Source organism: Streptomyces sp. NPDC088733 (assembly GCF_044751185.1).
In the GTDB taxonomy this organism is placed as follows: domain Bacteria; phylum Actinomycetota; class Actinomycetes; order Streptomycetales; family Streptomycetaceae; genus Actinacidiphila.
Map to the genome: position 1 here is coordinate 1 of NZ_JBIVLH010000029.1, position 115343 is coordinate 115343.

At 71.0% G+C, this 115343-nt stretch carries 103 protein-coding genes, 1 tRNA gene, 3 pseudogenes and 1 riboswitch; of the genes and pseudogenes, 46 read left to right on the plus strand and 61 right to left on the minus strand.

The annotated features are described in order from the left end of the window. The 3 genes from ACIP64_RS35330 to dnaA all read right to left on the minus strand — a co-directional run. Positions 1-227 (minus strand): NAD(P)-binding domain-containing protein (locus tag ACIP64_RS35330; protein WP_401595201.1); only part of this gene is annotated, 227 nt, incomplete at its 3' end. Between the two features lie 85 nt (positions 228-312). Next, positions 313-1443 (minus strand): DNA polymerase III subunit beta, encoded by a 1131-nt coding sequence (gene dnaN / locus ACIP64_RS35335; RefSeq protein WP_401595204.1) that lies wholly within the window; start codon positions 1441-1443, stop codon positions 313-315. Positions 1444-2312: 869 nt separating this feature from the next. Further along, positions 2313-4106: a chromosomal replication initiator protein DnaA gene (gene dnaA, locus ACIP64_RS35340; RefSeq protein WP_401595207.1), complete on the minus strand. Its 1794-nt coding sequence runs from the start codon at positions 4104-4106 to the stop codon at positions 2313-2315. 388 nt (positions 4107-4494) lie between these two features. On the opposite strand from dnaA, the gene rpmH reads away from it, so the two are divergent. From rpmH to ACIP64_RS35385, 9 genes are all read left to right on the plus strand, one after another. Beyond that, entirely contained in the window at positions 4495-4632 is a 138-nt protein-coding gene (gene rpmH / locus ACIP64_RS35345) for a 50S ribosomal protein L34 (RefSeq protein WP_003975051.1), read from the plus strand. A gap of 27 nt (positions 4633-4659) precedes the next feature. Next, entirely contained in the window at positions 4660-5034 is a 375-nt protein-coding gene (rnpA, locus tag ACIP64_RS35350; protein WP_360904518.1) for a ribonuclease P protein component, read from the plus strand. Further along, a complete protein-coding gene (yidD, locus tag ACIP64_RS35355) occupies positions 5031-5351 on the plus strand; it encodes a membrane protein insertion efficiency factor YidD (protein ID WP_401595210.1) in 321 nt (106 codons plus the stop codon). Before rnpA ends, yidD begins: the two co-directional genes overlap by 4 nt. Positions 5352-5353: 2 nt before the next feature. Then, complete coding sequence (gene yidC / locus ACIP64_RS35360) at positions 5354-6397, plus strand: membrane protein insertase YidC (protein ID WP_401595213.1); 1044 nt, start codon at positions 5354-5356, stop codon at positions 6395-6397. Between the two features lie 15 nt (positions 6398-6412). Then, positions 6413-6907 (plus strand): R3H domain-containing nucleic acid-binding protein, encoded by a 495-nt coding sequence (locus tag ACIP64_RS35365; protein WP_360904509.1) that lies wholly within the window; start codon positions 6413-6415, stop codon positions 6905-6907. Between the two features lie 132 nt (positions 6908-7039). Then, entirely contained in the window at positions 7040-7756 is a 717-nt protein-coding gene (rsmG, locus tag ACIP64_RS35370; protein ID WP_401595216.1) for a 16S rRNA (guanine(527)-N(7))-methyltransferase RsmG, read from the plus strand. Positions 7757-8020: 264 nt separating this feature from the next. Beyond that, on the plus strand, positions 8021-9073 hold the full coding sequence (locus ACIP64_RS35375; protein WP_401595218.1) for a ParA family protein: 1053 nt from the start codon (positions 8021-8023) through the stop codon (positions 9071-9073). After that, positions 9070-10185, plus strand: coding sequence for a ParB/RepB/Spo0J family partition protein (locus tag ACIP64_RS35380; protein ID WP_401595221.1), 1116 nt, complete (start codon positions 9070-9072; stop codon positions 10183-10185). The genes ACIP64_RS35375 and ACIP64_RS35380 overlap by 4 nt, the downstream gene beginning before the upstream one ends. A gap of 312 nt (positions 10186-10497) precedes the next feature. Then, positions 10498-11115 carry a GNAT family N-acetyltransferase gene (locus tag ACIP64_RS35385; RefSeq protein WP_401595224.1) on the plus strand — a complete coding sequence of 206 codons (618 nt, stop codon included), beginning with the start codon at positions 10498-10500 and terminating at the stop codon, positions 11113-11115. A 69-nt stretch (positions 11116-11184) separates the two neighbouring features. Here ACIP64_RS35385 and trxA read toward each other — a convergent pair whose 3' ends face one another. The 7 genes from trxA to ACIP64_RS35420 all read right to left on the minus strand — a co-directional run bounded on the left by trxA (position 11185) and on the right by ACIP64_RS35420 (position 20572). Next, entirely contained in the window at positions 11185-11514 is a 330-nt protein-coding gene (trxA, locus tag ACIP64_RS35390; protein WP_319663357.1) for a thioredoxin, read from the minus strand. Positions 11515-11560: 46 nt separating this feature from the next. Beyond that, positions 11561-12544, minus strand: coding sequence for a thioredoxin-disulfide reductase (gene trxB / locus ACIP64_RS35395; protein WP_401595226.1), 984 nt, complete (start codon positions 12542-12544; stop codon positions 11561-11563). A gap of 104 nt (positions 12545-12648) precedes the next feature. After that, complete coding sequence (locus tag ACIP64_RS35400; protein ID WP_401595229.1) at positions 12649-13548, minus strand: anti-sigma factor family protein; 900 nt, start codon at positions 13546-13548, stop codon at positions 12649-12651. Further along, positions 13545-14237 carry an RNA polymerase sigma factor SigM gene (gene sigM, locus ACIP64_RS35405; RefSeq protein WP_401595232.1) on the minus strand — a complete coding sequence of 231 codons (693 nt, stop codon included), beginning with the start codon at positions 14235-14237 and terminating at the stop codon, positions 13545-13547. The genes ACIP64_RS35400 and sigM overlap by 4 nt, the downstream gene beginning before the upstream one ends. Before the next feature lie 18 nt (positions 14238-14255). Continuing rightward, on the minus strand, positions 14256-15962 hold the full coding sequence (locus ACIP64_RS35410) for a serine/threonine protein kinase (protein ID WP_401595235.1): 1707 nt from the start codon (positions 15960-15962) through the stop codon (positions 14256-14258). A gap of 121 nt (positions 15963-16083) precedes the next feature. Then, positions 16084-18138 carry a murein biosynthesis integral membrane protein MurJ gene (gene murJ, locus ACIP64_RS35415; RefSeq protein ID WP_401595237.1) on the minus strand — a complete coding sequence of 685 codons (2055 nt, stop codon included), beginning with the start codon at positions 18136-18138 and terminating at the stop codon, positions 16084-16086. A gap of 34 nt (positions 18139-18172) precedes the next feature. Further along, entirely contained in the window at positions 18173-20572 is a 2400-nt protein-coding gene (locus tag ACIP64_RS35420) for a DUF6049 family protein (RefSeq protein ID WP_401595240.1), read from the minus strand. Between the two features lie 160 nt (positions 20573-20732). Between ACIP64_RS35420 and ACIP64_RS35425 the strand changes: the two genes are divergently transcribed. Beyond that, complete coding sequence (locus ACIP64_RS35425; protein WP_401595243.1) at positions 20733-22151, plus strand: CCA tRNA nucleotidyltransferase; 1419 nt, start codon at positions 20733-20735, stop codon at positions 22149-22151. A 130-nt stretch (positions 22152-22281) separates the two neighbouring features. Here the strand turns inward: ACIP64_RS35425 and ACIP64_RS35430 are convergent, their stop codons facing one another. From ACIP64_RS35430 to ACIP64_RS35440, 3 genes are all read right to left on the minus strand, one after another. Beyond that, complete coding sequence (locus tag ACIP64_RS35430) at positions 22282-23574, minus strand: MFS transporter (RefSeq protein ID WP_401595245.1); 1293 nt, start codon at positions 23572-23574, stop codon at positions 22282-22284. A 100-nt stretch (positions 23575-23674) separates the two neighbouring features. Beyond that, positions 23675-24757, minus strand: a complete 1083-nt coding sequence (locus tag ACIP64_RS35435; protein WP_401595248.1) for an inositol-3-phosphate synthase — start codon at positions 24755-24757, stop codon at positions 23675-23677. 23 nt (positions 24758-24780) lie between these two features. Further along, entirely contained in the window at positions 24781-25431 is a 651-nt protein-coding gene (locus tag ACIP64_RS35440; RefSeq protein ID WP_401595250.1) for a helix-turn-helix transcriptional regulator, read from the minus strand. A gap of 347 nt (positions 25432-25778) precedes the next feature. Here ACIP64_RS35440 and ACIP64_RS35445 point away from each other — a divergent pair, with 347 nt between their 5' ends. Then, on the plus strand, positions 25779-28595 hold the full coding sequence (locus ACIP64_RS35445) for a transglycosylase domain-containing protein (RefSeq protein ID WP_401595252.1): 2817 nt from the start codon (positions 25779-25781) through the stop codon (positions 28593-28595). A 133-nt stretch (positions 28596-28728) separates the two neighbouring features. Continuing rightward, entirely contained in the window at positions 28729-30294 is a 1566-nt protein-coding gene (locus ACIP64_RS35450) for a glycosyltransferase family 87 protein (protein WP_401595255.1), read from the plus strand. An 83-nt stretch (positions 30295-30377) separates the two neighbouring features. Here the strand turns inward: ACIP64_RS35450 and ACIP64_RS35455 are convergent, their stop codons facing one another. The 3 genes from ACIP64_RS35455 to ACIP64_RS35465 all read right to left on the minus strand — a co-directional run bounded on the left by ACIP64_RS35455 (position 30378) and on the right by ACIP64_RS35465 (position 33125). Further along, positions 30378-31409 (minus strand): alanine racemase, encoded by a 1032-nt coding sequence (locus ACIP64_RS35455; RefSeq protein ID WP_401595258.1) that lies wholly within the window; start codon positions 31407-31409, stop codon positions 30378-30380. Positions 31410-31452: 43 nt separating this feature from the next. Further along, positions 31453-32574: a peptidoglycan bridge formation glycyltransferase FemA/FemB family protein gene (locus ACIP64_RS35460; protein ID WP_360904454.1), complete on the minus strand. Its 1122-nt coding sequence runs from the start codon at positions 32572-32574 to the stop codon at positions 31453-31455. 206 nt (positions 32575-32780) lie between these two features. After that, the gene (locus ACIP64_RS35465) at positions 32781-33125 is read right to left on the minus strand and encodes a hypothetical protein (RefSeq protein ID WP_401595260.1); all 345 of its coding nucleotides are present in this window, start codon (positions 33123-33125) and stop codon (positions 32781-32783) included. Between the two features lie 290 nt (positions 33126-33415). Here ACIP64_RS35465 and rpsF point away from each other — a divergent pair, with 290 nt between their 5' ends. The 4 genes from rpsF (at position 33416) to rplI (ending at position 35104) form a co-directional block, all read left to right on the plus strand. Continuing rightward, positions 33416-33706, plus strand: coding sequence for a 30S ribosomal protein S6 (gene rpsF, locus ACIP64_RS35470; protein ID WP_319663375.1), 291 nt, complete (start codon positions 33416-33418; stop codon positions 33704-33706). 62 nt (positions 33707-33768) lie between these two features. Beyond that, a complete protein-coding gene (locus ACIP64_RS35475; RefSeq protein ID WP_360904448.1) occupies positions 33769-34359 on the plus strand; it encodes a single-stranded DNA-binding protein in 591 nt (196 codons plus the stop codon). A gap of 41 nt (positions 34360-34400) precedes the next feature. Continuing rightward, positions 34401-34637, plus strand: coding sequence for a 30S ribosomal protein S18 (gene rpsR, locus ACIP64_RS35480; RefSeq protein WP_026250812.1), 237 nt, complete (start codon positions 34401-34403; stop codon positions 34635-34637). A gap of 17 nt (positions 34638-34654) precedes the next feature. Then, positions 34655-35104: a 50S ribosomal protein L9 gene (gene rplI, locus ACIP64_RS35485; protein ID WP_360904444.1), complete on the plus strand. Its 450-nt coding sequence runs from the start codon at positions 34655-34657 to the stop codon at positions 35102-35104. Positions 35105-35171: 67 nt separating this feature from the next. Here the strand turns inward: rplI and ACIP64_RS35490 are convergent, their stop codons facing one another. Continuing rightward, on the minus strand, positions 35172-36515 hold the full coding sequence (locus tag ACIP64_RS35490; RefSeq protein ID WP_401595264.1) for an MATE family efflux transporter: 1344 nt from the start codon (positions 36513-36515) through the stop codon (positions 35172-35174). A 458-nt stretch (positions 36516-36973) separates the two neighbouring features. Between ACIP64_RS35490 and dnaB the strand changes: the two genes are divergently transcribed. The 3 genes from dnaB (at position 36974) to ACIP64_RS35505 (ending at position 42773) form a co-directional block, all read left to right on the plus strand. After that, on the plus strand, positions 36974-38449 hold the full coding sequence (gene dnaB / locus ACIP64_RS35495; RefSeq protein ID WP_401595267.1) for a replicative DNA helicase: 1476 nt from the start codon (positions 36974-36976) through the stop codon (positions 38447-38449). Positions 38450-38669: 220 nt separating this feature from the next. Next, on the plus strand, positions 38670-40562 hold the full coding sequence (locus ACIP64_RS35500; RefSeq protein WP_401595269.1) for a protein kinase: 1893 nt from the start codon (positions 38670-38672) through the stop codon (positions 40560-40562). A gap of 198 nt (positions 40563-40760) precedes the next feature. Further along, positions 40761-42773 (plus strand): hypothetical protein, encoded by a 2013-nt coding sequence (locus ACIP64_RS35505; protein WP_401595271.1) that lies wholly within the window; start codon positions 40761-40763, stop codon positions 42771-42773. 242 nt (positions 42774-43015) lie between these two features. Here the strand turns inward: ACIP64_RS35505 and ACIP64_RS35510 are convergent, their stop codons facing one another. Together ACIP64_RS35510 and ACIP64_RS35515 are read right to left on the minus strand one after the other, a co-directional pair. Next, the gene (locus tag ACIP64_RS35510) at positions 43016-43963 is read right to left on the minus strand and encodes a hypothetical protein (RefSeq protein WP_401595273.1); all 948 of its coding nucleotides are present in this window, start codon (positions 43961-43963) and stop codon (positions 43016-43018) included. Positions 43964-44616: 653 nt separating this feature from the next. Beyond that, a complete protein-coding gene (locus ACIP64_RS35515; RefSeq protein WP_401595275.1) occupies positions 44617-45183 on the minus strand; it encodes a dihydrofolate reductase family protein in 567 nt (188 codons plus the stop codon). Positions 45184-45914: 731 nt separating this feature from the next. Here ACIP64_RS35515 and ACIP64_RS35520 point away from each other — a divergent pair. Continuing rightward, entirely contained in the window at positions 45915-46448 is a 534-nt protein-coding gene (locus ACIP64_RS35520) for a DUF4232 domain-containing protein (protein ID WP_401595426.1), read from the plus strand. Positions 46449-46475: 27 nt separating this feature from the next. On the opposite strand, the gene ACIP64_RS35525 is transcribed toward ACIP64_RS35520, so the two are convergent. Next, positions 46476-47378: a GNAT family N-acetyltransferase gene (locus tag ACIP64_RS35525; protein WP_401595278.1), complete on the minus strand. Its 903-nt coding sequence runs from the start codon at positions 47376-47378 to the stop codon at positions 46476-46478. 83 nt (positions 47379-47461) lie between these two features. Here ACIP64_RS35525 and ACIP64_RS35530 point away from each other — a divergent pair, with 83 nt between their 5' ends. The 3 genes from ACIP64_RS35530 (at position 47462) to ACIP64_RS35540 (ending at position 50710) form a co-directional block, all read left to right on the plus strand. After that, positions 47462-48334, plus strand: coding sequence for a LysR family transcriptional regulator (locus ACIP64_RS35530; RefSeq protein ID WP_401595281.1), 873 nt, complete (start codon positions 47462-47464; stop codon positions 48332-48334). 45 nt (positions 48335-48379) lie between these two features. Further along, complete coding sequence (locus ACIP64_RS35535; RefSeq protein ID WP_401595284.1) at positions 48380-49012, plus strand: HAD family hydrolase; 633 nt, start codon at positions 48380-48382, stop codon at positions 49010-49012. 216 nt (positions 49013-49228) lie between these two features. Continuing rightward, entirely contained in the window at positions 49229-50710 is a 1482-nt protein-coding gene (locus ACIP64_RS35540; RefSeq protein ID WP_401595429.1) for a globin domain-containing protein, read from the plus strand. A gap of 69 nt (positions 50711-50779) precedes the next feature. Here ACIP64_RS35540 and ACIP64_RS35545 read toward each other — a convergent pair whose 3' ends face one another. From ACIP64_RS35545 to ACIP64_RS35570, 6 genes are all read right to left on the minus strand, one after another. After that, positions 50780-51307 carry an NUDIX hydrolase gene (locus ACIP64_RS35545; protein WP_360904420.1) on the minus strand — a complete coding sequence of 176 codons (528 nt, stop codon included), beginning with the start codon at positions 51305-51307 and terminating at the stop codon, positions 50780-50782. 103 nt (positions 51308-51410) lie between these two features. Further along, complete coding sequence (locus tag ACIP64_RS35550) at positions 51411-52307, minus strand: LysR family transcriptional regulator (protein WP_401595286.1); 897 nt, start codon at positions 52305-52307, stop codon at positions 51411-51413. Positions 52308-52532: 225 nt separating this feature from the next. After that, positions 52533-53666: a cystathionine gamma-lyase gene (locus tag ACIP64_RS35555; RefSeq protein WP_401595288.1), complete on the minus strand. Its 1134-nt coding sequence runs from the start codon at positions 53664-53666 to the stop codon at positions 52533-52535. Between the two features lie 81 nt (positions 53667-53747). Continuing rightward, positions 53748-54635: a fructosamine kinase family protein gene (locus ACIP64_RS35560; RefSeq protein ID WP_401595291.1), complete on the minus strand. Its 888-nt coding sequence runs from the start codon at positions 54633-54635 to the stop codon at positions 53748-53750. Further along, positions 54632-55165: a low molecular weight protein-tyrosine-phosphatase gene (locus ACIP64_RS35565; RefSeq protein ID WP_401595294.1), complete on the minus strand. Its 534-nt coding sequence runs from the start codon at positions 55163-55165 to the stop codon at positions 54632-54634. Before ACIP64_RS35565 ends, ACIP64_RS35560 begins: the two co-directional genes overlap by 4 nt. Before the next feature lie 25 nt (positions 55166-55190). Then, the gene (locus ACIP64_RS35570) at positions 55191-55568 is read right to left on the minus strand and encodes a phage holin family protein (protein WP_360904405.1); all 378 of its coding nucleotides are present in this window, start codon (positions 55566-55568) and stop codon (positions 55191-55193) included. Positions 55569-55625: 57 nt separating this feature from the next. Here ACIP64_RS35570 and ACIP64_RS35575 point away from each other — a divergent pair, with 57 nt between their 5' ends. Beyond that, the gene (locus ACIP64_RS35575; RefSeq protein WP_360904402.1) at positions 55626-55943 is read left to right on the plus strand and encodes a cupin domain-containing protein; all 318 of its coding nucleotides are present in this window, start codon (positions 55626-55628) and stop codon (positions 55941-55943) included. Positions 55944-56066: 123 nt separating this feature from the next. Next, positions 56067-56282, plus strand: coding sequence for a DUF5326 family protein (locus tag ACIP64_RS35580; RefSeq protein WP_401595297.1), 216 nt, complete (start codon positions 56067-56069; stop codon positions 56280-56282). 46 nt (positions 56283-56328) lie between these two features. Here ACIP64_RS35580 and ACIP64_RS35585 read toward each other — a convergent pair whose 3' ends face one another. The 3 genes from ACIP64_RS35585 to ACIP64_RS35595 form a co-directional block, all read right to left on the minus strand. Then, positions 56329-57786, minus strand: coding sequence for an SPFH domain-containing protein (locus ACIP64_RS35585; protein WP_401595300.1), 1458 nt, complete (start codon positions 57784-57786; stop codon positions 56329-56331). A gap of 149 nt (positions 57787-57935) precedes the next feature. Continuing rightward, the gene (locus ACIP64_RS35590; protein WP_360905116.1) at positions 57936-58136 is read right to left on the minus strand and encodes a hypothetical protein; all 201 of its coding nucleotides are present in this window, start codon (positions 58134-58136) and stop codon (positions 57936-57938) included. A 26-nt stretch (positions 58137-58162) separates the two neighbouring features. After that, positions 58163-59494: a YibE/F family protein gene (locus ACIP64_RS35595; protein ID WP_401595302.1), complete on the minus strand. Its 1332-nt coding sequence runs from the start codon at positions 59492-59494 to the stop codon at positions 58163-58165. A 62-nt stretch (positions 59495-59556) separates the two neighbouring features. Next, positions 59557-59684, plus strand: a riboswitch (TPP riboswitch). Between ACIP64_RS35595 and thiC the strand changes: the two genes are divergently transcribed. Further along, positions 59676-61442, plus strand: a complete 1767-nt coding sequence (gene thiC, locus ACIP64_RS35600; RefSeq protein WP_401595305.1) for a phosphomethylpyrimidine synthase ThiC — start codon at positions 59676-59678, stop codon at positions 61440-61442. (Overlaps the previous riboswitch by 9 nt.) A gap of 10 nt (positions 61443-61452) precedes the next feature. Here thiC and ACIP64_RS35605 read toward each other — a convergent pair whose 3' ends face one another. From ACIP64_RS35605 to ACIP64_RS35620, 4 genes are all read right to left on the minus strand, one after another. After that, positions 61453-62535 carry a hypothetical protein gene (locus ACIP64_RS35605; RefSeq protein ID WP_401595308.1) on the minus strand — a complete coding sequence of 361 codons (1083 nt, stop codon included), beginning with the start codon at positions 62533-62535 and terminating at the stop codon, positions 61453-61455. A 163-nt stretch (positions 62536-62698) separates the two neighbouring features. Continuing rightward, on the minus strand, positions 62699-63556 hold the full coding sequence (locus ACIP64_RS35610; RefSeq protein WP_401595310.1) for a hypothetical protein: 858 nt from the start codon (positions 63554-63556) through the stop codon (positions 62699-62701). A 158-nt stretch (positions 63557-63714) separates the two neighbouring features. Further along, a complete protein-coding gene (locus ACIP64_RS35615; protein ID WP_401595313.1) occupies positions 63715-64746 on the minus strand; it encodes a metallophosphoesterase in 1032 nt (343 codons plus the stop codon). A 201-nt stretch (positions 64747-64947) separates the two neighbouring features. Continuing rightward, on the minus strand, positions 64948-66048 hold the full coding sequence (locus ACIP64_RS35620) for a LacI family DNA-binding transcriptional regulator (RefSeq protein ID WP_401595315.1): 1101 nt from the start codon (positions 66046-66048) through the stop codon (positions 64948-64950). Positions 66049-66385: 337 nt separating this feature from the next. Here ACIP64_RS35620 and hisC point away from each other — a divergent pair, with 337 nt between their 5' ends. From hisC to ACIP64_RS35645, 5 genes and pseudogenes are all read left to right on the plus strand, one after another. Further along, positions 66386-67459 (plus strand): histidinol-phosphate transaminase, encoded by a 1074-nt coding sequence (gene hisC / locus ACIP64_RS35625; RefSeq protein ID WP_401595317.1) that lies wholly within the window; start codon positions 66386-66388, stop codon positions 67457-67459. A gap of 171 nt (positions 67460-67630) precedes the next feature. Continuing rightward, on the plus strand, positions 67631-69136 hold the full coding sequence (locus tag ACIP64_RS35630; RefSeq protein ID WP_401595319.1) for a cytochrome ubiquinol oxidase subunit I: 1506 nt from the start codon (positions 67631-67633) through the stop codon (positions 69134-69136). Positions 69137-69147: 11 nt separating this feature from the next. After that, positions 69148-70149, plus strand: a complete 1002-nt coding sequence (gene cydB, locus ACIP64_RS35635) for a cytochrome d ubiquinol oxidase subunit II (RefSeq protein WP_401595321.1) — start codon at positions 69148-69150, stop codon at positions 70147-70149. A 22-nt stretch (positions 70150-70171) separates the two neighbouring features. Further along, complete coding sequence (gene cydD, locus ACIP64_RS35640; RefSeq protein WP_401595323.1) at positions 70172-73645, plus strand: thiol reductant ABC exporter subunit CydD; 3474 nt, start codon at positions 70172-70174, stop codon at positions 73643-73645. 51 nt (positions 73646-73696) lie between these two features. Next, a pseudogene (locus ACIP64_RS35645) lies at positions 73697-74797 on the plus strand (GAF domain-containing sensor histidine kinase); the annotation flags it as partial. Between the two features lie 18 nt (positions 74798-74815). Here ACIP64_RS35645 and ACIP64_RS35650 read toward each other — a convergent pair. Beyond that, entirely contained in the window at positions 74816-75673 is an 858-nt protein-coding gene (locus ACIP64_RS35650) for an HAD family hydrolase (protein ID WP_401595326.1), read from the minus strand. A 110-nt stretch (positions 75674-75783) separates the two neighbouring features. Here ACIP64_RS35650 and ACIP64_RS35655 point away from each other — a divergent pair, with 110 nt between their 5' ends. After that, positions 75784-76212, plus strand: coding sequence for a DUF6083 domain-containing protein (locus ACIP64_RS35655; RefSeq protein ID WP_401595328.1), 429 nt, complete (start codon positions 75784-75786; stop codon positions 76210-76212). Here ACIP64_RS35655 and ACIP64_RS35660 read toward each other — a convergent pair. Both ACIP64_RS35660 and ACIP64_RS35665 read right to left on the minus strand, forming a co-directional pair. Continuing rightward, positions 76205-77095, minus strand: coding sequence for an LLM class flavin-dependent oxidoreductase (locus ACIP64_RS35660; protein WP_401595331.1), 891 nt, complete (start codon positions 77093-77095; stop codon positions 76205-76207). The genes ACIP64_RS35655 and ACIP64_RS35660 overlap by 8 nt on opposite strands. A gap of 23 nt (positions 77096-77118) precedes the next feature. Further along, entirely contained in the window at positions 77119-77679 is a 561-nt protein-coding gene (locus ACIP64_RS35665) for a hypothetical protein (RefSeq protein ID WP_401595333.1), read from the minus strand. A gap of 299 nt (positions 77680-77978) precedes the next feature. Here ACIP64_RS35665 and ACIP64_RS35670 point away from each other — a divergent pair, with 299 nt between their 5' ends. Then, positions 77979-78641 (plus strand): DUF6344 domain-containing protein, encoded by a 663-nt coding sequence (locus ACIP64_RS35670; protein WP_401595336.1) that lies wholly within the window; start codon positions 77979-77981, stop codon positions 78639-78641. Between the two features lie 101 nt (positions 78642-78742). Here the strand turns inward: ACIP64_RS35670 and ACIP64_RS35675 are convergent, their stop codons facing one another. After that, positions 78743-79471, minus strand: a complete 729-nt coding sequence (locus tag ACIP64_RS35675; protein WP_401595338.1) for a DUF6159 family protein — start codon at positions 79469-79471, stop codon at positions 78743-78745. Between the two features lie 309 nt (positions 79472-79780). Between ACIP64_RS35675 and ACIP64_RS35680 the strand changes: the two genes are divergently transcribed. The 6 genes from ACIP64_RS35680 (at position 79781) to ACIP64_RS35705 (ending at position 84989) form a co-directional block, all read left to right on the plus strand. Further along, the gene (locus ACIP64_RS35680; RefSeq protein WP_401595341.1) at positions 79781-80695 is read left to right on the plus strand and encodes an ABC transporter ATP-binding protein; all 915 of its coding nucleotides are present in this window, start codon (positions 79781-79783) and stop codon (positions 80693-80695) included. Then, the gene (locus ACIP64_RS35685) at positions 80682-81599 is read left to right on the plus strand and encodes an ABC transporter permease (RefSeq protein ID WP_401595343.1); all 918 of its coding nucleotides are present in this window, start codon (positions 80682-80684) and stop codon (positions 81597-81599) included. Before ACIP64_RS35680 ends, ACIP64_RS35685 begins: the two co-directional genes overlap by 14 nt. After that, the gene (locus ACIP64_RS35690) at positions 81596-82513 is read left to right on the plus strand and encodes an ABC transporter ATP-binding protein (RefSeq protein ID WP_401595346.1); all 918 of its coding nucleotides are present in this window, start codon (positions 81596-81598) and stop codon (positions 82511-82513) included. Before ACIP64_RS35685 ends, ACIP64_RS35690 begins: the two co-directional genes overlap by 4 nt. A gap of 24 nt (positions 82514-82537) precedes the next feature. Further along, positions 82538-83257: an ABC transporter permease subunit gene (locus ACIP64_RS35695; protein WP_401595432.1), complete on the plus strand. Its 720-nt coding sequence runs from the start codon at positions 82538-82540 to the stop codon at positions 83255-83257. A 357-nt stretch (positions 83258-83614) separates the two neighbouring features. Further along, entirely contained in the window at positions 83615-84223 is a 609-nt protein-coding gene (locus ACIP64_RS35700; RefSeq protein ID WP_360904338.1) for a YceI family protein, read from the plus strand. 43 nt (positions 84224-84266) lie between these two features. Then, entirely contained in the window at positions 84267-84989 is a 723-nt protein-coding gene (locus ACIP64_RS35705; RefSeq protein ID WP_401595349.1) for a rhomboid-like protein, read from the plus strand. Here ACIP64_RS35705 and ACIP64_RS35710 read toward each other — a convergent pair. The 8 genes from ACIP64_RS35710 to ACIP64_RS35745 form a co-directional block, all read right to left on the minus strand. Beyond that, the gene (locus ACIP64_RS35710) at positions 84925-85737 is read right to left on the minus strand and encodes an HAD family hydrolase (RefSeq protein WP_401595351.1); all 813 of its coding nucleotides are present in this window, start codon (positions 85735-85737) and stop codon (positions 84925-84927) included. The two genes, ACIP64_RS35705 and ACIP64_RS35710, sit on opposite strands and share 65 nt — an antisense overlap. Continuing rightward, a complete protein-coding gene (gene serS, locus ACIP64_RS35715) occupies positions 85734-87011 on the minus strand; it encodes a serine--tRNA ligase (RefSeq protein WP_401595354.1) in 1278 nt (425 codons plus the stop codon). Before serS ends, ACIP64_RS35710 begins: the two co-directional genes overlap by 4 nt. A gap of 586 nt (positions 87012-87597) precedes the next feature. Then, entirely contained in the window at positions 87598-88836 is a 1239-nt protein-coding gene (gene efeB / locus ACIP64_RS35720) for an iron uptake transporter deferrochelatase/peroxidase subunit (RefSeq protein ID WP_401595356.1), read from the minus strand. Beyond that, positions 88833-90731 carry a copper resistance CopC/CopD family protein gene (locus ACIP64_RS35725; RefSeq protein WP_401595433.1) on the minus strand — a complete coding sequence of 633 codons (1899 nt, stop codon included), beginning with the start codon at positions 90729-90731 and terminating at the stop codon, positions 88833-88835. Before ACIP64_RS35725 ends, efeB begins: the two co-directional genes overlap by 4 nt. Before the next feature lie 19 nt (positions 90732-90750). Next, positions 90751-91191, minus strand: a complete 441-nt coding sequence (locus ACIP64_RS35730; RefSeq protein WP_401595359.1) for a copper chaperone PCu(A)C — start codon at positions 91189-91191, stop codon at positions 90751-90753. A gap of 11 nt (positions 91192-91202) precedes the next feature. Then, positions 91203-91865 (minus strand): SCO family protein, encoded by a 663-nt coding sequence (locus ACIP64_RS35735; protein WP_401595362.1) that lies wholly within the window; start codon positions 91863-91865, stop codon positions 91203-91205. Positions 91866-91936: 71 nt separating this feature from the next. Next, entirely contained in the window at positions 91937-92731 is a 795-nt protein-coding gene (locus tag ACIP64_RS35740) for a YcnI family protein (protein ID WP_401595365.1), read from the minus strand. 96 nt (positions 92732-92827) lie between these two features. After that, positions 92828-93568 (minus strand): hypothetical protein, encoded by a 741-nt coding sequence (locus ACIP64_RS35745; RefSeq protein WP_401595368.1) that lies wholly within the window; start codon positions 93566-93568, stop codon positions 92828-92830. A 212-nt stretch (positions 93569-93780) separates the two neighbouring features. Between ACIP64_RS35745 and ACIP64_RS35750 the strand changes: the two genes are divergently transcribed. After that, positions 93781-94227 (plus strand): ATP-binding protein, encoded by a 447-nt coding sequence (locus tag ACIP64_RS35750; RefSeq protein WP_319663428.1) that lies wholly within the window; start codon positions 93781-93783, stop codon positions 94225-94227. 114 nt (positions 94228-94341) lie between these two features. On the opposite strand, the gene ACIP64_RS35755 is transcribed toward ACIP64_RS35750, so the two are convergent. Together ACIP64_RS35755 and ACIP64_RS35760 are read right to left on the minus strand one after the other, a co-directional pair. Next, entirely contained in the window at positions 94342-95799 is a 1458-nt protein-coding gene (locus ACIP64_RS35755; protein ID WP_401595371.1) for an aminopeptidase P family protein, read from the minus strand. A gap of 40 nt (positions 95800-95839) precedes the next feature. Continuing rightward, positions 95840-97213 (minus strand): PP2C family protein-serine/threonine phosphatase, encoded by a 1374-nt coding sequence (locus tag ACIP64_RS35760; protein WP_401595373.1) that lies wholly within the window; start codon positions 97211-97213, stop codon positions 95840-95842. A gap of 589 nt (positions 97214-97802) precedes the next feature. Here ACIP64_RS35760 and ACIP64_RS35765 point away from each other — a divergent pair. Next, positions 97803-98447, plus strand: a complete 645-nt coding sequence (locus ACIP64_RS35765) for a bifunctional DNA primase/polymerase (RefSeq protein ID WP_401595376.1) — start codon at positions 97803-97805, stop codon at positions 98445-98447. 102 nt (positions 98448-98549) lie between these two features. Then, positions 98550-99077 carry a hypothetical protein gene (locus ACIP64_RS35770; protein ID WP_401595379.1) on the plus strand — a complete coding sequence of 176 codons (528 nt, stop codon included), beginning with the start codon at positions 98550-98552 and terminating at the stop codon, positions 99075-99077. A gap of 182 nt (positions 99078-99259) precedes the next feature. Here ACIP64_RS35770 and ACIP64_RS35775 read toward each other — a convergent pair whose 3' ends face one another. The 3 genes from ACIP64_RS35775 to ACIP64_RS35785 form a co-directional block, all read right to left on the minus strand. After that, positions 99260-100234: a DUF5926 family protein gene (locus ACIP64_RS35775; RefSeq protein ID WP_401595382.1), complete on the minus strand. Its 975-nt coding sequence runs from the start codon at positions 100232-100234 to the stop codon at positions 99260-99262. 134 nt (positions 100235-100368) lie between these two features. Further along, positions 100369-100893, minus strand: a complete 525-nt coding sequence (locus ACIP64_RS35780) for an ATP-binding protein (RefSeq protein ID WP_401595385.1) — start codon at positions 100891-100893, stop codon at positions 100369-100371. 182 nt (positions 100894-101075) lie between these two features. After that, a complete protein-coding gene (locus ACIP64_RS35785) occupies positions 101076-101885 on the minus strand; it encodes a glycerophosphodiester phosphodiesterase (protein WP_360904286.1) in 810 nt (269 codons plus the stop codon). A gap of 169 nt (positions 101886-102054) precedes the next feature. Between ACIP64_RS35785 and ACIP64_RS35790 the strand changes: the two genes are divergently transcribed. Continuing rightward, positions 102055-103677, plus strand: coding sequence for a S1C family serine protease (locus ACIP64_RS35790; RefSeq protein WP_401595388.1), 1623 nt, complete (start codon positions 102055-102057; stop codon positions 103675-103677). Positions 103678-103732: 55 nt separating this feature from the next. Further along, positions 103733-103819, plus strand: a tRNA-Ser gene (locus tag ACIP64_RS35795). Between the two features lie 136 nt (positions 103820-103955). Here the strand turns inward: ACIP64_RS35795 and ACIP64_RS35800 are convergent. From ACIP64_RS35800 to ACIP64_RS35850, 11 genes and pseudogenes are all read right to left on the minus strand, one after another. Then, positions 103956-105335 carry a tyrosine-type recombinase/integrase gene (locus ACIP64_RS35800; RefSeq protein WP_401595390.1) on the minus strand — a complete coding sequence of 460 codons (1380 nt, stop codon included), beginning with the start codon at positions 105333-105335 and terminating at the stop codon, positions 103956-103958. Positions 105336-105401: 66 nt separating this feature from the next. Then, the gene (locus tag ACIP64_RS35805) at positions 105402-105590 is read right to left on the minus strand and encodes a helix-turn-helix transcriptional regulator (RefSeq protein ID WP_401595392.1); all 189 of its coding nucleotides are present in this window, start codon (positions 105588-105590) and stop codon (positions 105402-105404) included. A gap of 170 nt (positions 105591-105760) precedes the next feature. Next, a pseudogene (locus ACIP64_RS35810) lies at positions 105761-106980 on the minus strand (DUF3631 domain-containing protein). A gap of 167 nt (positions 106981-107147) precedes the next feature. Further along, positions 107148-108053 (minus strand): bifunctional DNA primase/polymerase, encoded by a 906-nt coding sequence (locus ACIP64_RS35815; RefSeq protein WP_401595394.1) that lies wholly within the window; start codon positions 108051-108053, stop codon positions 107148-107150. Between the two features lie 87 nt (positions 108054-108140). Further along, on the minus strand, positions 108141-108470 hold the full coding sequence (locus tag ACIP64_RS35820; RefSeq protein WP_401595397.1) for a hypothetical protein: 330 nt from the start codon (positions 108468-108470) through the stop codon (positions 108141-108143). A gap of 165 nt (positions 108471-108635) precedes the next feature. Next, positions 108636-109097, minus strand: a complete 462-nt coding sequence (locus ACIP64_RS35825) for a hypothetical protein (RefSeq protein WP_401595400.1) — start codon at positions 109095-109097, stop codon at positions 108636-108638. Between the two features lie 204 nt (positions 109098-109301). After that, positions 109302-111410, minus strand: a complete 2109-nt coding sequence (locus ACIP64_RS35830; protein WP_401595403.1) for an ATP-binding protein — start codon at positions 111408-111410, stop codon at positions 109302-109304. 66 nt (positions 111411-111476) lie between these two features. Continuing rightward, complete coding sequence (locus ACIP64_RS35835) at positions 111477-112028, minus strand: hypothetical protein (protein WP_401595405.1); 552 nt, start codon at positions 112026-112028, stop codon at positions 111477-111479. 23 nt (positions 112029-112051) lie between these two features. Further along, positions 112052-112438, minus strand: a complete 387-nt coding sequence (locus ACIP64_RS35840) for an RRQRL motif-containing zinc-binding protein (protein WP_401595407.1) — start codon at positions 112436-112438, stop codon at positions 112052-112054. A 50-nt stretch (positions 112439-112488) separates the two neighbouring features. Next, positions 112489-113337, minus strand: a pseudogene (locus ACIP64_RS35845) (DUF2637 domain-containing protein); the annotation flags it as partial. Continuing rightward, positions 113334-113597 carry a DUF6284 family protein gene (locus ACIP64_RS35850; protein ID WP_401595410.1) on the minus strand — a complete coding sequence of 88 codons (264 nt, stop codon included), beginning with the start codon at positions 113595-113597 and terminating at the stop codon, positions 113334-113336. The gene ACIP64_RS35850 and the pseudogene ACIP64_RS35845, both read right to left, overlap by 4 nt. A gap of 455 nt (positions 113598-114052) precedes the next feature. Here ACIP64_RS35850 and ACIP64_RS35855 point away from each other — a divergent pair, with 455 nt between their 5' ends. Continuing rightward, positions 114053-114835 carry a GntR family transcriptional regulator gene (locus ACIP64_RS35855; protein ID WP_401595413.1) on the plus strand — a complete coding sequence of 261 codons (783 nt, stop codon included), beginning with the start codon at positions 114053-114055 and terminating at the stop codon, positions 114833-114835. After that, complete coding sequence (locus tag ACIP64_RS35860; protein WP_401595415.1) at positions 114832-115332, plus strand: GNAT family N-acetyltransferase; 501 nt, start codon at positions 114832-114834, stop codon at positions 115330-115332. Before ACIP64_RS35855 ends, ACIP64_RS35860 begins: the two co-directional genes overlap by 4 nt. Positions 115333-115343 lie beyond the last annotated feature (11 nt).

Below are 115343 nucleotides of genomic sequence, written 5' to 3' on the forward strand. Positions count from 1 at the left end.
GACAGCAGCTCGCCCAGCTCGTCGATGGTGGACTGGGTCGCGGCACCGGCCGGCACCATCACCCACACCACACGCGGCGCCGCCAGCTTGTCCACAAGTTCCTGCAGGCTGTGGACGTCGGCGAGGTCCGGGTTGCGGTCGTAGCCGATGACAGTGTGTCCGGCCTGGCGGATGCGGGTGCGCATGTTCCCGCCCATCTTGCCGAGACCGATGAGACCGAGCTCCATCGTTGATCCTTCGTTCGAAGCCTGCCTGACCTAGGTCGAGCCTACGTCGGCCCCTGAGGGCCGACGTGACCGGACAGGCCTCGCATCAGCCGGACAGCCGGACCGGCATGATGAGGTACTTGTACGCATCGTCCGCCTCGGCGTCGGCCGCCGGACGGCCGCTCAGCAGCGCGGGCTTGGTCGACGTGGTGAACGACAACTGCGCCACGGGGGAGTCGATCGCGCTCAGACCGTCCAGCAGGAACGTCGGGTTGAAGGCGATCGAGATGTCGTCGCCGTCCAGCTTCGCGTCCACCCGCTCCACAGCCTGTGCATCGTCGCTGGACCCGGCCTCCAGGGTCAGCACGCCCTGCTCGAAGCTCAGCCGCACCGGCGTGTTGCGCTCGGCCACCAGGGCGACGCGCTTGACGGCCTCGACGAACGGGGCGGTCTCGATGACGGCGACGGAGTTGAACTCGGTCGGGAAGAGCGTGCGGTACTTCGGCAGGTCGCCCTCGAGCAGCCGGGTCGTCGTACGGCGGCCCGCGCCCTCGAAGCCGATCAGGCCCTCGCCCGCGCCGGAGCCGGCCAGGGCGATGGAGACGGAGTCGCCGTTGGTGAGCGACTTGGCGGTGTCCAGCAGCGTCTTGGCGGGCACCAGGGCGACCGCGGAGATGTCCGGGGTCTCCGGCTTCCACAGGAACTCGCGGACCGCGAAGCGGTAGCGGTCGGTGGCGGCCAGGGTGACGGTGTCGCCCTCGATCTCGATCCGCACACCCGTCAGCACCGGGAGGGTGTCGTCACGGCCGGCGGCGATCGCGACCTGGGCGGCGGCCGCGGCGAAGACCTCGCCGGGGACCGTGCCGGAGGCGGTCGGCATCGCGGGCAGCGCCGGGTACTCCTCCACAGGCAGGGTGTGGAGTGTGAATCGCGAACTGCCGCAGACGACGGTCACGCGCACACCGTCGGTGGAGATCTCCACAGGCCTGTTGGGAAGTGCCCGCGAGATGTCGGCGAGCAGCCGGCCGGAGACCAGGACGGTGCCGTCCTCCTCGACGTCGGCCTCGACGGAGACCCGGGCCGAGACCTCGTAGTCGAAGCCGGACAGGCTCAGCTGGCCCTCCTCGGCCTTCAGCAGCAGCCCCGCAAGGACCGGCACCGGGGGACGGGCCGGGAGACTGCGGGCCGCCCAGGCCACTGCCTCCGCGAGTACATCGCGCTCCACCCGGATCTTCACCGGAACCGCCTCCTGCTGTTGCTGGCTGTCTGTGGCCGACTGTCTCTTGGCCCTGCTGGCCCTCTTGCCGGGGAACAGTCTGACAGCCGCCACCGACATGCGGTGCGCGTTGGGGTCAAGCCGGAGCGGGAGGGGTCGGGCGGTCGACGGCTCGTTTGTGCACAGGCCCCGCTTCGAAGCAGGTCTCCCGGTATCTATCCCTGGTCGTAGTAATAGGGGGTGTGGATACCGTGGATAAGTGGTTCCTGTGCAGGTCAGGCCGCGTTTTTTGTCCACCGCGCCTGTGGGTGGGGCCCGTGGACAAACAGCCCCGTCTGTGGACAGCCCGACGTTGTGCACACCCGATGCACAGGGCGGTGCCAGTTCTCCCCAGGCCTGTCCCCAGGAATACCCAGGTTCTCCCCAGCCCAACCCACCACGTTGGTGTGACGCGGTTCACTCCGACCGGTGATGGGCCGTGTCGGGTTGCCGAACAGTGGACAGAACTGTGGAGAAGCCACCCGGATGTGGGGACAACCGCCCCGATCCTGTGGGCGGCCGGTGGACAACTTCGTGGACGTCCCCGGAGGGCGTCGGCGCATCCACAGTCTGTGGATCCGGGTTGCCCACAAATCCACACGCCTCCCAGCAGGCGCGATGAGTCTCCCACAGCCCAGGCTGTGGACGAGTTCTGGACAACTCGGGCATCCCCAGGCTGTGGACGGGGAAAACCCTGCCGTCGCTGTGGAGAGACGTTCCTGTGCGCGGTTCGCGGCCGGCGCGTTCGAACAAAGCGAAGCGCCCCGGGAGTTGGACCCGGGGCGCTGAGGAGGTGCGGAGGCCGCAGAAGCCGCTGAAACAGCCCGCGGAGGGCCGGCAGAAGCCCGTGGTCAGCTCTTGATGCGGTTGGTGAGCTCCGTGACCTGGTTGTAGATGGACCGCCGCTCCGCCATGAGGGAACGGATCTTCCGGTCGGCGTGCATCACCGTCGTGTGGTCGCGGCCGCCGAACAGCGCGCCGATCTTCGGCAGCGACAGATCCGTCAGCTCACGGCACAGGTACATGGCGATCTGGCGCGCCGTGACCAGCACCCGGCTGCGGGAGGAGCCGGAGAGGTCCTCCACGTCCAGCCCGAAGTAGGAGGCCGTCTCCGCCATGATCGCCTGGCCGCTGATCTCCGGAACGGAGTCCTCGCCGCCCGGGATCAGGTCCTTGAGGACGATCTCGGTCAGCTGGAGGTCCACCGGCTGCCGGTTGAGGCTCGCGAACGCGGTCACCCGGATCAGCGCGCCCTCCAGCTCGCGGATGTTGCGCGAGATCCGGGAGGCGATGAACTCCAGCACCTCCGGCGGGGCGTTGAGCTGCTCCTGTACGGCCTTCTTGCGCAGGATCGCGATCCGCGTCTCCAGCTCCGGCGGCTGGACGTCGGTGATCAGGCCCCATTCGAAGCGGTTGCGCAGCCGGTCCTCCAGGGTGACCAGCTGCTTGGGCGGCCGGTCCGAGGAGAGCACGATCTGCTTGTTCGCGTTGTGCAGGGTGTTGAAGGTGTGGAAGAACTCCTCCTGCGTCGACTCCTTGCTCGCCAGGAACTGGATGTCGTCGACGAGCAGGATGTCCATGTCGCGGTACCGCTTGCGGAACGCGTCCGCCTTGCCGTCGCGGATGGAGTTGATGAACTCGTTGGTGAACTCCTCCGAGCTCACGTACCGGACCCGGGTGCCCGGGTACAGGCTCCGCGCGTAGTGCCCGATGGCGTGCAGCAGGTGGGTCTTGCCGAGGCCGGACTCGCCGTAGATGAACAGCGGGTTGTACGCCTTGGCCGGCGCCTCGGCGACCGCCACCGCCGCGGCGTGCGCGAAGCGGTTGGAGGACCCGATGACGAAGGTGTCGAAGAGGTACTTGGGGTTCAGCCGGGCGGTCGGCTCGGCAGGGCCGCCGGAGCCGCCCGAACCCGTGCCCATGCCTCCCGGGCCCGCGCCCGGAGCGCCGCTGTGGCCGGTGTGAGCGCTGTGGCCGCCGTGGCTGTTGTGGTTGCCGTGCCCTCCGGGGCCGACGGGACCGCCGCCGTTGTGGCCGCCCGGAGTGCGGGGGGCCGGCATCGGGGGCAACGGGGTCGCGGGAGGCTCGCGGCGGGGCGGGACCTGGTGCGCCGGCGGCATCTCGTAGCGCGACGGGGGCGACGGATACGGCTCGCGCTCCTGGAAGTCGGCGAGCCGCTGCTGCTGCCAGTGGTCCTCGGGGTCCCGGGGCGGCCAGCCGCCGGGAGCGCCGACCTGGTGCTCGGGGTAGGCGCGGCGCATCCGCGGGCCCTCCCCGTAGCCGTGCTGCGGCTCGTCATAGGGGGACGGCTCGGGGTCGTACGGTCCCTGCGGCATCTCGTGGGCGGGCGGCGGTGCGGGAGCCGCCTCCTGCTCGCTGCCCGAGGCGACGGCGATGGCGATGCCCACCGGGTGACCGAACTCACGGCTGAGCACTTCGGTGATCAGCGGGAGGAGCCGTCCCTCCAGCACGCTCTTGGCGAACTCGTTGGGAGCCGAGAGCACGGCGGTGCCCGCGACCAGGGCGAGCGGCTGGGTGCGCTGGAGCCAGTCCGCGTCCTTCGGCTTCAGGTCGTCGCCGTCGACAAGGAGTTTCTGCAGGACCCTTGGCCAGACTGAGGCAAGATCGGCAGTTACGTCAGCCACAGGGCACGCTCTCTCGGTCGCTGGTCGGTGCCGATGGGTCCCACGAAGGTGTGGTTCTTGGGACGGACGGGAATGTTTTGGGGTTCCGCCACGGTAGTCAGCAGGGCCTGCCTGGTTCAAGTCGTTGTCCACAGGGTGTGCAAAACCACGTCCGTATGGCGGCGCCGACGGGCCGCCGGACCCGCTGGTTTGACCTGATGCCTCAGCCGCGCGTACCGTAACCAGGTCGAGTTGTCGATGGCTGCTGCCGCCTGCCTACCGATGGGCGAGGATCACCATGGTGATCGTTGAGCGGTGCACACCTGGGATGTTCCGCGAGTTTCTCGTGGGCGCACGGTGACAGCCATGCGACGCCCCGCCAACACACGATTCATCCTGGAGCCCCCGAGTGAGCAAGCGCACCTTCCAGCCGAACAACCGTCGTCGCGCCAAGACCCACGGCTTCCGGCTGCGCATGCGTACGCGTGCCGGCCGCGCCATCCTCGCGACCCGCCGTAGCAAGGGCCGCGCCCGTCTGTCCGCCTGATCGCACCGAAGCGCGAGGTGTGATGTCGTGCTGCCCACCGAGAATCGGCTGAGGCGGCGACAGGACTTCGCGAGCGCGGTACGTCGAGGACGCCGGGCCGGACGACCCCTGCTGGTCGTCCACCTGCGCACCGACAGTGAGACAAAGGACCCGCACGCGGCGGGGGGAAGTGCTCCCCCGGCGCGTGCGGGTTTCGTTGTCAGCAAGGCCGTCGGAGGCGCTGTCACCCGGAACCTGGTCAAGCGTCGGCTTCGTCACCTTGTTCGCGAACGTCTGTCCGTGCTGCCCCCCGGTAGCCTGGTAGTCGTACGAGCGCTGCCCGGTGCGGGTGACGCAGACCATTCACAGCTGGCCCGAGACCTGGATGCCGCCCTCGGGAGGCTCCTGGGGGTGGCGAGATGAAGTACCCGCTGTTGGCGTTGATCAAGATTTATCAGTGGACCATCAGCCCGTTGCTCGGTCCGGTCTGCAAGTACTACCCCTCGTGTTCTCACTACGGGTATACGGCGATCGATCGGCATGGCGCGATCAAGGGCACCGCCTTGACCGCGTGGCGGATCCTGCGTTGCAACCCGTGGTCGCTGGGCGGCGTGGACCATGTCCCGCCCCGTAAGCGACCGCCGTGGCACGCTCGCCTGCGTGAAGCTCTCCGGGGCCGCACGGCAGGCGGGTCCGTTACTCCCGAGCCCGTCGAGACCCCTAATGCCCAAGGAGCCTGACCGTGGGGATCTTGAACCCCCTCTACGACGCAGTTTCGTGGATCATCGTCCAGTTCCACTCGCTGTACAGCCTTGTCTTTGACAAGGACAGCGGATTGGCCTGGGGTCTGTCGATCGTCTCACTGGTGGTCCTGATCCGGATCTGCCTGATCCCGCTCTTCGTGAAGCAGATCAAGGCGACCCGGAACATGCAGGCGCTCCAGCCGAAGATGAAGGCGATCCAGGAGCGCTACAAGAACGACAAACAGCGTCAGTCCGAAGAGATGATGAAGCTGTACAAGGAGACGGGCACCAACCCGCTCTCCTCGTGCCTTCCGATCCTGGCGCAGTCGCCCTTCTTCTTCTCGCTGTACCACGTCCTCAGCAACATCGCGCAGGGCAACCAGGTCGGTGTGCTCAGCGCCGACCAGGTCGCCAGCGCCCAGAAGGCCCACATCTTCGGCGCCCCGCTCGCCGCGAAGTTCACCGACGGCGCCGACAAGCTGGCCGCGCTCGGCGCCTCCGTGACCGACGTGCGCATCGTCACGATCATCATGATCGTCCTGATGTCGGCCTCGCAGTTCTACACGCAGCGCCAGCTGATGACCAAGAACGTCGACATGACGGTGAAGACCCCGTTCATGCAGCAGCAGAAGATGCTGATGTACGTCTTCCCGATCATGTTCGCCGTCTTCGGCATCAACTTCCCGGTCGGTGTCCTCATCTACTGGCTGACCACCAACGTGTGGACCATGGGCCAGCAGATGTTCGTCATCCGCCGCAACCCCACGCCGGGCAGCCTGGCCTACCAGCAGCGCCAGGAGCGCCTGAAGGCCAAGGGCATGCTCAAGGAGGAGCCGGTCGCCGCCAAGGAGGCGCAGGACGCCGCCCCGGTCAAGCGCGCGCAGCCCAAGCGGCAGACCAAGTCCCAGCGCCAGACGGGCGGGCCCGCCCAGCCGGCCACGGGCAGCAGCAAGCCCAAGCAGGGCGGTGGTGGCGCCGCGGGCAGCAAGCCGCCGAGGCCCAGCAGCGGTGCGGACAAGCCGAACCTGTCGAAGAAGAAGTAGTAGAGGAGCCCCGTCGTGACGGACGGCAACACCACCGACGCGCTGACCCGCCTCGAGCAGGAGGGTGAGATCGCGGCCGATTACCTCGAGGGGCTGCTGGACATCGCAGACCTCGACGGTGACATCGACATGGACGTCGAGGGCGACCGCGCGTCGGTCTCCATCGTCGGCGAGTCGTCGAGCCGGGATCTGAACAAGCTGGTCGGTCGGGACGGTGAGGTCCTGGAGGCACTCCAGGAGCTCACCCGCCTTGCGGTGCACCGGGAGACCGGTGACCGGAGCCGGCTGATGCTGGACATCGCCGGCTTCCGGGCGCGCAAGCGCACCGAGCTGACGGACCTGGGTGTCAAGGCCGTCGAGGAGGTCAAGGAGAGCGGTCAGCCGGTGAAGCTCAAGGCGATGACGCCGTTCGAGCGGAAGGTCGTGCACGACGCCGTCGCCGCGGCGGGGCTGCGCAGCGAGTCCGAGGGCGAGGAGCCCGAGCGCCGCGTGGTCGTTCTTCCGGCCTGACCGCCGTCCTTTTCATTTCCCCGCCGTATCTACGTGGCCCCGTCTGCTCGCAGGCGGGGCCGAATCTTGTCAGCCTGATGACGACGGCCCCTCATGGTTCTGAGGACCCCGCACTACGGAAGGACAGTTCTCGTGACGGAAGCAGCGGCGGAGCTTCCCCCGGCGCCGGAAGTGGCGCGGGAGGTCTTCGGGGAGCGTTTCGCGGACGCGGTGCGCTACGCGGAGCTGCTGGCCGACGCGGGGGTGGGGCGCGGGCTCATCGGGCCGCGGGAGGTTCCCCGACTGTGGGAGCGGCATCTGCTGAACTGCGCGGTCCTCTCCGAGGTGATCCCGTACGGCGCCTCGGTCTGCGACGTCGGTTCCGGAGCGGGCCTGCCGGGCATTCCCCTGGCGCTGAGCCGTCCCGACCTCACGATCACGCTTTTGGAACCGCTGCTGCGCCGGACCACCTTCCTGGAGGAGGCCGTCCGGCTGCTCGGTCTGGACAATGTCGGGGTGGTGCGCGGCCGCGCCGAGGAGATGATCGGCAAGCTGCCCCCGGTGGACGTTGTGACCGCTCGCGCTGTGGCGCCGCTGGACCGGCTGGCCGGCTGGGGGATGCCGCTGCTGCGTCCGCACGGCGAGATGGCCGTGCTGAAGGGGGACACCGCCGAGGAGGAGCTGAAGGCCGCGCGGGCCGCCCTCAGCCGGCTCGGTGCCGCCGAGACCTCCGTGGTGCAGGTCGGCGAAGGCGTGGTGGACCCCCAGTCCACGGTCGTCCGTGTGCTGGCGGGGGAGAGCCCCGGCGGCGTCCGTGCCGCGACCCGGCGTGCCAAGGCCGCCCGGGCGAACCGCCGTCGCCAGCGCTGAATGTGACGTTGGCGACATCCCCTGGCTGTGCTCCATACAACCGGTCAAACCAGGACAACCCGGAGTGTCGGATAGGAAACAGATGCGCGGCTGCGCATCGTGTTTCACGTGAAACGGCGCTCTCTGCTTCCAGGAATCCTCGGTCGCGCCCGTGCGGCGGCCGAATCGCTGACCCAACGGGCCTCGGAATCGATCGCTCCGGCGAGCCGACCGGAGGATTCATCCACAGGAGAACGGGCCTCACTGGTTCGCGACCCCGAAAGCATGGCAGGCTCTGTTCATTGCGAGCTTGTAGTCGAGGAGAGTGAATCCTTGCGGTCCGACGCCAACATCGCGGGACCGATGGCCGATCCGGTCCCCGGTCCCCGTACCGAGCTGTTCGGGGAGGATGTTTCACGTGAAACACCGCCCCCGATGGATGACACCCCCATCGGCCGAGCCGCCCAACTGGCCGTCGAGGCTCTGGGGCGGGCCGGTGAAGGACTCCCCCGCCCAGCCGAGACCAGAGTGATCGTCGTCGCCAACCAGAAGGGCGGCGTCGGCAAGACCACCACGACCGTCAATATGGCGGCCTCCTTGGCCCTCCACGGGGCCCGGGTGCTCGTCGTGGACCTCGACCCCCAGGGCAATGCCTCCACGGCGCTGGGGATCGACCACCACGCCGAGGTGCCGTCCATCTACGACGTCCTGGTCGAGAGCAAGCCACTCTCCGATGTCGTGCAGCCGGTGCCGGACGTGGAGGGGCTGTTCTGCGCCCCCGCCACGATCGACCTCGCCGGTGCGGAGATCGAGCTGGTGTCCCTGGTGGCACGAGAGAGCCGGCTGCAGCGGGCCATCGAGTCCTACGAGCAGCCCCTCGACTACATCCTCATCGACTGTCCGCCCTCGCTCGGTCTGCTGACCGTCAACGCCCTGGTGGCCGGCGCCGAGGTGCTCATCCCGATCCAGTGCGAGTACTACGCCCTGGAAGGTCTGGGACAGCTGCTGCGGAACGTGGAGCTGGTGCGCGGCCACCTCAATCCCAAGCTGCACGTCTCCACCATCCTCCTCACCATGTACGACGGCCGGACCCGGCTCGCCTCACAGGTCGCGGAGGAGGTGCGCACCCACTTCGGCAAGGAAGTGCTGAGCACCAGCATCCCGCGCTCGGTCCGTATCTCGGAGGCGCCCAGCTACGGCCAGACCGTGCTGACCTACGACCCGGGATCCAGCGGAGCGCTGTCCTACCTCGAGGCAGCACGGGAGATGGCGATGCGGGGTCTCGGGGGCGGTAGCGAGTTCAACGAACAGAAGAGCAGCACGGAGGGGATCCAGTGAGTGAGCGACGCAGAGGGCTCGGCCGTGGTCTTGGCGCGCTGATTCCTGCCGCACCCAACGGTGCGGACCAGGCAGCCGCGACCGTGGTGGCCACGGCGGCGGCTGCGGCCGCTCCCGCTGTGGCGGTCCTGGCGCCGGAGCGGGGGATCGCGGTGGCGAAGGTTGCCGCTCTGCCTGAGCACAGTGGGACCGTGGAGATCCCTGTTTCACGTGAAACGCAGGAAGGGACCGTCGACCAGGGGCCGGCCCCGGTGGCGGGAGCCTACTTCGCGGAGGTGCCGCTCGACGCGATCACCCCCAACCCCCGGCAGCCGCGTGAGGTCTTCGACGAGGACGCCCTGGCCGAACTCGTCGCCTCCATCAAGGAAGTCGGTCTGCTGCAGCCGGTGGTGGTCCGGCAGACCGGCACCGACCGCTACGAGCTCATCATGGGTGAGCGTCGCTGGCGGGCCAGCCGCGAGGCCGGGCTGGAGCGCATTCCGGCGATCGTCCGCGCCACCGAGGACGAGAAACTCCTCCTCGACGCGCTGCTGGAGAACCTGCACCGGGCGCAGCTGAACCCGCTGGAAGAGGCGGCCGCCTACGACCAGCTGCTGAAGGACTTCGCCTGCACGCACGAGCAGCTGGCCGACCGTATCGGCCGGTCCCGTTCCCAGGTCTCCAACACCCTGCGGCTGCTGAAGCTCTCGGCGCCCGTCCAGCGCCGTGTGGCGGCCGGTGTGCTCTCCGCCGGGCACGCCCGCTCCCTGCTCGCCCTGGAGGACGTGGAGGACCAGGACAAGCTCGCCAGCCGGATCGTGGCCGAGGGGCTGTCGGTGCGCGCGGTCGAGGAGATCGTGCATGTGATGAACTCCGAGACCGCACCCGTCCGGAAGTCCGCGACGCCACGGGCCGGCAGGCGGGTCTCCCCCGCCCTCACCGATCTGGCGCTCCGTCTGTCGGACCGCTTCGACACCCGGGTGAAGGTGGACCTCGGCCAGAAGCGCGGGAAGATCGTCGTTGAGTTCGCCTCGATAGAAGATCTGGAGCGCATCCTCGGTTCGATGGCTCCCGGTGAGAGCAACACCCTCCAGCGGTCGCTCACCGAGGAGACCGACGAAGACGAGGAGTGAGACCGGCCTGACCGCCCGGCTCCCAGAGCCGTCTCACCACAGCACAGCGGGCCACGTTCCCTTCCGGGAATGTGGCCCGCTTTTTGCTGGACCGTTGGTGTTGTCCGGTGTCGGACATGTCCTCCCGCAGCTACCATGCCTACCAGATGGAGCACGACCCCCCGAGGTGGGAGGCCCCATGCGATCGGTGCGGCGCGCTGGTGTGGAGCACGATTGGCAGACGGCCGCCTTCTTGGCCGCGGGACTGGGGCTGGGGGCGGTGGGTGGCTTCGTCGGCAGTTGGGTCCACGACAGAAACGAGGGTCTGACCTCATGGGGCGTCGGCTCGTTCCGCTCACTCTGGACAACCTCCCGGATCTCCCCAACCGCTGCCGCTCGTGCGTCTTCTGGGAACTCGACCCGGTAAGCGGTGAGGCCGCCGTCCAGGCCGGGAAACCGGAGCTGGAGAAGGAGTCCTGGATATCGGCCGCCCTGCTGGAGTGGGGATCGTGCGGCCGGGTCGTCTATGTGGACGAGGTTCCCGCCGGCTTCGTGCTCTACGCGCCGCCCGCATATGTGCCGCGTTCCACGGCCTTCCCCACGAGCCCCGTCTCCGCCGACGCCGTGCAACTGATGACGGCACGGATCATGCCGGGCTTCCAGGGCCAGGGGCTGGGCCGGGTGCTGGTGCAGACCGTCGCCAAGGATTTGGTGCGACGGGGCTTCCGTGCGATCGAGGCGTTCGGCGACGCGCGGTGGGAGGAGCCCGCGTGCGTGCTGCCGGCGGAGCATCTGCTGGCGGTCGGGTTCAAGACGGTCCGCTCCCACCCCCGCTTCCCCCGGCTGAGGCTGGAACTGCGGACGACGATCTCCTGGCGTGAGGACGTGGAGTTGGCGATCGACCGCCTGCTGGGAGCCGTGCAGAAGGAACCCGCACTGCGCCCGCTGTGAGAGAGCGTGAAAAGGCCCGCCCCCGAGAGGGGGCGGGCCTTTTCGCTGTCCGCCGTCAGGACCGGTGCGTCAGCCGATGAAGTCGGAGAGGTCGCGCTCGATGGCGGCCTTCGGCTTGGCGCCGACGATGGTCTTCACGACCTCGCCGCCCTTGTAGACGTTGAGGGTCGGGATCGACATGACGCCGTACTTGGCGGCGGTGACCGGGTTCTCGTCGATGTTCAGCTTGACGATGGTGATCTGCTCGGCGTGCTCGGCCGCGATCGCCTCCAGGGACGGGGCGATCTGGCGGCAGGGACCGCACCACTCGGCCCAGAAGTCGACGAGGACAGGCTTGTCGCTGGCGAGGACCTCCTCGTCGAAGGTCGCATCGGTCACGATCTTGGTGTTGCCGGCCACGGGTGTCTCCTCGGGGTGTTGTGCGGGTACTTCGGTGGGGGGCAGGTCAGACTGCGGCGGTGGTCTGCTCGGGCTCGCGGGTGTGCTCGGCCTCCGCGTCGCTCAGGGCGGCGAGGAAGCGCTCCGCGTCCAGTGCGGCGGAACAGCCCGTGCCGGCCGCCGTGATGGCCTGACGGTAGGTGTGGTCCACGACGTCACCCGCGGCGAAGACACCGGGGATCCGTGTGCGGGTGCTGGGGGATTCGACCTTCAGGTAACCCTCGCCGTCCAGGTCGAGAATGCCCTTGAAGAGGTCGGTGCGGGGGTCGTGGCCGATCGCGATGAACAGGCCGGTGACCGGAAGCTCCGAGGTCTCGCCGGTCTTGGTGTTGCGCAGCGTCAGGCCGGCGAGCTTGCCCTCGCCGTGGATCGTGTCGACCTCGCTGTCCCAGATGAACTTGATCTTGGGGTCGGCGAAGGCACGCTCCTGCATGGCCTTGGAGGCACGCAGGGTGTCACGGCGGTGGACCACCGTCACGGTCTTGGCGAAGCGGGAGAGGAAGGTCGCCTCCTCCAGCGCGGTGTCGCCGCCACCGATCACGGCGATCTCGTTGTCCTTGAAGAAGAAGCCGTCACAGGTGGCACACCAGGAGACACCACGGCCGGACAGAACGTCCTCGTTGGGCAGGCCGAGCTTGCGGTGCTGCGAGCCGGTGGCGATGATCACGGCCTTCGCCCGGTGCACGGTGCCCGCGGAGTCGGTGACGGTCTTGATGTCACCGTCGAGGTTCACCTCGATGATGTCGTCCGGGATCAGCTCGGCACCAAAGCGCTCGGCCTGGGCGCGCATGTTGTCCATCAGGTCCGGGCCCATGATGCCGTCGCGGAAGCCGGGGAAGTTCTCCACCTCGGTCGTCGTCATCAGTGCACCGCCGGCGGTCACCGCTCCCTCGAAGACCAGAGGCTTCAGCGAGGCGCGTGCGGTGTACAGCGCGGCTGTGTAGCCCGCCGGCCCGGAACCGATGATGATCACGTTTCGGACGTCGCTCACGGGTTCATTCCTCGTCTCTGTCTGCCAGCTGCGCCGGTGTCCCGGCGGGACTGTTGTATCCGCCTAACGGATCCTACGGGCCCCGCATTCCCAGCGCTCCGGCCCTAACGAGGGTATGTCTCCTCACGCAGCAGAGTGCCCGTTGCGGACGGCGTGGCGGCCGTGCAGGAGGCATCCACCACGAAGGCGTCGACCAGTGACCGGTCGCCGGGATGGGGGAGGACGACGAGGTAGGAGTCCGATCCCTCATAGGCCCCCCGACGGGAGGCGAGCGGGGTGCCGTCGTCCGGACGGCCGATCGCCCGCAGGACGCATGAGGGCGGCATGCCGTTGACGTCCATGAGCGGGGACTCCGCGGCGGAGTTGTTTTGCGGGCGGTTCGCCGTACCGCCCGACAGGAGCTGCTGCACCTGTGTGCGGAGTGGGTCGGCTGCTTCGGCCCGCTCGTCCGGTTGGCCGGCGACGGCCGCCGAGTCCTTGGTGTCCGCGTTGGCGGACATGTCGGTCTGCCCGGACGAGGACTCCACGAGGGCGGCGGCCAGCCCGCCGAGACCGAGCACCGCCATCGCGGAGACGGTCAGCAGCAGTCCCTTGTGCCAGCGACGGCGCGTGCGTACCGGCGGGCGGCCTGGACCGGTCGTGGCGGCGGCACGGCCCTCGGGTCCCCGTCCGGCGCCGTGCGATGTTTCACGTGAAACATGCGTCGCCGCCACCACGGGTGATGTTTCACGTGAAACATCGGGGGCGGTGGAGTCCAGCAGGACCTCTGCGGCGAGTGCGGCGTCGATCCGCCCGGCGATGTCCGCGGGCATCCGCGGCGGCCCGGGGAGCGTGCCGAGCAGTCCGCGGATCTCCTCCAGGGAGTCGCGTACGTCGGCACACAGGGGACAGCCGTCGAGATGGCCGCGGATGGAGGCGGACCGCTGGGGCGGCAGAATGCCCTCGGTGAAGTCCGAGATCTCGGCGACCTCGGGATGTTCGTTCGTTCCCGCCGGTGACGTCATCGATGTCCACCTCCGCCCTTCGTGATCCCGTGGCCCGGCCCGGTCTCCGTCTCTGGGACGGATGCGTTCTCCGTCCGGTTCCTTCCCCCGCCCCGATCGGGGCTACTCCCGGTCCCTTCGCGCAGATGGGTCAGGAGTGGCAGCAGCCGCGCACGACCCCGGGCGCATCTGCTCTTGACCGTTCCCGGCGGCACGTCCAGGACGGCCGCGGCCTCCGCCACGGGGTAACCCTGCATGTCGACCAGGACGAGGGCGGCGCGCTGTTCGGCCGGCAGTGTCGCCAGGGCCTTCAGCAACTCCCGATGGAGTTCCCCCCGCTCCGCCGGTGCCGCCGCCGACTCGTGCGGTTCGAGGAGTTCCTCGAACTGCTTCTCGTCGATGACCGACGAGGTCCGGCGGGAGGCCGCCTTGCGGGCCCGGTCCAGGCAGGCGTTCACGGTGATGCGGTGCAGCCACGTCGTGACGGCGGACTGACCCCGGAAGGTGTGGGCGGACCGGAAGGCGGAGACCAGCGCGTCCTGCACGGCGTCCGCGGCCTCCTCGCGGTCCCCCAGCGTTCGCAGGGCCACGGCCCACAGCCGGTCGCGGTGCCGGCGGACCAGCTCCGCGAAGGCGTCCGGATCCCCCGCTACATGACGGGCGAGGAGGTCGCTGTCCGCGACCTCCTCGCCCGTGTTCTGCTTCGGCACACTCCCCCCGTTCTTCCGCTAGCCGCTGACCTTGATCTCGGAGATCCGGCCGCGGTAGTTGCCCTCATCGGTGTGGGGGAGCTGGGTCAGCCAGACCAGCAGGTAGCGGGTCTTGACCGCCTGGCCCGGCTGGAAGGTGACCTTGCCGCCGGAAGCCTCGGCCACCTTGGTGAAGTCGTTGAGAGCGGTCGGCATGGAGTCGGCGCTCGCGTCCGCGGCCATCAGCTCGGCGGTGGTGTCGTCCCCTATGAAGTCGACCTTCACCTTGCCGACCTGCTGGGCACTGCCCAGGTCGACGATGACGCCGACACCGGACTTCAGACCGCCGAGGTTGGCCTGGGTGTACCAACTGGTCTCCCAGAAGGTGGACCCCTTGCCGTCGTACACGTTGCCCACGTCCCGGGGGTTCTCCGAGCCGTCGGTGCCCAGCGGGTCGAAGTCCTTGGCCCCGGTGATGGCGACGGGCTTGCCGGACGTCAGCTGTGCGGTGCCGCTGGGGTTGTCACTGCCACCCGTGGTGTGGGAGGTGGTCGTGCCGCCGTCCTTGGACCGGTTCTCGCGGTCCATGAGCGTCTCGGCGACCTGCCAGCTGCCGAGACCGAGGGCGGCGATCAGAAGGGCCGACACGGACCACTTGAGGGCCTTGCCGGTGCGACCGGTGAGGGTCGGGGGCGGGGTGGCCGGGAGGACCGTGGTGACGTGGGTCGAGGGGTGGGAGGCGGGCTGGCGGTAGGCGCCCTGCTGGTAGGTCGTCCGCGAGTACGAGGCCGTGGACGGCTCCGGGGGGCGGATCTTGGGGGTCGCGGCGACCGCCTTCGACAGCTCCTCCGGGGTGGCGCACGGGCCCGGTTCGCGGGACGCCGTGGCGCCGTCGTTGACCAGTGCCCGCATGGCGAGCTCGGACAGTCCGCGGTGGATCCCCGCCCGCACCTTGTCCGGGGCGACGAGACCGACGTCCTTGGGCAGGCCGCTGAGCCCGTACGCGTCCTCGGGGTACGGCCAGCGCTGGGTGAGGCACGCGTACAGCAGGGCGCCGATCGCCTCGGTGTCCTCGCGCTGCGGGCGCTCGGAGGTGATGCCGCGCAGCGCGGCCGCGACGGCCAGACCGCGGATGCGGTACTGGCCGGCCTCGGTGCGGAGCACGGCGTCCGGGTTGAGCCGGAGGTGGGCCAGGCCCTCGCGGTGGGCGGCGGCCATGGCCTGGGTGACCTGGCTGACCATCTGGTAGGCCTCGTGGGGCTCCAGCGGGTCGACGGCGATGAGCTCGCTCAGCTCACGCGCGTCGGGCAGCCACTCGTGGATGACGTAGACCAGGTCGTTCTCCTCGACGGCGTCGAGGACCTGGACGAAACGGGGGTCGCCGAGGAGTGCCGCCGAGCGGGCCGCGGCCAGCACCAGGCGGGCGCGGCCGTGGTCGGCGGGCAGGATGTGGATGCCCACGGCGCGGCGGAGTTTCTCGTCGAAGGCCTTCCAGCTGCTGAAGCCGTCGACACGGGTGAGGCAGTCCTCCAGGCGGTACCGCCTGGCGAGCTTGTGGCCGCTGTGGAGCTCCGGCGGCGCGTTCCTGGTCGGTGCTGTCTCCTCGGGGAGGGTCTTTTGCGGTGCGTCCTGCTCTTCGCTCAGGTCGGTCGCCTCGTCGGCCGTGGCACTGTCCGCGTGAGCGGTGAGCGGCTTGTCGCCGCTCTCGTTGGCCACTCCGACGGCAGCCGTGCTCCGTTCCGCCACCGTCGTTCCTGCCTCCCCATCCGTTGCAAGATCTGACAACACAGCCAAGGACAATTGTGCCAACAGTCCACCGCTATGCACGACACGCAAGAGCGGGCGATGGTTGCCCCGCGGCCTGAAATCAGCGGCCCAGCCGGCCACGGACCATGCCGACCATGGCTGTCATCTCCTCGATCCGCATGCGCTTGGCGGCGACGAAGAAGATTCCGCCCAGCACCAGGCCGCCGAGGACCAGTGACAGCAGTGAGGCGGCGGCACCGTGGCCCAGCGACTGCGACACAAAGTAGACGACGGCCCCCGCGGCGACCGCGGCGGGGATGCTCGCGCCGAACAGCCGGGCGTAGGTGCGCACCACGCGCTTGCCGTCGATGTCCCCGCCGAGGCGGTGGCGCAGCCGCTTCACCGCGACGCCCACGCCGATCGTGTAGGCCAGGCCGTAGCCGGCGGCCATGCCGACGACCGCCCAGCGGGCGGGCAGCAGGTAGAAGCACAGCGCCGCGGCCACCGCGTTGCAGGCCGCCACGATCACCGTGTTGTAGAAGGGGGTGCGGGTGTCCTCGTAGGCGTAGAAGCCGCGCAGGACGATGTACTGCACCGAGAAGGGGATCAGTCCGAGGCCGAAGGCCATCAGGATGAAGCCGATGTTCAGCGCGCCGCTGCCGGAGCCGCTGTACAGCAGGGTGGTCATCGGGACGCCGAGGGCCAGGAACGCGAAGGCGCACGGCACGATGGCCACGCCCGAGGTCCGCAGGCCGTAGGAGAGGTCGTCGCGCACCGCCGCGGCGTCGCCGTCAGCAGCGGCGCGGGAGATGCGCGGCAGCACGGCGGTCATGACGGAGACGGTGATGATCGCCTGGGGCATCTGCCAGAGCAGCAGCGCGTAGTTGAAGCCGGTGATGCCGGTGCCCTCCTGGCCCGCCTTCTCCGCCGCCGCGCCGGCCGCCGTCGCGAACTGGGTCAGCACGATCATGCCGATCTGGTTCGCGAGGACGAAGAAGAAGGTCCACTTGGCCAGCCGGGCCGCGTGGCCCAGGCCGTGGCCGCGCCAGTCGAAGCGGGGGCGGATACGGAAGCCGGCGTCGCGCAGGTAGGGGAGCATCGACAGCGCCTGCACGGCCAGGCCGAGCAGCGTGCCGATGCCGAGCAGCCGGACGCCGTCGGGGGTGATGGTCGCCGAGCTGACCCCGGTCGTGGTGAAGGAGCCGAAGGCCCAGATGAAGGCGCCGAAGGTGGCGATGGTGACGATGTTGTTGAGGACCGGGGTCCACATCATCGCGCCGAACCGGCCGCGGGCGTTGAGGATCTGGCCGAGCACGACGTGCACACCCATGAAGAACATCGTGGGGATGCAGTAGCGGGCGAAGGTGACCGCGACCTCGAACCGGACCGGGTCGGAGGCGATGTCGTGGGACATCGCCTGGATGAAGACGGGGGCCGCGACCACGCAGATCACGGTGACGACCGCCAGGCCGGTGACGACGAGGGTGAGCAGGCGGTTGGCGTAGGCCTCGCCGCCGTCCTCGTCGTTCTTCATGGCGCGGACCAGCTGCGGGATGAAGACCGCGTTGAGCGCGCCGCCGCCGACCAGGATGTAGATCATCGTGGGCAGCGTGTTGGCGACCTGGTAGCCGTCGTTCAGGGTGCCGACGCCGATCGCGGCGGCCATGACCAGGGTCCGCAGGAAGCCGGTGAGCCGGGAGACCAGGGTGCCGGCCGCCATGACGGCGCTGGACTTCAGCAGGCTGCTCCCGCGGCTGCCCGCGGCGGCCTGGACGGGCTCCACCACGGGCTCCGGCTCGGGAGCGGGCGGCTCCGGGTCGTCCCGGAAGAGGTGCGCGTAGGCGTCCGGCTGGGGTGCCTGGGCGCCCTGGTCGTCGGGGGCGTACGAGACGAGCTCGTCGACGCCCACGTAGCGGGTGGCCGCGTCGTCGGCGTAGGGCATCCGGTACGGCTGGTGGCCGTAGGGCTGCTGGCCGTAGCCCGGGGCCGGGTGCGCGGTGCGGTCGTACAGCGCATCGTCCACCGGGTCCTGCGCGGTGGGGTCCTGGCGCTGGTACGGATCGCGGGCATACGTGTCCTGCAGATACGGGTCGGGCACGGCGGGGGGCTGCCCGGGCTGGGCGGGGAACCGCTCCCCCGCTTCCCGTTCGCGTTCACCGTCGTACGGCGCGTTCATCACTGCCCCACCTCATCGGCCCCTGACTCGCTGACTATCGGTCCACCTTCTCACCCGTCCCGGACGGGTCCTTACTTTGCGCGGCGGTGTCCGCCGCCGGGTCACCCGGCTGCCCGGGCGCGGCTCCGTCCTGGGCACCTGCGGTGCCCTCGGCGGTGCCGTCGGCGGTGTTCTCCTCCGCGTCTTCCCCGTCCTCGGCCGCTTTCGCGTCCTCGTCGTCACCCTCGTCGTCTCCGTCGTCCCCGGCGGCGGCACGGCGCTTGCGCTGGTGGTACATCCGCACGCCGGCGAGGACGAGCATCAGCAGACCGACGGCGATCACCACCATGACGGTGGAGGTGATCGACGTGACGTCCACCGTGAAGGTGATCGGCTTGCCGTAGGCGACGTGGTCCTTGGTGTAGAGCTGCGCGGTGATGGTGTTGAGACCGTTGCGCGCCGCCGTCGCCGCGAACTTCAGGGAGCGGGTGTGTCCGCCCTCCACCGTGACCGGCTGGGGGGCGCCCGGATCCATGCTGTTGCCCTGGCTGGAGCTGAGCTCCAGCGTCAGCCCCTCGATGGTCTGGCCGAGCTCGTTCTTCACCGTCACCGGGATGGTGCCACTGCGGCCGGAGAGGGTGAGGGTACCGGTCTTGGGCAGGATCTGGACGAGCCCCATGAGATCGGAGAGGTATGTCCCGATCGCCGACCGGAAGGAGGCGGCGCCCCCGGGGTTGCCGCGCCACTCGGTGGACATCGACCGCAGCAGCGCCGTCGTGAACGGCGTCGTCACCCGGTCCTTGCGGCTGAGGATGACCAGGAAGCCGTTGAGCCTGGCCTGGGTGGCCTGGATCTGCCGGAACGCCTCCGTGCTCAGCTCGCGCTTGCGCAGGCTCGACGGGTAGGCCTTGCCGCTGGGCACCTTGCGGTTGGCCCGGGGGTCCGGAGTGGCCTTGGCGGCGTCGGAGAAGTCCATCGTCTCGGCCCAGGCGCTTGATTCGACGGAGGCGATGGCCTGGGCCATCGCCTGGGCCTGCGAGGCGCTGGGCATGCGCTGCGGCGCGACGACGATGCTGCGCTGCCGGTCGGGCGCCTGCATGGTGACCATCAGCGACTGGGAGAGGAACTTCTGGATCGCCAGCGTGGCGTTCTCGGCGCGCATCATGTCGCCCTCGAAGCCCTCGGAGAGCCCCGCGTCCGCCACGACGGCGGTGGTGCCGCCCCCGATGGGGCGGGCGGAGGTCGGCGTGTAGCCGGGCTGGCCGGGCTCGCCGAGGCTGTCGCTGCGGGCGATGACCTTGTCCGCGCCCGCGGAGGTGGCGACGTCGACGATGGAGGGGTCGACGGCACCCTGCACCGGCCAGGCCACGTCCGTGGCGGGCGTGATGTGCAGGACGGTCTCGAACGTCGTGGTCGCCAGCTCGGTGGCGGTGTTGAGGTGGGCCAGGGTCCCGGCGACGTTCTTGCCGTGGTGCGCGATCGAGGCGATGTCCGGGTCGGAGAACGGCAGGGCGATCACCTCGTCGCCCGTCAGTGCGGTCTTGAGGTCGGTCAGCCAGCGCTTGGCGTCGTCGGTCCCGGTGCCGGAGGTGGTGTGATCGAGATCACCGCCCGGACCCGCCACCTGGTAGCGCCGCGTCATCGCGTCGACGGTGGCGATCAGGTCCGGGTCGACCACCCAGGTGACCGGGAGGTTCCGGCCGAGCGTCACCAGCTGCTGGAGGCGCCCGCCGGGGGCCAGGTCCTGGGCGAGGTGGTCGTCGAGGAAGATCGGGCTCTGCTGGTCGTCGCCCTCGCTGCGCACGGCCAGGTGGGGGCGGTCGATCAGCGGCCACAGAAAGGTGTACCGGGTGCTCTTCGCGCTCGCGGTGGTGTACCAGGGAAGGAACGTCCGCTCGACGCCCAGGATCTGCCGGTAGCCGGTGGCCCGGGTCTGCCCGGCCAGGGAGATGCCGAGCTGGTAGACGCCGTCGGCGTCCAGGTGCAGGTCCTTGACGGGGATCTTGAGGGTGAATGAGCGGCTCATGCCGGCCGACAGGTCCTCGAGGCCGGCCGTGTGGCCGGCGATCTCGTAGCCGTCGACGCCGGGACTGTAGGTGCCGCGCCCGGCGGCGGTGCCGATGGCGCTGCGGGTGGTCAGGGGGCCGCCAGGGGCGACCTCGACGCCCATCTCGGCGTCGGTGACGGTCTGCTTGCCCTTGTTGGTGACCGTGCCCGTCACGGTGAGCGTGTCGCCCTTGGTGGGGACGGCGGGGGACAGCGAGTCCACCGACACGTCCACGCCGTGGCTCGAGGAGTCCGCGTGGGCCGCGGGAGCCGTCTGGGCCTGGAGCAGCCCGGCGAACATCGTGGCGCCGGCGAGCAGCGCCGCCGCTCGACGCAGCCTCGTACGGGCCGGAGCTGTCCCAGGGTGCTGTGCCGCCTCGCCCACGCGCTGGCCGTCCCTCGTCGTCATCGGATGTGCGTCCTGGAATGGTAACGATGCTCGATGAGTCGGAGTGCTGCGGCCGGGCCACAAGATCGGCACAATGAGGGCCGCGGAAGCTCCGTGGCGATCATGGGACGACACTAAACCGGTCCGCCGTAGGGCGCACGGGCACGTACCCTGTTCTGTTGTGCCGAATGCCAACAACGCCCCCCAGACCCTGAAGCCGGCGCCCGTCATCGCGCCGGTGGCCGAGGACCTCGGCCGCCGCTTCCAGGACGCCGGATTCCGTCTTGCCCTCGTCGGCGGTTCGGTCCGCGACACCCTGCTCGGCAGGCTCGGCAACGATCTGGACTTCACCACGGACGCCCGGCCCGACCATGTGCTCAGGATCATCCGCGGCTGGGCCGAGGCGGTCTGGGAGGTCGGCATCGCCTTCGGCACGGTCGGCTGCCGCAAGGACGGCTTCCAGATCGAGATCACGACCTACCGCTCCGAGGCGTACGACCGCACGTCCCGGAAACCCGAGGTCTCCTACGGCGACACCATTGAGGAAGATCTTGTACGCCGGGACTTCACCGTCAACGCGATGGCGGTCGCGCTGCCCGACCCCGAGTTCGTGGACCCCCACGACGGACTGAGTGATCTGGCCCAGCGGGTGCTGCGGACGCCGGGTACCCCGGAGGAGTCCTTCTCCGACGACCCGCTGCGGATGCTGCGGGCGGCGCGCTTCGCGGCCCAGCTGGACTTCGAGGTGGCGCCCGAGGTGGTCACCGCGATGACGGAGATGGCCGATCGGATCGAGATCGTCTCCGCGGAGCGGATCCGCGACGAGCTGAACAAGCTGGTCCTCTCCGACCACCCGCGCAAGGGCCTGCGTCTGCTGGTCGAGACCGGCCTGGCCGCCCGGGTGCTGCCGGAGCTGCCGGCGCTGATGCTGGAGCGCGACGAGCACCACCGGCACAAGGACGTCTACGAGCACACGCTGACGGTGCTCGACCAGGCGATGGCTCTGGAGACCGAGGGGCCGGACCTCGTGCTGCGCCTGGCGGCCCTGCTGCACGACATCGGCAAGCCGCGCACCCGGCGCTTCGAGTCCGACGGACGGGTCTCCTTCCACCACCACGAGATGGTGGGCGCGAAGATGACCAAGACCCGGCTGGCGAAGCTCAAGTACCCGAACGAGACGATCAAGGACGTCGCCCGGCTGGTGGAGCTGCACCTGCGCTTCCACGGCTACGGCACGGGCGAGTGGACCGACTCCGCGGTGCGTCGTTACGTGCGCGACGCGGGTTCGCAGCTGGAGCGGCTGCACAAGCTGACCCGCTCGGACTGCACCACGCGCAACAAGCGCAAGGCCGCCGCCCTGGCGCGTACGTACGACGGGCTAGAGGAGCGCATCGAGCGGCTGCGGGAGCAGGAGGAGCTGGACGCGATCCGGCCCGACCTCGACGGCAACCAGATCATGGGGGTCCTGGGGATCTCCCCGGGTCCGGAGGTCGGCAAGGCCTATGCGCATCTGCTGGAGCTGCGGATGGAGCACGGCCCGCTCGGTGAGGAGGCCGCGGTGACGGCGCTCAAGGAGTGGTGGGCCGCTCAGGGCGGCTGAGTCCCACGGGTCGGGAGTCCTCTCGAGCCGCGCGGACGCCGGAGGGGGGTCATGTTTCACGTGAAACATGACCCCCCTCCGGCATGACGGGGCGGATGTTTCACGTGAAACATGGCGATGGTGCCGTGCCTCACGCGAAACGGACCGGAGTGCGCGCGGTACTCACCGCCACCGCGGCATAGATCACGGCGAGCCCGATCACCAGGGCGGCGGAGCGGCCGTCGGCGGGCAGGATCAGGGCGCAGACCGCTGCCGCGCCGACGAAGGCCACATTGAAGAGGACGTCGTAGAGGGAGAAGACCCGGCCGCGGTAGGCGTCGTCGATCGAGGACTGGACGACCGTGTCGGTGGCGATCTTGGCTCCCTGCGTGGCGACGCCGAGAACGAAGGCCGCCACGAGTATCGGGACCGGGCGGAAGGGCAGCCCCAGCCCCGGCAGCAGGACGGCGGCCGAGGCCGCGCAGACGGTGATCCAGCCGAAGGTCCCGAAGCGTCCCGCCGACCACGGAGTGATCACTGCCGCGACGAAGAACCCCGCCCCGGACGCGGCGACCGCGAGGCCCAGGAGCGCCAGCCCGTCCCCACCGGAGTCGCCGCCGCCCGTACCGCCGCCGGCCCAGGCGTACCGGCAGAGCATGAGCACCGTCACCGTCAGCCCGCCGTAGCAGAAGCGCATCGCCGTCATCGCGGCCATCGCACGCGCGGCCCGCGGGCGGTCCCGCAGGTGCCGCAGCCCGTGGAGCAGGCCGCCGACGGTACTGCGCAGTGCCTCGCCGACCCGCGGCTGGACCCGGGTGGGATCGGGGCCCAGCAGATCGCGGCCCAGCGTCAGGGAGGTCAGCCCGGCCGACAGATAGATCAGGGCCGCCAGGAGCACGACCAGGGCGTCGGACGCCCGGCCCTCGGCGACCCCGAGGTGGATGAGGAACGCCATCCCGCCCCCCGCGGTCGCCGCGAGGGTGCCCGCGGTCGGGGAGAGCGAGTTGGCCATCACCAGGCGCTCGCCGTCCACCACGCGCGGCAGCGCGGCCGACAGGCCGGCCAGGACGAAGCGGTTGATGCCGGTGACCGAGAGGGCCGACAGATAGAACAGCCAGTCCGGCACCCGCAGCAGCATCAGGGCGGCGGTACCGGCCGAGAGCAGGGCGCGCAGCAGGTTGCAGTAGAGCAGCACCTGCCGCCGCCGCCAGCGGTCGAGCAGGACACCCGTGAACGGCCCCAGCAGCGAGTACGGCAGCAACAGCACGGCCATGGCGGAGGCGATGGCCGCCGGAGAGGTCTGCTTCTCCGGGGAGAAGACCACGTAGGCCGCCAGCGCCACCTGGAACACCCCGTCGGAGAGCTGCGACAGCAGCCGTACCGCCAGCAGGCACCGGAAGTCGCGGAAGCGCAGCAGCAGACGGAGATCGCGTACGACGGGCATGCGCACAGCCTCACACGACACACAGGCCCCCGGGTGTCATACCCGGGGGCCTGATGGGTCGCGTCGTGCGACGGGCGGTGAACGGTGGCTGAACCGCCGATCAGCGCTCGACCTCGCCGCGGATGAACTTCTCCACGTTCTCGCGCGCCTCGTCGTCGAAGTACTGCACCGGCGGGGACTTCATGAAGTACGAGGAGGCCGAGAGGATCGGGCCGCCGATGCCGCGGTCCTTGGCGATCTTCGCGGCGCGCAGGGCGTCGATGATGACACCGGCGGAGTTCGGGGAGTCCCAGACCTCGAGCTTGTACTCCAGGTTCAGCGGGACGTCGCCGAACGCGCGGCCCTCCAGGCGGACGTAGGCCCACTTGCGGTCGTCCAGCCAGGCCACGTAGTCCGAGGGGCCGATGTGGACGTTCTTCGCGCCCAGGTCGCGGTCCGGGATCTGGGAGGTGACGGCCTGCGTCTTGGAGATCTTCTTGGACTCCAGGCGCTCGCGCTCGAGCATGTTCTTGAAGTCCATGTTGCCGCCGACGTTCAGCTGCATGGTGCGCTCGACGATGACCCCGCGGTCCTCGAAGAGCTTGGTCAGCACGCGGTGCGTGATCGTGGCGCCGACCTGGGACTTGATGTCGTCGCCGACGATCGGCACGCCGGCCGCGGTGAACTTGTCCGCCCACTCCTTGGTGCCCGCGATGAACACCGGCAGGGCGTTGACGAACGCGACCTTGGCGTCGATGGCGCACTGCGCGTAGAACTTGGCGGCGGCCTCGGAACCGACCGGCAGGTAGCAGACAAGCACGTCGACCTGGCGGTCCTTGAGGATCTGGACGACGTCCACCGGCTCCTCGCCGGACTCCTCGATGGTCTCGCGGTAGTACTTGCCGAGACCGTCGAGGGTGTGGCCGCGCTGGACGGTCACGTCCGTCTGCGGCACGTCGCAGATCTTGATGGTGTTGTTCTCACTGGCACCGATGGCGTCGGCCAGGTCGAGCCCGACCTTCTTGGCGTCCACGTCGAAGGCCGCCACGAACTCGACGTCACGCACGTGGTACTCGCCGAACTGCACGTGCATGAGGCCGGGCACGCGGCCGGCCGGGTCGGCGTCCTTGTAGTACTCGACACCCTGCACCAGCGACGCGGCGCAGTTGCCCACGCCCACGATGGCTACGCGAACCGAACCCATTCCGGTTGCTCCCTGTGTGATCGTCACGAGGATCCCCGGTCGCTGCCGGGTCCCTCGTCGTTTTCCTGTTGGTTGTCCTGCTCGGCGTCCGAGGACGGAGCGGACAGGGGCCTGCTGCGCCCCGCCCGCTCCGTCTCGATCAGCTCGTTCAGCCAGCGGACCTCGCGCTCCACCGACTCCATGCCGTGCCGCTGCAACTCGAGCGTGTAGTCGTCGAGCCGCTCACGGGTGCGCGCGAGGGACGCGCGCATCTTCTCCAGGCGTTCCTCCAGGCGGCTGCGCCGACCTTCGAGGACACGCATCCGTACGTCCCTGGACGTCTGGCCGAAGAAGGCGAAACGAGCAGCGAAGTGCTCGTCCTCCCATGCGTCCGGTCCGGAGTGGGCGAGCAGTTCTTCGAAGTGCTCCTTGCCGGCCGCCGTCAGCCGGTACACGATCTTCGCTCTCCGGCCGGCCAGCGGCGTGGTGAGCGGATCGGACTCGGGGCCGGTCTCCTCGACCAGATAGCCCTGAGCGACCAGTGTCTTGAGGCAGGGGTAGAGGCTCCCGTAGCTGAACGCGCGGAACACACCGAGCGAGGTGTTGAGCCGTTTCCGCAGCTCATAACCGTGCATCGGGGATTCGCGCAGCAAGCCCAGGACGGCGAACTCGAGGATGCCCGAGCGTTTGCTCATGCCCTCTTCCCGCCTCCGTCCTTGCAGTCGTCGCCTCTTATCTCGCCGCGATGTATCGGCTCGATACATCGTGACGATAGAACGCCCGACCGGGGCCCGCAAGGTGCCGCACGGTGACCGACGTCACATCGGGAAATCTGCACAGCGTCAACCGCCCCTTATGTGATGAACATCGGGCTAGCAGGTCTTTTGACCCTGCGTACTCTGTTCGCCATGCAGAGCACCGGGAACCGTGGGGCGCAAGTGAGCGTCCTTGTCCGTGGTGCAGTGCGGCCAACGCACGCCGGGGGGACCGGAAAACCACTGCCGCTTTCAGGCGATTCCGCCTGTCCTAGGAGTAGCTGTTCATGAGCGAGCACCGTCGCAAGCCGCCGCAGACGCCGCCCGGCGGCGGCCGCGCAGCCGCCCGGCGCGGCGCGCAGCAGCAACCCCCGCCGCCAGGAGGCCGGCGGGAAGCGCCGCCATCGCAGTCGTACGGCACACGCGGACCCGGTCCGGCCCAGGGCACCCAGGGCACGGGCGGCGGTCCGCGTCAGCAGCCCCCCCGGGGCAGCGCCGCCGCGGGTCAGGGCGGACGGCCGTCCGGTCCGGGCCAGGGGGCACGTCAGAGCGCCGGCCACGGCGCGGTCCCGGGCCCGGGTGCGGGTCAGGGCGGACGCCGGGGCGGGGGCGAGCCCGCGTACCAGGGGCGCGCCGCCGCACGCCGCGCGGCCCAGGCCAATCAGAAGGGCGGCGGACGTCGCCGCACCGCGGAGGCGGGCGCCGGGGGCGGGCGCGGAGGCGGCCAGCCGCCGAAGAAGCGCATCCTCGACTACCCCCGCTGGGGCAGGGACGGCTGGCAGCGCTGGGTGCCGTCCTGGAAGCTCGTGTCGGGTCTGTGCGTCTTCTTCTTCGGCAGCCTGGTGGCGGCCGCGGGCATCGGTTACGCGATGGTCGGCATCCCCAACGAGAACGACGCCGCCAAGTCCCAGAACAACGTCTTCTTCTGGGCCAACGGCGACCGCATGGTGGCGACCGGCACCGGTGCCAACCGGCAGAACGTCACGCTCGCCGAGATCCCGAAGTCGATGCAGTACGCGGTCATCTCCGCGGAGAACAAGAGCTTCGAGAAGGACTCCGGCGTCGACCCCATGGGTATCGGCCGCGCGCTGTTCAACATGGCCAAGGGCGGTGACGCGCAGGGTGGTTCCACGATCACCCAGCAGTACGTCAAGAACACCTACCTGAGCCAGGAGCAGACGGTCAGCCGTAAGTTCAAGGAACTCTTCATCTCCATAAAGGTGGGGACGAAGCTCAGCAAGGACGAGATCCTCCAGGGCTACCTGAACACCGCGTACTACGGACGCGGTGCCTACGGCATCCAGGCGGCGGCCCAGACCTACTACGGCGTGGACGCCGAGAAGCTCAACGACAGCCAGTGCGCCTTCCTGGCCGCGCTGCTCAAGGGCCCCACGTACTACGACCCGGCCGGCGCCACGAGCATCGACCCGATCGCGACGCCCGAGGCGAACCGGAAGAACTCCGAGGACCGCTGGCGCTGGATCCTCGGTGAGATGTACAAGGACGGCCACCTGACCAAGCCCCTGTACGACAAGGCCGTTTCGGGGTACCCCGAGCCGCAGGGCCTGAAGGCCACCAAGGGCATGACCGGCCAGATCAGCTACCTGGTGGACACCGCCAAGAACTACGTGCTCAGCCACTCCAAGATCAGCCGGGCGGAGCTCGACCAGGGCGGCTACCAGATCTACACGACCTTCGAGAAGCCGAAGGTGGACGCGCTGGCCAAGGCGGTCAAGAAGGTCGAGGACGCCAACCTCAAGCCGAACAAGCGGGAGCTGGACAAGTACGTGCAGTTCGGTGCGGCCTCGGTGAAGCCGAACGACGGCGCGATCGTCGCGATCTACGGCGGCGCCGGCTTCGAGCACAACCACTTCACCAACAACGCCAACACCTCGGGTGTGCCGGTCGGTTCGACGTGGAAGCCGTTCGTGCTCGCCGCCGCCATGGAGTACGGCACGTACCGGAGCCACGGCGAGGGGATCTCGCCGCTGAGCAAGTACAACGGCAACGACCACCTGAGGGTCAAGAACAACGACGGCACCGATGTCCTCAAGAAGGACAACACGCCGTTCTACCAGGAGAACGAGAGTCCCCACGCCTGGGGCTTCATCACGCTGCGCAAGGCGATGGAGCAGTCCATCAACACCCCCTTCGTGCAGCTCGGCATGGACGTCGGCATGGACAAGGTGGCCTCGGTCGCCGAGAAGTCCGGCATCCTGAAGACCTCGATGGCCTACCAGAACCCCTCGTTCGCGCTGGGTACCTCGACCCCGAGCGCCATTCGCATGGCCGACGCCTACGCGACCTTCGCGGCCTCGGGCAAGCACGTGGAGCCGTACTCGGTCACGGCGGTCAAGCAGGGCGGTGTGGAGGTGCCCGGCTTCGACAAGCCGAAGGCCACCGAGGTCATGCCGTCGGAGGTGGCGGACAACGTCACCGACACGCTGGAGAACGTGATCAAGAACGGTACGGGTATGAAGGCGCTGGCGCTGGGCCGGACGGCGGCCGGCAAGACCGGTACGACCGACAGCAACAAGTCGGCCTGGTTCGTCGGCTACACCAAGCAGCTGTCGACCTCGATCGCGATGTTCCGCGAGAACCCGAAGACCCACAGCCTGCTCTCCATGAACGGCACGGCGGGTGTGGAGTCCATCCACGGTGGTGACATCCCGACCCAGGTCTGGACCGAGTACATGAAGGCGGCGCTCAAGGGCACGCAGGACGTCCCCTTCCCGGACCCGGTCAAGATCGGCGACATCCACGACGAGCTGGGCGCCCCGGCGTCGTCGAGCCCGTCCGTGTCGTCCTCGCCGACCGAGAGCGCGAGCACGCCGCCGACCCCGACGTTCACGCCGCCCACCCAGTCGCCCACCGCGACGGCGACCGAGACCTGCCGAGGGTTCTTCGGCTGCCAGAACGGCGGCGGTGGCAACGGCGGTGGCGGCAACGGCGGCGGTGGCAACGGCGGTGCAGCCAATGGCGGTGCGGCCAATGGCGGCGCCGACGGCGGCGGCACGGACGGCGGGGCCTCCGGCACACCGAGTTCGACCCCGTCCTCCAGCAATACCAAGGGCACCGGCCTCTTCGCGGGGGCCAACGGCTGAGGCCCCGTCCGGGGACCGCACCCGCACCGATCCGCGGCCGCGGAGGGCACCACGCCCTCCGCGGCCGCGGCCGTTCGTGATCGCGTCGGGATTGGGACAGCCCCCGCTCAGCCGCGTAGGGCAGGATGTCCGCATGACGAGCGTGCGCGAAGACCACCACCGGGAGGCCGGGGCGGCCGAGGAGCCCCGCGAGGCCGAGGAGGTCGTGCCTCCGACGGAGGAGGACCCGGTCGCCCGGGCCGGCAGCGAGGTCATCGGAGGGCCGCTGGGGCGGTTCGCCGCCGTGGGGCAGCGCGGGTGGTGGAACCCGCTGCGGGTGATCGTGCTGGTGGCGATCGGGATGTTCGCGCTCGGCATGGTGCAGAAGCTGCCCTGCTACGACAGCGGCTGGTTCTTCGGCGCGAACGCGCAGTACAGCCACGCCTGCTACTCGGACATCCCGCACCTGTACTACGGGCGCGGTTTCGCCGACGACCTGGTGCCGTACTTCGACCGCATCCCGGACACGGTCTCCGGCGGCATGGGCTACCTGGAGTACCCGGTCCTGACCGGTGTCTTCATGGAGGTCGCCTCCTGGCTGACCCCGCACGGCGGCACGATCCAGCACCGCGAGCAGATCTACTGGCTGGTCAACGCGGGGATGCTGATGGCGTGCACCGCGGTCATCGCGGTCTGCGTGGCCCGCACCAACCGCCGCCGGCCCTGGGACGCGCTGCTGGTCGCCCTGGCACCCGCGTTCGCGCTGAACGCCACGATCAACTGGGACCTGTTCGCGGTGGCCCTCGCCGCCGCCGGGATGATGCTGTGGTCCCGCAGCCGCCCGCTGGCCGCCGGCATCCTGATCGGCCTGGCGACGGCCGCCAAGCTGTACCCGGTGCTCCTGCTCTGGCCGCTGTTCGTACTGGCCCTGCGGGCCGGGAGACTCAAGGCGTGGAGCGTCACCCTGGCCGGGGCCGCGGGCGCCTGGGTCGTGGTGAACCTGCCGGTGGCGATCCTCGCCCCCGAGGGCTGGTGGCGGTTCTACGCCTTCAGCCAGGAACGGGGCGTCGACTACGGCTCGTTCTGGCTGGCCATCACGCAGACGACCGGCATCTCGATCGACAGGAGCGTGGCGAACCTCGGCGCCATGGTGCTGATGGCGCTGCTGGCGGTCGGCATCGGTCTGCTGGCGCTGTGGGCGCCGCGGCGGCCGCGCTTCGCCCAGTTGGCCTTCCTGATCGTCGCGGCCTTCGTCCTGACCAACAAGGTCTACTCACCGCAGTACGTGCTGTGGCTGGTGCCGCTCGCCGCGCTCGCCAGGCCGCGCTGGCGCGACTTCCTGATCTGGCAGGCCGCCGAGGTCATGTACTTCCTCGGCATCTGGTTCTACCTGGCGTACACCACGGGCGGCGGCAACAAGGGGCTGCCGATGTACGGCTACGACCTCGCCATCGCGGTGCACCTGGTGGGGACGCTCTACCTGTGCGCGGTCGTCGTCCGCGACGTGCTCCTCCCCGAGCGCGACCCGGTCCGCCGGGACGGTTCGGACGACCCCTCCGGCGGTGTGCTGGACGAGGCGAGGGACAAGGTCTCCCTGGGCGGCTCGGGCCGGCGCGCGCGCCACGCCGCCCCCTTCGCCGGCCCGGAGGGCCCGTACGGCCCCGGGACGCCGGTCCAGCAGCCCGTGCGGTGGGGTGTGGACCCGAACCCGCCCGCCTGATCCCGGCGGCGCTCCTGAGGCCCTCGCAGCGCTCGGCGGTGCGGGGGCCTCCTTGTGTGCGGACGCGGACGCGGAGCGCGGCGTCAGCGGTCGACGACGCGGTCGAACTGGGTCGTCGTGTGCCGCAGATGGGCCACCAGCTCGTCCCCGACGGCGGGCGGGGCCACGTCGCCCGGCAGGAAGAGGATCGACACCTGCATGTGCGGCGGCTCGGCGAACCAGCGCTGCTTGCCCGCCCACACGAAGGGGGACAGGTTGCGGTTGATGGTGGCGAGCCCCGCACGGGCGACGCCCTTGGCGCGCGGCATGACGCCGTGCATGGCCTTGGGGGCCTCCAGGCCCACCCCGTGGGAGGTGCCGCCCGCCACGACCACCAGGTGGCCGTCCTCGCCCGCCTTCTGCTGGCGGTAGCCGAAGCGCTCGCCCTTGGCGACGCGGGTGACGTCCAGGACGGCGCCGCGGTACTCGGTGGCCTCGTGGTCGCCGAGCCAGAGCCGGGTGCCGATGCGGGCGCGGAAGCGCGTCTGCGGGAACTGGGCGCGCAGCCGCTCCAGCTCGCCCGCCTTGAGGTGGCTGACGAACAGCGTGTGCAGCGGCAGCCGGGCCGCGCGCAGCCGCTCCATCCAGGTGAAGACCTCCTCCACCGCGTCGGAGCCGTCGGTGCGGTCCAGCGGCAGGTGGATGGCGAAGCCCTCCAGGCGGACGTCGTCGATGGCCGAGTGCAGCTTGACGAGGTCGTCCTCGCTCACGCCGTGGCGCTTCATGCTGCTCATGACCTCGATGACGACCCGCGCGCCGACCAGGCCGCGCACGCCCTCCACCGACGAGACGGACCTGATGGCGCGGTCCGGCAGCGGCACCGGCTCCTCGCCCAGCCGGTACGGGGTGAGGACGAGTAGGTCGCCGCCGAACAGGTCCTTGATCTGCGCGGCCTCGTACGTCGTGCCGACCGCCAGGATGTCCGCGCCCAGGCGGATGGCCTCCTCCGCCAGGCGCTCGTGGCCGAAGCCGTATCCGTTGCCCTTGCAGACCGGGATCAGCCCCGGGAACTGCTCCGCCACGGACTGCTGGTGCGCACGCCAGCGCACGGTGTCGACGTACAGGGAGAGCGCCATCGCGGGTGGGGTGGCCTTTCGGGTCGGCGGACGGACGGGCGGGTCAGCGGCGGGACATGTAGATGTCGAGCGCCTTGTGGAGCAGCTTGTTGAGCGGGAAGTCCCACTCGCCCAAGTATTCGGCAGCCTGCCCACCGGTGCCCACCTTGAACTGGATGAGCCCGAAGAGGTGGTCGCTCTCGTCCAGGGAGTCGCTGATGCCGCGCAGGTCGTACACGCTCGCGCCGAGCGCGTAGGCGTCCCGCAGCATGCGCCACTGCATGGCGTTGCTGGGCCGCACCTCGCGCTTGTGGTTGGCGGAGGCCCCGTACGAGTACCAGACGTGCCGGCCGACAACGAGCATCGTGGCGGCGGCGACCGCCTCGCCCTCGTGCGTGGCGAAGTACAGGCGCATGCGGTTGGGGTCCTCGGCGTTGAGCACCTGCCACATGCGCTGGAAGTACGACAGCGGGCGCGGCCGGAAGTGGTCGCGCTCGGCCGTCACCTCGTACAGCTGCTGCCAGACCGCGAGGTCGTCGTAGCCGCCCTGGACGACCTCGACGCCGAGCTTCTCGGCCTTCTTGATGTTGCGGCGCCACAGCTGGTTGAAGCCCTTCTGGACGTCGTCCAGGCTGCGGTCCTCGAGCGGCACCTGGAAGACGTAGCGCGGCTGCACGTCGCCGAAGCCGGCGCCGCCGTCCTCGCCCTGCTGCCAGCCCATGCGGCGCAGGCGGTCGGCCACCTCGAAGGCGCGGGGCTCGATGAAGGTCGCCTCGACGTCGCGCAGGCGCTTGACGTCCGGATCGGCGATGCCCGCCTTGATGGCGTTCGCGTCCCAGCGGCGGATCACCACGGGCGGGCCCATCTTCACGGAGAACGCGCCCTGCTGCTTCAGATGCGCGAGCATCGGGCGCAGCCAGTCCTCCAGGTTGGGCGCGTACCAGTTGATCACCGGGCCCTCGGGCAGGTACGCCAGGTACCGCTTCACCTTGGGCAGCTGCCGGTACAGGACCAGGCCCGCGCCGACCAGTTCACCGGTCCTGTCGTCGAACCAGCCCAGGTTCTCCGAGCGCCATTCGGTCTTGACGTCCGCCCAGGCGGGGACCTGGCAGTGGCTCGCCGAGGGCAGGCTCTGGATGTACGCCAGGTGCTGTTCCCGACTGATGGTCCTCAGGGTCAAGCTCATGCGGGGCGCTCCCCATCGCTGCTGCGGCTAAGGCGTCTCTGTCTGCACTACTACTGCGCCGAAGCCTACTGCGAACGGCGAACGCCCCTGCGAGGGCTGTGGACAACCGGAGGCCGCGGCTCGGGCCCGGACGGCCCGGAGCCGGGCCCGGCCGGGCCCGGGGGCGGCGTCGCGGGACGCCGCCGCGTGACCGTGCCGCGTGCCTGCTATCCCCCCAGCACTCCGCCGAAGAGACCGCCGTGGGCCATGCCGATGTAGAAACCGATGCCGGCCAGGCCCATTCCGATGATGAAGACGAAGCGCTCCGCGGTGGTGACCGAGCGGTACTGCCCGTAGGCGCCGACCAGGAGCCCGATGAGGCCGGCCCAGGAACTCAGCAGGTGCAGTCCGCTCCAGAAGGCGGCGATGGAGGCCAGCAGGCCCAGTACGAGCGTCGCTACGGCGAGGCCGTTCTCCACCGGGTGCGGCTGGCCGTCGCTGTTGAAGGTGAACCGGGAGAGCCGGAAGCGGTGGTGGTGGGCGTCGGTGGTGGGTCGTACTGCCTGTGCCATGGGGCACCTCCGTGATGGAGAAGTGGCGCATCGTAGCGCCGGACACACCCGATGTGTACAGATTGGGGGCTTCCACCCGCGGATTTCAACCGGAAGCACGGGGCCGGGTAGTGTGTACCGTCTGCACCGGTGTCTGTGCAGGCCCCTGCAACGGTCCGCAAGGTCTCCGGGATGCGATCCACGGAAGGCCCAGGGCGTTGTCGGTGGCCCGCGATACCGTTGCGACGCGATGCAAACCCTCCTGCCATGGAAACGCCATGGCCGCTGAGTCCGAAGGAGGTGGGTTCCACATGCGTCACTACGAGGTGATGGTGATCCTCGACCCCGATCTCGAGGAGCGTGCTGTCTCCCCGCTGATCGAGAACTTCCTTGGTGTCGTCCGTACGGGCGGCGGCAAGGTCGAGAAGATCGACACCTGGGGCCGTCGTCGTCTCTCTTACGAGATCAAGAAGAAGCCCGAGGGCATCTACTCGGTCATCGACCTCAACGCCACACCCGAGGTCGTCAAGGAGCTCGACCGTCAGATGAACCTGAACGAGTCGGTCCTCCGGACCAAGGTCCTCCGCCCCGAAACCCACTGAGCCTGACGGCTCACGGCATTCGGGATACCGAGCAGCCAAGAAAAGCCGAGAGGTCACCCACCATGGCAGGCGAGACCGTCATCACGGTCGTCGGCAATCTCGTCGACGACCCCGAGCTGCGCTTCACCCCCTCCGGTGCGGCGGTCGCGAAGTTCCGTGTCGCGTCCACCCCCCGCACCTTCGACCGGCAGACCAACGAGTGGAAGGACGGCGAGAGCCTCTTCCTCACGTGCTCGGTCTGGCGGCAGGCGGCGGAGAACGTGGCGGAGTCCCTTCAGAAGGGCATGCGCGTGATCGTGCAGGGCCGGCTGAAGCAGCGGACGTACGACGACCGCGAGGGCGTCAAGCGGACGGTCTACGAGCTGGACGTCGACGAGGTCGGCGCCAGCCTGCGCAGCGCGACCGCCAAGATCACCCGGGCGAGCGGCGGCGGAGCCGGCGGCTCCCGCGGCGGTCAGGGCGGTTACGGCGGCGGCGGTCAGGGTGGAGGTGGCGGCAACTGGGGCGGTGGCTCCGGCGGCGGCCAGGGCGGCGCGCCCGCCGACGACCCCTGGGCGACCAGTGCTCCGGCCGGTGGCGGCCAGGGTGGTGGCGGCAACTGGGGCGGTGGCTCCGGTTCCGGCGGCGGCTACTCGGACGAGCCTCCCTTCTGAGGGCGGCGCACCACACTTCTTGATCACACTGGAGAGAGACAATGGCGAAGCCGCCTGCTCGCAAGCCGAAGAAGAAGGTTTGCGTGTTCTGCAAGGACAAGATCACGTACGTCGACTACAAGGACACGAACCTGCTGCGGAAGTTCATTTCCGACCGCGGCAAGATCCGTGCCCGCCGGGTCACCGGCAACTGCACCCAGCACCAGCGCGACGTCGCCACGGCCGTGAAGAACAGCCGTGAGATGGCGCTGCTGCCCTACACCTCGACCGCTCGCTAAGGAAGGGTGACTGAGCAATGGCGAAGATCATCCTCACCAATGAGGTCAGCGGCCTCGGCGCCGCAGGCGACGTCGTCGAGGTCAAGAGCGGCTACGCCCGCAACTACCTGATCCCCCGCGGTTTCGCGATCGCGTGGACCAAGGGTGGCGAGAAGGACGTCGAGCAGATCCGCCGTGCGCGCCGGATCCGCGAGATCGCGACCATCGAGCAGGCCAACGCCGTCAAGGCGCAGCTCGCCGGTGTCAAGGTCAAGCTGACGACCCGCGCCGGTGACGCCGGCCGTCTGTTCGGTTCGGTGACCCCGGCCGACATCGCCGCCGCCATCAAGGCCGCGGGCGGTCCGGACGTGGACAAGCGCCGTGTCGAGATCGGTTCGCCGATCAAGACGCTGGGCTCGCACAAGGTGTCGGTGCGTCTGCACCCCGAGGTCGAGGCCGGTCTCGACGTCGAGGTCGTCGCGAGCTGACACCCACCGCGTGAGCGAAGGGCCCGGAACCGCGTGGTTCCGGGCCCTTCGCCGTCCCTGCCGGCGGTCAGGCGCGGACCGCGCCGGTGACGGCCCACTTCCCGGAACGGGCGCGCAGTTGCAGGGTGACGAGCCGGGTCAGCATCATCAGGTCCATCGCCCACCACAGTGCGGTCAGGCCGCCGCCCAGCGCGGGCACGGCCAGCGCGACCGGGGCGAAGACCACCAGGGTGACGATCGTGGAACCGGCGAGGTAGGCGCCGTCCCCCGCGCCGATCAGCACCCCGTCCAGGACGAAGACCGCGCCGCTGACCGGCTGTGCCAGCGCCGCGACGAGCAGCACCGGGACGAGGGCGGAGTGCACCGACGGGTCGGAGGTGAACAGTGGCGCTATCAGCGGCCGGCCGACCGCCGTCAGCAGCCCGATCAGGACGCCGGCGGCGACGCCCCACTGGACCATGCGGCGGCAGGCGGCCCGGGCGGCCTCCGCGTCGCCGGCCTCGAGGTGCCGGCCGATGATCGCCTGCCCTGCGATGGCGAGGGCGTCCAGCGCGTAGGCGGCGAGGGTCCACAGGGCGAAGGTGATCTGATGGGCGGCTATCGAGACGTCCCCGAGGCGCGCGGCGACGGCTGTGGCGATCATGAGGACGGCGCGCAGGCTCACCGTGCGGATCAGCAGCGGTGTCCCGGCCTGGGCGCAGGCCCGGATCCCGGCCAGGTCGGGACGCAGGGAGGCGCCGTGCCGCCGGGCGCCGCGGACGACGACCGCGAGGTAGACGGCCGCCATGGCGTTCTGGGCGATCACGGTGCCCCAGGCGGAGCCGGCGATGCCGAAGCCGGCGCCGTAGACCAGCAGCACATTGAGCGCGGCGTTCGCGGCGAAGCCGCCGACGGCCACCTGGAGCGGGGTCCTGGTGTTCTGCAGGCCCCGCAGGACGCCGGTCGCGGCGAGGACGACGAGCATCGCGGGGATGCCGAGTGCGCTGATCCGCAGATAGGTGACGGCGTACGGGGCGGCGGTGCCGGACGCGCCGAAGAGGCCGGTGAGGGCGGGTGCGGCCGGAATGGTCACGGCGACGGCCGCGACGCTGATCAGCAGGGCGAGCCAGATGCCGTCCATGCCCTGACGGATCGCGGCGGGCAGGTCGCCCGCGCCGACCCGGCGGGCCACGGCGGCCGTGGTGGCGTAGGCGAGGAAGACGAAGACACCGACGACGGTGGTGAGGAGCGCGCCGGCCACACCGAGGCCGGCCAGTTGCGCGGTGCCGAGGTGGCCGACGATCGAGCTGTCGACGAGGAGGAAGAGCGGTTCGGCGACCAGGGCGCCGAAGGCGGGCAGGGCGAGGCCGAAGATCTCGCGGTCGTGGCGGCGGGCGGACTGCTGACGGGAGAACTCGGCGGTCTGAGGCACGCGGCCAGCGTAATCATCCACATGTAATAGCCGCAAGGTGGCTTCGTCCATTACCTGTCGCTGCACAGGGTGATCTGCTCCGCGTCGTTTGTCGCGATCTTGAGCCGAAGGGGGAAGTTTTTCTTGTCCACAGTGGGTGGATGAAGAAAGCCCAGGTCAGAGCCGTGATCATTGGGTGATTGTGTGCTTGTCCACGTCGCTGTCCCCCGGCCTGTACACAGCTTGGGCGGGCTTCTCCACAGGCGGAGCCGTTTCTTCAACAGGTCGTCCCCAGCCCCTGTGGATAACCGTCTTGGCTCCGGGCCCCGCAGACCCCTACGGTGGGGCGTCGCCCGACGCGCCACAGGCGTGCGCGGGCGTCTCGACTGCAAGACCTGAGAACTGTCAGAGCGATGGCGTAGGAAAGAAGCGCCGCGCTGCGCGAGCGGTGCGCGTCCACGGGAGGAGGTGGCAGGGGGGTGAGCCAGCCCGAACCCGCGGAGGACCACTGGGGAGGCGAGCCGCCCTTCCCGCCGGACGGCCCCGGCGACCGGCAGCCCGTCGCCCGCTTCCGCCGCAAGGACGACCGCGACCGCGATCACGACCGCGACGAGGACCGCGGGGGCGGCGGCTTCGAGCGCGTCCCCCCGCAGGACCTGGACGCCGAGATGTCGGTGCTGGGCGGCATGCTGCTGTCCAAGGACGCCATCGCCGACGTCGTCGAGGTCCTCAAGGGCGCCGACTTCTACCGTCCCGCGCACGAGACGGTCTACGCGGCGATCCTCGACCTGTACGCACGCGGCGAGCCCGCCGACCCCATCACGGTCGCCGCCGAGCTCACCAAGCGCGGCGAACTCACCCGCGTCGGCGGCTCCCCCTATCTGCACAGCCTCGTCAACGCGGTGCCCACCGCCGCCAACGCCGAGTACTACGCCGAGATCGTGCACGAACGCGCGGTCCTGCGGCGCCTGGTCGAGGCCGGCACCCGCATCACGCAGATGGGATACGCGGCCGACGGCGACGTCGACGAGATCGTCAACTCCGCCCAGGCCGAGATCTACGCCGTCACCGAGCAGCGCACCAGCGAGGACTACCTGCCGCTCTCCGAGATCATGGAGGGCGCCCTCGACGAGATCGAGGCCATCGGCTCCCGCAGCGGCCAGATGTCCGGCGTGCCCACGGGCTTCGCCGACCTGGACTCCCTCACCAACGGCCTGCACCCCGGCCAGATGATCGTCATCGCCGCCCGTCCCGCGATGGGCAAGTCCACGCTCGCGCTGGACTTCGCCCGCGCGTGCTCGGTCAGCAGCGGCATGCCCAGCGTGTTCTTCTCCCTCGAAATGGGCCGCAACGAGATCGCGATGCGCCTGCTGTCCGCCGAGGCCCGCGTGGCGCTGCACCACATGCGCTCCGGCAACATGACCGACGACGACTGGACCCGGCTCGCCCGCCGGATGCCGGACGTCTCCGCGGCCCCCCTCTACATCGATGACTCCCCGAACCTGTCGATGATGGAGATCCGCGCCAAGTGCCGCCGCCTGAAGCAGCGCAACGACCTGCGCCTGGTCGTCATCGACTATCTCCAGCTGATGCAGGCGGGCGGCTCGCGCCGTCCCGAGAGCCGCCAGCAGGAGGTCTCCGACATGTCCCGGAACCTCAAGCTCCTCGCCAAGGAGCTGGAAGTGCCGGTCATCGCGCTCTCCCAGCTGAACCGCGGCCCCGAACAGCGCACGGACAAGCGGCCGATGGTCAGCGACCTGCGCGAGTCGGGCTCCATCGAGCAGGACGCCGACATGGTGATCCTGCTGCACCGCGAGGACGCCTACGAGAAGGAGTCCCCCCGCGCCGGCGAGGCCGACCTGATCGTCGCCAAGCACCGCAACGGCCCCACGGCGACGATCACCGTCGCCTTCCAGGGGCACTACTCGCGCTTCGTGGACATGGCGCAGACCTGACGAGCGGCTTCTAGGGTCTCAGTCGATCTATGGAATCAGCACCCGCCGGACTGAAAATCTGAGGAAACTCGGCGGATTGTCGGTGGCCGCCGTGGTGTGCGGTCGGCTGTGTTCTCAAAGGTCTTGTCTGGCTGGATCCTGGGTATGGCCGGCGCCTCAGAGTGTGGTGCTCGCGGGGAGGGGCGGGATGGAGCCGTTGGGGGTCGGGGATCCAGCCAGTGTGGGCGGGTTCGTGCTGCGGGGCCGTCTGGGTGCGGGCGGTATGGGGCGAGTGTTTTTGGGCCGCTCGCTGGCTGGGCGGGCGGTGGCGGTGAAGGTGGTGCATCCGCACTACGCGCAGCAGCCCGAGTTCAGGATCCGTTTCCGGCAGGAGGTCACTGCCGCGCGGGCGGTCAGCGGTGCGTTCACGGCGCCCGTAGTGGCGGCCGGCCCGGATGACGATCCGCCGTGGCTGGCGACTGTCTACGTGCCAGGTCCGAGCCTGTCCGAGGCGGTCGTGGCCAATGGTCCGCTGCCCGAGGCATCGTTGTGGCCATTGATGGCCGGGCTGGTGGAAGCGCTTCACGCGATCCACTCGGCCGCCATAGTGCATCGGGACCTGAAGCCCTCGAACGTCCTCCTGGCTGCGGACGGCCCGCGGGTAATCGACTTTGGTATTGCCCGGGCGATCGATGGCACGGCGTTGACCGCCACAGGAACGGTGATCGGCACGGCCGGCTTCATGTCGCCGGAGCAAGCCGTGGGCGGACAGGCGGGCCCGGCCACCGATGTGTTCTCCCTCGGGGCGGTGGTCACCTTCGCCGCCAACGGAACCGGGCCGTTCGGCGAGGGACCGAGCGCTGCGCTGCTCTACCGCATCGTCCACGCTGCGCCCGTACTCGACGGCGTGCCCAGTCCGCTGCGCGACCTGATAGCCGCCTGCCTGATCAAGGATCCTGTCAAGCGGCCCACCCTGACCGAGCTTGCCACAGCAATCGCAGAGCGGTGGACCCCTCCGGAGGAGTTCTCGGGGGCCGTGTCGTGGCCAACCGCGGTAACCAGCCTGATCCAAAACAAGCAGACGCCAGTACCGAAGCTACCCGCCGCGGCCCTACAGCTCGGCGATGGGGCCACACATCCGCCGACCGCACGGGACATCGCTACTTCCTCATCAACCCTCCTCGCGTTCCGGAAGGAATCCAGGGAGCGCTTCCGTCAGGCCCAGCGGATCGGCGATGCCGGCGATGCGAGGCAGGCAGCCCGGCTTATGGCCGACCTGGCTGCGGAGCGACAACGCGTAGAGGGCCCGGACCACGAGGGCACACTGCTTTGCCGCTCCGAGCATGCCCATTTCGTCGGGGAGGCCGGCGACCTGGCAGAGGCGCTGCGTCTAACGGCCGACCTCGCCATCGACAGCGCGCAGGCGTTAGGGCCGGACCACCCCGGCACCCTGAGACGCCGCGCCCATCACGCCCGCCTCGTTGGCGATGCCGGAGATCCTGCGCAGGCGGCGCAGCTCCTGGCCGACCTATTCGCCGACCGGGCTCGGGTGCAGGGTCCGGACCACAAGGACACGCTGGAGTGCCGCTCCTTGCAGGCGCATTTCGTTGGGGCAGCCGGTGATCCGACGCGGGCGGCGATCCTCGTATCCGATCTCGCCAATGACTGCGCTCGGGTGCTGGGGCCGGACAACCGCAACACCCTGAACTGCCGCGCCCATCACGCCCGCCTCGTTGGCGATGCCGGAGATCCGGCACAGGGAGCGCAGCTCATGGCCGACGTGGCCACAGACAGTAAGCGGACATTCGGACCGGACACCCGCGACACCCTTAACTTCCGTCGCCATCACGCCCGCCTCGTCCGGGATGCCGGAGATCCGGCAGAGGCAGCGCAGCTCATCGCCGATGCTGCTGCTGACACAGTCCGGGTGCTCGGGCGGGATCACACTGACACGCTGGAGTGCCTCGAGTGGCACGCTCGGCTCATGGGAGAAGCCGGAGATCCAGTCGAGGCTGTCCGGCTGATGACCGGGGTGGCGGCCGAGTGCGCACGAGTGCTGGGCCCGGATCACCGCGTGACCCGTAGCAGTCGCAGCCACCTCACTTATTGGCAGGAGCGGGCGGCACTGCACTGAAATACGGTGCTCGAAGGCCACCCGGGTCCTGAGCCGTGTCGGGTGAGCCAGTCCAGGGGTAAGCGCAGCGGGCCGGCTACCTGGCTTCTATCGCTGGAAACCGGGTGGTATACGCTCCAGCTTCCGAGCATCCGTTCGGCTACCGGCGGCTCCGCGAGCTGCGAGATTGCCGCGATCGAGTCAAAGGATCACCACGCCGTGTCCCGGCACATACGCTTCGTCTCTGCTTTCGTCGGTTCCGCCTGCCTGGCAGCTGTTGCCCTCGGCTCTCCGGCCGCTGCGGACACCGCTGCCAACCTCACCCAGGTCAGCATCGACACCCTCGCCTCGGGCCATGACTCCTCCGGCACGGTCACTCCGGGCCAGACCGTCACCGGCACCGCTGATGTCACGTTCACCGTGCACGCCGATCCGGACTACGAGCCCTACGCCGCCGTCGTGAGTATCACCGGGCACACCAACGCGCAGGGGACCGGTGAGGTCAGCCAGCGGATCGATCTGGCAGCCGGCGACTGCCTGCCGTCGTGCACCCTCCATGCGGCTGTGGACACGGCCGCGACGAAGAAGTTCGGCGGCACCGACACGATCGCTGCACCACTCGTTGAGGACGGCGCCAACGAGATCCGCGTCGAGGTTTTCACCGCGCGGCCCGAGATCAGAACCGCCACAGCGGACGTCACCGTCGACAACGACCGTCCGATCGTGACCCTGCCCGACGTCCCCGGCGAGGACGCTTGGACCTCCTTCAAGCCGGTCGGTCTCACCGCCGATCAGCGCCTGAACCTGCGGGCCGTCGCGACGGACACCGGAGGCGGCGTCTCCCGCGTCGAATACTTCTCCAACCACCCGGTCTGGCCGGCAGCATCCGACCTGGCCGGCCCGGACAGCGACGGAATGTGGACCGGCACCGTCGACACCAGCAAGGTTCAGTCGGCGCTCTGGCCCTCCTCCGCGTACGTCGTCGCCTTCGACAACCAGGGCCGTGCCGGCAGTCCCGTGCGGGCCACTACGCTCGTCGACCACGGCTTCACCGTGACGACCGCGGTCAAGGCAGTGATCCGGAACGTGCCGGACACGGCCTTCCTGACCTACAAGTACCCGCGCGAGCTCGACCAGCCCTGGCCGCGCAACCTCAACTACGCCTACCCGGTCAGCACCCGGGTGACGCTGGACGGCGCGCTCCTGGCCACAACCCGGGTGTCCGATTTCGTCCTGGTCGGCTACCAGAACTACTTCTACGCCCGGCTCGGCGACAAGCCCCTCCCATACGGCAAGCACACCCTGACCTTCGACGTCACCGACAACCGCGGCGCTCACGGCACGACCAACGTGCCGATCAACGTCGTCTCCGGCATCGACCCGACCTGGACCGCCGGCCTCGACAACTTCTCCGTGGCCGGCAAGCCCTGGAAGTTCGCCGCCAACACCCACGCCGCCGACAAGGTCAGCCACGCGCAGAACTGGACCCTGACTGTCGACGGCAAGACCATCAGCACCGGCACCTACCCGGCCCAGCCCTCGGGAACGTGGACCGCAGGAACGCCCGGCATGCACGAGGTGTCCCTGACGATGGTTTCGCAGTTCGGGGACTCCTCGGTCAGCACCCAGCCGATACGGGTCCTGGCAGCCACGGCCACAAAGCTGACCGGGCCTGCCCTGACCACGTACGGCGCCAAGCAGAACCTCACGGCAACGGTCACCCAGACCGGATCCAAGCCGGCCACAGGCGCTCAGATCTCCCTGCAGTTCCGTCCCGCGGACAGCATCACCTGGACCACCGTCGCGAAGGCCACCGCGGACAGCAAGGGCACCGCCCACTTCACCACCACCGCCAAGCGCAACGGCACCTGGCGCGCGGTCACCGCAGCCAAGAACCTCGCTTGGGCCTCCTCGACCAGCAGTACCGTCACCGGCCATGTCAAGGCCACCTTGTCCATGAAGAGCCCTGCCACGAAGGCCCACCACGGCAAGGCCGTCGCCTGCACCGCAGTCTCCTCGCCCTATGCGGCCGGAACGTGGATCCAGTACCAGATCCGCAAGAGCAACGGCACCTGGACCACCCTCACCACCGCCAAGCTCGCCACCAACGGCACCGCCGCAGGCAAGCTGACCTTCGCCCACACCGGCACGTACACGCTGCGTGCCTACCGTCCGGCAACCGTTACCCTGGCGGCCTCATCCTCCGCAGCGTGGACCGTTCGCGTCAGCTGACAGGCGACCGCACCGATTAGAACAACGCTTCAGCAGGGTAGGGGGCCAGGTCAGGAAAGTGACCTGGCCCTCCGCACGTCCACGGCCCGCAGGGCCAGCTCCTCCAACGGCAGTGGTCCGGCATCGACAACGGACCCACCCCCGCAGCCACCCGGCATACCGCCTAATCGATGCCACTGCCGTTCGGGCCGTGCTGCACTGATCAGTCGCAACATCTGCGACATCTGCGAAGCCTGGTGTGTCTACTCGGAGTAGACAAGGACAGGATGTGTGGGGTCAGCCTCGCATCCGAGGAGCCACAGCAGTCCGTTGCGGGCGGGCCAGATGTCGACCGGACGGTTGTCGTCCCAGTCATCCGGGTCGCCCCAGCGAAAGCCGGGGGAATCCACTGGTTGCCACGGACCGAAGAGATCTTCTGAGGTCGCTCCCAGGAGCATGAATGTGCCAGCGCCACACTCGCAGTGTTTGGCAGGCGTGGGCCAGAAGCCGACGTAGGGTACCCAGCCGCCCAGTTTCCATCCGGGGACGCTGCAGTGGTCGGAGTAGTCCTGTTGGTCGAAGTTCTCACGCGGGCTGCCTGTGGCGGTCCAGAGGGCGCAGGCCAGCTCAAGGTGGGCTGGCAGGATGCCCAGCAGGGTTTCGGAGAAATTGCTCTCATGCGGTTCCTGGAGCGTGATGGGCGGATACTCCTGGACCAGTTCGGGGTGGACGACGCAGGCGCGGGGAACGAGGTTGTCCTCGCCTTCCTGTGTGAAGACATTGAGAGCAGGGTTGCTAGACCTGACATCCTCCAGGCGGCTTTGCTGTCGCCAGCGCAAGGTTGCCTTTGGGTCGTCGGTGTCCACGTGGGGGTTCGGGCACCACAGCACTTGGAGTACGTCGCTGCCGTTGGGAAACATCCACTCGGGCGCGCTCAGGAGGCTGACCGGCAGGTCGCGTCGGAAGAGTTGGAGGACCGAGGCCATGACGACACCCTCTGCCGGGCCCTCGGGACCGTCGCCGTAGTGCTTTTCATAGCAGAGCGGCCAGGGCTCGTGGACCGGCCACATCAGCGGTCCACCGACGGAGCTCTCATGCACCGTGGGTATGCCGCGTCGCGGATGCAGGCGCAGTGCTGTCCGTGCGTAGCCAGCCAGCTCCGGGTACTGATCCAGAAGCAACGTGCGCCGACCCGGCGTCGTATTCACCATCGTGCTGTCTCCAAAGGCCCTGCAGCCGCCGTGCTGCGCGCAGCCTAGCTCGACGACAGTTGGCCCTTGACGGCGAGCCGTCCGATCCAGCTCGCCTCAGACTGGAAAGGCATTCCTGGTCGGTCTGGGCCGTCGCCGATGCCTGGCATGCCTTGAAGGTGAGCGGTGTGCCGCCGCGCAGCGTGGGTTGGCCGGCCAACTAGGCAAGCCGCAGGCATCGCGCTCGCACGGCTTCACGGTCTTTGAAGTCGATACGGTCGCGGGTCGGCACCTCGCTGGGAATCAGGTTGGGCGGGCTCACCCCCCACAGTCGCCGGCCAGGTCTTCGCAGACAGCCCAGACCGTGTCCCCAGTTCGCCTGCCGCCTGAGTCCCCCAACACGACCCTGTCGCGGCGCGGGACACTCATGGGTGCGCGATCTGGGTTCGCCGGTAGTCCTCGTGCTCGGCGCTCAGCGTGGTGTACTCGGCCGACACGGGCCAGCCGCCTGATCTCAACCTCGCCCTCGCGAGGAAATGCCACGGATTTGAGACCGATCATGGGTGACAAGGCCGTGAGACAGCCAAGAACGCCCAGGTCACGCGAGATCAACATGACGCGAGTGGCGAGATCCTACAGCGGGTCCCCGCAGCATTGAGACAGCGGGAAGCTGCTCACCGCCTCGTCTCGTACCGCGTCAGGACCACGCCGCCGGGACACGTGCGCGTCTCCACCAGGTTCAGGTTCACCCAGTTGTCCAGCGCGGTGAAGAACGGCGTGCCGCCGCCCACCAGGACCGGATGGGTGGCGATCACGTACTCGTCGATCAGCCCGGCGCGCATGGCTGCCGCGGCAAGCGTCGCGCCGCCGATGGTCATGGGGTCGCCGTCCTCGGCCTTGAGCCGGGTGATCTCGGCGATCGCGTCGCCGGTGACCAGGCGGGTGTTCCAGTCGACCTTGTCGATCGTCGAGGAGAACACCACCTTCGGCGTGTCCCGCCAGTTCCGCGCGAACTCGATCTCCGCCGGGGTGGCGCCCGGCTGCTGGTCGCCGGTCGGCCAGTAGGAGCTCATCGCCTCCCACAGCTTGCGCCCGTACAGCGACAGACCACTGGCCTGCTCGTGGTCGAGCCACCACTGGAACAGCTCGTGGCTCGGCGGTCCGCTCCAGCCGATGTCGTCGCCGGGCGTGGCGACATAGCCGTCCAGTGTCAGGTTCATGCCGTAGATCAGTTTCCGCATGGGCCGGCCTTCCGTCCGTGGGTGTCCGGCGTACAGACCGGCGCGGCGCGGGAAACTCATCGGTGCGCGATCCGGGCTCGGGGCCCAGCGTGCTGCACTCGGCCGGCACGGGCAAGCCGCCTCGTCTCGGCCTCGCCCTCGCCAGGGGGTGGGGCTACTCGGTGTGGACGAGGACGGGGTGAGTGGGGTCGGCCTAACAGCTCATCAGCCACAGGCGGCCGTTGCGTCCGGGCCAGATGCCGGCGGGTTCGTTGTCGCAGTCCCCGTCCTCCGGGTCGCCCCAGCGAAAGCCGTCGTATTCACCATCGCCCCCTCCAAAAGCCGTGAAGCCGCACTCTTGGGCGCAGCCCAGGCTCGACGGCGACCGGCTTGCTCAGGGGCGTAACCGGCCCTGGAGTTAAGGAGCGTTGAACAGTTTGTTCCGGCTGTTCTCGAATGATGTGCAATGTCGCTAGGTTCCCCGCGTGAAGATCCTCAAGTGCCACGTTCCGGCCACTGTGGCGCTCTTCGGCGCCCTGGTGGGGTGTGCGGTGGCACCCGCGTACGACTCGGAACCCGTGGGAGCGCCGGCGGTGCGTGCCGCCTCGGCTCCTCCTTCGCCGCGGCCCACGCCGTCGGCCTCGACGCAGCCGACGCAGCCGACGCGGATCAAGCCGACGCCACCGCAGTCGCCCCGGCCGACGCACGCCGCGGGCTCGCAAGGTGCCGGATCGACGCCGGCGCACGTGGCCGTGCCACCGGCCGCCCGTCCGTGCCGCTCGGCGGATCTGGAGGCCACGGCCGAACAGCCCTGGCGGCCCCTCGGCAGTGAGCCAGGTGACACATTCATGAGCATCGTGCTGAGCAACATCTCCGGCGGTACCTGCTCGCTGCAGGGGTGGGCAGGGCTGTCGGTGTTCGGCGACGACATGCCGGTCGCGTGCAACGGCGATCATGATCCTGGCTGCGGCAAGGGGCGGAACACGACGGAACCCAGAACGATGGACGTCACCCGTGTTCCGGGGCTCACGGCGGACCTCGTGGTGCTCGCGGCCGGGGAGCGGACCTCGTACAGCCTGCTCTGGTCGGAATGGCGGAGCGCCGGGTGCGACGCGACGGCCGTTTGGAACCCGCCGTACGGTGCCCGGATCCGGATTCCCGGCGACTCCCGGCCGCTCACCGTCGCCCCGTTGCCCCAGATGCACGTGTGCGGGGGACGCGTGCGGCTGGCGCCGATCGGTGCGCTCTTTCCGTCCTACGGCGGGACTGCCGGGGGCACGGGCTGAGCCCGCACGGCGGGGCGGCCGGTGGCGTCAGCCCAGGGCCACCATGAGCGGGGTGTGGCGGCGGGTGTCGTCGCCGGGGAGGGCGCGGTCGCCCAGCACCATCAGGGTGTTGGGGAAGACGGGCAGGACGCCGTGCTCGGCGGCCCAGGCGGGCAGGGTGTGGCGCAGGGGGTCCTCGGTGCGCAGGTCGAGCCGGACGGGGCCGCCGCCGTCGCGGGCGATCGCGGTGACGAGCCGCCGGGCGCCGGCCGTGGTGTCCGCGACGACCGGGCCCACGACGAGGGTGCCGTCGTTGCGCCAGGCGGAGGCCCAGCCGGTCAGCCTGCCGTCCTCCTCGGTCACCAGGGTGCGTTCCGCGAACCGGGGGAGGTCCCGCAGCAGGGGCGAGCGGTCGGCGCCGAACACCTCGGCGTCCAGGGCGAGAAGGGCCGGCAGGTCGGCCTCCGTGACGGGGCGCGGGCGGGCTGGGTGGTCCGGGTGGTCCGGGTGGTGCGGTGCGGCGGCAGCCGGCGGACGGAAGGTGCCGCGGTGGGTGACGACGGTGCCGACGGCGCGGAAGCCGAGCTTCTCGTACAGGGGGCGGCCGCGGTCCGTGGCGTGCAGGGTGACGGTGTCGTCGCCCGCCTCGCCGAGGACGTGCGTCATGATGCGGCGGCCGAGGCCGCGGCCCTCGTGGCGGGCGGCGACGAGCACCATGCTGACGGCGGCCAGCCCGCCCGCGTAGCGGGTGAGGACGGTGGTGGCGGCCAGGCCCCGGCCGTCGGGGGCGTCGATGCCCCAGCCGGTGCCGTGGGTGAGCAGGAAGTGCCACTTGTGCTCCTCGGCGCCCCCGCCGCGGCTGACGGCGAGCTCCGAGCAGGCGGCGAGGTCGGCGGGGCCGAGGCGGCGGACCGGCAGGGTGGCGGGCAGGGGCGGCAGGGGTGCTGTCATACGGGCAGCGTGGCCGGGCGCAGGGGCACGGCGGGCATAGTTTTCCCCTATGGACATCGGCCGGGGCTGGCTATCCTCCGCCTGTGACGCTGACCTTGCCCGGGTTGCGGGCGTTCGTCGCGGTGGCGCGCACGGGATCGTTCTCGGCGGCCGCGCGGATGCTCCAGGTACGCCAGCCGACCGTCAGCGAGTCGGTGCGCCGGCTGGAGGCGGCGGCGGGGCAGCCGCTGCTGCTGCGCACGCGTGAGCACGTCCGGCCCACCGCCTTCGGCCGCCGGATACTCGCCCACGCGATGGCGGCCGTCGACGCGGCCGACGAGCTGGAGGGGCTGCTGGGCGGGGCCCCGCGGCCGTTCACGGTCGGCTTCCTCGGGGAGGCGGCGGCCGGCAGGACGCGGGAGCTGCTGCGGGCGGTGGAGGCTCGGGTCGCCGGTGACGTGCGGCTGCGCCGCTACGACGTCGACGAACCGTCGTGCGGGCTGCTCACCGGGCAGTCCGATCTGGCCATCGTGTGGCCGCCGTTGGACGCGCCGGGGCTGGAGATGGTGACGATCGCGACCGACCGGCGCTGCGTGGCGCTGCCGGCGAGCGATCCGCTCGCCCGCCGCGCCGAGGTCGCCCCGGAGGAGCTGGGCGGCCGCGTGTGGGTGCTGCCGAGGACCGCCGACGCGGCGTACTCCGGCTTCCGGCACCCTGCCGCTGTGGGGGTCGCGGACGTGGCCGGGACGGTCCTGTCCGGGTCGCTGGAGGAGACGCTGGAGCTCGTGGCGGCGGGCCGGGGCTGCGCCCTGGCCAGTACGTCCACCGACGAGCACTACGCGCGCTCCCATGTGGTGATCGTGCCGCTCGCCGGGGACGTGCGCTGCACGGTGGCGCTGGCCTGGCGGGCGGCGGACCGCAGGCCCGCGGTGCGCGGGGCGGCGGGGGAGGCGGTACGGCTGTTCGGCGCCGGCTGAGCCGTCGCGTACCGTGCCGGGGTCGGGCGAGGGGAGAGAGGGCACGTGGGACGGCTGCACATCTTCGACATGGACGGGACGCTGATCCACGGCTCCTCCGCGAGCATGGAACTCGCCCGGGAGCTGGGCCTGGTGGCCGAGTTCCGCGAGCTGGAGACGGCGCTGGCGGGCAGTGCCATCGACCCGCCCGGCTACGCCGAGCGCGCCTGGGGGATGTACGGGCGGCTGACCGGCGCCCACCTCACGGCGGCCTTCGAGGGCGCCCCGTGGCTCGCGGGGATACGCGAGGTGTGGGCGGACATCGCGGCCCGCGGCGAGCACTGCGCCGTGGTCTCGCTCTCGCCGGACTTCTTCGTACGGCGGCTGCTGGCCTGGGGCGCGCACGAGGTGCGGGCGTCGGCGTTCCCCGAGGTGCCGTTCGCGCCGGACGCTCTGCTCGACCCGTCGGGGATCCTGGTCCCGCAGTCCAAGGTGGCCGCGGCGGACGAGCTGTGCGCCCGGTACGGGGTGAGCCGCGCGGAGTGCGTGGCGTACGGGGACTCGATGTCGGACACCGCGCTCTTCGCCGCGGTTCCGGTCTCGGTGGCCGTCAACGGCGACCACCATGTGAGCGGCCTGGCGACCCACGCCTACGCCGGACGTGATTTGCGGGAAGCATATGCACTCGTCACGGGGTGACCGGCTGAATTCCCCTCGGGCGCGCATGCCGCGGCAATAGGGAACGCACGGCTCCGGGCAGGTCCCGTAGGCGAACGAGCCTAACGGGATTTCTCTTCGCGTTTCCCGTACTTCCGGCTATTTGTCCGTTCGGGCCTATGTGCCTGGCAGGCTCTCCGCGCAGAACGTGTGTCACTGACGGACACCGACCCGGAGAAGCTCGAGGCGAAGCTGATCATGGACGCTCTGACCACGAACGCGGGCGGGCCCGGCAAGGGGGCCGACGCCGACACCGACGGATGGTTCAGCCCCCGAAGGCCGCCCGACGGGCCGCGGCCGCACCACGACGGCACGGCGGGCGGCGCGCGGGCTCCCGGGAGCGGGACTCCCAGCAGACCGGTGCGGCCGATACGCCCGGTGGGCACGGGTGCGGACCGGATGTCCGCGCGACCGGCGACCGCCGCCGGCCCCGCGGGTCACCGCGCGCCCCCGCCCGCCGCGGACCCGCAGCCCCCACCCCCGCCGCACCCGCAGGTCCTGCAGGTCCCGGACGCGCCGCCCCGGGCGGAACCGCGGCCCGCGGAACGGGGGGTGAGCGCGGACGCGGCGCTGATCCGCAGGACGATGGAAACGGTCGCCCCTGTGGCTGACAAAACGACGTCGTATTTCTATGCGCTTTTGTTCATACGCCACCCGGAATTGCGCGAACTCTTCCCGGCGGCGATGGACACCCAGCGGGACCGATTGCTGAAAGCGCTTCTCACCGCGGCCGAACACATTGACGACGCGGAGACGCTCACCGAATACCTGGCCCATCTGGGCCGCGGGCACCGCAAGTACGGCACCCGCCCCGAGCACTACCCCGCGGTCGGCGAATGCCTGATCGGCGCCCTGACGCGCTACGCCGCCGACATCTGGGACGAGGAGGTCGAGGCCGCCTGGGTCCGCGCCTACACCGCGATCTCCCAGATCATGATCGACGCCGCGGCCGCCGACGAGAAGCACGCCCCGGCCTGGTGGCACGCCGAGATCGTCGCGCACGACCTGCGCACCCCCGACATAGCCGTGGTCACCGTCCGGCCCGACCAGCCCTACCCCTTCCTCGCGGGGCAGTACACGACGCTGGAGACCCCCTGGTGGCCCCGGGTGTGGCGGCACTACTCCTTCGCGTCCGCCCCCGGGGCCGACGGCCTGCTGGAGTTCCACGTCAAGGCCGTCCCGGCCGGCTGGGTCAGCAGGGCGCTGGTGCACCGCGCGCAGCCGGGCGACATCCTCCGGCTGGGCCCCCCGTCCGGCTCCATGGTCGTGGACCACAGCGCCGACAACGGCCTGCTCTGCCTCGGCGGCGGCACCGGCATCGCCCCCATCAAGGCGCTGGTGGAGGACGTCGCCGAGCACGGCAGGCGGCGCGCCATGGAGGTCTTCTACGGCGCCCGCAGCGACCACGACCTGTACGACCTCGACACCCTGCTGCGGCTGGACCGCACGCACCCGTGGCTGTCCGTCCGCCCGGTGGTCTCCGAGGGCGGGCCCGGCAGCCTGCACGGGCAGCTGCCGGAGATCGTCCACCAGTACGGCCCCTGGCCGGAGTTCGACGCCTATCTCAGCGGGCCGCCCGGCATGATCCGCAGGGGCGTGGACAGCCTGCTGCGCAGCGGGATCCCCTCGCAGCGCATCCGCCACGACCTGATCGAGGAACTGGTCGCGGCCGGCGACTGACGCACCCGGGCACCCCCCTCGCCCCCGCCCTCACGAGGAAAAACGTTGCCGCACCACCAGCCGCCCGGATCAGCCCAGGTCGGACGAGAGCAGTCCCAGCACGCCTTCGATGTTGCCATCCAGGTAGTGCCGCAGGGTGAGCGGGACGACCTCCACCGAGGCGAGCCCGACGCGGCTGAAGGGCACGCGCACGATCTCGTACGTCCCCGAGGGTTCGTCCACCTCGGGGCCGTGCCGCCGGGCCGGATCCATGGACGCGAGCCGGCAGACGAAGAAGTGCTGCACCTTCACGCCGTGCGAGCCGTCGCCGGCGATGTGCTCGACGGTGTCGACGAAGGCGGGGACCACATCGGTGACCTTGGCGCCGAGCTCCTCGTCGAGCTCGCGGTGCAGGGCCTCCACCACGGTGGAGTCCTCGGCCTCCACGCCCCCGCCGGGGGTGACCCAGTACGGGTGGAGCCCCGGCTTGGTGCGCTTGATGAGCACGAGGGAGTCGCCGTCCAGCAGGATGGCGCGGGCGGTGCGCTTGACCACGGGCCGGGTGGCCGGCGCGGTCGGCGGAGCGGGTGGGGCGGGTGTTCCGGTGTCCGGGGGCATGCCTGAGATCTGCCGCGGCGCGGGAGGGCGCAAACGCCTCCGGGACGGCGAATCGGAACGCGCAGTTCCCTCGGACGTCACCCGCCGGCCGCCCGGCGCGCGCTCACCAGCCGGCGGCCGCGCGCACGAGCTGCTCGTGCACCCGCGCGATGTGCGGCAGGGCGATCGTCCCGGCGCGCACGGAGACGAAGTAGGTGCGCAGCGGGGGCACCGGCGGCTCCAGCAGCGCGGCGACGGACCCCTCGGCCAGCGCCTCGCCGCACAGGTAGCGCGGCAGCACGGCCATGCCGACCCCGGCCGCCACGCACTCCAGCACCGCCCGCAGGTCCGGCACCACGACCGCGGGCACGATGGCGGGGCTGCTGTCGAAGACCGCCGACCAGTAGTGGTCCAGCAGCGGCATGCCCTCGTCGTAGGAGATCACCGGGACGTCGTCAAGGACGCGCGGCCCGTGGGTGTGCACCGCCTGCGGGCCGCCGATGCGCTCCTGCCAGACGGGCGCGGCGACCAGGATCTGCTCCTCGTCCCACAGCGGGGTGGCGGCCAGCAGCCGGTCGCGCGGGCGGATGGTGCCCAGCGACACGTCGTGGTGGCCCGCGGCGAGACCGGCCAGCCCCTCGTCCTCGCCGGCGAGGGTTATGCGCAGTTGCAGGCCCTCGGCGACCAGCGGGGCCAGGGCGGGCAGGGCGCGCAGCGAGGTGAAGGTGGGCGGCCCGGCGAGGTGGACGGTGCGGTTGCCGGAGTCCTCGGCGAGGTCCCCCTGGGTGATCTCCATGAGGGCGTCGAGATGCGGGGCGACCTTGTGGGCCAGGTCGTTGCCGACCGGTGTGGGGCTGACGCCGCGCGGCAGCCGCAGGAACAGGGGCCGGCCGACCTGCCGTTCGAGGCTGCGGATCTGGCTGGTGACCGCGGGCTGGGACAGGCCCAGCAGCTGGGCGGCCCTGGTGAAGGATCCGGCTCGGTGCACCGTGACGAACGTGCGCAGCAGAGCCAGATCCATGGAACCGCTCCCTTGAAGGGGTTGTCGTGTCCGCAACTATAAATATATCGATAGGTCTGCATCGCAACTGTGATTGGACACTGACGCAGAGTCAACTAGCCTTGTTCGAGCGGATCTCCGCGCGTAAAGCCAGGGTGGTCCGAGCCACGAGGGGGGAGGCTCGGGCCACCCATTCTGCGTAGCGCCGTCTACGTAGATATATCTGTTCCGGGTGAACAGCAGGCGCTACTTGGCGGCATCGAGCGCGTGCAGCACGTCCCGCACGATGTCGGCCGCGTCCTCCACCCCCACCGAGAAGCGGACGAAGCCCTCGGGAACCGCGTCCCCGCCCCAGCGCGCCCGTCGTTCGGCCGTGCTCGTCACGCTGCCGAAGCTGGTCGCCTCGGTCGTCAGCAGCAGCGCGGACAGGAAGCGTTCGGCATGCGCCTTGTCCGGGAGGGTGAAGGAGACGACGCTGCCGAAGCGGCTCATCTGCGCGGCGGCGACGGTGTGCGCCGGGTCCTCCGGGTGCCCGGGGTGGCGCACATCGGTGACCTCGGGCCGCTCCAGCAACGCGGCCGTCAGCGCGAGGGCGTTGGCGGCCTGCCGGTCCACGCGCAGCGCGAGGGTGGACAGCGAGCGGTGCGCGAGCCACGACTCCATCGGGCCCGGGATGGCGCCGACCGTCTTGCGCCACAGCCGCACCTGGGCGGCGAGTTCGGGGCGGCGGGTGGTCACGTAGCCCAGCAGCAGGTCGCCGTGACCGGACAGGGCCTTGGTGCCACTGGCCACGGAGAAGTCCGCGCCGAGGTCGAGCGGGCGCTGACCCAGCGGCGTGGCCAGGGTGTTGTCCACCGCGACCAGCGCGCCCGCGGCGTGCGCCGCGTCGGCCAGCCGCCGGATGTCGCACACGTCGAGGCCCGGGTTGGACGGGGTCTCGATCCACAGCAGCTTCGCGCCCTGGAGCACCTCCGCCTGCGCGTCGCCGGCGGTGGGCGCGAGCCGTACCGCCACCCCGTAGTCCTCCAGGCGGCCCTGGAGGCTCCGGGTGGCCTGGTAGCAGTCCGAGGGGAGCACCACGGTGTCCCCGGTGCGCACCTGGGAGAGCAGTACGGAGGAGATCGCGCCCATGCCGGAGGAGAAGACCAGCGTCTCGGCGTCGGCGTCCGGGGACTCCAGGGCGGAGATCGCCTCTTCCAGCCGGGTCCACGTGGGGTTCTCGTCGCGGCCGTAGGTGTACGGGCCCGTGACGTCGCCCGGCAGGTGGAAGTGCGCGGCGAAGACCGGGCCGGGCAGCGCGGGTTCGTGCGGGCGGGCCTCCGGGCGTCCGGCGTGCACACTGCGCGTGCTGTCCCCCGGCACGTTCTCGTACTCCGTCATCGCGCTCTCCTCGCTCTCCCCGCCGCGTCGGACGTACCGGCGGGCCATGTCGGTGTACGGCCCATCCAACCTGATCAGGGGCTAGGCCCGCGACAGGGCCTCCCGGGCGGCGTTGCCGGCGGCGGCCCCGTAGCGGCCGCCGAAGAGTGCCGCGTGCACCAGCAGGGGGTGCAACTGGTGCAGTGGCACCCGCTCCCGCCGGCCCGGCACCGGGCGCACCTCCTCGTACGCGGCGAGGATCCGCGGCAGCTGCGGGCAGCCGAACAGCTCCAGCATCGCCAGGTCGGCCTCGGGCCGGCCGCCCTGTGCGGCCGGGTCGACGAGCCGGGCGCGGCCGTCGGCGGCGAACAGGACGTTGCCGGACCACAGGTCGCCGTGGATCAGCGCGGGCGGTTCCGGGGGGCCCGCGATCCGCGGCAGCAGGGCGCAGACCCGCTCCACCGCCCGCACATCGGCCCGGGCCATCGACCCGCCGTCGGCGGCCTGGCGCAGAAAGGGCAGCAGGCGGTACTCGGCGTGGAAGGCCGGCCACTGCTCCGGGGCGGCCGGGGGCGTTCCGGCGGGCGACGGCAGGGGGAGCCGGCCGATGAAGCCGGGGCCCGCGGTGCCCCAGGAAGCGGCCCGCACGCCGTGCAGCGCGGCCAGTTCGCGGCCCAGCCGCTCGGCCTGGGACGGGGTGGCGGGCCCGGGCTCGATCCACTCCAGGACCAGGGTGTGCCGGTCGGCCGCCCATACCTCGGGCACCGCGACCGTGCCGGTGGCGGCCAGCAGCCGCAGTCCCGCCGCCTCCGCGGCGAAGAAACCGTCCGGGGCGCCGTCGAGCGTCTTGGCGAAGACCGCCTCGCGGCCGGCGGGGCCGCCGAGGCGGGCCGCGGTGCAGACGGAGCCGCCGCCCAGCGGGACCGGGTCGCCCACGTCGCGGCCCAGCAGGGCCGCCACCCTGGCGCCGAGGCCGCCGGGCCGGTTCACGGCGCCGGGGCGGGCTCGCCGAGGGCGTCGCGCACGTCGGCCAGCAGCCCGTCGGCCGCGGCCTCGCACATCTCCAGGCAGAGCTCGAAGCCGTCCATGTCCCCGTAGTAGGGGTCCGGCACGTCGAGTCCGGTGCCGTCCGCCGGGCCCGCGGCCGCCGGGTCCCAGCTGCGCAGCAGCCGTACCTTGGCGGCGTCCTGCGGGGTCGGCGCGAGGCGCCGCAGGGCCCGCAGGTGCCCGGCGTCCAGAGCGACGACCAGGTCCAGGCCGGCGAACCACTCGGGCTGGAACTGCCGGGCGACGTGGTCGTGCCCGTACCCGGCGGAACGGAGCACGGAGACCGTGCGGTGGTCGGCGCCGTCCCCCTCGTGCCAGGACCCGGTGCCCGCGCTGTCGACCACGACCAGGCCGCCGAGCCCGGCCTCCTCGACGCGGGCGCGGAAGACGTGCTCGGCCATGGGCGACCGGCAGATGTTGCCGGTGCAGACGAAGCACACGCGGAACGGGTCGCGGGACGAGTGAGCGCTCATGGCCTCCATGATGCAGCCGCCGCGCTCAGTCCTCGTCGGGAAGGACCATGTTCAGCGCCCAGGACACGATGCTGATGATCAGACCGCCGAGCACGGCAGCCCAGAAACCGTCGACATGGAAGTCGAGTCCCAGCTTGCCGGACAGCCAGGAGGTCAGCCACAGCATCAGGGCGTTCACCACCAGCGTGAACAATCCCAGGGTGAGGATCAGCAAAGGGAACGAGAGCAGCTTCACCAACGGCTTCACCAGCCAGTTGACCAGGCCGAAGACCAGCGCCACCAGGACCAGGGTGAGTGCCTTGTGCGCGGTGTCGTCACCGGTGAGCGTGATGCTGCCCACGAGCCAGATGGCCACCAGCAGGGCCCCGGCGTTCGCGAGCGTCTTGACGACGAAGTTCATCATGGCTGAGATCGTCGCAGAAGAGATCGCGCAGGCACAGGGGTGCAAGGGAGCGGGCAATTGAAGGTGTTCCGGCTGGACGACCTGGAGGCCGAACGTGCCGCCAACAACGGCGCGTACCTGAGCTTCCTGCGGGAGCGGAACATGTCCGCCGGGCTCTACGCGCTGGGCGCCGGCGAGCTCGACCCGCAGAAACCGCACGGCCAGGACGAGATCTACCTCGTGGTGAGCGGCCGCGCCCTGATCACCGTGGGGGAGGAGACGACGCAGGTCGCGCGGGGCAGCGTGGTCTACGTGCCGGCCCGGGTGCCGCACCGCTTCCACCACGTCAGCGAGGACCTGCGGGTCCTGGTGGTCTTCTCGCCGCCCGAGGGATGAGGGACGTCCCCCCGGTCCCGTAGGGGGACGGTCAGGGACGGATGGGGACCGCCGGGCCTCCGCGCGGGGCCCCCGCGGCCCTAGCCTTGAGCCAAGGACGAAGACGATACGGAGGAGGAAACGGTGAAGCTCTTCGAGGGCGTTCCCTGGTGGGTCAAGTGGATCGCGGTGCCGGTCATCGCGATCGTGGTCTTCGGCGGCATGATCGCCAGCGCCGTCGGCTTCCTGTTCTGGCTGCTGTTCAAGGTGCTGATCTTCGTGGCGCTCGTCGGCGGACTGGTCTTCGTCGTGAAGAAGGTCACCTCGTCGTCGTCCTCGGACTCCCACGACAGGTGGTGACCCCCGCGGGGCCCGGAGACGACCGGACCCCGCGGGAGCGCGCCGCTCAGTCCTTGAGAGGGACGTGCTCGGGGCGCTGCGGCGCCGAGCCATTGGCCGACGGCTCGGCCCCACCGTTCATCTGGGCGAGCAGCTGGCGGGCCAGCCCCAGGCCCGTGCCGCCCATGGTGAGCGCCTTGGCGAACATCTCGGACATGCCGTCCGCGCCGTTGAGCAGCACCATGTGGTCGACGTTCCCGAAGGCGGACGCGCCGGCCCGGACGATCTCCGGCCAGTTCTCGGCCAGTTGCTGGGCGACGACCGCCTCCTGGTTCTCCGCCAGCGCGGCGGCCCTGGCCTTGATCGCCTCGGCCTCCGCCAGACCCCTCGCCCGCGCGGACTCGGCCTCCGCCAGACCGCGCGCCTGGGTGGCCGCGGCCTCGGCCTCACCCGTGGCCCGGGTGGCCGCCGCGCTCGCCTGACCGCTGAGCTTCGTCTGCTCCGCCTGCGCGGCGGCGGCCGACTTCACCCGGTTCGCCTCGGCGATCGCGGCCAGTTCCGTCTCCTTGGCCTTCGCCTCGGCCGCCGAGATCCGCGCGTCGCGCTCGGCCTCGGCCAGCGTCCGCTTCTCGTACGCGGAGGCGTCCGCCGGCTTGCGGACGTCCGCCTGGAGCTGCTGCTCGCGCCGCTGGGCCTCCAGCTCGGCGACCCGGGTCTCCTGCACCACGACCTCCTGCCGGGCCGCGGCCTCGGCGAGCGGGCCCGCCTGCCGGGAGGACGCGGTGGCCTTGTCCCGTTCGGCCATGTAACCGGCCTGCAGGATCTGGCTGTCCCGGGTGGCCTCCGCCATACGCGCGGCGGCCTGCTGCTCGGCCTCGGTGGCCATCCGGTCCGCCTCCGCCTGCGCGATGCGCGCGTCGCGGTGGACGGCGGCGGCGTGCGGGGCGGAGAGGTTCTTGATGTACCCGGTCGGGTCGACGATCTCGTGGATCTGCAACGAGTCGATGATCAGGCCGAGCTTCTCCATCTCCGAGCCCGACGCCGCCCGGGTCTCGGCCGTCAGCCGCTCCCGGTCGCGGATCATCTGCTCCACCGTCAACCCGCCCACAATGGACCGCAGATGACCGGCGAAGACGTTGTGCACCCGCTCGGCCATGAACTTCTGCTGGTCCAGGAAACGCCGTGCGGCGTTGGCGATCGACACGAAGTCGTCGCCGACCTTGAAGATGACCACGCCGTGCACCTTGAGCGGGATGCCCTGCTGGGTGACGCAGTCCACGTTCAGCTCGGCCTCGTTGAGGTCGAGCGACAGCTTCCGCACCACCTGGACGCCGGGCATCACCAGCGTTCCGCGACCGGTGACGACGCGGAACCCCATCCCCTCCCCGACCCCGTCCGCACGGTGCTTGGAACCCGAGATGACCAGGGCCTCGTTCGGCTCGGCAACCCGCCACATGAGCCGGAACAGCACGATCACCACAATGATTGCGACGAGCACCGCGCCCGCCGCGACGCCGATCACCATCGGCACACGCCCCCTTACGATTGGCCCCGAGCGGGGCCGCGTACGGGAGTGTGCGCCTGCGCAAGTCACGCCGAAAGATCCTGGCGGATCCTTGTCGCATTCTTGATACGAAGCCGCCCTGACCCGTCCCCGTCTCGTCCCCGGCCCCGTCAGCCGTAGGCGGGCGCGACGTACACGGTCCGTGGCGGCAGATACTCCACGACCACCACGACCGTGCCCTTCCCGATGCTCTCCCCCTCGGTCGCCGGATACGCGAGGAAGGCCTCCGCACCCCCGCGGACCTGCACGATCACCTCGCCGACCAGCCCCGGGCCCACGGCCCCGGTCACCCTCCCCTGGAGCCCGACCACCCCGTCCACCCCCGTACTTCAGGAACTCACCGTGCCCGGCGCCGGCGGCGCCCGCCGCCCGTGGGGACAGTGTCCCTCCCGGAGCGGTCCGCCGACACCACCAGCGCGGCCAGCGCGGTCGTCAGCGGCACGGCCACCACCAGCCCGATGCTGCCGACCAGGGTCCGGACGATCTCCTCCGCCACCAACTCGCTGCCCGCCACCGCCAGCACGCCGCGCTGCGCGATGGAGAACAGCAGCAGCAGGGGCAGCGCGGCGCCCGCGTACGCCAGCACAAGGGTGTTGACGACCGAGGCGATGTGGTCGCGCCCGATGCGCATCGCCGCCCGGTACAACTTGTGCCAACTGGCGCCCGGATCGGCGTCCCGGAGCTCCCACACGGCCGAGGTCTGGGTGACCGTCACGTCGTCCAGCACACCGAGCGATCCGATCACGATCCCCGCCAGCAGCAGGCCGTGGATCTCGATGCCCGGGTAGAGGTCGTGGATCAGCCCGGTCTCGTCCGAGGTGTTGCCGCTGAGCACCGCCCAGTCGATGAACACCGAGCCCAGCAGCGCGATCAGCAGCAGCGAGCAGAGCGTGCCGAGGACGGCCACCGAGGTACGGGCGTTGAGGCCGTGGCACATGTAGAGCGCGATCAGCATGATCGCGCTGCCGCCGATGACCGCCACCAGCAGCGGGTCGCTGCCGTGCAGGATCGCCGGGAGGATGAACAGCGTCAGCACCGCGAAGCTGACGATCAGCGCCGCCAGCGCCAGGAACCCGCGCAGCCGCCCGACCACGACCACCGCCGCCGCGAAGAGCCCGGCCAGCAGCCACAGCGGCAGCGCCCGGTCCACATCGGTGACCGAGTACTGCAACTCCTTCGGCGCGCCGGGCGCGTAGGACAGCAGGACCTTCTGCCCCTCGGTGTAGTGCCGGGTCTGGGTCGGCTGCACGATCTCGGTGAAGGTACGGCCGGTGTCCTTGCCCGAGGTGACGCGGATGGTCGCCCGCTCGCAGATCGACGGGGTCTTCGGCGGGGCCGCGCCGGGGCCGCCGGTGTTCGGCTCCGCGTTCACGTCCGCGCACTTGACGTTCTCCACCCGCACCACCCGGCCCGACTGCGTCTGCTGGTCGAACCCGACGCCCGAGCGCTTGTGGGCCGGCACCCCGTTCGGCCAGAGCACCACCAGCCCGACCACCACCGCGGCGACGAACGGGATCAGCACCGCGGCGATCACCTTCCGCAGATGCCGGGAGACCGGCGGCACCGGACCGTGGCCATGGCCGTGACTGTGGCCGTGACTGTGCCCGTGACCGGGGCCGTGGGCGTGGCCGTTGCCGGGGCCGGGGGGCTGCGCATGAGGGGAGTCCACGCGCCGATCATCCCAAGGCCCACTGGTGCGCGCCGGAGAAGACCCGCTAGCGTGGTCGCACCTTTGCACACCGCGGGAGCTCGGAGCACCGGGCTGAGAGGGCGCTGACCGGCCGAGGGCCACCAGCTGCGCCGACCGCTGAACCTGTTACCGGGTAATGCCGGCGTAGGGAGTGGGTCTCATGACCATGCAGGATGCACGCGCGCGCGAAATCGGCTGGCACAAGGGCTACGTGACCGGGTCCCGCCCGGACATCGAGGTACCTGTCCGCCGGGTGCACCTGACCAACGGCCAGGACGTGACGCTGTACGACACGTCCGGCCCGTACACCGACCCGAACGTGACCACCGACGTCCGCCGCGGCCTTTCGCCGCTGCGGGAGAACTGGATCGTCGCCCGCGGCGACACCGAGGAGTACCCCGGCCGCCCCGTCCGCCCCGAGGACGACGGCCTCAAGCACACGTCACCCCGCGGCGGGCTGCGCAACCTGGACGCCGTCTTCCCCGGCCGCCCGCGTCTGCCGCGGCGCGGACGCGGCGGGCAGCCGGTCACCCAGCTCGCGTACGCCCGGCGCGGCGAGATCACCCCGGAGATGGAGTTCGCCGCGATCCGCGAGAACGTCGCCCCCGAGGTCGTCCGCGAGGAGATCGCGGCGGGCCGGGCGGTGCTGCCGGCGAACGTCAACCACCCGGAGATCGAGCCGATGGTCATCGGCAAGCGGTTCCTGGTCAAGGTCAACGCCAACATCGGCAACTCCGCGGTGACCTCCTCCATCGAGGAGGAGGTGGAGAAGATGACCTGGGCGACCCGCTGGGGCGCCGACACGGTCATGGACCTGTCCACCGGCCGCAACATCCACACCACCCGCGAATGGGTGCTCCGCAACTCCCCCGTCCCCATCGGCACCGTTCCCCTCTACCAGGCCCTGGAGAAGGTCGACGGCAAGGCCGAGGAGCTGACCTGGGAGATCTACAAGGACACGGTCGTCGAGCAGGCCGAACAGGGCGTCGACTACATGACCGTCCACGCGGGCGTCCTGCTGCGGTACGTCCCGCTCACCGCCCGCCGCAAGACCGGCATCGTCTCCCGCGGCGGCTCGATCATGGCGGCCTGGTGCCTCGCCCACCACAAGGAGAGCTTCCTCTACGAGCACTTCGAGGAGCTCTGCGAGATCCTCGCCGCCTACGACGTCACCTACTCCCTGGGCGACGGCCTGCGCCCCGGCTCCATCGCGGACGCCAACGACGAGGCGCAGTTCGCGGAGCTGCGCACGCTCGGCGAGCTCAACTCCGTCGCCAAGCGGCACGGCGTGCAGACCATGATCGAGGGGCCGGGGCACGTCCCGATGCACAAGATCAAGGAGAATATCGACCTCCAGCAGGAGATCTGCGAGGAGGCGCCGTTCTACACCCTCGGCCCGCTGACCACCGACATCGCGCCCGCCTACGACCACATCACCTCCGGCATCGGCGCCGCGATGATCGCCTGGTGGGGCACGGCGATGCTCTGCTACGTCACGCCCAAGGAGCACCTGGGCCTGCCCGACCGCGACGACGTCAAGACCGGCGTCATCACGTACAAGATCGCCGCCCACGCGGCCGACCTCGCCAAGGGCCACCCCGGCGCCCAGGACTGGGACGACGCCCTGTCCGACGCCCGCTTCGAGTTCCGCTGGGAGGACCAGTTCAACCTGGCCCTCGACCCGGACACGGCACGGGCCTTCCACGACGAGACCCTGCCGGCGGAGCCGGCGAAGACGGCGCACTTCTGCTCGATGTGCGGCCCGAAATTCTGCTCCATGAAGATCTCCCAGGACATCCGGCGGCAGCACGGCGGCACGGCCGAGGAGATCGAGGCCGGCATGGCGGAGAAGTCGGCAGAGTTCGCCGCGGCGGGCAACCGGGTGTACCTGCCGCTCGCGGAGACGGGCGGCAGTTCGGCCGGCTGACCGGGCCGCCTCAGCGGAGAGGGGCCGACCAGGCCACCAGTCCTGGCCGGCCCGCCTCCTTGAAACCCACCGCGAACGGCTTGTCGCCGTCGTCCGTCACCAGGTGGATGCTGCACTCCGTCACGCTGCCGCCCGGCGGGATCGTCCGGGCGACCCAGTCGGACGGACAACCCGGGATCTTCGTGTCGAGGACGAGGGGGGTCTTCCCCGGGATCTGCCGACCGCTCTCGGTGAGCAGGCGGACGTCGCCGGCCTGGTCGGTGTAGAGGTCTTTCGACCCGGTGTTGGTGTAGGTGACCGACGCGTAGTACGGGATGCCGCGCCGCTCGTTCTCGTTGAGGTCGAGGTCCAGGTGCGCGAGATCGGCCGGTCTGCCCCGGCGTACGGACACCAGCGTGGCGGGCAGTTCGAGGACGCCGTCCTCGTCGGCGTCCCACCGGACGGGGATGATGTCGCCCGGCTCCGCCAGCCCGGCGGACGCCGCCTCGAGGCCGCCCTCGACGGGCCACGTGGCGACCGCGCCACCCTCGTCGAGGTAGCCGTCGGCGTTGTGCGTCAGCGACAGCACGCCGACGCCCTCGGGCAGCGCATAGGTCACGCAGGTGGTGTACGAGTCGCCGGGTGCCAATGTCTTCGGGGCGGTGTCCGCGCAGGGCAGGTCGATCCCGCCCGGCCTGCCGCCGCTGATCCAGACCTTCTCCCCGCGCGCCCAGTCGGTGCCGTTCAGGGCGAAGTGGCTGTACACCATGGAGGCGGCGGGGATCGTCCTCCGGCCGGTGTTGGTGACCTCGAAGGTGAGGTAGTGGGGGACCCGGTCCTCCAGCCCCTCGTCCACGCGCGCGCCCCGCATGTCCTTCTCCGAGCCCCGGACCAGGCTCTTGACCGTGATCCTGACCTCGTACGACCGGTGCTTGGTGTCCGTGTGGACGACGTCCCGCGCGCCGGTCCGCACCGGCAGGTCCGTCCAGGAGGCGGGCCGCCCCTCGGCTCGCTCCACGGCCCCGCCCGCGTCCTGTTCCCCCGTGCACCCGGCGAGGAGGGGTATCGCCGCCGCGCCCATGGCGGCCTTTCTGACGTAGCTGGACAGGCGCATGGATTCCCCTTGCCGCACGATGGTCCGGATCCGCCGGAGGACTGACGCATCGTAGGACGTCACAGCGGAGGCAGGTGCCGGGCCTGGGGCGTGACGCTCCGCACGGAAGCGCACGGTACGGCCCCCGCCCCCGCGGTGACGCGGGGGCGGGGGCCGGGGGCGGTCAGTTGGGGGCGTGGTCGGGGCCGCCGTAGTCCGGACTGGAGTAGTCGGGGCTGGAGAAGTCGGGACTGGTGAACCGGTGCCCGGGTTCCGGGGAGGACTCGGGGCCGGGGCTGGAGAAGTCGGGGCGGGAGTAACCCAGGCGCGGCATGCGGTGGTTGCCGTTGCCGCTCTGGCGGTCCGGCGGGGGCGGGGCGGAGCCCGCGGCCTTGGCCAGGGCGGCGTCGATGAAGGGCTGGAGGCCGCGTTCCAGCAGGGCCCGGCGCCAGACCTCGCGGGCCGCGGCGATCTCGGGCGGTTCGTCGGGTGGGCGGTCGGCCTGGTCGGTGGAACTGTTGCGCAGGGCCGTGAGGAGCAGCCCGATCATGCCGACGACGATGCCGCACGCGGCGACCGCCGCGAAGAGCCAGCCGGCCTGGCGCAGGGGGGCGGCGATGTCCGGCTCGGAGTGGCCGAGCGCCAGGGCGTAGCCCAGGACCAGGAAGATCACGGCGGCGGTGCCGGCGAGGACGGGTGTGAGGACGGCGACGATCGCGAACAGCCCGGCGCCCGAACCGTCGGCGACGCCCGGTGCGGCCGCGGCGTAGCCGATGCCGGAGACGGCGGCGACCTGCTGTTCGCGGCGTTGCTCGGACAGCGCCTCGCGGGCCTTGACGTAACTCTCGTACTCCGGTGCCGCGCAGGCGGATATGGGCGCGGCGGCGCTGAGCGCCATGGTGCGCAACTGCTCGGTGTTGAGCGCGTTCCGGGCGGCCGCGAGGGCGGCCCGGGTGCCTTCCGAGTGCAGTGCCGCGTCGAGGACGCGCTCGAACTCCGGGCGGTCCTCGGTGAGCAGATGTGGAGCGCTGTTCATGTGCATCCCCCGATGCTCCGTCTCCGGTGCCGCCCCGAAGTCCGCGCTGGAGTTCCGGACCGGCTGGGCGGAAGCGGAGGAGAAGCTGCCTACGGATAACCCGATGGTAGAGCGCGGAGGTGACGGGGTGACAGAGTGTTTCCGGAAAATGGGGGTTTCGGGGGCTACAACGGCAGGCGCGCGACCAGGAGTTTGCCCTCCATCGTCACTCCGCCGTCCATGGCCACCGCGAGGTCGTCGGCGTAGACGTGCGGTCCTTCGACGACGGCGGTCCGGTCGGGGGAGTCCGCCGCGTGCTCGCCGCCGGGCTCGCCGAGCAGGTACGGGATGGGGCTGTGGCCGTGCACGACCCGGCGGCCGCCGTAGGTGCCGAGCAGTTCCCGGGCCGCCTGCGCCCCGTCCTCGCCGCGGAAGGCGAAGCGGCGGGTGAACTTGCGGAAGAGCTCCCAGCACTCGTCGGCGTCGCCGCGCTGGAGGATGCCGGTGACCGCGTCGTTCATGGCGTCGATGGTCTCGCCGTACTCCAGATAGGCGGTGGTGTCGGAGTGCAGCAGGAGGTGGTCGTCGGCGAGGGCGGCCGCGTCCAGCCGGGACATCCAGGCGATGTGGTGGTCCTCCAGCCGCTCCATGTCGCTGGTCTGGCCGCCGTTGAGGCGCCAGGCGGCCAGGAAGGTGGCGGTGCCGGCGGCGGAGTTGACCGGGGTGTCGCCGAAGCGGTGGGCGCCGTAGAGCAGCAGCTCGTGGTTGCCCATGAGGGCGCGGGTGTAGCCGCCGGCCGCTGCCGCCTCCGCGGACAGCTGCATGACCAGGTCGATGACGCCGACGCCGTCCGGGCCGCGGTCGGTGAAGTCGCCGAGGAACCACAGGCGGGCGTTGCCTGCCGCCCAGTGGCCTTCGGCGTCGATCAGCCCGATCGCGTAGAGGGCCTCGCAGAGCTCGCCGAGGTAGCCGTGGACGTCTCCGACGACGTAGAGCGGGCCGAGCGGCGGTTCGTCGGACGCGCCGATGACCGGGAGGTCGCGCTGGGTGGGCGTGTACTCCTCGGGGAGCGGCACCTCCTCCACGAGCGTGGGCTCGTAGCCGGACTGCGGGCCGGGAGGCGCCGGTGGCGCGCTCTGGGCCGCGGCCTCCGCGCCGTGCGGACGCCCGCCGGACCCCGTGCCGAGCACGGGTCCCTGACCTGCCCCCTGAGTCATCGAACCCTCCACCGTCGCGCCACCATCCGCCCATCATAGGAATGACGATGTCGCGGCGTGACACACCTGGTGATAGCGATTTCATCTGGTCCGGACAAATCCCCCCGGGGCGGGCTCATCGCGCCCCGGAGGATACGGCTCCGCCCGGACGGGCTCCGGGGTCCGCCACCGCGTTCCCGACCCCTCCGCCTCCCGCACCGCTCATCCCTGGGAGGGCCCGCGCGGCGGGTTCACCGTGGTGCGGGGGGAGCGCCGCTGGGAGGAGGTGCGGACGATGAGGTCGGTCGGCATGACCTGCTGGACGGGCCGGCCGCCGTCCACGCCCTCGATGGCGTCGATGAGCAGTTGGACGACGGCGGTGCCGATGCGCCCGGGTTTGAGGGAGAGCGTGGTGATGGGCGGCTCGGTGGCCGCGTAGACCATGCTCTCGCTGCAGCACACCAGCAGCAGGTCCTCCGGGACGCGCAGTCCGTAGCGGCGGGCGGCGGCCAGCAGGTCGGTGCCGTTGGGGTCGAAGAGGCCGTAGACCGCGTCGGGCCGGTCGGGGCGGGCGAGCAGCCGGTCGGCGGCGACGGCCCCGGCGCAGGGGTCGTGGGCCGGGTAGGACTCGACCACCGGTTCCTGCCCGACGCGCTTGCACCAGCTCAAGTAGGCGCTGGTGGACAGCCGGGTGTAGGTGTCTGTGCTGGTGCCGGTGAGGAGGCCGATCCGGCGGGCGCCGGCGTCCGCGAGGTGCTCCAGGATGCCGAGCACGGCGGCCTCGTGGTCGTTGTCGACCCAGGCCTGGACGGGCAGGCTGCCGGCCGGACGGCCGTCGCTGACCACGGGGATGCCCTGCCGGACCAGTTCGGTGACCATCGGGTCGTGGTCGGAGGGGTCGATCACGACGGTGCCGTCGAGCGCCACGTTGCTCCACACGTCGTGGCGGGAGGAGGCGGGCAGGATGACGAGGGCGTAGCCGCGGGCGAGCGCGGCGGAGGTGGCGGCCCTGGCCATCTCGGCGAAGTAGGCGAACTCGGTGAAGGTGAAAGGTTCTTCCCCGTAGGTCGTCACGGTCAGCCCGATGAGCCCCGACCGGCCGGTCCGCAGCGTGCGGGCGGCGGCCGAGGGGCGGTAGCCCAGCCGGTCGGCGACCTCGCGGACATGTGCGCGGGTGGCGTCGGGCAGCCGGCCCTTGCCGTTGAGCGCGTCGGAGACAGTGGTGATCGAGACACCGGCCGCGGCGGCCACGTCCCTGATGCCCGCCCGCTCCAGCCGGCGTCCGACGGGCCGGTTCGCCTGGTGGTTCCCTGCTGCTGTCATGGCGTGGTGATAGTAGGGCTCGGGTGGTCCGTTCGCGGGGGGCCCGCGTGGCGCATTGACAGAGACGTTTCTGCGTTCCGAGGTCCGGCGCAGGGCCTTGAATGCGCAGGTCGCATCAGGTTTCGACCCGCGGATGCCCGACCGGCCGGCGGGATCGCGGGGGCATTGCCCCCTGGTCCGAAGCGGCATCAACTCACCCCTACGAGGGATGCGCGCCACCGCGCGCGCTACCGGCGCGCATCCGCTTCGCCCAGCACGCCATCGGGGCCGGGCGCCCCTTGTTTCTCGCGTGCATCAGGGCCTCCCCAGAGCGCTGGGCCGCTCGTATGGTGTGGGCATGAACCCCCGACTGCGCCGCGAACTGGACGGTATCCCCACCTACAAGCCGGGTCGACCCCCGGCGGTGGAGGACGGCGTGACGGCTTACAAGCTGTCCTCCAACGAGAACCCCTACCCGCCGCTGCCCGGTGTCCTCGAGGCGGTCACGGCCGCCGCGGGGAGTTTCAACCGCTATCCCGACATGGCCTGCACCGCGCTCCAGACCGAGCTGGCGGCCCGTTTCGGCGTTCCCGTGGAGCACATCGCGACCGGTACCGGATCGGTCGGCGTGGCCCAGCAGTTGCTGCAGATCACCTCCGGCCCCGGCGACGAGGTCGTCTACGCCTGGCGGTCCTTCGAGGCCTATCCGATCATCACGCAGATCAGCGGGGCCTCCGCGGTGCCGGTCCCGCTGGACGCCGAGGAGCGGCACGACCTGGACGCGATGGCGGACGCGATCACCGACCGCACGCGGCTGATCTTCGTCTGCAACCCCAACAACCCCACCGGCACCGTGGTCCACCGTGCCGCGCTGGAGCGCTTCCTGGACCGCGTCCCCTCCGATGTGCTGGTCGTCCTGGACGAGGCGTACAAGGAGTTCATCCGCGACCCTGAGGTGCCCGACGGCGTCGAGGTCTACCGGGACCGCCCCAATGTCGCCGTGCTGCGCACCTTCTCCAAGGCCTACGGCCTGGCCGGCCTGCGGGTCGGCTTCGCGATCGCGCAGGAGCCGGTGGCGGAGGCGCTGCGCAAGACCGCCGTCCCGTTCGGTGTCAGCCAGCTCGCCCAGGACGCGGCGGTGGCCTCGCTGCGGGCCGAGGAGGCGCTGCTGGACCGGGTGGAAGCGCTGGTCGCCGAGCGGGCCCGGGTGTACGAGGGGCTGACCGCCCAGGGCTGGACGGTCCCGGCGACGCAGGCCAACTTCGTCTGGCTGCGGCTGGCGGAGCACACGGCGGACTTCGCGGCCCGGTGCGAGAGCGCGGGGGTCACGGTGCGGCCGTTCGCCGGTGAGGGTGTGCGGATCACGATCGGTGAGACCGGTGCCAACGACGTGCTGCTCCGTACGGCCGAGGCCTTCCGCAAGGAGCTGTAGCGGACCGCTGACGGCCGTCACCGTGCCGGGGTTCGTCCCGCGGCCCTGACCTGGTGCTTCTTCCCTTTTGCCCCCTCACACCCCCCGGTGTGAGGGGGCAAAAGTGTGTAGGTCATACTGAGCTTGTGAATGCGTTCACTTTCACAAGCGCACCAGAACAGGAGGCGTGACGTGGAGCTGGCACTCGACTCCGTGGCCGTCGCGCGATGGCAATTCGGCATCACCACCGTCTACCACTACCTCTTCGTCCCCCTGACGATCTCCCTCGCGGCCCTGACCGCCGGCCTGCAGACGGCATGGGTCCGCACCGGCAAGGAGAAGTACCTGGGAGCGACCAAGTTCTGGGGCAAGCTCTTCCTGATCAACATCGCCATGGGCGTGGCCACCGGCCTCGTCCAGGAGTTCCAGTTCGGCATGAACTGGTCGGACTACTCCCGCTTCGTCGGCGACGTCTTCGGCGCCCCGCTCGCCTTCGAGTCGCTGATCGCCTTCTTCTTCGAGTCCACCTTCATCGGCCTGTGGATCTTCGGCTGGGACAAGCTCCCGCAGAAGCTCCACCTGGCCTGCATCTGGCTGGTCTCGCTCGGCACGATCCTGTCGGCGTACTTCATCCTCGCCGCCAACTCCTGGATGCAGCACCCGGTCGGCTACCGCTACAACAAGGCCACCGGCCGCGCCGAACTCACCGACTTCTGGGCCGTGCTCAGCCAGAACACCACCGTCGTGGTGGTCCTCCACACGCTGACCGCGGCCTTCCTGACCGGTGCCGCGTTCATGATCGGCATATCGGCCTACCACCTGGCCCGCAAGAAGCACGTCGCCGTCATGCGGACCTCGCTGCGCCTCGCCCTGGTCACCGCCGTCGTCGCCGGGCTGCTCACGGCCCTCAGCGGGGACCGGCTGGGCAAGGTGATGTACCAGCAGCAGCCCATGAAGATGGCCGCCGCCGAGGCCCTGTGGGACGGGCAGTTCCCGGCCCCCTTCTCGATCTTCGCCTACGGCGACGTGGAGAAGGGCCACAACACCGTGGCCGTCGAGGTCCCGGGCGTGCTGTCCTTCCTCGCCCATGACGACTTCGACTCGTACGTGCCCGGCATCAACGACGTCAACAAGGCCGAACAGCAGAAGTACGGCCCCGGCGACTACCGCCCCAACATCCCCGTCGCCTACTGGGGCTTCCGCTGGATGATCGGCTTCGGCATGACGTCCTTCGCGGTCGGCCTCGCGGGACTCTGGCTCACCCGCCGCAGGTTCTGGCTCGCCGAGGACCGGCGCACCGCCGACGACGAGCCTCCGCACCTGATGCTCACCAGGAACACCGCCCTCTCCCCGAAGCTGTCGCGCTGGTACTGGCGGATCGGGCTGCTCACCATGGGCTTCCCCCTGATCGCCAACTCCTGGGGCTGGATCTTCACCGAGAACGGCCGCCAGCCGTGGGTGGTCTACGGACTGCTGCGCACGAAGGACGCGGTCTCCCCCGGCGTCTCCACCGCCGAGATGCTCACCTCACTGATCGTGCTCACGTCGCTCTACGCCGTCCTCGCCGTCGTCGAGATCAGGCTCCTGGTCAAGTACGCCAAGGCCGGACCCCCCGAGCTCACCGAGACGGACCTGAATCCCCCCACGAAGATCGGCGGCGACACCGACGCCGACCGCCCGATGGCCTTCTCGTACTAGGGAGAGACGGCATGCACCTCCACGACGTCTGGTTCGTCATCATCGCCGTCCTGTGGACCGGCTACTTCTTCCTCGAGGGCTTCGACTTCGGCATCGGCGTCCTCACCCGGCTGCTCGCCCGCGACCGCCCCGAGCGGCGCGTGCTGATCAACACCATCGGCCCGGTCTGGGACGGCAACGAGGTGTGGCTGATCACCGCCGCCGGCGCCACCTTCGCCGCCTTCCCCGAGTGGTACGCCACCCTCTTCTCCGGCTTCTACCTGCCGCTGCTGGCGATCCTGCTCTGCCTGATCATCCGCGTCGTCGCCTTCGAGTACCGCGCCAAGCGGACCGGCGAACGCTGGCAGAGCAGCTGGGAGTGGGCCATCTTCTGGACCTCCCTCGTCCCCGCGTTCCTGTGGGGCGTGGCGTTCGCCAACATCGCGCACGGGGTGGCCATCGACCGGTCCGGTGAGTACACCGGGCAGGTCTGGGACCTGCTCGGCCCGTACCCGCTGCTCGGCGGCCTGGTCACGCTCAGCCTCTTCACCTTCCACGGCGCGGTCTTCGCGGCGCTCAAGACCCTCGGCGACATCCGCACGCGGGCCCGCCGCTTCGCCACCGGGGCCGGTGCGCTCACCGCGGTTCTCGCCGCGGCGTTCCTGGCCTGGACGCAGGGCCACGGGGGAGACACCGCGAGCCTGGCCACCGTGATCGTCGCGGTGCTCGCGCTGCTCGGGGCACTCGGGGCCAACCTGCGCGGCCGGGAGGGCTGGGCGTTCGCGCTGTCCGGCGTCACGGTCGTCGCCGTCGTGGCGACCCTCTTCCTGACGCTCTTCCCGGACGTCATGCCCTCCACGCTGGACCCGGCGTGGAGCCTGACGGTCGAGAACGCGTCCTCGACCCCGTACACCCTGAAGATCATGACCTGGTGCGCCGGGATCGCGGCACCGCTGGTCATGCTCTACCAGGGCTGGACGTACTGGGTGTTCCGCAAGCGGATCGGCACCCAGCACATAGCCGAAGCGCACTGAGCGACCCGAGGGGCTGTTTCACGTGAAACCCGTCGACCCGCGGCTGCTGCGGTACGCCCGTGCCACCCGCGTCTTCCTCGCCGTCTCCGTCCTGTTGGGCCTCGCCGGCGCGGGACTGGTCATCGCCCAGGCGATGCTGCTCGCGAAGATCGTGGTCGGCGGGTTCCAGGACGGCCTCGGCACCGGCGAGTTGCGCACTCCGCTGCTGCTGCTCGCCGCGGTCGCCGTCGGCCGCGCCCTGGTCTCCTGGCTCACCGAACTGTGCGCCCACCGGGCCGCGGCGGACGTGAAGTCCACCCTGCGCAACCGGCTGATCGACCACGCCACCCTGCTCGGCCCGGCCCAGCTCACCGACCGCAGGACCGGCGAACTCACCACCCTCGCCACCCGCGGAATCGACGCCCTGGACGGCTACTTCGCCCGCTACCTGCCGCAACTCGGGCTCGCCGTCGTCGTTCCGGCCGCCGTGCTCGCCCGGATCGTCACCGAGGACTGGGTGTCGGCGTTCATCATCGCCCTCACCCTGCCCCTCGTCCCGCTCTTCATGGCCCTCATCGGCTGGGCCACCCAGGCCCACATGGACCGCCAATGGCGGCTGCTCGCGCGGCTGTCCGGCCACTTCCTCGACGTCGTCGCCGGCCTGCCCACGCTCAAGGTCTTCGGCCGCGCCAAGGCGCAGGCCGAGTCCATCCGCGCCGTCACCGCCGACTACCGGCGCGCCACGATGCGGACGCTGCGCATCTCCTTCCTCTCCTCCTTCGCCCTCGAACTGCTCTCCACCCTCTCCGTGGCCCTTGTCGCGGTGGGCGTCGGGATGCGCCTCGTCCACGGCGAACTCGACCTCTACACCGGGCTGGTCATCCTCGTCCTCGCCCCCGAGGCCTATCTGCCGCTGCGGCAGGTCGGCACCCACTACCACGCGGCCGCCGAAGGACTGTCGGCCGCGGACGAGGTCTTCGCGCTCCTGGAGACCCCCGCCCCGCCCCGCGGCGACGCCGCCGCCCCCGACCCGCGCACCGCGGCCGTCGAGGCCGAGGACCTGGCCGTCGCCGGCCGCCTCGCCCCGGTGTCCCTGCGGGTCTCCCCCGGCGAGACGGTCGCGATCACCGGGGCCAGTGGGGCCGGCAAGTCCACCCTGCTGAGCGTGCTCCTCGGCTTCACCCGGCCGACCGCCGGGCGCGTCCTGGTCGGCGGCACCGCCCTGGACGACCTCGAACTCGCCGACTGGCACCGGCACATCGCCTGGGTCCCCCAGCGGCCCCACCTCTTCGCCGGCACCCTCGCCGACAACGTCCGGCTCGCCCGGCCGGACGCCGACGACGCGACGGTGCGCGCCGCCCTCCGCGAGGCGGGCGCACCGGAACTCGACCCCGCCCGCCGGGTCGGCGAGGCAGGCGCCGGGCTCTCCGCGGGACAGCGCCAACGCGTCGCGCTCGCCCGCGCGTTCCTCGCCGACCGGCCCGTCCTGCTGCTGGACGAGCCCACGGCGGCACTGGACGGGGACACGGAGGCCGCCGTGGTCGACGCGGTCCGGCGGCTCGCCGTCGGCCGCACTGTCGTCCTGGTCGTCCACCGCCCCGCGCTGCTGGCGATCGCGGACCGCGAGATCCGGCTCGGCGACGGCCCGGTACGCGCGGACGTGCGCCCTCCGGTGCCGGCCGCCGCGCTCCCCACCCGTACGCCGGTGACCGCCGAACCCGCCGAACCCGCCGAACTTGCTGAGCCTGTCCACACCGCCGCGACCCAGCCGGGGGAGGCCGGCGCGGCACGGCGGGTGCGGGCCGCGGCCTCCCCGCTGCGGCCGCGCTTCGCGCTCGCCGTGGTGCTGGCGGCGCTCGCGCTGCTGAGCGCGGTGGGCCTGATGGCGACCTCCGCGTGGCTGATCGCCCGGGCCTCCCAACAGCCGCCGGTGCTCTACCTGATGGTCGCGGTGACGGCGACCCGCGCGTTCGGCATCGGACGGGCCGCGTTCCGGTACGCGGAGCGCCTGGTCTCGCACGACGCCACGTTCCGCGCGCTCGCCGACCTGAGGGTGGCCGTCTACCGCCGGCTGGAACGCCTCGCGCCGGCCGGGCTGCGGGACGTCCGCCGCGGGGACCTGCTCTCCCGCCTCGTCGCGGACGTGGACTCCCTCCAGGACTACTTCCTGCGCTGGCTGCTGCCCGCCTCCGCGGCCGCGGTCACCGGCGCCGTGGCGGCCGGGCTCACGGCCTGGCTGCTGCCGGAGGCCGGCGCCGCCCTCGCCGTGGGGCTGCTCGCGGCCGGCGCCGCCGTACCGGCGCTGTCCGCCGCCCTGTCGCGGCGGGCGGAGCGCGCCCTGGCCCCGGCACGCGGCGAACTGGCCGTCCGGGTCGTCGACGTGCTCACCGGCACGGCCGAGTCGACCGTCGCCGGGGCCCTGCCCGCACAGCGCGCGAAGGCCGCCGACGCGGACCGCGCGCTGACCCGGATCGCGGCCCGCTCGGCCGCCGGGGCGGCGCTCGGCACGGGCCTGGGCACCCTGCTGACCGGGCTGACCGTCGTCGCCTGCGCGGTCGCCGGGGTGCAGGCGGCCGCCGCCGGCCGGCTCGGCGGCCTCGCGCTCGCGGTGGTCGTACTCACCCCCCTCGCCGCGTTCGAGGCGGTCACGAGCCTGCCCGCCGCCGCCCAGCACCGCCGCCGCAGCCTGCGCGCCGCACAGCGCGTCCACGACGTCCTCGACACCCCCGAGCCGGTCCGCGAGCCGGAGCACCCGGCCCGGCCGCCGCGGACGCCGCACCCCGTGGTGCTGCGCGCCCTGACCGCCCGGCACCCCGGGCAGGCGGCACCCGCCCTCGACGGCGTGGACCTGGAGCTGACCCCCGGCCGCCGCGTCGCCGTCGTGGGCCCCTCCGGCGCGGGCAAGACGACCCTGGCCCACGTCCTGCTCCGCTTCCTGGACCCCGAGTCCGGCTCCTACACCCTCGCCGGGACCGACGCGACGACCCTGGACGGCGACGCCGTCCGCCGCATGGTCGGGCTGTGCGCGCAGGACGCGCACGCCTTCGACAGCACGGTCCGGGAGAACTTGCGGATGGCCCGCCCCGGGGCCCCGGACGCCGAGCTGACCGGCGCCCTGGCCGCCGCCCGGCTGGACCTCGGCCTCGACACCCCCGTGGGTGAGCACGGCACCCGCCTGTCCGGCGGCCAGCGCCAGCGCCTCGGCCTGGCCCGCGCCCTGCTCGCCGGCTTCCCCGTCCTCGTCCTCGACGAGCCCGCCGAACACCTCGACCTGGCCACCGCCGACGCCCTCACCGCCGATCTGCTGGCCGCGACTGCCGGGCGGACGACCGTCCTGATCACGCACCGCCTCACCGGACTGGCCGACGTCGACGAGATCGTCGTCCTCGACCGCGGCCGGGTCGTGCAGCGCGGCACGTACGACGAGCTGGCCGTCGCCGAGGGCCCCTTCCGCCGCACCCTGGAGCGCGAACGCGCAGCTGACGGGCGGACCGCGGCGCTTCCCGCACCGGCGTGAGGGCCGCTCGCGGCCTACGCTCGCGGTATGGCAGAACGACTCGCCAAGCTGCTCGACGCGGTCGGCGCCGTCACCACGGCACTGCTCGGCAACCCGGGGGCCGGGGCGCTCGACGTCGTCGCCGAGCAGGCCCGTGCGCTGGTGGAGGCCGACGCGGGTCTCGTTCTGCTGCCGACCGCCGAGGGCGGCCTGGAGGTCGTCGCGGCCTCGGCCGACCACCCGGCCGGCCTGGTCGGCACCGTCCTGGAGGCCGACAGCCCGGCCGCCGCGCCCCTGCTGGCGGGGGAGCCGGTCCACATCGAGGACGCGGCGACCGACGACCGCATGGGCGCGACCATCACCCCCCGCTTCGGGCCCAGCATGATGCTGCCGCTGCTGAGCAGCGGCCACGTGATGGGGGCGCTGGCCCTGCCGCGGGTCCGCGGTGCCCCGGCCTTCACCGAGGACGACCACGTCTTCGCCGCCCAGTTCGCCGCGCAGGCCGCGCTCGCGCTGCTGCTCGCCGAGGCCCAGCGGGACCGCAACCGGCTGGCGGTGTACGAGGAGCGCGACCGCATCGCCCGCGACCTGCACGACCTGGTCATCCAGCGGCTCTTCGCCACCGGGCTGATGCTGCAGGGGGCCATCCGCAAGTCGGTGCCGCCCGAGGCCGAGGCGAGCATCGCGCACGCCGTCGACGAGCTGGACGCCACCATCCAGGAGGTGCGCACCGCGATCTTCGCCCTCCAGCAGGAACCCGGCGACGACGCCCCGGCGGGGCTGCGCGCCCAGGTGCTGCGCGAGACCTCCGTGGTCGCCCGGGGCCTGGGGTTCCAGCCCTCCGTGCGCTTCGTGGGGCCCGTCGACTCGCGGGTCGGCGCGCTCAGCGCTCGCAACCTGATCGCCGCGCTCCGGGAGGCGCTGTCCAACGTGCTGCGGCACGCCGGGGCCACCCGGGTCGAGGTGATCGTGGACGCCACCGCCGTGCTCGGCGAGGGCCTGGAGGGCGTCCGGCTCATCGTCTCCGACGACGGGGTCGGCATCCCGGAGACCGGGCGGCGCAGCGGCCTGCGCAACCTGGCGCGGCGCGCGGAGTCGCTGGGCGGCGAGTCGACCTTCGGGCCGGGCCCCGACGGCAAGGGCACCGTCCTGGCGTGGGAGGCGCCCCTGTGACGGTGCCCGGCCCGGCCGTCAGCGGGCGGCGAGGATCCGCTCGATGACCCGCGCGACGCCGTCGTCCTCGTTGGCCGTGGTGCGGTGCGTGGTGGCCGCCAGCACGTCCGGGTGGGCGTTGGCGACGGCGTAGGAGGTGCCCGCCCACGACAGCATCCCCAGGTCGTTGGGCATGTCGCCGAACGCGACCACCTCGTCGGCGCCGATTCCGAGCTGGGCGCAGCAGCGGGCCAGCGTGGTCGCCTTGCTGACCCCGGTGCCGCTGATCTCCAGCAGCGCCGAGGCGCTGGAGCGGGTGATCTCCGCGTACTGCCCGGCCGCGGCCAGCGCCGTGCGCAGGAAGACGTCCGGGTCCATCGAGGGGTGCTTGGCCAGCAGCTTCAGCACCGGCTGGCCGCCGCCGGCCGCCCCGAGCAGCTCCTCCACGGGTGCCACGAGCGCGTCGGGCACCGGCGAGTACGGCGGGTACTCCGGCTCGTACGCGAAGCCGCCGGTCAGCTCCACCGCGAAGGTCGTCCCCGGCACGGTGGTGCGCAGGGCCGCGACGACGGAGAGCGCGTCGCGCGCGTCGAGCGGATAGCACGCGAGCAGCCGCCCCCGGTGCAGGTCGTAGACGGCGGCGCCGTTGGCGCAGATGGCCATGCCGTGCCCGGCGGTGTGCTCGGCGACGACGTCCATCCAGCGGGCCGGGCGGCCGGTGACGAAGAAGACCTCGACACCCGCCGCCTCCGCGTCCGCGAGGGCGGCGATCGTCCGCGCGGAGACGGTCTTGTCGTCGCGCAGCAGCGTGCCGTCCAGATCGGTGGCGATCAGCCGCGGTGCGGGGACCGCGCGGAGGGCGTCCGGGGACATGGGATGCTGGGTGGCTGAGGTCACCGCCCCATGGTCGCTCATCCGGCTCGCGATGGCTGCAGCCGGGGGGCGGGTGCGATCACCGCCACATTCCGTGCCGCGGCATTGTCAGTGGCGGCTGCCACCATCGCGGCATGGCACTCATGACGCGTTGTGAGGAACAGCCCGACCGGGAGCCGGTGCTCCTGGCCGATGCCGTGGCGACCGTCCTGGACGGGATCGGCTTCGCCTCCCGCGGGGACATACCCGCCCCCGTCCCCGACCCGGCGGCCGGCACCGCCACGACCTGCGCCCGGTGCGGCCGCGCCGCCCTGTGGCACCGTACGACCGGCGGCCGCTGGATCATGATCGAGCCCGGCGAGCGGCTCACCGCCGCCGTCCCGGCGGGCCGCCGCTGGCGCGTCGCCGGCGACGGCACCGCGGTCGACCTGCGGTCCGCCGTGCCCTCCGACACCTGCCGGATCAGCCACTTCGACGTCTGCCCGGCCGGTCCCCCGCCGGTCGCGTCACCGGTGGTGCCCGCCCAGTGGCGGCGGCGGGGGACCGGGCTCAGCCTCAGCTGAGCTGCGCGGGGGCCTCGGTGGCGATGCGCTCGAAGATCTTCTCGTCGGCCGCGTAGACCGAGTCCGGCACCGGCCAGTGCAGGACGATCTCGGTGATGCCGATCTCCGCGTACCGCCCGGCGAAGTCCACGAAGGCGTCCAGGGACTCCAGCGGGCGCTCCGCCGTCGACCCGGTGAGCAGCACCCGCTCCAGCTCGCCCGGATCGCGGTCGATCTCCGCGCACGCGATCTCCAGCTTGTCGAACTGCCGGGAGACCACGGCCGGGCAGTCCTCCACCGGCACGTCCGCCGGACCCTTGGGGTCGCCGTAGGTCACCCAGGCCTGTCCGTAGCGCGCCGTCAGCTGCATTCCGCGCGGCCCCGTGGCCGCCACGGCGAAGGGGATCCGCGGCCGCTGCACGCAGCCGGGGATGTTCCGCACCTCGCGCGCCGAGTAGAACTCCCCCTCGTGGTCCACGACCGGCTCGGTCAGCAGCCGGTCCAGCACCGGCACGAACTCCCCGAAGCGGTCCGCCCGCTCCCGCGGCGTCCACGCCTCCTGCCCCAGCGCTGTCGCGTCGAAGCCGGTCCCGCCGGCGCCGATGCCCAGCGTGAGGCGGCCGTCGCTGATGTCGTCCACGGTGATGAGTTCCTTCGCCAGTGTCACCGGGTGCCGGAAGTTGGGCGAGGTCACCAGCGTTCCCAGCCGCATCCGCTCCGTCGCCGCGGCCGCTGCCGTCAGCGTCGGCACCGCCCCGTACCAGGGCAGGTCCCGGAAGCTCCGCCACGACAGGTGGTCGTAGGTCCAGCCGGTGTGGAAGCCGAGTTGCTCGGCCCGCCGCCACACCTCCCGCCCCTCCGCGGTCCAACGGTAGATCGGCAGAATCACAGTGCTCAGACGCATAGGACGACCATACGGCCCGGGCGTCAGACGTCTCCTCGCAACCAGCTTTCGAACGGCGGCAGAGGGGCGAGCGCGGGCGCGACGGCCGCAATGGCGGTCGCGACGTCAGTGGCGAGCCGGACGCAGTCGTCCATCAGCTCGTCGGCTGCGCGCACCTCGACATCCGGTCGCGGCACCCAGGACGTCCGTGACACGCAACCGATGCGCACCCGCTCGCCGTCGGGCCGGAACGTCAAGGTGCGCTCCACGCCCTGCGGATAGAGGTCCAACTCCGTCTCCCGGCCCGCGCGCAGGCCGTCGATCAGCCCGGGCAGCTCCTCGACGAAGGCCGACATGTCGTAGCCCACATCGAAGTGCCAGTCGTCCCAGCCGAATCCGCCGATGTGGAAGGCGGCGTCCGTCCGGGCCAGGACCCCGCATCCGACCATGGCCAGGTAGCAGTAGTCATCAAGGTCTTCGAGGGGTTCCTGCGGCGTCGCGCGAACGCGTGCGACCGCGGGCGCCGAGGGGGCTGTGAAGGAGAAGCGGAAGGGCACGGCGGCCAACCTACCCGCCGCCTGGAAGGGCCTGCCGGGCTTCGCCATGACGGGTGGTTCTCCACGCCGACGGCACGTGGCGCGGGTCGTGCGGGACCCCGTCACCGCGTCCCGCCCCAAGCGGGCCACGGGGACTACCGGGAAATAACACCGGCCTCCGGAGCCCGCAACTCGGGAGATTGTCAGGTGAGCGGGCCTCCGAACGGGCTCGATGGGGCCCCGCTTGGGCCACCCGGGTGGTGTTGATCCGAATATCGCCACTCCCGAGGTGCGCTTCCGGGCATTTCGTGCTCACTTCCGCATCATCGGACTAGTCGCTCCCCGACTCACGAGGAAGTGAGAGGTCAATGGCTGCAAACAATCACGCCAAGGCGTTCTGGAACGCCTTCGTCACGCTCCTGCTCAAGGTGATCGCCGGTCTCGGCTTCGCCGTCCCGGCCCGCCGTAGCACCGCCGCCGTCGCCCCGCGACCGGAGGCCGCCCCGCTCTCCCTGGTGGAGGCGCTGCTCGCCGAGACCGGCAGGGAGGTGAAGGCACCACCCACGGGCGCGGCAGCCGAACGCCGCGAACCCGTGCGGCCGCCCCGCGCCCGGTCCGCGAGTCATCTCGTTCCCGCCGCCAGGCCGCGGCCCCGGCCTGACCGCACGACACGGCAGGCCACGGCACATCGCGCTGCCCTCGCCCACCGTGCCGCGATGGCATCGGCGCCGACACCGGCAGGCGCGTCGCCCGGGTCCACGTCGTCGCCCGAATCGTCGGACGCACACCTCCTCGCCCCCCGTATCGCCGACTGCCTGCGCGAACTGTCGCTGCCGCCGACGATGAAGCAGCGCATCCGCGCCGAGGCCCACGGCGCCTCCCCGGTGCCGCGCAGTGGTTCGCGCAGGGTCCGTGAGGGCGCTTCCGTCCAAGCGGTCACGGCAGGTGCCGACGAGACCTCGGCCAGGACCGCGGCCGAGGCGCACGCCCGTACGGCCGACCGCCGCGGCGACTTGGCGCTGTGCGCGTGAGCGCCACGGACGCGCACGTGCTGCCACGGACCGCGGGACCGGATCTCATGTCCGGACCCGGCAGCCCCGGCAGCCCCGACGGGTACGGCAGGGCAAGCCGGTCAGGCCGGCCGACGTGCCACCGCCCGCTGGTAGAGCGCCATGCGGTAGATGCCGGAAGCGGTCGCGGAGAGCAGACCCGTCGCGAGGAACAGTGCGACGACGCAGCCTGCCGCGGCGACCAGGACCGTCACGCTGTCCGTTTCGACCGCGAGGATGAGGGCGATGATCGCGATGATCACCACCAGGACGGTTGTCAGGGCCAGACGTATCCCGCCGGCCACCCAGTTGCCCAGCTCCGCCCGGCCCAGTGTCATTGAGCGGCGCAGGCCGGTGAAGAGGCCGGTGCCCTCGACGACGATCACGGGCAGCACGAAGAAGGTCCACAACGACCAGGACGTCCCGGCCAGTTCGAAGATCCAGGACACTCCCGCGGTCGACTCCAGGACCCGCAGCACCATCCCGAGACTGCTGCCGAGCAGGCACCATGCCAGCAGCGTCGGCAGTCGCCGCAGCGCCGCCCGCAGCGAGACGCGCACGGCGGGGCGCAGGTCCTGCCCCAGCGCGTGGACGGAGTGCAGCAATGCCGCGGTGAAGTACGTACTGGTGCCGGACAGCAGGAAGAACAACACCAGGAGCGCCATGAACTGCCCCGTGGTGGGCGCCTGGTCGAGCCGCGCGCGCTCCCAGATGCCCCGCAGCGGCTGAAGCCACGCGATGAGCAGGAGGACCGCGAGGACCACCGCGTTCAGCGCCGGAAAGCACAACAGCGCCGGTCTGCGGCGCAGCACGTGCAGGACCGTCCCGACGATGCCCCGTTGCCCGCTCCCCGAACCCCGTGAGCGCCGCGTACTCCCCGGGCCCCGCGAGCCCGCAGGACCGCCCGTGTTCTCCGGGTTCCCCATGATTTCCCGCTTCTCCCCGTTCCCCACGTTCCCGACGCTCTCCACGCCCGTTCACGCCCCTCCCGCACGAGATGCCCGCCGGCCGCAATGTAGTCGGTGATCGCCCGTCCCCTACGGGAACATCCGTCCCAAGGACTAGGGACGACTACCCCCGAGGCTGACGACGGGTGTGGTTCGCACCACTAGGTTCGTGGTGTGACTGTGATCGCTGCTGAAAGCCTGACGAAGCGGTACCCGAGGGTGACCGCTCTGGACCGGCTCACCGTGGACATCGAACCCGGGGTGACCGGGTTGGTGGGTGCGAACGGGGCCGGCAAGTCGACCCTGATCAAGATCCTGCTCGGGTTGTCGCCGGCCACCGAGGGCCGCGCCGCGGTGCTGGGCATGGACGTGGCGACCCAGGGTGCGGACATCCGTGCCGCCGTGGGGTACATGCCGGAGCACGACTGCCTGCCGCCGGACGTCTCCGCGACGGAGTTCGTCGTGCACATGGCCCGTATGTCCGGGCTGCCGCCGACGGCCGCGCGTGAGCGGACCGCCGACACGCTGCGCCATGTCGGGCTGTACGAGGAGCGCTACCGCCCCATGGGCGGCTATTCGACGGGCATGAAGCAGCGCGTGAAGCTGGCCCAGGCCCTGGTGCACGATCCGCGACTGGTGCTGCTCGACGAGCCGACGAACGGGCTGGACCCCGTCGGCCGCGACGACATGCTCGGGCTGATCCGGCGTGTCCACACCGAGTTCGGCATCTCCGTCCTCGTCACCTCGCACCTGCTCGGCGAGCTGGAGCGCACCAGCGACCACATCGTCGTGATCGACGGCGGACAGCTGCTGCGCGCCTCCTCCACCAGTGACTTCACGCAGGCCACCGCCTCCCTCGCGGTCGAGGTGACCGACCACGAGGAGGAGCTGCTGCAGAAGCTCACCGCCGCGGGGCTGAACGCCCACGCCGAAGGCCATCTGCTGCATGTCGACATCGACGGCGACGAGACCTACGACACCGTGCGCGACGCCGTCGCCGAACTGGGCTCCGGCCTGGTCCGGATGGAGCAGCGCCGCCACCGCATCGCCGAGATCTTCCGGGGAGGGGACGACCGTGACGCAGCTTGAGGGACGCGGGCCGGCTGCCGGCGGCGCCCAGGACGTCATTCACGACATCGGGTACCGGCACTACGACGGGCCGCGGCTGGGCCGCGCGTACGCCAGGCGCTCGCTGTACACGCAGAGCCTGCGCGGTGCCTACGGACTGGGCCGGTCTGTGAAGTCCAAGGTGCTGCCGATGATGCTGTTCGCGGTGATGTGCGCGCCCGCCGCGATCATCGTGGCCGTCGCGATCGGCACGAAGATGACCGAACTGCCGATCGAGTACACGCGGTACGCGATCATCATGCAGGCGGTGATCGGCCTCTTCCTGGCGGCGCAGGCCCCCCAGGCGGTCTCGCTGGACCTGCGCTTCAAGGTGACGCCGCTGTACTTCTCCCGCCCGATCGAGGCGGTCGACTACGTCGCGGCGAAGTTCACTGCGCTCACCACGGCGATCTTCATCCTCACCGCGACCCCCGTGCTGATCCTCTACATCGGCGCGCTGCTGGGGAAGTTCGACTTCTTCGACCAGACCTCGGGCTTCGCCAAGGCCCTGCTGGCCGAGCTGCTGCTGTCGATGCTCTACGCGGGCGTCGGCCTGGTGATCGCGGCGCTCACCCCGCGCCGGGGCTTCGGTGTCGCGGCGATCATCGCCGCGTTCACGCTCCCGTACGGCGCCGTCACCAGTGTCCAGGCGGTCGCCTCCGTGCAGGGCGACAAGGACGTGATCGGCTGGCTGGGGCTGTTCTCGCCGATCACGCTGATCGACGGGGCGCAGACCTGGGTGCTGGGTGCCTCGTCCTCCTTCGTCGACGCCGCGGGTCCGCCGAACGCGGTGGCCGGCGTGGCCTACGTGGTTGTCCTGCTCGCCGCGATCGCCGGCTCCTTCGGCCTGCTGATGCGCCGCTACCGAAAGGCCGTCCTGTCGTGACCACCTTGTCCATCGACCATGTGTCCCGCTGGTTCGGCAACGTCGTCGCCGTCAACGACGTGACGATGACGATCGGCCCCGGCGTCACCGGTCTGCTCGGCCCCAACGGCGCGGGCAAGTCCACCCTGATCAACATGATGGGCGGCTTCCTGGCCCCCTCGGTCGGCAGCGTGACCCTCGACGGCACGGTGATCTGGCGCAACGAGCAGGTCTACCGGCACATCGGCGTCGTGCCCGAGCGGGAGGCGATGTACGACTTCCTCACCGCGCGGGAGTTCGTCGTCGCCAACGCGGAACTGCACGGCCTGCCCGACCCGGGCGCCGCGGCCGCGCGGGCGCTGGCCACCGTCGAGATGGAGTTCGCCCAGGACCGCAAGATCGCCACGTACAGCAAGGGCATGCGGCAGCGGGCGAAGATGGCCTCCGCGCTGGTGCACGACCCGTCGGTGCTGCTGCTGGACGAGCCGTTCAACGGCATGGACCCGCGGCAGCGGCTGCAGTTGATGGAGCTGCTGCGGCGGATGGGCGACGAGGGCCGCACGGTGCTGTTCTCCTCGCACATTTTGGAGGAGGTCGAGCAGTTGGCCAGCCACATCGAGGTGGTCGTCGCCGGCCGGCACGCCGCCTCCGGCGACTTCCGCAAGATCCGCCGGCTGATGACGGACCGGCCGCACCGCTACCTGGTGCGGTCCAGCGACGACCGGGCGCTGGCCGCCGCGCTGATCGCGGACGGTTCCACGGCCGCCATCGAGCTGGACTGGAAGGAGCGGGCGCTGCGGATCCAGGCGATCGACTTCGCCGGTTTCACCGAACTTCTCCCGCGGGTCGCCCGCGAGCGCGGCATCCGGCTCTTCACGGTCTCGCCCTCCGACGAGTCCCTGGAGAGCGTGTTCTCCTATCTGGTCACGGCATAGGACGAGGAGCTTCCTGTGTTCCCACTGTTCAATCCCACCGTGGCCCGGCTGACCTACCGGGGTCTGCTCGGCCGGCGCCGGGCCCTGGTCCTGTTCGCCCTTCCCGCGCTGCTGATCCTCATCTCGGCGGCGGTGCGCGGGCTGACCGGCGCCGACGACTCCACCGCCACGTCGGTCCTGGGGGGTTTCGCCCTGGCGACGATGGTGCCGCTGGTCGGCGTCTTCGCCGGCACGGGCGCCGTCGGGCCGGAGATCGACGACGGGTCGATCGTCTACCTGCTGGCCAAGCCCGTCCCGCGGCCGACGATCATCGTCACCAAGCTGCTGGTCGCGATCGGTGTCTCGGTGGTCTTCTCCGCCGTGCCGACGCTGATCGCCGGATTCATCCTCAACGGCAACAGCCAGGGCATCGCGGTGGCCTTCACCGTGGCCGCGGCCGTCGCCTCGGTGACCTACGCGGCGCTCTTCCTGCTGCTGGGGGTCGTGACCCGGCAGGCCGTGGTCTTCGGCCTGGTGTACGCGCTGATCTGGGAGTCGCTGATCGGCTCGCTGGTGCCGGGCGCGCGCACGCTGAGCGTGCAGCAGTGGGCGCTGGCGCTGGCCCAGCGGATCGCGGGCGAGGGGCAGATCACGTCGGACGTGGGGCTGCCGCTGGCGGTGGTGCTGCTGATCGGCGTCACCGTGCTGGCCACCGGCTACGCGGCGCAGCGGATGCGCGCCCTGACGCTGGCCGGCGAGGAGTAGCCCCGCCGTGCCGCGAACTGGGCCGCCCGGGTGGTTCTCACCGCCCGGGCGGCCTTGTTTCCTCGCGTCGCCGCACATCGGATTGTCTGATGTGCTGAGTGACGTCCGAGAGTCCGCTGCTCTGTGCTGTCGGTGTGTTCCTGGTCGCACTGGGGCTGCTCGTCGCCCTCTTCCGCCCGGAGCTCGCCCGGCGCATCGACCTGCGCCTCGCCGCCCGTGCCCGGCGCCGGAGGCGGTTCCTGGTGTTCCCTCGAAAGTGGGCTCCGTCACACTCCTCCTTGAGAATTCAAGGGAATGGCGCTACGGTGCAAGAGGTTGAAACATAAACCAACCACCCCCGACGAGGAGTAAGCCATCATGGGCCTGTTCAGCCGCAAGACCGACGCCGAGACCACGGGCACCGCGAACGCCGTGGCCACCGCCGACCTGGCGAACCTGACCGGCGAGTACACGATCGACCCGACCCACAGCGAGATCGGGTTCTCCGTCCGCCACGCCATGGTGACCACCGTGCGCGGCCAGTTCACGGAGTACGAGGGCTCGCTGAAGCTCGACGGCACCAAGCCGGCCAACTCCTCCGCCGAGCTGAAGATCAAGGTCGTCAGCATCGACACCAACCAGGCCCAGCGCGACGAGCACCTGCGCACCGGCGACTTCTTCGACGCCGCCGCCCACCCGGAGATCACCTTCCGCAGCAGCTCCGCCGAGCAGGTCGACGCCGAGACCTACCGCATGCACGGTGACCTCACCATCAAGGACACCACCAAGCCGGTCTCCATCGACTTCACCTTCAACGGCTCGGCCACCGACCCGTACGGCAACCTGCGCGTCGGCTTCGAGGGTGCGACCACCGTCAACCGCGCCGACTGGGGCCTGACCTACAACGCGGCCCTCGAGGGCGGCGGCGTCCTGATCAGCGACAAGGTCAAGCTCACCTTCGACGTCTCGGCGATCAAGGCGGCCTGAACCGGCTGAGTGCCTCGGCCGTCCCTGCCCCAAGATGGTGGGGATGGCATCGAACGAGCCGGCGCACGACGCCGGCGGCAGGCGACGCCGTGTCGCTCCGGGCGACACGGCGCGCCTGCTGTTCGCGCAGGCCCGCGCCTGGGTGCGCGCCACCCCCGGCACCCACACCTGGCTGCTCGTCCTGGCGGTGACCAGCGGCGTCCTCGCGGCGGTCCCGCCGCACCTCCGCGGTTTCCTGCTGCACCACAACAGCACCAACCTGGAAGAGCTGGGCAGCCACCCGGTCCGCGTACTGATCGTCAGCGCGCTGTGGATCGAGTCCCCGCCGGCCTTCCTGGTGTACTTCCTCTTCTACGAGATCGTGCACGCCCCCGCCGAGCGCCGGCTCGGCACCCGCCGCTGGCTCGCCGTCGTCGCCGTCGCCCACGTCGGCGCGACCCTCATCAGCCAGCAGGCCGTCTTCCTCGGCATCCACGCCGACCGGCTGTCCCCGTCGCTGGCGCACACCGTCGACATCGGGGTGAGCTACGGGCTCGCCGGGGTGGCGGGCGTGCTCACGTACCTGCTGCCTCCCCCGTGGCGCTGGGCGTACCTCGCGGCCGTCGCGGGCGGCCTCGTCTACCCGCTGCTGCAACCCGGACGGACGTACACCGACCTCGGGCACGTCACCGCGCTGCTGATCGGACTCGCCTGCCGCGGGCTCACGCAGCCGGGAAGAGCCGCTCCAGAACCACCGCGATGCCGTCCTCGGCGTTGGAGGCCGTGACCTCGTCGGCGACGGACTTCAGCGACGCGTGGGCGTTGCCCATGGCGACGCCGTACCCGGCCCATTCGAGCATCGGCAGGTCGTTGGGCATGTCGCCGAAGGCGATGGTGTCCGGGGCGGTCAGGCCCAGCCGACGGGCGGCCAGCGACAGGCCTCTGGCCTTGGACAGCCCCAGCGGCAGCAGTTCGACGATGCCGGCGCCCGACATCACGACCCCGACCAGGCCGCCGGCGGCCGCGGTGGCCGCCTCGGCGAGTTCGTCGTCGCTCAGCTGCGGGTGCTGGATGTACAGCTTGCTGATCGGCGCCGTCCACAGCTCGTCCAGCACGTCGACCTGGCCCACCGGCAGCTCCGACTCGAAGAGCTCGTAGCCGGGACCGAGGACGATGTCGCCGTCCATGCCGTCGAGGGCGGCGGCCACGGCCAGCCGGCCGGTCGCCGCCTCGATCTTCTCCAGCGCCTGCCGCGCCGTCTGCCGGTCCAGGGTGACCGAGGTCAGCAGCCGCCGCTCGCCCGCGTGGTACACCTGCGCGCCCTGCATGCACACCGCGAGGCCCTCGTAGCCCAGCGACTCCAGCACGTGCCGGGTGCGGGCGACCGGGCGCCCGGTGACGACGACGTGCGCGGCACCCGCCGCGGCGGCCGCGGCCAGCGCCCGGCGCGAGCGCTCGGAGACGGTGTGGTCGGGGCCGAGCAGCGTGCCGTCGAGATCGGTCGCGACCAGGCCGTAGGGGAGCGGGGGAGTCACTTGGCCACCGGCTCCAGCACCTCACGGCCGCCCAGGTACGGGCGGAGCACCTCGGGGACCCGGATCGAGCCGTCGGCCTGCTGGTGGTTCTCCAGGATGGCGACGATCGTGCGCGGGATGGCGCACAGGGTGCCGTTGAGGGTGGCCAGGGCGCGCGTGCCGTTCTCGTCGCGCATCCGGACGGACAGCCGGCGGGCCTGGAACTCGGTGGTGTTCGAGGTCGAGGTCAGCTCGCGGTACTTGCCCTGGGTCGGGATCCACGCCTCGCAGTCGAACTTCCGCGCCGCGGAGGAGCCGAGGTCGCCCGAGGCCAGCTCGATCACCCGGAACGGCAGCTCCAGCGAGGTCAGCCACTGCTTCTCCCACTCCAGCAGGCGCTCGTGCTCGGCCTCGGCGTCCTCGGGGCGGGTGAAGACGAACATCTCCACCTTGTCGAACTGGTGCACCCGGATGATGCCGCGGGTGTCCTTGCCGTACGAGCCGGCCTCGCGCCGGTAGCAGGGGGAGAAGCCGGCGTAGCGCAGCGGCAGCTTGGCCGCGTCGATGATCTCGTCCATGTGGTACGCGGCGAGCGGGACCTCGGAGGTGCCGACCAGGTACAGGCCGTCCTTCTCCAGGTAGTACACGTCGTCCTCGACCTGGCCGAGGTAGCCGGTGCCGGCCATGGCCTCGGGCTTGACCAGCGTCGGGGTCAGCATCGGGGTGAAGCCGGCCGCGGTCGCCTGGGCGATGGCCGCGTTGACCAGGGCCAGTTCCAGCAGGGCGCCGACGCCGGTCAGGTAGTAGAAGCGCGAGCCGGACACTTTGGCGCCGCGGTCGACGTCGATGGCGCCGAGCAGTTCGCCGAGGTCGATGTGGTCCTTGGGTTCGAAGCCCTCGGCGGCGAAGTCGCGCGGGGTGCCGAGCACCTCCTTGACGACGAAGTCCTCCTCGCCGCCGATCGGGGCGTCGGGGTGGACGATGTTGCCCAGCTGGAGCAGCAGGCGCTGCGCCTCCTCGGCGGCCTCGTGCTGCTCGCCGTCGGCGGTCCTGACCGCGGCCTTCAGCTGCTCGGCCCGCTTGAGGAGCTCGGCCCGCTCGTCCCCCTGCGCCTTGGGGACCAGCTTGCCGAGCGTCTTCTGCTCGGCGCGCAGTTCGTCGAAGCGGGTACTGGACGACCTGCGCCGCTCGTCGGCGGAGAGCAGGGCGTCGACGATGCCGACGTCCTCTCCACGGGCGCGCTGGGAGGCGCGCACACGGTCGGGGTCCTCACGAAGCAGGCGAAGGTCAATCACGGGGACAGGCTACCGGTGCGACGGGCCCGAACGCGACAAGTTAAGTGCTTTATGTAGCGTTATGTCCGATTTGAAAGACGGGGCCCCGGAAATGCACCGCAGCCGAAAATGACGTTGAAGTGTCCGTCAACCGAATTCCGCACGTCCCTCCCCCGAGGGCATGTGCCCTGTGGACAACGGTAGTTGGAGCAGGTCCGGCGGGACGGGTTATCCACAGGGGGCCGGGTATTCCACCGGCTTGTCCACAGCGGGTGTGGATGAACTGTGGATGGTGGAGTCGATCATTCCGACGGTCGGTCGCGGGCCCATGGATTCCCCGGCCAAACCCTACTCACACTCCCTTTCGAGTGAGAATTCTTCCCCCTATCGAGTTGTTCGAAGGTATTGGGCTGACGAATGCCGACCCGGGGGCCTGTGTGCCGTGATGGCGCCCCTGTGCCGATTTGTCGATCTGGTCCCTACTCGCCATCACGGACGTGTCGACTTATCCCCAGGTTGCTCCCAAGGCCTGTGGATAACGCGGTGGACAACCGAAGGGCCCACCGGTTGTTCACCGGAGGGCCCCTGGGAGGTGCGGCCGCGCGCCCTACGCCTCCAGCAGCCGCTGCCCCACGTATTCACCGGGGCCCGCGCCGCCCGGCACCGCGAACAGCCCGCTCGCCTCGTGCCGCAGGAAGCGGGAGAGCCCGTCGCCGCGGTCGAGCTTGCGCTGCACGGGGACGAAGCCCGTCAGCGGATCGGACTGCCAGGCCACGAAGAGCAGCCCGGCGTCCGGGGCACCGTCCTCGCGGAAACCGTCGTGGTAGGAGAAGCCGCGCCGCAGCATCGCGGCGCCGCCGTTGGACTCCGGGGCGGCGACCCGCACGTGGGCGTCGGCGGCGATGGCGAAGGTCCGGCCGTCGGCCTCGATCCTGTTCAGGTCCGGCTTTGCGGCCTCGCCGCCCCCGGACAGCGGGGCGCCGTCGGACTTGCGGCGCCCGATGACCCGTTCCTGCCGCTCCACGGAGAGGTGGTCCCAGGAGTCCAGCAGCATCCGGATCCGGCGGACCACCGCGTACGAGCCGCCGGCCATCCACTCCGGCGCGCCGGAGGAGGGCACGAAGACCCGCTGCCCGAAGTCGGGGTCGGACGGCTTGGGGTTGTTGGTGCCGTCGATCTGGCCCATCAGATTGCGCGTCGTGCGGGGGACGACGGTGGCGCCGGGCGCGCGGTTGAAGCCGGTCATCTGCCAGCGCAGTGCCGCCGTTCCCGCGGCCTGCTTCTGCAGCACGCGCAGCGCGTGGAAGGCGACCAGCGGGTCGTCCGCCCCGATCTGGATCCACAGGTCGCCCTCGCCGCGCCGCGGATCGAGCGCGTCGGCGGAGAACGGCGGCAGCGGGGCCAGCGCCTCGGGCTGTTTCGACCGCAGGCCCGTCCGGTCGAAGAAGGAGCGGCCGAAGCCGAAGGTGACGGTCAGCGCAGCCGGTCCGGCGTCCAGGGCGATCTGGTCGTCGCCGGCGGGCGCCCGGCCCGCCGTCATCGCCTCGGCCGCGGCCGACCAGCGGCGCAGCAGCGCGGCGGCGCCCGCGCGCCCGGCGTCCGCGGTCAGGTCGAAGGCGGCGAGGTGGCCGTGCGCCTGGGCCGCGGTGACGATGCCGGCCTGGTGGACGCCGTGGAAGGGCACGCGTGCGGCGCCCACCGAGGCGAGCGCCGCCGGTTCGTCGCGGGCCGCGTTCGCCGCGACGGCGGAGCCGCCGCCCACGACCAGCCCCGCGGCGCCGGCCGCGCCGGCGGTGCCCAGCAGGCGGCGCCGCGAGATCGGCCGGCGGATCGGGTCGTTCGTCAATTGATCTTCACTGTCTCGGTGCGGGTGACCTGGTCGATGTCCGAGGTCCGTACGGTGACCGCGAGCGTCCACTGCCCGGCGATCGGGATCTGGACGTTCTCCGCGCTCCAGTGGCCGGTGTCGACCTTGCCCAGGGTGACCGGGATCGGGCCGATCTTCTGGGCCGGGAGCGTGAAGGAGACCTTCACCTCGGGGACGTCGCGGGCCTGGCCGTCGGGGGCGGTGATCAGCAGGTGCAGCTCGTTCTCGGCGGTGCTGCCGGGGTCGAGCGTCACCTCCGCCTCGCCCTTGCCGTTCGGGCCGCCCGTGTCGAACGGGATCCGCACGTCCAGCGGTTCGGGGACCGAGGTCACCGGGGCGGTCGCCCCCGCCGCCGCGCTGCTCTCCTCGGCGGCCCGGCCCGGCTGCGTCCCGGTCAGCAGGGTGGTGACGCCCAGGATCACGACCGCGACCGTGGCCTCGGCCAGCACGGACTTGCGCAGGCCCGTACGTTCCGGGTCGGCGTCGCGTGCCTTGCGCTCCCGCTCCTTGGCCAGCGCCGCCTCCTGCCGGGCCAGCTGCGCGGTACGGACGGCGGGGTCGCCGCCCCGCCCCGCGGCCACCGGCTGGGCGACGGCGGCCGCGGCCCTGGAGGCCTTCGCGCTCCGTACCGGCTGCACGGCCTTCGCCTTCTCGGCGAGCCGCCCGGTCCAGCGCCGGGAGAGCCAGGCCAGCTCCAGCAGCAGCACGACCAGGCCGATCTTGACCAGCAGCAATTGCCCGTACCCGGTGGAGACCAGGGCGTCCCAGGAGCCGAGCTGGCGCCACGACTGGTAGACGCCGGTGGCGACCAGGGCCGCCACGGCCCAGAAGGCGATGCGCGAGAACCGTTGTACCGCCGACCGCTCCACCGGCAGCCCGCGCCACAGCGCGACGAGGAGCGTGGCCAGGCCGCCCAGCCAGACCGCCATGGCCAGCAGGTGCACGATGTCGACCGGCATGGCCACCGAGGACTGGATGCCGACCGAGGCGTGCTCGGCCATGGCCCATGTCGCGGCGAGGCCCACGGCCACGACCCCGCCGCCGATCGACAGACCCCAGGCGAGGTCCTGGCGCTCGACCGGGTCCTCCCGCTTGGCGTAGCTGCCGAAGAGCACGGCGATGAAGACCGCGGACGCGGCGAGCAGCAGCAGCCGCGACAGCAGCGCGGCGCCCGGCCGGGTGTCCAGGACGTCGCTCACGGCGCCGAGGTCGAGGACGTCGCCGAGGGAGCCGCCGCCCGCGTACGGGGCGCGCAGCAGCAGCAGCGCTATCGTCGCGCCGACCATGCCCGCCCAGCCGCCGGCGACCAGCCGGCGCAGCGGCCGGAGCTGCGCGCCGCCGGGCCAGCACACGCCCAGGAAGAAGGCGGAGCCGACCATCAGGGCGAACCCGAGATAGGCGGCGTAGCGTCCGGCGTCGTACAGCGCCCCGACCGCACCGCCGCCCGCCTCCTGCGCGGGCAGGCTGACCGTGGTCTTCGAGGGCGCGCCGATGGAGAAGACGAAGGCCCCCGCCACCGGGTGGCTGTCGGCGGAGACCGCCTTCCAGGCCACGGTGTACGTGCCGTTGCCCAGCCCCGGCCGCAGCGCGACGACCGCCGTGTTGCTGCCCTCGCCGCCGTTGCTCGCGGCGCCGGTGTCGGCCCTGCGGCCGTCCGGCCCGAGGACGCGGACGGCGTCGGAGGCCAGCAGCACACCCTCGGAGAAGGTCAGCCGCACCTGCTGCGGCGCGATCTTGACCACCGAGCCCTCCGCCGGGTCGGTCCTCACCAGCGCTGCGTGCGCGGAGGCGGGCGCGGCGCCGCCGAGCAGCAGGCCGAGCACGGTCAGCGGGACGGCCAGCAGTCGCAGCCCGGCCCGTGCCAGCTCTTTCATGTCCTTCATGGCGCCCTCCTCAGTCCCCCGGGCGATAGCCCGCCGGCTTGACCGGGACCCGTACGTCGATGGCGTCGGCGTCGTCGAAGTGCAGTTCCACGGACACCTCCTCACCGGCCACGGGCTTGTGCGTGAGCTTCTCCAGCATCAGGTGGTTCCCGCCGAGCCCGAGGGTCAGCCGTCCGCCGGCCGGGACGGTGAACGCGTCGACCCGGCGCATGGCGTTGCCCGCGGTGGAGTGCAGCGTCACCTCGCCGGCCAGGTCGCTGGTGACCGAGGTCAGCCGGGCGTCCTGATCACCGCTGTTGGTCACGGTGAAGTAGCCGGCCGCCATGTCCCCGAGCGCGGGCTGCGGTATGTAGGCGCCGCTGACCTCGAGTTCGGGCCCGTCCGGTGCGGAGCCGCAGGCCGCGGCGCCGAGCGCCAGGGCCAGCAGGGCCGCGACCGCGGCCGCCGGCATCACCGGGCGCCTCACGGGGTCCGGCCCTGGATGATCTTCGGCAGGTCGGCGGCGAACTGCTGCGAGGTGGTGCCCGACATGTAGAGCGCGTGCGCCTTGTCGTCCTTCGGCGAGTACGCCACGACCTCGGCGCCGTGCGTCACGGTGATGCTGCCGTCCTTCTCCTTGACGGGCTTCTCCACCGCGATGCCGAGCGAGCGGGCGCCCGCCTGGATCGTGGCGAAGTCGCCGGTCAGGCCGACGAAGGACGGGTCCATGGCGTTCAGCCAGGCACCCAGCCGCGACGGGGTGTCGCGCTCGGGGTCGGTGCTGACGAAGACCACGGTGAGCGCGGCCTGTTCGGCCTTGGGCAGCTTGGACTTGGCGATGGCGATGTCGCTCATCGTCGTCGGGCAGACGTCGGGGCAGTGGGTGTAGCCGAAGAAGAGCAGCGTGGGCCTGCCCGCGGTCTTCTCGACCAGGTCGTACTTCTTGCCGTGCGTGTCCGTGAGGACCATGTCCGGCTTGTCGAAGGGCGTGTCCAGGACGGTCGCGGCCTTCTGTGTGGCGTCGGTGGACACCAGGGGGGCGTCGGCGGCGTCCGACGGGCCGTCCGAGCCGCCGCAGGCGGCCAGGGTGAGGGCGAGCGCGGCGACGGCGGCCGCGGCGGCGATCGCCCGGGTGGTGGTACGCATCAGGGTTCCCCAGGAAGTTCGGTACGACGCCGGGTGGCCGCCGCGCACGGCGGTCACCCGGCGATACTGCGTCAGACGGCGGGGGTGCCGCCACCGGCGCCGCGGCGGCGCCCGGCGAGCACGCCGAAGCCGACGCCCAGCACACCGACGACGATGCCGACGACACCCAGCACACGGGCCGTGGTGTCGCTCGTGCCGGCCGACGCGGCCTGCTCGCCGGCAGTGCCCTTGCCTTCGCCGCCACCGGCCTTGGTGTCGGCGGCGGGAGAGGCGGACGCGGCGGCGCCGTGGCCGTGGCCGTCCGACGCGCCCTCGGAGTCGTCCGACAGCGTCAGCACGGGCGCCGGGTGCTCCGGCTCCTCCTGGCCCTCCTGCTGCTCCTCGATCCAGCGGACGACGTCCTTGTTGTCGTACGTCTGGATCGCCTTGAAGACCAGCTGGTCGGCGTCGTCCGGAAGCGGGCCGAGCGAGACCGGGAACTGCTGGAACTCACCCGGGGCGATCTTCCCGCCGGTCCAGGTGATCTTGGTGACGGCCTCGGTGATGCTGCCGTCGTCGCTCGTGATCGGCTTGGCGAGCTTGCTCTTGACGACCTGTGCCGTCCAGCCGGGGACGGGCTGGAGGGAGACCGACGCGATCGGGTGGTCGGCCGGCAGGTTGACCTCGACCTTGATGGTCGACGCCTTGTCCTCCTCGTTGGGGACCTTGAAGGACACCGTGCTGTAGCCGCCCTTGACGGCGGAGTTCGGCTGGACGGAGACGTGCGCGAAGGCGGGCACGGCGGCGGCGAGGACGGCCGCTCCACTGAGTCCGGCGACGGCGACGGCGCGACGCACGGCGGTGCTCTTGGAGTTCAGGGCGTTCATGGGTGCAGACACTCCACGGGTGAAGGTGTGAGGGTGACGGATGGCACGCGTGCGGCACGCGACTCCGTCTCCCTACGTCCGTGGAGCGGGTCGCGTTCAGACCGCGAGGGCGTACGCCGGAGGTCCGCGACGGGCGAGGCTGTGCCGGAGCAGAACGGTGTGCGGCGGCACGGAGTCGGCGACGCGGCGGCGCGGGCCGGCCGCGGCGGACGGCGCGTCGGGCGCCCCGGCGACCAGGGCGCGCACCAGCGCGACGGCGTGCCGCAGGGCGGCGCCGGTGAGTTCGGCGAGACCCCGTGCGCCGAGGGCGATCATCCGCCACAGCGCGGCCTCGCCGCGGCGCAGCAGCCAGCCCGCGGCGAGCGCGGCGAGCAGGTGGCCGAGCAGCATCGGCTGGCTGTAGGCGAGCATCGTGCTCTCGGTGTGAGCGTGCGTCATGCCGCCCATGCCGGCCATACCGCTCATGTGGCTCATGCCGCCCATACCGGAGAGCGGCTGGGCCCGCTGGCCGCAGATCAGCCGACCGGCGATCTCCAGGATCCCGCCGGTCCGGGGGGCGCCGCCCGGGGCGCACACCCCGCCCGCGTTGAACAGCACGTGCAGGGAGAGCTGTCCGCCGGCCAGGCCCGCGGAGATCCCCGGGAGCGAGCGCTCCCGTCCCGCGAGCGGCGCCGCCACGGCGAAGACCGCCACCCAGCCGGCCGCCAGCGACCAGCCGGGCACCGCATGGCCCGAGGCGAGGGAGTGCGCGACCGCGGACAGCGTGACGCAGACCGCGGTGAACACCGCGGCCCGCAGCAGTCGCAGATCGGCGCCGACGCGCACAGGAGAGGCCATGACGGGCGTCATCATCTCACCGTACCCCCCGTTCGTATGCAGGGGGTCTCGCATCTCGGCGGGGTGTGCTATGAGCTCCGGCCGCCCGCGTACACCCGTGTGCCGGGGCCGGGCATCGGCCGTATGGGCGTCATCACGTCAACACCACGCTTACCGACCGTGTTTCGGGGCAATACGTATCGGTATGTCGAGCCGCAGCCAGGAGGCTGAGCATGAGCATCTGGTGGTCCCTCCATTTGCGGCGCGAGGCTGCGAGCGTTCCGCTCGCCCGTCGGCTCCTGCTGGGGACGATGGAGACCGCCGGGGTGGACCCCGACATCTCGTACGACTTGTCCGTGGCCCTCAGCGAGGCCTGTGCCAACGCTGTTGAGCACGCGAGTCACGGCGAGTACCGGGTGACGGCCCGTATCGAGGGCGACCGCTGCCGCATCGAGGTGGCGGACTCCGGACCGGGCTTCGCCCCGGACCTGCGCCGCACGCACCATGCCGTACGACCGCTGTCGAAGAAGGACCAGCACGCCGAGCACGGCCGCGGGCTGTTCCTGATCGAGGCGCTGGTGGACCATGTCCACTTCCACAACCGGCCCGGTCACGGGGCGGTGGTCAGTTTCGACAAGATCCTCAAGTGGCGGGACGACGCCCTGCTCAGGGTGTCCTGAGCCGGTCCGTCCCGGTACGGCGTCAACCGCCCGTCCGCGGGCGGTCCTTGCGCCGGTGCGGGCGGCCCCCCGTCCCGTCGGGACGGAACGGGGGCACCGTCCGCGTGCCGTGGCTCAGCCGCGCAGGCCGGCCATCCAGCGCTCGACCTCGTCGGAGCTGCGCGGCAGGCCCGCGCTGAGGTTCCGGTTGCCGTCGGCGGTGACGAGGATGTCGTCCTCGATGCGCACGCCGATCCCCCGGTACTCCTCCGGGACCGTCAGGTCGTCGGCCTGGAAGTACAGACCGGGCTCGACGGTGAGGACCACACCGGGCTCCAGCGTGCCGTCGACATAGGTCTCGGTGCGGGCCGAAGCGCAGTCGTGCACGTCGAGGCCGAGCATGTGACCGGTGCCGTGCAGGGTCCAGCGGCGCTGGAGGCCGAGCTCCAGGACGCGGTCGACGGGACCCTCGACCAGGCCCCACTCGACGAGCCTCTCCGTCAGCACGCGCTGCGCGGCGTCGTGGAAGTCACGGTACGCGGCGCCGGGGCGGACGGCTGCGATGCCGGCCTCCTGGGCGTCGTACACGGCGTCGTAGACCTTGCGCTGGATGTCGCTGTACGTGCCGTTCACCGGCAGCGTGCGGGTGACGTCGGCGGTGTAGAGGGAGTGCGTCTCCACACCGGCGTCCAGCAGCAGCAGGTCGCCCGAGCGCACCGGGCCGTCGTTGCGGACCCAGTGCAGCGTGCAGGCGTGCGGGCCGGCGGCGCAGATGGAGCCGTAGCCGATGTCGTTGCCCTCGACGCGGGCGCGCAGGAAGAACGTTCCCTCGATGTAGCGCTCGGACGTCGCCTCGGCCTTGTCCAGGACGCGGACGACGTCCTCGAAGCCGCGGGCGGTGGAGTCGCAGGCCTTCTGCAGCTCGCCGATCTCCCACTCGTCCTTGACCAGCCGCAGCTCGGACAGGAACTCCTTCAGCTCGGCATCGCGCTCCGCGGTGACCTTGTCGGTCAGCGCGGCCTCGATGCCGGCGTCGTAGCCGCGCACGACCCGCACCGGGCCGGTCGCCTCGCGCAGCGCGTCGGCGGCCTTGCGCACGTCGGCGCACGGCACCCCGAGCAGCACCTGGGCCTCCGCCAGGCTGTGCCGGCGGCCGGTCCACAGCTCGCCCTGGCCGTCGAGCCAGAACTCGCCGTTCTCCCGGGAGGACCGGGGCAGCAGGTAGGCGGTCGCATCGTGACCTGCGTCACCGTTGGGCTCCATGACCAGGACGGCGTCCTGCGTCTGGTCGCCGGTCAGGTGCACGTACTCGGTGCCGGCACGGAAGGGGTACTCCGTGTCGTTCGCGCGGGTCCGCAGGTTGCCGGCGGGGACGACCAGCCGCTCGCCCGGGAAGCGGGCGGACAGGGCGGCCCGCCGCTTGGCGGCGTACGCGGCCTGCTCCATGGGCTGCAGGTCACGCAGTTCCGTGTCGGCCCAGCCCGACTTCATCACCTGGGTGAGCTCGTCGGAGACGGCCGGGTACAGGCCGTTCTTCCGCTGCTTGATGGGCTCGTCGCCTTCCGGGTTCTCCGGAGCGCGGTCCTCGGCCACGTCATGCCTCCTCGCTGTAGACCCACCCATCGTAAGTGGGTCAGTCGAAGCGGGCGGCCAGCAGGACGAGGTCCTCGCTGCTGTCCTCGGCACCGCGGCCGTCGGGCAGCAGTGTGCGCAGGACGTGGTCGGCCAGCAGGGCCGGGTCCTCCCGTACGGCGCGCGGGGCGCCCGAGGCCGCGGCGTGCAGCCGTGCGACGGCCCGGTCGGTGGCGTCGCCGGTGCGGTGCAGCAGCCCGTCGGTGTAGAGCAGCAGCGTCTCGCCGGGCAGTGCCCGCAGCTCGGCGCCGGGCGCCTCCCAGCAGCTGAGCATGCCCAGCGGCGCCGACAGCGAGGTCTCCACGAACTCCACCCGGCGCTCGCCGACGACCAGCGGCGGGCAGTGCCCGGCCCCGGCCAGCGCGATCCGGCGGGCGGCGGGGTCGACGTAGGCGTACAGCGCGGTCGCCGAGCGCGCGGGCTCGGTCAGCCGCAGCAGCAGCTCCAGGTCGGACAGCACCGCGACCGGGTCCTCGCCCTCCATCACCGCGTACGCCCGCAGGGCCGCCCGCAGCCGTCCCATCGCGCCCACCGTGCCTGTGCCGGAGCCGGTGACCCCGCCGACGGACAGCCCGAGGGCGCCCTCCGGCAGTGCCATCGCGTCGTACCAGTCGCCCCCGCCATGGGGCGCCGCGACGTGGGTGACGGCCAGCCGGACCCCGGGGATCCGGGGCAGGCGGGTGGGCAGCAGTTGCGCGCGCAGGGCGGCCGTGGTGGCCCTCAGGTGGTCCAGCTCGACCAGCCGGGCCAGGTGCTCGGTGGCGTGGCGGCAGTACAGGCCGATGAGGCGGCGCAGCCGCTCGCCCGGTTCGGCGGGCTCGTCGTAGAACCACACCGCCGACCCGAGCCGCCCGGCGCTGTCCGTGGCCAGCCGCACCGCGTAGCTGGCGCCGAGGCCGAGCCGTACGGCGACCTCGCGGTGGCGCGGGTCCAGGCCCGGCTCGTGGCAGAGGTCGGGGTGGATCTCCTCGGCCGGCACGGTCCCGGGGGAGGCGGGCAGCGGGACGGTCTCCAGCGCGCCAAGCTCCGCGGGGCAGAGCCCGAGCCCGGTGACGGTGGCCGGGCCCACGGCGGCCAGCCCGCGCCGGGCGCCGGTCAAGGTGCCGCCCGCGTGCAGCACTTCGCGCAGCGCGTCCTCGACGCAGGAGGTGCGGGCGAGGCGTTCGGACAGCTCGTGCAGCGTCGTCAGGTCCTCGGCCCACGACGCCAAGCCGTCCTGCGGCGAGCCGGGTTGACCGGCCGGTTCGTCCGTCCCGGCCTGCTCGGGCAGCTGGTCCGGGTGGGATTGCTGTTCGACCGCGGGCGCGGCAGTGTGCGCGGATGTCGGAATGGGTGGGTTGATTCCGGCCACTTTCGGAAGGCCCGCCGCACTCATGGTCGCCGGCTTTCGCGACCTTTGACGCGATACGGCGGCGGCTCCGCAGAGCAGCGCATTTGTGTCAATAGCATCGCAAACCCCCAAGTCGTTCTGCGCCGCTATCAATGCATTACCTTCTACCGCCTCCTCAGGGGCGTGTCCAGGATTGCCCAGGTAGGTGCGGTGGTGTCGATGCGCCGTAAGGGTTGCACGACTATGGCTGGAAAAGGGCGCCCCGTGCCACAATTAGTTGTCGACTGGAGGGGTTCGACAGTGCGTCATATCCACAGCAGTGGGTACGTACGGGATGGGAGTTGGCGGCCTCAGGAACCCGGCGCCCGGCCCGAGCGTCTTAGACGGCGACGGCCGACCCTCCCCCCACGGCGGGGTGTTGCACAGCCAGCGGGACCGCACGCGGAGCACCACCGAAACCACGGAATCGCAGTACGCAGCACACCCTGGACGAACAAGCGCCATGTGTGCGCCACCCCCCGCCACGTTCCACGCTCGGCTCGAGACGTGATGCGCTGCCTCGTAAGCGGTGTGTTCCAGATTACGTTGTGTCATGGGCAGATCCCTGAGCGCCAACGGAAAGGAACGAGCGCGGATGCGTGAGATCCTCGGAAAGCGACGCAAGAGCAGTCCGGAGCTGCTGCGCGCGGCGCTCACCTGCGCCGAGCAGTGGCAATGGCCCGTGGTGCCCGGAGCCGGGACGGACGGGCGGGGCGGCTGCGCCTGCCTGCGCCCCGACTGCCCGGTGCCCGGCGCCCATCCGCACGACCCCGGACTCCTGGCGGCCACCCGCGACCCGCGGATGGTGCGCTGGTGGTGGTCGAACCACCCCGGTCAGCCTGTCGTCCTCGCCACCGGCGGGTCCGTCTCCGCGGTCAGCCTGCCGGCCGTCGCGGGGGCGCGGGCGCTCGGCGTGCTCGCCAAGCGGGGGGTGCGCACCGGTCCGGTGGTGGCCACCCCGACCCGCGTCGTGGTCCTGGTGGAGCCGTACTCCCTGGAGGAACTGGGGGAGTTGCTCGACCGGCACGAGTGGGTGCCGACCTCGCTGCGCTTCCACGGCCAGGGCGGCTACACGGTGCTGCCGCCGTCGCCCGTCGCGGCCGGCGGGGCGCGCTGGGAGCGGCGGCCGGTCGTGGACCCGGGGCAGCGGGCGCCGTGGCTGCCGCAGGTGCGGGTGATTGTCGACACGCTGGTGCAGGCGGGACGCACGGCACCGGACGGCAGCCGGCTCTCGTACTGAGACCCCTGCGCGATCACTCTTTCGGGTAGGAGCCGGGCCACGGGGCGGCCAACTGCCCGTGGCCCGGGGTATAGCGCCCTTTTCTCCCGCTATGTTCGGCGCATGATGCGCGCGTCGAACCTTCGGATGCTGGCCCTCGTCTGTGTCGTCGCGGCGGCCGCACTGGTCGTCCCGGCCGCCGCCGGCACGGGCTCCTTCGTCCCTGTCGAACCGGTGTCCGCCGATACCGAGGGCGGGTTGCTGTCCAGCGGTTCCGAACTGCTGGGCGGGCTCTCCAAGTCGGCCGAAACCGAACGCCAGACCGCATCCTGCGGTCCGAAGTCGGTGTCCCCGCAGGGGCTGCGGGCGCAGACCTGCACCGTCGTCGCCGAGGGCGACACATGGGCGCGCACGTACTGGGACAACACCACGGGCAAGCGGCTGGACGGCGTGCTGACCCTGCTGCTCCCCGACGGCCGTTCCGTGCAGGCACGCTGTGCCATCGACGCGGCGCTGGGCAGCGGGAGTTGCGAGACGCCGCGGGAGCGGACGGTGCCGGTGCCGGAGGGCGCGGAGCCGTACATGGCGGTGGCGGAGATCGCCGTGGAGAACGCGGAACGTCCGCTGCTGCGCAGCGGGTCCGCACAATGAAACGTCCGGTCGCTGGCGACGGGGGATGCACCAGCGACCGGACTGTTCAAACGGTAACAAGACTTCGCCCGAACGCAAATCCGGGTGCGCGGGTTCCGGCCCCTGTTTCACCCCTGAACGGGGTGGCTGTGACCAGGATCACCACGACGATCTTCACACTGTCACACTGCTGTCACTGAGTGTCAACTCAGCGTGATCTGCCGGTTCGTGAGGCCGCTGCGCGCCCGGCGCTCGTCCGCGGACAGCGGGGTGTCCAGCTCCAGCACCTCGGCCAGCCGCTCGCCGAAAGCCGCCGCCGGCTTCTCCACTTCCTCCGCGGACACGCCCACCGGCAGGTCCCACACCGGGACGACCAGACCGTGCGCCCGGAACGAGCCGACCAGCCGCGTGCCCTCGCCCAGCGACGAGACACCGGCCGCGTGCAGCCGCGCGAGCGCGTCCAGCAGCCGCTCCTCCGGGTGCGGCATGACCCAGCGAAGGTGGTTCTTCTCCGGGGTCTGGCACCAGTACGCGGCGTCCACGCCGGTCAGCCGCACGGTCGGGATCACGGCCGCGTTCGCCCGCTCCAGCGAGGCGGCGACCTCGCCGGTGGCGGCGTCCGCGTTCTCCAGCCAGAACTCGAACCCGGTGTGCACCACCGGCTCGAACGGCGCGTCCAGGTCCAGCACGTCCTGAAGCCGCGGACCGGACGGCGCCGGCCGGATCCCGTCCACCGGGTGGCCCGGCTCCGCCGTCAGCGCGCGCAGCAGCGTCTCCGCGAGGTCGCGGCTGATGTCCCCGGAGGCCGTCTCGTTCTGCAGGCCCAGCAGCACCTGGCCGGTGTCCCGGCGCAACCCGGGCCAGGCCATGGGCAGTACGGTCGCCAGCGTCACCATGGGCACGCCCTCGGGCAGCCCGTCCTTCAGCTTCAGCTCCGCCGTCGCCGCGGGCACCAGCTCGCGCAGCGCCACCCAGTCGCACTCGCCCGGCAGCCCCTCGAACGGCCGCCGCACCAGCTCCGCCACCGCGTGCGACGCCTCCCGTCCGTGGCAGGCCTTGTAGCGCCGCCCGGAACCGCAGGGGCAGGGCTCCCGGGCACCGACGACGGGGATCTCCCCGTCGGCGAGCTGCGCGGGGCGGGCGGGGGCCTTCGTCTTCGTCGGGCGCTTGTTCGCCATGGCTCGATCTCTCCCGGTAACGGCGGTGTTCCGGCCGTGAGCCTAGCGCCACGTGCCCTTCCGTCAGCGGAGGTCGCGACCGGGGCGGGGCCCGGTGCCGTGCGGCCGGAGGCCGCGGCGGGGTCGGGCCGTCGTCAGGGAAGGTCCTCGAAGGCGTCCGCGAATCCGACCGGGATGTCGATCTGCGGCGCCAGGCCGTCGCGCCGCGCGTGCCGGCTGCGCACCGCGAGCATCGCCCAGACCGTGACCTCGCCGGGCGCGTCCCGCACCCCCCAGCGCAGCGACAGACTGCGGACGATGCCCAGTCCCCGGCCGCCGCGCGCGGTGAGCGAGGGACTGGCCGGAAGCGGGCGGGTCGGACCGCCGCCGTCGGTCACCTCGACCGTCAGCAGCCCGTCCTCGTCGATGCGCCACGCGGCGCGGATACCGCTGCCGCCGGCCGCCGAGGACTCGTCCTCGCCCAGCGGACGGGCGTGCCGGCAGGAGTTGCTGAGCAACTCCGAGAGGATCAGCACCGCGTCGTCGACGACCGGCTCCGGAACCTCGTACGCACACAGTTCCTTGCGCAGCCTGCGCCGCGCCTCAGCGACACCCGTCGGACCATGCGGCAGGGCCATGGTCGAGGACGTCGGCACCTCCTGGGCCACCACCAACGCCACCCCCGAGACCTCCTTCACCCCACGCCACCGGATGGATGCCCTCTCGTTTCACGCCGGAAACCGGCCAACAGCGATCTCTTGGTGCACAGACAGCGATCGAACGGGCACCGAACGCGCCGGTGCGCGCCGAGTTCCGGAACCCGTGAGGACCCGAACGGAGCGGTGCGCTCCACCGCCCTTGCCTAGCGGCCGAGTTGGGCCAGCACCTGCTTGGGGCGATTGGTGATGACGGCCTCGACGCCGAGCCGCGCGCACAGTTCGACGTCCTCCGGCTCGTTGACCGTCCACACGTGCACGCGGTGCCCGGCCCGGTGCAGCCGCTCCACGTATCCCGGATGCGACCGCAGGATGCGGATGCTCGGCCCGGCGATCCCCACCCCCGCCGGCAGCCGGCCGTCGCGGTGCCGGGGCAGTACGTACTGCATGAGGAAGACGGTCGGCAGCTCGGGCGCGGCCAGCCGGACCCGGCGCAGCGAACGCGAGGAGAAGCTCATCACCCGCACGCGCGGCGGCTCGTCCGCCGGCGGGCGCAGCATGCCGAAACGGTCCAGCAGGTGCAGCAGCCGGTCCTCGACCTGGCCCGCCCAGCGGGTCGGGTGCTTGGTCTCCACCGCGAGCTCGATCCGCCGGCCGGTGTCCGCGATCAGCTCCAGCAGCCGCTCCAGGGTCAGCACCCGGCTCGCCTCGTCCTGGTCGGCGTCGAAGCGGTCCGGCACCTCGGCGTCGGTGTGCTGCCCCTTCCACGACCCGAAGTCCAGCGCCCGCAGATCGGCGAGCTCCATGGCCGAAACGGCGCCCCGGCCATTGGAGGTGCGGTTCACCCGGCGGTCGTGGACGCAGACCAGCACGCCGTCGGCGGTGAGACGCACATCGCACTCCAGGGCGTCCGCGCCGTCCTCGATCGCCTTCCGGTACGCGGCGAGTGTGTGCTCCGGGACGTCCTCGGAGGCACCGCGGTGGGCGACGACCTGGATCGCGCGGTCTTGGGTCACCGGGCTATCGTGCCATCCGCCCGGTCGTACCACGGACGCCGCTCGCGACTGTTTACGGTGGTCTGACAACCGGTGGGCAAAGCTGGCCCCATCCTGTCGGCCGTCGTACGTCTCCGTGACCGCAACCGTACGCACGGCATACAACGCATATCCCGGAGGAGATACAGCCGTGAGCACCGAGAACGAGGTCGGTCCGGTCCCGGCAACGCAGCCGGCGCAGCCGCCCGTCGACGCTGAGCCCGCCGCTCCCGCTGCACCTCCCGCGCCGCCGCAGGCCGCGCCCGCGGCGCCTGCCGTGGCCGAGGCGCCCGACGCTCCTCCCGCCGACGCGGCGCCGACCCCGGCGCCGACCCCGGCTGCGGCCCCGGCCCCGGACGCGAAGCCCGCCGACGCGGCTCCGGCCGAGGCCGCCGCGCCCCCCGTGCAGCCCCCGGCGCCGCAGCCTGCGGCCGCGCCGCACGTAGCCCCGCACCACGCGGCCCCGCATGCCCCGGCGCCGCACCACCACGCCGCCCCGCCGCACGCCGCCGCGCACCACGCGGCTCCGCACGCCGGTCCGTACGCCGCGCACCCGGCCGCGCCGCCCGCGGTTCCGCCGACCCAGCCCTTCGGCGCGCCCGCGGGTCCGGGCGGCCCCGGCGGCCCGGTCTGGGGCGCGCCCGTGCCGGCAGCCCCCGAGACGCCGCGCAAGCGCGGCAACGGCGGGCTGATCGCGGCCGTCCTCGTCGCCGCGCTGGTCGCCGGCGGCATCGGCGGCGGCATCGGCTTCTGGGCCGCCGACCGCAACGACAGCGGGTCCACCACGATCTCCGTCGCGGGCAACCCCAAGGACCTCAGCCGGGCCGCCGACTCCGTCGCCGGCATCGCCCGGCAGTCCCTTCCCAGCGTCGTCACCATCGAGGCCTCCGGCAGCCAGGAGAGCGGCACCGGCACCGGCTTCGTGTACGACAAGGAAGGCCACATCCTCACCAACAACCACGTGGTCGCCCCCGCGGCCGACGGCGGCAAGCTCACCGCCACGTTCTCCAACGGCAAGAAGTACGACGCCGAGGTCGTCGGCCGCGCCCAGGGCTACGACGTCGCCGTCATCAAGCTCACGGGGGTCAGCCCCGACCAGCTCACCCCGCTCGCCGTCGGCGACTCCGAGAAGGTCGCGGTCGGCGACTCCACCATCGCCATCGGCGCCCCGTTCGGCCTCTCCGGCACCGTCACCACCGGCATCGTCAGCGCGCTGCACCGCCCCATCGCCTCCAGCGACGGCGAAGGCTCCAACGCGTCCTACATGAGCGCCATACAGACCGACGCCTCCATCAACCCCGGCAACTCCGGCGGCCCCCTCCTCAACTCCGAGGGCGCCGTCATCGGCATCAACTCCGCGATCCAGTCGACCGGCAGCAGCGACGGCACCTCCCAGGCGGGCAGCGTCGGCCTCGGCTTCGCGATCCCGATCGACCAGGCCCGCCGCGTCGCCGAGGACCTGATCAAGACCGGCCAGCCGATCTACCCGGTCATCGGCGTGAGCGTCGACTCCAGCTACAACGGCGAGGGCGCCAAGATCGCCACCGGCCCCAGCGCGGTCACCGCGGGCGGCCCCGCCGAGAAGGCCGGGCTGCGCTCCGGCGACATCATCACCAAGTTCGACGACACGGTGGTCGACTCCTCCCCCACCCTCATCGGCGAGATCTGGCAGCACCAGCCGGGCGAGAAGGTCGACGTCACCTACACCCGCGACGGCCAGACCCGCACCGCCACCCTCACCCTCGGCGAGCGCAAGGGCGACAGCACCAGCTGACCCGACCCGTTAGGCTGTCCCCGCGCCAACGCCCCCTCCGGGGCACGCGGCGCGGGGAGAGTTGCCCGAGCGGCCTAAGGGAACGGTCTTGAAAACCGTCGTGGCAGCGATGTCACCGTGGGTTCAAATCCCACACTCTCCGCCCAGGTCAGCGTAGGTGCTGGTCAGAGGGGGTGCCTCCGTCACGGAGGCACCCCCTCTGGCGTTCACCTTGTCTCACCCCGGATCGGTCGTATCTCGGTTTTGACCAGGGCGTATGGCCAACCTGCGGCCAGGATTCACGGTGTCGGACGGTCGTCCTGGTGCTGCTCAGCGAACCCCTTGTCGATCAGCTCGTTCATGCGTTCTTCCTCGCCGTCCAGCACCTTCGCGTAGTAGCGCTGGAGTACAGCGATGCTTTGTCCAGCACGCCGTGCCGTCTCGGCGAGGCTGACGCCGGAGCGCAGCCAGAAGGACACGCACGCATGCCGCAGGTCGTACGGGATGAGTGCGAGCGGCGAGGCCACCTGAGCCGGTGTGAGGGCGCGTGTGCGTGCCTCTTTCCAGACGGCGCCGTACTCCTGTGACCGGACGGGCCCACCTCGGACGGCGCGGAACAGCCGGCCATCGTTGCCCGTACCGAACTGCTCGATATGCCGGCGTAGCAGTGCGACCAGGACTGGCGGGATCGGCACCCGGCGCACGGTTCGCCGAGAGCGATGCTTGAGTCCACGTTCTTCGTAGGGCTTCCCGTCGTCGGTCCAGCCCGAGCCGACTTGTGGGCGGGCGCCGGCCAGGTCCAACCGGCCCCACCCCTGCTGGGGGAGCGTGCACTGTTCAACGCTGAGCACGGAGACTTCCTCGGGCCGCATGGCGGCGTAGTACATGCACCCGAAGAACGCGGCCAGGTGATCACCGCGGTGTCCTTGCACTCGGACGGCGTTGAGCAGCGCGTTCGCCTGGGCAGGCGTGGCCACGCTTCGTTCGTCCAGTTCCTCTACGGGCTTCGGGAGCTCCCAGTGCACGCGGTTTAGGGGGTTGCTTGGTAGCAGTTCCTTTTCAACGGCCAGTCGTAGGCAGTTGCTCAAGACGGCGCGGCGTCGGCGAATCGTGTTCGGTGCGGCCGGCGTACCGTCCTTTTTCTTGGCCAGCTCATCGAGGACCAGGCGCATGCGCTTGGCACTGTCGAGATCGACCACGGCGGGCGTGTACTTTTCCACCCACGCCAGAGCCTGCGCCTCCGTCTCCGGGGGCGTCTCATCTCGCCTGCCCGCGTTGAACGCCCACTGGTAGAGCGCACGTCGCAGCAGCTCCATCTCCGGGCGGCCCTTCCTGTTTGGGCACAGGGCGAGGGTTGCGACGGTGAGGCTTTCAGCGATACTCGCGCGGTGTTTGGCTGCTGCCTTGGGCCACTTCATGGCGGCGTGGTCCCGGGCGTGTGTGTACCAGGAGACGCGGTTGCGCTGCCGAATCTCGGAGACGGGAAGTCCGGTCTCGGTGTCGAACGCTTCCCCGCTCCGGGCCGCTGTCATTAGTTCCGCGCGCCGCGCGTCGGCGAGCGTCTTCGTGAGGAATGGCTCTTGGTGAACCTTGCCGTCCACGGTCCAGCGGAGCTGGAAGGGCGCGCTCTTGCTGGCTCGCCGGCGGATGCTCCACACGCGAACGTCGTAGCTGTGCATTTGCTCTCCTCCATGAACTGAGGGGGCCCGCCACATGGTGGGCCCCCTTAAGGCAGGTGCTTTTCCTCAGGCGGCGTACTGCTCGCAGGACTCCAGCCAGGAATCGAGGTCCTGGCGGCGTACGCGAAGTTGACCGTTGGGGAGCTTGATCAGGCGGGGACCCTGGCCGCGGGCCCGCATCCGGTAGAAGGCGGCTCGGCTCATGCCGACCTCGGTCAGCACCTCGGGGAGTTTGAGCATCTGGGGGCGCGCCATCCTGCGACTCCTGTCGAAGTTGGGTTCTGCCTTGCTTCCAGGGATCCGCCACGTCCGCCACGCCGCCACATCGCAGGTCAGAGCCTTGATCATGTGGCGGATAGTGGTTTTGTGGCGGATAGGTGCCGCCACATCGAGCAGGTGTGGTGGCACCTACAGGGCCGGGTCGGTCAGCCGGCGACGGTGGGCTGTGTGGCGGTTTCTGCGGGCGTGTGGCGGATGCCGGGGGCGGTATCCGCCACGGATTCACCCCTCATGACCTGGGGTGTGGCGGCGTGGCGGACGTGGCGGATTCTCCGAGGGAGGGAGGGCAGTACCGCGTCCAGGCGTCCGTGAGGTCTTCTGCGTAGTAGCCCTTGGGGAAGCCGGACGGGGTGCGAATGCCGCGCGGCTTGATGGGTTTGTTGGCGGGGGTGACGTACTGACCGAGCAGCCGGGCCAGGGTGCGGGCGTTGATCGGCTTGTCGTCCAGGTCGCCCCATGGCGCGTCGTCCATGCGGAGCAGGCATTCGATGACCGCTGAGGTCGGCATCCGGTCGATGCCGCAGAACACCTTGTCGCGCAGGTCGATGAGCAGCCGGACACCGAGGGAGGCTTCGTCGTTGTCGTGGGCTGCGCTGATGAGTTCGAGGCAGGCTTCCCGGGCCCGCTTGGGCCAGTGACCTCCGGCGGCGTCCGCGACGGCGAGCAGGGGTTCCCACACGTCGGCGGGTCGGTCGGTGACGCCGTCAGGCATGTCGGGCCAGGCGCCGGCGACCCGGTCTCGGACGGAGTCGGCCCACTTGGCGAGGCGGTCGCGCAGGGCGTGGCCCTGCTTCTCGTGGACGCGCTGGCGGTAGGGCTCGACCTTCTCGTTCGGGGCGCGCTTGCGCATGCGGATGATGACGGAGCGGGTCAGCACGGTGTCGGGCAGCGAGCCGAGTCCGGCCATGGCGACCGCGCAGTACGAGTTGAAGACCTGCGCGTTTTGGTTGGAGCCCTCTCCGACACAGCGCAGGGCGCCGCCGATGCGCCGGTATCCGGCGTTGAGGAAGCCCCGCAGGGCCTCATCGGCGCCCGCTTTGGGGCCGAAGATGGTGTCCACCTCATCGAACAGCACGGTGGGCAGACCCGCGGCGGAGTCGACCAGCCGGTACAGGGCGTTTGCGGAGGCGGACACGGTGGCGACCGGGCGGGGCGTGAGGAGTTCCACGATCTCCAGCGCGCGGGACTTCCCGGACCCCGGTTCGGGGGACAGGAAAGCGATCCTGGGTGTGGTCTCGAAGCAGTCGATCAGATGGGCGTGGGCGTCCCAGAGGGCGACCGCGACGTATGCGGACTCGGTGGGGAAGACGTTGAAGCGTCGGTGGAAGGCTTCCACCTCGTTGAGTAGGGCCGCGCCGTCGGTCATGGGGAGGGTCCTCCGGTCGGTTTGCTGCGGGTCAGGGAGAAGTGCTGACAGGACGCCTTCGGCGGCGACCTTCGGCGCGCTACTCGCCGCGGGCGCGTGGGCCGGCGTGGCGGGGCCGAGGTGGCCGGGGGCGGGGATGCTCTTCAGTGGGGAGTGGGTGTGGGTGGTCATGCCGTGTCCCGGCGCCGCGGGTTGTGGGCGATGGACCAGTTGAGGGCGCTGCGCAGGGTGGAGCGGCACTGTGACGCCGGCAGTCCGGCCGCCTCGCCCGCTTCCTGAAGAGCCTGCTCAACCACACTGCGGGGGAGGTCGCCCCACGCGACGAACCGCCCCACGGCGCGGGCGGCCCGGAACAACGCCGCCTCCCGTGAGCCGTGTTGGGCCGTTGCGACGTTCCGCGTCTCGTTGGCGAGCGCGATGTCAGCGTATCGGCGGGATTGCCCCGCTACGGCCACCGAAGGGGCCTGTGCGGGCTTGGGGGCCGGTTCCAGGATGCTTTGCAGCCATCGGGGTAGCGGGACGGCCACAGGGCCGCCTACGGCCTCATACGGTCCGGCGGGGGTCGTGGAGCTGGCGGCGACGACGTATCCGCCCCATGCCCGGGTGTCGACCAACGGGCCCACGGTGCCGGCAGTGTTGGTCAGGCGGATGCCGGGCGGGGCGGTGAAGTACAGGTGCTGTCCGCCGCTCGCGGTCCGGGTCCGATAGGTGTCGGGGACGGCCTGTCCGGCGCGCTCGCAGAGCGCCCCGAAGGTCGTCGCGCCGGAAGGCGCGTCCGCGCTGCTGTTGTCCTTGGGCATGTCGAGGTCGACTACCAGCAGCCCGGAGGGGCCGGTGGCGATGCCGACGTTGAACGGCCCTTGGGACCAGGTGGCGCGGATGCGGTCCGGGTCGGTGGTGGCGCGCTGCTCCCACTTCCGGTGTCCTTCTGCGCATGGCCCGGTGCGGGGGCAGGTGGCTTCCCCGTGCAGGGCCGGGCGCTTGGTGCCGGGGCGGAGGGGGAAGACGTGCCAGCCGCGTTCGGCGGCGCTTAATGCTGCCGTCAGCAGCGCGGATCGTGCGTCGTGGGTCATGCTGAATGTCTCCAGTTCTCTTGCTGGGTGCTGGAATCGGGGCGGGCCGCGGTCTTTGGCGAGAGGCGGCCCGCTCTGGTGTGTCGCTCAGTCGTCGGTGTCGACGGGGACCAGGCCACCGCTGATGAGGGCTGCGGCGGTGTCGGTGTCGAACCCTTGGGCTTCCAACGCGAGCCGGGTACGGCGGGCTTGGGCCCGTTGGCCCTGGCGCTTGCCGATGGCTTTGGCAGCCCTGTCGCGGCGGCGCTGCTCGGTGGGGCGTTCGGCCCACGCGCTGTAGCAGTCCGGGTGAGCGGGCCAGCCCTGCGCGCCGTGGGAGCGGTGCGTGGTGGGCTTCCCGCAGTGCTGACAGGGCTGCTCGCGCCGGGCGGGGCAGTGGTCCTGATGGCTTCCGTGTTCGGCCACCAGTCGGGACACGGCGAGGTGTCCGGATGCAGTGCGGTGCAGTCCGCACCGACACCACCATTCGGCCTGCGCAGGTTCCGCGGGCCGCACCCAATTGGCGGTGCTGGCCGGGGCGGACACCCACAGTCCAGGGCGTTCGGGGGTGGGGCGGTGGCTGCTCACCGGGGCCCCTGCCCGTTACCCGTGGAAGTGGTTGCGCTTGAAGACGGCCTTGTGAATGTTGACCGTGGTCCCGGTCTCGCCCTTGTCGCTGCGGAGGACCTGGGCGGCGATGAAGCCACCGAAGATGACCGCGGCCAGGATGATGAGCTGATGGACCAGCGCGGCGAGTGCGGCGATGAACGTCGTCAGCAGGACCAGCCCGCCGCACACCGCGGCGAAGCCGACACCGCCCAACGCGATGTTCACCGCGGTCCGTGACACGGCCGGCAGCGGCTCGGTGGTCGTCGGTAGTGGTGCGGGGGTGAGGGTGTAGCCGGTGACGACGCGGCCGTCGGGCAGGACGACGCTCGCCACGGTGGTGTTCGGCTGGACCGGTATCAGCGGCGCCGCGTACGGCTGCACGGGGACGACCGGCACGGGCTGGTGGATGGTGACGGCCTGCTCGACGGGCGCAGGCACGCTGCTGTCGGGGAACATGCGGAATCCCTTCTCGGCATGGCGCAGGGAGGCTGAGGCACCCCCTGGTGGGGTGCCTCTGGAGGGGGTGTTGGGGGTACTGAACTGGGGTCCTCCCTGCCTCCCTGATGGATCATCTGGGCTGGTCAGGGGCAGGGAGGCGGGTCAGGGAGGGGGTCAGGGAGTTCTCCCTGCCTCCCTGACCCGCGCCGGGTGCGGCTCCCTCTACTCGCCGGCGGAAGCGGAACCGTCCGTGTCGCGGTTGGCGAGGGCGCGGGCGAGGCGGTCACGGCCGATGACCATGCGGCCGTCGGACTTGTACGGCTCGGCACCGGTCCCGTCCAGGACGCGCTTGAGGTCGATGAACGACCAGCCGCCGTAGGCGTCCGCGTTCAGCGCCGCCAGCCGCTTGAGCACGTCCTGGGTGAGCACCCGCGACGCGTCCCCGACCACGCCGGCGATGTCCACGAGCGGGTCACGGTCCTGCCCGCGCTCGATGACGTGCAGCGTGGTTACCCCGTCGCGCAGGGCCTTGGCCCGGGTGGCGATGGCCTCAGCGTCGTCGGTGCTGATGTAGTGCGTCCGGACCGTGATGGACGACTGTCCCTTGGGGATCTCGATCCCGTCGGACGCGACGACCAGCGTTCCCTTGTCCAGCCCCGGGCGCAGCAGGTTCGGGGCGGCGCCGCCGTCGACGGCCTTGTCCCCCAGCGCCATACGGGCCTGCGACTCGGTGCCCAGCGCCAGCGACGCTCGCGTGTGCGCACCCTCGCGCACCAGCTTGGGGAGGTTCTGGTCGGTGGGGTCCTGCGTGCCCTGCCACAGCAGCACGTTCACCGCCCGACCCTGGTTGTGGATCTTCCGTGCCGCCATGAAGTACCGGCTGGTGGAGCTGGACCCGCCATACGGGCGCTTGTCCTCGTCCTTGACCGGGCACATGAACGCGACCTGCGCCTCGTCCACGATGACGATCAGCGGCGGGAACGCCGTGCCGGGAGGCGCCTGGATGCGGCGGTTCATCTCCTCCACCGCGTCCTCGACCATCTCGGTGACCTGGATGACGTGGTCATCGGTCGGCCCCTGGATCAGCCGGGAGGCGAGCCCGTCGAACATGGCCCAGTCCCCGACGCCCTTGAGGTCGCCCATCCAGAACTCCACCGACCGATCCAGCGCCAGCCACAGGGCGAGCGCCCGCAGAGCGGCGGTCTTGCCCTGGTTCGACAGGCCCGTGATGAGCAGGTGACGCTGATACACGCTCAAGCCCGCCGCATCACCGCGCAGGTCCTGACCCCACGGGGCCCGACCCTTGGCGTAGTCCGCGGTCAGCGTCTCGTCCGTGACCAGCGGCGACGGGCCGATCGGCTCATCCAAAGCGCCGGAGTCCGCGACCCACAGCCGCACCGTACGAGCAGCCTGAGGGATGGTGATGAACACCTCGTGCTCGTGCCGGGACAGGTTCTCCGCCAGCTTGCGCCGCTTGCCCTGGACCTCGTTGGTGGAGACCCCCGACGGGAGCGTCACGTCGACCTCGACACCGCAGCCGGCGATCCGGATCGGCCCCAACATCGATGCCCCGGCGTCGCCCATCTCCTTGATGGCGTTCCGCAGCGCGGGCACCCCGAGGTCGCGCAGGGCCTTGACCACGATCGACGGGGTGATCGGCTCCCCCTCACCCGACCTGATGTTGGCGGGCATGGCCCACTGGGGTGCAGCCTGTTGCTTGCTGCCGACAGCCCACAGGGCGAGCAGCAGCAGAAACGGGCCGATGTGGACCAGCGGTCCCCAGACCACCGTGACAATGGTGATCATCAGTTGGATGAAGTTGATCACGGCCATGATCGGGGTGACGACCTCGGTCACGTCCTTCGTCGCGATGGCCATCACCACTCCGAGGGCGATCAGACCACCGATGCCGACCCCGGTCCCGACCAGGACGCCCTTGGCGGCGACGACGGGCGAGCGCAGCAGATCCATCCTGCGGCGGTGCCGCGCTTCCCGGAAGCGCTGCCCGCGCTCCTCCCACTCCGCCGCGACCTCGTAGTTCCCGGCCGCTTCGGCGGCCCGCAGCAGCCGCTCATAGCGGGCCGTGGTCCGTGAATCCCAGGTCCGACGGACCACGATCCGCGTCCCGCCCAGCACATACATCCCGTGCCGGACCACCGCCCGGGCCACGGTCTTGGTGCGCTCGTGAGTCGCCGCCGTCTTCACGGCGTGTCCGGTGCGGACCCAACGCCGGGTCACGCGCGGTCGGTCGACGGCCTGTATGGGCTTTGAGTCGACCGCGGGCGCGGTGTCGTCGGGTTGCTTGAACAGTCGAACGACGTTGTCACTCATGCTTCGGGGTCTCCAGACTGCCCCGCTCCCGGGGCACGCAAAGGGCTGCTCGATCGGTGCTCCGGGTCATGCGGCAGTGCGGATGAGCTGGGCGGCGAGGCGTTCGGCGGCGTACGCCTCGTCTTCCTCGTCACGCGTCTTGCGGGAGTGCTCGCGGTTGGCCCACCAGCCGGCCGGCTCGATGCCGAACGCGCCCCGCAGGTGCCGGACGTGGCGTTCGCGGACGCCGCGCCGGCTGTACTGCATGGCGTGCGTCAGCTCGTGCACGAGCGTGAGCGCCACGTGCTCCGTTGTGCGGTGCGTTTCGGCGTTGACCAGCAGCAACACCCCACCGCCCGGGGTCGCTATCGCCCGTCCGGCCGCGTCGCGGGCCTGCCGGTTCGTCTGCCGGAGGTGCTTGTCGCGGGTGCGTTGGTCGACGTAGCCGGCCAGCGCGATTTCCGCGTCGGTGGCCAGCTCAGCCATGCCCCGGGCGTTGGTGACGACGATCTCCACCCGGGGCATCCGCCCCGGCACCTCCCGGCCGACCAACTTCACGGCGGCCGGGGCGAGGCGCTTGGTGTCGCGGATGATGTCACGGTGTCCGAACAACTTGAACGTGCTGATCGTGGGCTTCACGTCTCTCCGTTCATCACCGCAGCTCAGGCGGCAGATTCGGTGTCGGGGTACGCGCAGGGCACACACATGCCGAGTGAGGCGGGGATGACGTAGCCCGCATCGACACGGCATGAAGGACAGGTACGGCGGGCCGTCATCGCCGCGGCGAGCGCGGCCCGCTTCCCGGGGGTCATCGGGCGCACGGGCTTGGCCCGGTCGACGCGGTAGAGGTAGGCGACCAGCACCCCGGACTTCCTCCGGCGGGCCTGTCGCATGAGCTGAGCGGCGACCGGCTGACCACCCGGGCGTAAGCCACGGGCCCGCAGTTGCCGGCGGGTGGCGTAGCCGTCGGGGGCGAGGCGCCACGGGAAGGTCGGTATCCCCCACGTGGCGCCGGACGGGTCGTAGCACTTGCCGAACGCCGGCGACATCAGGCAACAACCTCAGAGGCGTCATCCTGACGAGAATCGGTAGCGGCGTCGCCAGGGCTGTCGGCGCGCTCAGCCCGCAGGGTCTCCCGCAGGACACGGGCCTTGGCGGGCGAGGTACGCACCTCGCGACGGATGCCCTCCGCCGTCAGGTCCTCGATCGGCCAGCCGGCGGTCGCCTCGCGTGCCTCGATCAGCAACTCATCAGCGGTGCGGACCGGTCGGGGCGTCCGGGCCACATCAGGGACTCGACCGGTCGCCCCACGGGGCCGGGTCGACTCGGCAGCAGCCACCGCGACCGGGGCCGACTCGATCGACTGAACCGGCTCCACCACGGCGGGCGGGGTCGGGGCGGGAAGCTCGACCGCGACCGGCGCCGGAACAGGCTCCGGCGGGGTCGACTCTTCCAGGTCAGCCGTAGACCGATTCATCTCGGTCTCGGTCGATTCCTCGGCATTCGTGTGCGGAGTCGACTGGTGGTGCAGCACCTTGGCCACCAGGTCCGAGCCGAAGTAGATCGACCCGACCGGAAGCGAGGTTGCCAGCAGCACCAGGGCCCAGTTCGCCGGGTCCCAGTCGGCCAGTCGACCCCAGTCGACCGACCCGCCGTGCAGCTCAGGCACCAGCCCGTGCACGTAGTTCAGCAGCAGCGAAGCGATGGTGTACGTGGCCAGGACCCGCAGCGCGAACTTCCGGTCCCGGTCGGTCAGGACCAGGGTGGCGATCAGGGCCAGGGCCATCAGGCCGTCGACCACGAACGGATACAGCGTCGCCGCGGTCGCGTCCGCGCCGATCGTGGTCGCCACGTCCCGCAGGGCGTTCCACGAGACCCGGAAGGCCATGCCGACAACGCCGACCAGGGCCAGCACCAGGGCCGCGCGGCCCTTGCGTTTGAGGTTCATGCGGCACCGCCCGTCCGGCCCGCGGGGCCGTTGGCCAGCGTGCGCCGGGCGGCGAGCACCCGCCGGCGGGCCCGGCGCAGCCGACGGGCGTCCACCTCGGTGGGGGTGCGGTCCAGCGTCATGATCTGTGCGTCCAGCAGCTCGACTTCCGCCAGGACGACGGGCATCTCACGCACGATCGCGGAAAGCTCGGCGTCCGACGGTTCACCATCGGACGCGATGCCGGTAACAACCGGCTGAAGTGCAGCGATGTACTCCATGGGTCGTAGTTCCTCTCAGGCAAGTACGGCCCGAACAGCACCCCCGGAGCTGCAACTCCGGGGGTGCGCGCCGTAGAGCAGGAAGATCCGGCTCCCCTCAGCGCTGCTCGTACGAGACGAGCAGCGGAGGCAACCGGCCGCAGCAGCAGAGCCGCGGAGAGGTTGAACGTGCATGTCGCTGTCTCCTTCGGGAGCGCGCTCCCGTTGTAGGCGTATGGAGACGAGACCTTTCGGTCTAAGCCCTCCGGTTGACCAGGGGTCCGGGTCCCTCGGCCCGCTCTATCCCGGGCCCCTTCGTCGCGCGCTACCTGTGAAGACACAGGGATGCCCGAGACGCTGTAGTCATTGTCCGTACAATGGCTACAGTCAGGATGTTGGCAGAGGGGTGGGTCATCCGCAAGGGCATTGGCCGCATTGACTGGACAATGCAGTCAGCTAGCGGCTTCCATGGGGGCATGACAGTGACCAGGCTCGGGCGAAACCCGATGTACCAGCAGATCGCGGACGCGCTGCGGGCGCAGATCACGTCCGGGAAGCTCGAACCAGACGCGAAACTTCCGACGGAAGCCGAGCTGCGCGACCACTACGCCGTATCACGGGAGACCGTGCGCAAGGCGCTCGCTCAACTCGTCAACGAGGGGCTGATCGTGTCGGCTCGTCCACAGGGTCACTTTGTCCGCCGGCGGCGGCCGATGGTGTTCCGACCTCAGGGGGAGTTCCGGAAGCGTCCGTACTCGCCAGAGATGGACGCCTTCATGATCGAATACTCGGCGGAGGGCCGGGAACCGAGACAAGACATCGAGGTCGCCATCGTGGAGCCGCCTGAGGACGTGGCTAAGCGGCTTCGGCTGGAGCCGGGCGAACTTGTCGCGGTGCGCAAGCGGGTGCGCTACCTCGATGGCGAGCCGTTCAACGTGAACGACAGCTATTTCCCTCTTGTCATCGTGCGGGACTCGGAAATCATGCGCCCGGAGAACATCACCCGCGGTGCGAACGAAGTGCTGGCTGAACTCGGGTACCCGCAGGTGCGGGCATTGGACGAGTTGTACGTCCGGATGCCCACTCCGGAGCAGGCGAACCGCCTGGATCTAGGTCCTGGAACGCCGGTAGGAGTCCACGTCACCACCGGGTTCACTACTGAAGGGCAGCCTGTACGTGTTGCTGTAACCGTGCTTCCGGGAGATCGACACGTCATCTCCTACGAGCGGCAGCGCGAGGCACCAAGCGAGGAAGCATGACGAACCTGCAAATCCGTCCCGGCCGCCCCGATGAACTCGCCACCGTAGAGGCATTGTTGCGTGAAGCGTCAGCGTGGCTCGCTTCGCGGAACATCGACCAGTGGCAGTTCCCACCCCATCGTGACCGCATCACGGCGGCACTCGAACTAGGGTCTTGCTTCCTGGCATTTACGGATGGTCAGCCAGTAGCGACGGTACAGGTGGACGACTTTGCCGATCCGGAATTTTGGACTATTGATGACGCCCCTGGTGACGCCTTGTACGTGCACCGTATGGCGGTTCGCAGAACCGTAGCCGGGAAGGGCGTTGGCGCAGAGCTGCTCGACTGGGCTGCGGAGTACGCGACAACCCGTGGCAAGTCATGGCTCAGACTTGATGCATGGAAGGACAACGAAGCGCTGCACAATTATTACAGATCCACGGGGTTCACGCTCGTGCGCATCGTAGATCTACCACATCGGAGATCGGGTGCCCTGTTTCAGCGTCGAGCCGCATAAATGGCGCACCC

Excerpts from the sequence above, each read along its gene's own strand:
- ACIP64_RS35730 (WP_401595359.1), bottom strand. The coding sequence starts at position 91,191 with ATGCCGGCGGCCGCGGTCGCGGCCCTGCTGGCCCTGGCGCTCGGCGCC.
- ACIP64_RS35855 (WP_401595413.1), top strand. The coding sequence starts at position 114,053 with ATGACAGTGACCAGGCTCGGGCGAAACCCGATGTACCAGCAGATCGCG.
- ACIP64_RS35670 (WP_401595336.1), top strand. The coding sequence starts at position 77,979 with ATGGCTGCAAACAATCACGCCAAGGCGTTCTGGAACGCCTTCGTCACG.
- ACIP64_RS35725 (WP_401595433.1), bottom strand. The coding sequence starts at position 90,731 with ATGAAAGAGCTGGCACGGGCCGGGCTGCGACTGCTGGCCGTCCCGCTG.
- ACIP64_RS35475 (WP_360904448.1), top strand. The coding sequence starts at position 33,769 with ATGGCAGGCGAGACCGTCATCACGGTCGTCGGCAATCTCGTCGACGAC.
- rpsF (WP_319663375.1), top strand. The coding sequence starts at position 33,416 with ATGCGTCACTACGAGGTGATGGTGATCCTCGACCCCGATCTCGAGGAG.
- ACIP64_RS35665 (WP_401595333.1), bottom strand. The coding sequence starts at position 77,679 with ATGGCGAAGCCCGGCAGGCCCTTCCAGGCGGCGGGTAGGTTGGCCGCC.
- ACIP64_RS35525 (WP_401595278.1), bottom strand. The coding sequence starts at position 47,378 with ATGACAGCACCCCTGCCGCCCCTGCCCGCCACCCTGCCGGTCCGCCGC.
- ACIP64_RS35605 (WP_401595308.1), bottom strand. The coding sequence starts at position 62,535 with ATGCGCCTGTCCAGCTACGTCAGAAAGGCCGCCATGGGCGCGGCGGCG.
- ACIP64_RS35465 (WP_401595260.1), bottom strand. The coding sequence starts at position 33,125 with ATGGCACAGGCAGTACGACCCACCACCGACGCCCACCACCACCGCTTC.
- ACIP64_RS35775 (WP_401595382.1), bottom strand. The coding sequence starts at position 100,234 with ATGGCGAACAAGCGCCCGACGAAGACGAAGGCCCCCGCCCGCCCCGCG.
- ACIP64_RS35585 (WP_401595300.1), bottom strand. The coding sequence starts at position 57,786 with ATGGTGATCGGCGTCGCGGCGGGCGCGGTGCTCGTCGCAATCATTGTG.
- ACIP64_RS35760 (WP_401595373.1), bottom strand. The coding sequence starts at position 97,213 with ATGAGTGCGGCGGGCCTTCCGAAAGTGGCCGGAATCAACCCACCCATT.
- ACIP64_RS35565 (WP_401595294.1), bottom strand. The coding sequence starts at position 55,165 with ATGAGCGCTCACTCGTCCCGCGACCCGTTCCGCGTGTGCTTCGTCTGC.
- ACIP64_RS35430 (WP_401595245.1), bottom strand. The coding sequence starts at position 23,574 with ATGCCCGTCGTACGCGATCTCCGTCTGCTGCTGCGCTTCCGCGACTTC.
- ACIP64_RS35770 (WP_401595379.1), top strand. The coding sequence starts at position 98,550 with ATGATGCGCGCGTCGAACCTTCGGATGCTGGCCCTCGTCTGTGTCGTC.
- ACIP64_RS35510 (WP_401595273.1), bottom strand. The coding sequence starts at position 43,963 with ATGGTGAATACGACGCCGGGTCGGCGCACGTTGCTTCTGGATCAGTAC.
- ACIP64_RS35655 (WP_401595328.1), top strand. The coding sequence starts at position 75,784 with ATGGCACTCATGACGCGTTGTGAGGAACAGCCCGACCGGGAGCCGGTG.
- ACIP64_RS35620 (WP_401595315.1), bottom strand. The coding sequence starts at position 66,048 with ATGACAGCAGCAGGGAACCACCAGGCGAACCGGCCCGTCGGACGCCGG.
- ACIP64_RS35440 (WP_401595250.1), bottom strand. The coding sequence starts at position 25,431 with ATGAGCAAACGCTCGGGCATCCTCGAGTTCGCCGTCCTGGGCTTGCTG.
- murJ (WP_401595237.1), bottom strand. The coding sequence starts at position 18,138 with ATGAACGCGCCGTACGACGGTGAACGCGAACGGGAAGCGGGGGAGCGG.
- ACIP64_RS35435 (WP_401595248.1), bottom strand. The coding sequence starts at position 24,757 with ATGGGTTCGGTTCGCGTAGCCATCGTGGGCGTGGGCAACTGCGCCGCG.
- ACIP64_RS35815 (WP_401595394.1), bottom strand. The coding sequence starts at position 108,053 with ATGACCCACGACGCACGATCCGCGCTGCTGACGGCAGCATTAAGCGCC.
- yidD (WP_401595210.1), top strand. The coding sequence starts at position 5,031 with ATGAAGTACCCGCTGTTGGCGTTGATCAAGATTTATCAGTGGACCATC.
- cydB (WP_401595321.1), top strand. The coding sequence starts at position 69,148 with ATGCACCTCCACGACGTCTGGTTCGTCATCATCGCCGTCCTGTGGACC.
- ACIP64_RS35830 (WP_401595403.1), bottom strand. The coding sequence starts at position 111,410 with ATGAGTGACAACGTCGTTCGACTGTTCAAGCAACCCGACGACACCGCG.
- ACIP64_RS35455 (WP_401595258.1), bottom strand. The coding sequence starts at position 31,409 with ATGGCGCTCTCCCTGTACGTCGACACCGTGCGCTGGCGTGCGCACCAG.
- ACIP64_RS35705 (WP_401595349.1), top strand. The coding sequence starts at position 84,267 with ATGGCATCGAACGAGCCGGCGCACGACGCCGGCGGCAGGCGACGCCGT.
- ACIP64_RS35745 (WP_401595368.1), bottom strand. The coding sequence starts at position 93,568 with ATGGCCTCTCCTGTGCGCGTCGGCGCCGATCTGCGACTGCTGCGGGCC.
- thiC (WP_401595305.1), top strand. The coding sequence starts at position 59,676 with ATGACCATGCAGGATGCACGCGCGCGCGAAATCGGCTGGCACAAGGGC.
- rplI (WP_360904444.1), top strand. The coding sequence starts at position 34,655 with ATGGCGAAGATCATCCTCACCAATGAGGTCAGCGGCCTCGGCGCCGCA.
- ACIP64_RS35555 (WP_401595288.1), bottom strand. The coding sequence starts at position 53,666 with ATGACGGAGTACGAGAACGTGCCGGGGGACAGCACGCGCAGTGTGCAC.
- ACIP64_RS35570 (WP_360904405.1), bottom strand. The coding sequence starts at position 55,568 with ATGATGAACTTCGTCGTCAAGACGCTCGCGAACGCCGGGGCCCTGCTG.
- ACIP64_RS35840 (WP_401595407.1), bottom strand. The coding sequence starts at position 112,438 with ATGTCGCCGGCGTTCGGCAAGTGCTACGACCCGTCCGGCGCCACGTGG.
- ACIP64_RS35615 (WP_401595313.1), bottom strand. The coding sequence starts at position 64,746 with ATGACTCAGGGGGCAGGTCAGGGACCCGTGCTCGGCACGGGGTCCGGC.
- ACIP64_RS35735 (WP_401595362.1), bottom strand. The coding sequence starts at position 91,865 with ATGCGTACCACCACCCGGGCGATCGCCGCCGCGGCCGCCGTCGCCGCG.
- ACIP64_RS35515 (WP_401595275.1), bottom strand. The coding sequence starts at position 45,183 with ATGCGGAAACTGATCTACGGCATGAACCTGACACTGGACGGCTATGTC.
- hisC (WP_401595317.1), top strand. The coding sequence starts at position 66,386 with ATGAACCCCCGACTGCGCCGCGAACTGGACGGTATCCCCACCTACAAG.
- ACIP64_RS35800 (WP_401595390.1), bottom strand. The coding sequence starts at position 105,335 with ATGCACAGCTACGACGTTCGCGTGTGGAGCATCCGCCGGCGAGCCAGC.
- ACIP64_RS35375 (WP_401595218.1), top strand. The coding sequence starts at position 8,021 with ATGGCAGGCTCTGTTCATTGCGAGCTTGTAGTCGAGGAGAGTGAATCC.
- ACIP64_RS35850 (WP_401595410.1), bottom strand. The coding sequence starts at position 113,597 with ATGGAGTACATCGCTGCACTTCAGCCGGTTGTTACCGGCATCGCGTCC.
- rpsR (WP_026250812.1), top strand. The coding sequence starts at position 34,401 with ATGGCGAAGCCGCCTGCTCGCAAGCCGAAGAAGAAGGTTTGCGTGTTC.
- ACIP64_RS35445 (WP_401595252.1), top strand. The coding sequence starts at position 25,779 with ATGAGCGAGCACCGTCGCAAGCCGCCGCAGACGCCGCCCGGCGGCGGC.
- ACIP64_RS35805 (WP_401595392.1), bottom strand. The coding sequence starts at position 105,590 with ATGGCGCGCCCCCAGATGCTCAAACTCCCCGAGGTGCTGACCGAGGTC.
- ACIP64_RS35385 (WP_401595224.1), top strand. The coding sequence starts at position 10,498 with ATGGGGCGTCGGCTCGTTCCGCTCACTCTGGACAACCTCCCGGATCTC.
- ACIP64_RS35660 (WP_401595331.1), bottom strand. The coding sequence starts at position 77,095 with ATGCGTCTGAGCACTGTGATTCTGCCGATCTACCGTTGGACCGCGGAG.
- ACIP64_RS35750 (WP_319663428.1), top strand. The coding sequence starts at position 93,781 with ATGAGCATCTGGTGGTCCCTCCATTTGCGGCGCGAGGCTGCGAGCGTT.
- ACIP64_RS35420 (WP_401595240.1), bottom strand. The coding sequence starts at position 20,572 with ATGACGACGAGGGACGGCCAGCGCGTGGGCGAGGCGGCACAGCACCCT.
- ACIP64_RS35610 (WP_401595310.1), bottom strand. The coding sequence starts at position 63,556 with ATGCACATGAACAGCGCTCCACATCTGCTCACCGAGGACCGCCCGGAG.
- ACIP64_RS35700 (WP_360904338.1), top strand. The coding sequence starts at position 83,615 with ATGGGCCTGTTCAGCCGCAAGACCGACGCCGAGACCACGGGCACCGCG.
- ACIP64_RS35540 (WP_401595429.1), top strand. The coding sequence starts at position 49,229 with ATGGACGCTCTGACCACGAACGCGGGCGGGCCCGGCAAGGGGGCCGAC.
- ACIP64_RS35550 (WP_401595286.1), bottom strand. The coding sequence starts at position 52,307 with ATGGATCTGGCTCTGCTGCGCACGTTCGTCACGGTGCACCGAGCCGGA.
- ACIP64_RS35460 (WP_360904454.1), bottom strand. The coding sequence starts at position 32,574 with ATGAGCTTGACCCTGAGGACCATCAGTCGGGAACAGCACCTGGCGTAC.
- ACIP64_RS35860 (WP_401595415.1), top strand. The coding sequence starts at position 114,832 with ATGACGAACCTGCAAATCCGTCCCGGCCGCCCCGATGAACTCGCCACC.
- ACIP64_RS35545 (WP_360904420.1), bottom strand. The coding sequence starts at position 51,307 with ATGCCCCCGGACACCGGAACACCCGCCCCACCCGCTCCGCCGACCGCG.
- ACIP64_RS35765 (WP_401595376.1), top strand. The coding sequence starts at position 97,803 with ATGCGTGAGATCCTCGGAAAGCGACGCAAGAGCAGTCCGGAGCTGCTG.
- ACIP64_RS35450 (WP_401595255.1), top strand. The coding sequence starts at position 28,729 with ATGACGAGCGTGCGCGAAGACCACCACCGGGAGGCCGGGGCGGCCGAG.
- ACIP64_RS35400 (WP_401595229.1), bottom strand. The coding sequence starts at position 13,548 with ATGACGTCACCGGCGGGAACGAACGAACATCCCGAGGTCGCCGAGATC.
- ACIP64_RS35740 (WP_401595365.1), bottom strand. The coding sequence starts at position 92,731 with ATGAACGCCCTGAACTCCAAGAGCACCGCCGTGCGTCGCGCCGTCGCC.
- ACIP64_RS35825 (WP_401595400.1), bottom strand. The coding sequence starts at position 109,097 with ATGTTCCCCGACAGCAGCGTGCCTGCGCCCGTCGAGCAGGCCGTCACC.